Source organism: Lentibacillus songyuanensis (assembly GCF_039548255.1).
Classification (GTDB): domain Bacteria; phylum Bacillota; class Bacilli; order Bacillales; family Amphibacillaceae; genus Lentibacillus_C; species Lentibacillus_C songyuanensis.
This window is the reverse complement of sequence record NZ_JBCLVH010000006.1, coordinates 57672-173014: the sequence shown is the minus strand read 5'-3', so window position 1 is coordinate 173014 and position 115343 is coordinate 57672. Positions and strand designations below refer to the sequence as shown.

Below are 115343 nucleotides of genomic sequence, written 5' to 3'. Positions count from 1 at the left end.
ATGTTTCACGGATGGACTTGGCCCTGTCTCCACCAATGTCAATTCCTGCTCATTAATAACATATGTACCCGTTCGCTTGGAAACACCTAAATCAAACCCGTCGATCAGATTAATGCGTTCATCCAATTGTATTGGCTCACAAGTCTTCATTTTCCTCATCCCCACTTTTTTTGTATTTTTGCTTTTGCATTCTTACTTCATTATACAGAACATTGAAACAACTACACAAACAAAAAAGTTGTAAATCATTCGCATACCTCCTAAACAAAATGGATAAACTAACGCTGATAAAATTAAAGGAGGTTTATTTAAATGCAAAATCAAAACCAGCATCCAAATATGCAGAGTTCTCCACAAATGCCTTCACAACAGGATTTCGGTGGGCATGATATGTTTGATGCCCATGAAGCATTGTCCACATTGACGGGAGTTATGGAGCAATATTTATTATATGAACAGCACATCCAAGATCAGGAATTAATGGCCATGACGCAACGTCATCGTACTTTTTGTGCACAGCTTTATAATACGATTTGCCAGACATTCAAATCAGGACAGGACCCAGCTGTCAAAACACAAACGTATAACATGGAGCAAAACAATAATGTTGTTTACGGCATGCAGCCATCAGCTCCCAAAACGCCAAGTCAAACCGTTAATGAAATAAACGATCAATGCATATCCGGTTTCATGCTGGGGCAATTAAAGTCTGCCGCTTCTGCATTTACCATGTCCGCAACAGAAATGTCCAATCCCGTCTTAAGGCGCATTTTTGCAGACAGTGTTCCAAATATGATCGAAATGGCTTATGAGGTATTTTTGTATCAAAACAAACATCAATATTACCAGGTTCCACAACTGCAGCCACAGGACATGCAAGCGTTTCAAAACAGTTATGCACCAATACAGGGCACAATGCCGCATTAAGAAGAAATACTACCCGCTGACCCACAGCGGGTAGTATTTTGTACCTAAACCTACTCATCTCGCTTCATTGGTAACTTTTGCATAGCCCTTGCAATTATCTTCATTTTGGTTTAGAATACCTTGATTGAGGATATTAATATATAAGCAAACTAAATTTGAGGTGAGAAAAACGATGAAGAAGCTATTTTCTTCAAAATTGGGTTTCTTTTCTGTTGCCGTCGTTTTACTTTGGATAAAAACGTATTTAATATATTTATTTGAATTTAATTTGGATGTCCAAGGTGGGTATCAGCAGTTTCTTTTATTTATTAACCCATTAAGTTCTGCCTTGTTTTTCTTAGCGATTGCATTGTTCGCGAAAGGAAAAAGAGCAGGTATATGGATGATTATCATTGAATTTTTGATGAGCTTCCTTGTTTATGCAAATGTCGTATATTACCGTTTTAATAGTGATTATATAACCTTGCCAACACTGACACAAACTAGTAACTTTGGCAGCCTTGGTGGCAGTATTGCTAGTTTGGCAGAGTGGTATGACGTGTTTTACTTTTTGGACTTCTTTATTGTTGTTGCCCTGTTTGTTTGGAGCAGAAGCAATTGGTCTGTCAATCGTATCAGGCCGAGAAAGCCACTGACGATCATGACGATTGGTGTCATTGTATTTACGGTGAACCTGGGATTGGCGGAAATTGACCGTCCACAGTTACTGAAACGTACATTTGACCGTAACTATGTTGTCAAATATATTGGTTCATATAATTTTGCCATCTATGACGCACTGCAAAGTATTCATTCCTCATCACAACGCGTGTTTGCCGACAGCAGTGACGTGACGGAAGTGGAAAATTATACGAAAAACAAATATGCAGAACCGGATCCTGACCTCTTTGGAGCTGCAGAAGGAAAAAACATTATTAAAATCCATTTGGAATCATTTCAATCCTTTTTGATTGATTACAAATTACACGGTGAAGAAGTAACACCATTTTTAAACTCTTTGGTGCATGATAGGGATAAAAATTTCACGTACTTTGACAACTTCTTCCATCAAACGGAACAAGGAAAAACAGCAGACGCCGAATTAATTATGGATAACTCCATCTATGGCCTGCCACAAGGTGCTGCGTTCGTAACAAAGGGTAAAAACACGTATCAGGCACTACCAGGAATCCTGGGCCAGGAAGGCGACTATACCTCAGCAGTTCTTCATGGGGATAATAAGTCATTCTGGAATCGTGATGAAATTTATAAACAATTTGGGGTCGACAAATTCTTTGATTCCAGTTACTATGACATGGATGATGACAAAGTAATTAACTATGGACTAAAGGATAAACCATTCTTTGAAGAGTCCATCCCAATGCTGGAATCATTACAGCAGCCATTTTATGCACATTTAATCACGCTAACGAACCATCATCCGTATCTCCTTGATCCGGAAGATGCAACGATTGATCCGGCAGAGACGGGTGATCCGTCTGTTGACCGATATTTCCAAACTGCCCGTTACTTGGACGAATCATTGGAGCAGTTTTTTGATGAGCTAAAAGAAGCCGGTTTATATGATGATTCTGTTATACTGCTTTATGGTGACCATTATGGTATTTCTGATCGTCATAAACACGCTATGAAAGAACTTATTGGTAAAGAGATTACACCATTTGAAAATGCACAATTGCAACGCGTACCGTTGATGATTAAAGTACCTGGCGTAGAAGGTAAAGGAATTGACCATACGTATTCTGGTGAAGTCGATGTAATGCCAACATTGCTCCATCTGGCAGGGATTGATGCACAGGACTACATCCAATTTGGTACCGATCTATTTTCCAAAGACCATAAAGACTTCGTTGCGTTCCGAAATGGTGATTTTATCACATCAAAATACAGCAAGATCGGTGGAAATTATTATGACAATGACACTGGTGAAGATATAGAAGAAATAACAGACAATATGAAAGAAACAAGTGATACCATAAACCATGAGCTCGAACTTTCGGATAAACTTCTTTTCGGTGATTTGTTGCGTTTTTATAAGCCAAATGATGATTGGAAACCAGTAGACCCTTCCGATTATAAATATGGAAAAGACGCACAAGCTGAGGATGAATAAAAAAAAGAAGTAATCATTGGGAACCCTTTGATTACTTCTTTTTTTTCCTTACTTATGTTCTGCACATTCAGTCCAACAGCCGGTTATTTTCATCCACTGCCATGACACGGGCCTCGCGGGATTTACTGTTCTCTGGCAACACCCCGGTTCCGTGACATACGCTGCAATTGTATTGCCAGCCTTCATCATCGGAAAGCATACCAGTTCCTTCACATGCTTTACAAGTTTGTTCTCGATCAACCATCTTTGTTCCTCCTGTCTATGCAAATTGTTGACGATCTTTTACCCAGTTAATGATGCCACCTTTGAGCATAATGTCCATTTGGCGTTCAGATAATGCATGTTCCACTTGTATTTTCTGTTCCTTGCCTTTTACTTGAATAGCGAATCTATTTCCCTGCTTTATTTTGTTATGCAAATCATTGATTTCCAATGTATCGCCTTGGCTAAGCATGTCATAATCCTTTTCATCCACAAATGTTAACGGCAGTACACCAAAGTTTACAAGGTTTTGCCAATGGATTCGCGCAAAGTCTTTAACCAATGCCACACGTAATCCAAGGTATCTCGGGGCTAGTGCAGCATGTTCCCGACTGGAGCCCTGTCCGTAATTAAATCCGCCTACAACCGCATGCCCACCTTGTTCAACCGTCCTTTTACCACGATCATAGTAGGTATCATCAATAATTTCGAAGGCGAATTTACTTATCTCCGGTAAATTACTTCGGAACGGTAATACGCGTGCTCCACCTGCAAGGATTTCATCCGTTGAAATGTTATCACCCATTTTTAATAAAATTGGCAATTCCAGGTTGTTCGGAAGCTGGTCCATTTTTGGGATAGATGCGATATTTGGTCCTTTTTGCAATTTCACTTGCTTCGCTTCTTCAAACGGAATTGGTTCATCAAGCAAGTTAGTATCGACGGTTGGTTTGCGTGGTTCACTTACTTTCGGATACGCGAAATCAAGCGTTCTTGGATCTGTTATTTCTCCTTTTAATGCCGAAGCTGCCGCGGTTTCTGGACCGCAAAGGAAAACACTATCTTCTTTCGTACCGGATCGCCCTGGGAAATTTCGTGGTGTAGTTCGCAAACTATTCCTGCCGGTAGCTGGTGCCTGCCCCATACCTATGCAGCCATTACAACCAGCCTGATGTAGACGCGCTCCCGATTGCAGAAGACTTGCGATATGACTTTCCTTAACTAAGTCCGTCAACATCTGTCTCGATGTTGGATTAATATCAAAGGAGATGCCATCCGCAATCGAACGACCATTTACCATTTCCGCTGCTACCGCAAAGTCACGGAAACCCGGATTTGCTGATGATCCGATATAGGATTGATATATTGGAGTCCCAGCGAGCTCCTTAACGGTAACCACATTCCCTGGGCTTGAAGGTTTTGCAATAAGTGGTTCCACTTCAGATAGATTAATTTCTTCATCCACATCATACGTAGCACCTTTATCTGCGACCAGCTCTATCCAATCGTCCTCTCGATCCTGATCTTTTAAAAAGCGTTTAATCTCTTTGTCGGAAGGAAAAACCGTTCCAGTTGCTCCTAATTCCGCCCCCATATTTGCAATAACATGGCGATCCATTGCACTCAGTGTTTCCACACCAGGACCATAATACTCAATAACCCGTCCTACACCGCCCTTTACATCATGGCGCCGCAGCATTTCCAAAATGACATCTTTCGCACTCACCCAATCCGGAAGTTTTCCTGTTAGCTTAACGCCCCATACACGAGGCATTTTTACATAGAACGGTTCCCCAGCAATCGCTAGTGCCACATCGATTCCACCGGCTCCCATTGCCAGCATTCCCATACATCCATTTGCACATGTATGGCTATCCGATCCTAGTAATGTTTTCCCAGGCTTGGCTAAACGCTGCATATGAACAGGATGACTTACACCGTTCCCCGGACGACTGTAATGGATGCCGAATCGTCTTGTCGCACTCTGCAAGAATAGATGATCATCCGGGTTTTTACTGTCTACCTGAATAAGGTTGTGGTCAACATATTGGGCTGAGGCCTCTGTCTTAGCACGATCAAGCTCCATTGCCTCCAGTTCAAGCATGACCAGTGTTCCTGTTGCATCTTGTGTTAACGTCTGATCAATTTTCAGCCCGATTTCCGAACCAGGAGTCATCTCACCGGAAACAAGATGATCCTTAATTAACTTTTGCGTAATATTTAATGGCATAAAGATACCTCCCTATAAAAAGAATTCTCACCCACATTTAGTTTATAAATTTTCAAGAAATATATACATCATGGGACACGAGATCCATTGTCTTTATTCTGGAGGAAACTTAAGACCAATGATGTTCAAGATTTGCAGATAATTTTTATATCGTGGTTTTTTTTTGTGGTTATGTCAGTGTTTCCTGCCTGTCCTCCATTCAACAACAAGCAAAAAAGGGCCGAGCAATAGTATGGTGTTCTACTAAAAAAACCCCACGACCTGAGGCCGAGACCACTGAAAAAGTCCCACCTTTAACCAATTAAATGTGGAGATATCGCCTTTCAAATTTGTCAATATTCATTTTATCGGCGGTTTGTTCCAGTTTATCGGCGATGTTCGCTTTTATCAGCGGTTTGTTCCAGTTTATCAGTGGTTTTCCCAACTTTATCGGCGATTCACTTTTTCAGCAGCTCCCCTGAGGCCCTGTCCCATTTTATAATTTTTGGCCGTAGTATTTGTCCAGGGAGAAGCCGCGGCCAAGGATTTCGGAAGCATTGATGAAAACCACAAAGGCGGTTGGTTCTTCTTGTTGGAGGAGCCGTTTTAGATTTACTGCTTCGGTTTGATCGGTTACACATAAAATCATCGTTTTGCTTTCATTGGAATACCCACCTACCGAACGAATCTTGGTCAACCCTCTGTCGATTTCATTGCGAATGAGGCTTTGGACTTTCTCCTCATGCTCCGTAATGATTAAGATTAATTTTGTTGATGCTGTTTGTAATTGCACCATATCAATTACCTTACTTGATACATAAATACACATCAATGCAAATAAGGTCAGTTCGATATTGAACACAATTATCGATGAAATGACCACAAGTCCATCGACGATAAGCTGGGAATACCCGCTTGATAGTCCGGTAAATTTCTTAACAATTTGGGCAATAGCTGCGGTTCCCCCGGTGGATCCATTTCCTTTATAGACAATACCCAGCCCTATCCCGAGAACAATCCCGCCATAAATAGCCCCTAAAAGTGGATTGGTAATCGTGTACGGAACGTTCGCCGTAAGATAGATGATAAATGGCACCCAGAAAGTTCCAACAAGTGTTTTTCCACTAAAGTCTTTTCCAAGTGCCATCCAGCCAATAATAAAAATCGGGATATTAATGAACATCTGCGTGGATGCCGGACTTAACCCATACATTTCATATAAAATGGTACTCACACCCGAAATACCGCCTGCCGCAAGCTTTGCCGGGAGTAAAAATATGTTATAAGCTAACGCAACAAGTGTTGCCCCAATAATAACTTTTGCGTAATCGTACAGAGTTTGTTTTGCGTTTTTCTGTTTGCTCATGTCGCTTTTTAGTCCCTTCTCTCATCTGACACATATTTTCATTTTAAAATTGTTCAACCGCACTGTCAATTTCTAGAAAAGACAACATTCAATACATGAAATAGGTAAACAAACACATACTATACTTGTAAATTCTCTTTATTTTTCATAAGGCGGTGGAAATGATGGGAAGAGACGAGCATAATCATGCACGAGGCAGGAATATTCTTGCGCAAACTCCTAAGAATGACCTGAAGTCCGATGGAATTGATGTAGAATTTGCTGAGGCGTTTGCTGATGAAGCTGACAAAGAGGCACAAGTACGAAGTAAAGCAGCGGATAAACGCGTAAAAGGAAAATAAATAATGGTGGCCGAGTCATGTACTCGGCTACCACTTATCGAATTGTCTCTCCCGAAAATTTCATCAATATTACATACTACGCCAATGGAGGTGTTCGAAAATGGGACAAGCATATCGTTGCCCAAATTGCAAAACCAATCGATCAAGATTTAATATAATTGAACAAGTTGCCCATCCGGTAAAACTGGACGCACAAACAGGGGATATCCTTAATGATTACTCCCAGGAAAATGTGGAGATCTTTCATATTCTGTATAATGGCCCAGAACATAAAATTCAATGCGGTGTTTGCGGTTTAATCGAGGATGAACAAACATTTAAAAAGTTCGCTGAATATGACGGATAACTGCTCTATCGGCGTGTGACGTATTTGTGAAATATTTAACAAATAGATTGCATACACACCTGCTTCCTTTATACAATAGAGAAAAAGGCATTGGTTAGGAAGGGTAGATCAATGAAACAGGTAGAGGACTATCTCAATGATGGTATATATGGAATCCGTAAACCGAAACATGCGGAACGCTTGCATTATCTGGGGACATTACGGGAGCGGATTGTGCTGGTACTAACAAAAGGACAGGTTATGTCGGATAAAGCTTTGCAGCGGTTGGAAAAGGCCATGCAAGCCCATCCAAATACAAAATTATTGCTAAATGGACATATTCCCTACCACTTTTTTCAACGGGAAAGGGAATTAGCACATAAATATGACATTCCTTATACAAGCGTAACAAATGAAAAGTCTGAATCTGATATTGGTGCTGTTTTGACGTATGACAAAGCAATCGATATAGAAAACATTTTTGTCGATGATGATGTCGTAATAGATGATCAAGAGGTAGAACAACAATCGTTTTTAACCAAGATAAAGCATTGGTTTTTTCCGCCCGTTTAAGTTTTCTATAGCAATTAGTATATTGAAACTCCCTGTTCTTCATAGGATGGGGAGTATTTGAACTTATTTGGAATAATGACAAGTACTTTACACCTCGTAAGCGGTTTCCTATAATAATAGTAATTACTTTATTTTCAGGGGGAATTTTAATGGCCACGATTGAAGAAGGAACATTACTATGGGAGCCTGATGAACATAGAAAACAAAACTCCAATATCTATGCTTATATGCGCTGGCTGAAGCAACAGAAAAACCTGGATTTCCCAGATTACCATACTTTATGGGAATGGTCGGTGAATGACCTGGAAGCATTCTGGGAATCGATCTGGGAATATTTTGATATTCAATCGAAACAGCCGTATAATCAGGTTTTATCCTCACACAAAATGCCAGGTGCAACGTGGTTTTCAGGTTCTGCAATTAACTATACGGAACATATTTTCAGAAATCGCAACAATCATAAACCAGCAATCATCCATTCCTCCGAGTTACGCGATACATCTGAAGTCACGTGGGAGAAACTTTATCAGGACACCGCAGCATTACAACAAACACTAAAACACCTTGGTGTTCAAAAAGGCGATCGAGTCGTCGCATATATTCCCAATATCTATGAATCTGTTGTCGCATTCTTAGCAACAGCGAGCCTTGGTGCGATCTGGTCCAGTGCCTCACCTGAATTCGGTACGCAAAGTGTGATCGACCGCTTTAAACAAATCGAACCAAAAGTAATGTTGACCGTTGATGGTTACCGCTTTGGCGGAAAGGAATTTAATCGTTTAGCGGTTGTTGAAAATATACAGGCGGAACTTCCAACATTGGCGGCTACCATTGTGGTTCCATATTTAAACAGCAATCCCAAAACAGGCCAGTTAACGAACGTAACGATATGGGATAATGCAATCAACACCGATCAAAAATTAACCCTTACCTATGAACATGTTTCATTTAATGACCCACTGTGGGTACTATTCTCGTCTGGCACCACTGGAAAGCCGAAACCAATCGTTCAAAGTCAGGGAGGGATCTTACTTGAACATTTGAAGGCACTCACCTTCCATGTCGACCTTGGCGAACAAGATCGCTTCTTCTGGTTTACCACAACTGGCTGGATGATGTGGAACTTTCTTGTTGGAGGATTGCTAACTGGCAGTACAATTGTTTTATACGATGGCAGTCCCGGTTACCCCGATAACAATATGCTCTGGAAGTTTGCTGAACGTACAAAAATGACAGTCTTTGGTACGAGTGCCAGCTTTATTACTGGATGTATGAAAGATGGGATTACCCCAGGCAAGGATTTTGATTTACGTCATTTGCAAAGCATTAGTTCAACCGGCTCTCCCTTGCCACCAGAGGGCTTTCAATGGTGCTATGATCATGTAAAAAGCGATTTATGGATTGCTTCGGCAAGTGGCGGCACAGATGTATGTACGGCATTTATTTTAGGGGCTCCTATCCTGCCAGTTTATGCGGGGGAGCTGCAATGTCGCGGTCTTGGTGCAAAAATTGAAAGCTTCAGCGACAATGCCAAGCCACAAATCGAGGAAGTCGGTGAGCTTGTGTTAACAGAACCATTTCCATCCATGCCTATTTACTTCTGGAACGACCCTGATGGCAGCCGCTTACACGATAGTTATTTTGATGAATTTCCCGGAATTTGGCGGCATGGCGACTATCTAAAGGTGACAGACCGGCATACCTGTGTCATTTACGGAAGATCCGATGCTACCATTAACCGTGGTGGTGTACGAATCGGTACGAGTGAAATTTATCGTGCCGTCGATCAGGTGTCATCGGTAGCTGATAGTTTAATAGTCGATATTCAGGATCACAAAGGGAATTCATTTGTACCATTATTTGTTTTAATGAAAGATGGGTATATGCTTACGGATGATATTAAAAAGCAAATCAAGCAGCAAATCAGGGAACAGTGTTCACCGCGACATACACCAACAGCTATTTATCAGGTCCCGGATATCCCAAAAACACTGAATGGGAAAAAACTTGAAATCCCGATCAAGAAGATATTAATGGGAAAAGATGTTAACAAGGTGGTCAACAAAGGCTCGTTGGCTAATCCACAAGCATTACATTACTTTATTTCGTTTGCAAATGAACAATTAGACACGAAAACAAAATAAGAATATTTAAAACCACAGCATAGCCTGTGGTTTTTTTATCCTGTTAGCCGGAAACTCCTTTTTATAAATATAAGTCTAAGCAAGGAACAGTCTTTGCCTATGACAGCCTAAAAGGACGTTTTACCTAACGTAGTCAACACCTTATCATGGCGCAATAAACCGAGAAATACCTCCAGCGCCTTTGTTTGGAAGCGCGATTTCGTCACGATCGAAAACTGCCTCGTAAATGGCAATCCGGTTATGTCAATGATTTTCAAGTCCTCATTTTGAAGTTCCTTTTGAATAGCCCATTGCGATAATAAGCTAATGCCAAGCCCTGCTTCAACCGCTTCCTTGATCGGTTGGGTACTGCCAAAATTCATTAATTTTTGTGGGGAAAGTTCCAAATGGTGAAACATATTTTCCGTTGCTTCCCTTGTCCCAGATCCTTTCTCACGCACAATCCATGTCTCACTTTCCAAATCCTGTATCTCTACAGACTTCTTATTAACTAACGTATGGTTAGCTGAAGCAACAACAACCATCTTATCCTCTGCAAACTCCTCGATCCTTAATTGTTGATCCTTAAAGTGACCTTCCACAATGCCAACATCCAATTGATGGGTTGCCACCAAATCGGCAATTTCTGATGTATTGCCAATGGTAACCTCAGGCTGAATCGCCGGGTATACCTCCAGTAATTTGGCAACGATCCGCGGTAATACATATTCTCCAAACGTATAGCTTGCACCAATCGATAATGGCCCGTTTGCTTTGTTGACCAAATCATCTACCAGATTTTGCATGGTTGTATATAACCCGAGAATTTCCTTTGCATGATGATAGACAATTTCACCAGCTTTATTCAGGCGAACATATTTATTTGACCGCTCCAGCAATCGCGTACCGATACGCTGTTCAAATGTACGAATATATTGGCTTACAGCTGGTTGCGTCATATGAAGCTCTTCTGCTGCCCGGGAAAAGTTCTCCTTTTCAGCCACTGTAACAAATACTTGTAAATGTTGATCCATCTCCCACTTCACCACCTATATTTACGTATTCATTCTATTATATCATTTTACTTATCGTACTTATTATAATAATTTATTTTTCTTATCACAATAAATATTCTATGCTAATACCAGGAGGTGTCGTAATGGTGTTAGAAAACTTAAAAGACGTTGAAACAAATGATCAAACAGAGGAAGCACAGACAGCAACCAAACCACAAAAGGACCCATCACCAATTTGGAAATGGATCGGTGGTGTTGCTTTTACTTTTTTAATCGCGTTATTAGGCTATCTTTTAGCATTGGTGCCTGGATTTGACCATGTTGGGCAGTTAGCATGTGCGATCATTATCGCGGTCATTTACCGGCAAATTTTTGGTTACCCGGAAGCCATTCGCTCCGGAATCGCGTTTTCCTCAAAGCGATTACTTCGGGCAGCAATCATTTTATATGGTTTGAAATTAAACATTGACACAGTGCTTCACGATGGAATCGGATTGCTTGTTCGTGATGCCGGGGTTATCATTTTTGCTATTTTGGCCACCATTTGGATTGCCAAATTACTTAAGGCGGACAAAAACATTTCCCTATTACTAGGGGTTGGAACCGGGGTCTGTGGAGCTGCTGCCATCGCCGCAGTCGCACCGATTGTGAAATCAAAGGATGAGGATACAGCTATTGGTGTTGGGATTATCGCGTTAATGGGTACAGTATTTGCGATTGGCTATACTATTTTAAGGCCTTTTCTGCCATTAGATGCGATTCATTACGGAATATGGTCCGGTTCCAGTTTACATGAGGTCGCCCATGTAGCGTTAGCAGCGGAACCTGCTGGTGATCAGGCAACAGCTATTGCTCTACTGGCAAAATTAGGTCGTGTATTTTTACTTGTTCCTCTTTGCTTTATCTTTATTTATATCATGAAGCGAAAAAGCAAAGGAGCCGAACAATCGGATGCAAAAATCGAATTCCCATGGTTTTTAGTTGGATTCATTATTTTAAGTTTACTGGGAAGCTATGTATTCGGTCATTCCATCCCTGTATCGGACAGCGTCATGAATGTTGTCTTCAACATCACTACATGGTTACTGACAGCTGCAATGGTCGGGCTAGGATTAAACGTAAGCCTGCGTGATCTGCGGACAAAGGCATTGAAGCCATTGATCGCCATGACCATTACATCCATTTTTCTTTCAGTCATTGTTTTCTTTATTGTGTGATACAGCGATTGGACCGAGCATTGTTAGGAAGTGTCGTGCACGGAGTACTCAATCGGGCACACATTCCTGGTTTGATTGCATACAACATAGATAGTTTAGCAAAGGTAAATGACCGGCAAAGAGGACCTGCAAAAAAGCGTTCCCGAGGTAGAGAACGCTTTTTTCGTTCCACTCCAAAATCTTTTGAAGTAGGGGTCTTACTGCCCGTTAAGGCGGGATAAACTGAGCCTTATGTGTTGATAATGCTGCAAATTAATTTTACCATGCTTATTAACCACTACCCCTTCACTCTCAAGGGAAAGCTTCTGTACCTGATGCAATTCTTCATCTTTGATACTGATCATGCCTTGAGCATTAACAACTCGATGCCACGGAAGATGATATTTCTTGCTCATCGAATGCAGAATTCTAGCTACCTGTCGTGCGCCCCTGGGACTGCCAGCACTTGTAGCAATTTGTCCATAGGTCATCACACGTCCTTCAGGAATGGTTTGGATAATTTCAATAACATTTATCGTAAATTGCTGCATCTGCAGTCCTCCAAATTGGATTTATATTATTATGTTAACATGAACAATGATATAGCGTATTACTACTAGAAAAACACATGATGATAGGCACACCAAGCGCTACCTGATGTACCTACATTACGTTTATGATAATAATTTTGCTGCGTTCAAGTACCCGTTACCTTGAACATTAGGGGGCTGTCCAATCGTATCACATGCCTTGATAAATCGTTCCTTCACTTGATCTGGAGAAAGATTGGCTTCCTTTTGCAAAAACTGTGCAACGACCCCAGCACATAGCGGTGTAGCCATCGAGGTTCCAGATAATGAGAAATAATCTGAGCCGACACGTGCCCCAGGTTCTGTCTTATCTAAATATGATCCTGGAGAACGTAAGGATATAATATTCACACCAGGTGTTACCAGATCAGGCTTTTGAAGACCATCAATTGTTGGACCACGACTGGAAAAACCAGCTACACGATCATCGGATCGATCGACCGTGTTCTTGTCATCAACAGCACCTACTGTAATGATTTTAGGACTTATTCCAGGACTTGAAATCGTTTGCTTTGCTGGACCTTCATTCCCAGCTGCTACACAAACAACAATCCCGTTATTCCAAGCCTCCTCGACGGCCTTTACCACCGGATCATCTTCAGCTGATTGTTGTGCCTCTGACCCGATAGACAAGGAAAGAACGTTAATATCATATACTGATTGGTTTTGGATACACCATTCAATCCCTTCAATTACGGTTGACAGAGAACCAGCGCCCATTTTATTAAGAACTTTCACACCTACTACATTTGCCTCAGGTGCTGGCCCTTGATACTTTCCGTTTGAAGCAGAACCATCCCCTGCAGCATCTCCTGCACAATGGGTACCATGTCCATTATCATCGTATGGTTTCTTTTTATTTTTGACCAGATCTTTAAATCCGGTTATACGACCTTTTAAATCTTCGTGCTCGTATATTCCTGTATCAACAACAGCAATGGTAACATCTTTTCCAGTTAATCCAGCTTGCCTTAGCTGATTCGAATGAACTGCTGGTGATGCAACATCCAGTAATGTTTTTATTTCTCTATCATAATGAATCTTTTTAATATGCTGGGATTGGCGAAGCAATCGTTCTATTTTATGAATGGATAATTTGGTGGAACAACTAGAAATAGATCGAAGCGGACGGAGTTTTCGGCGCGAAGACATACTAACATCATTTACGCCGTGTTCATAGGAATCGGTATTAAATTCAATTAGAATCGGCAATTTTTTTGTCTTTTTCCTTATAAACTCTATAGGCCGGTGTAAAAAACAGGGCACAGAGCGAAAGGGATGGTAAAGCTTAACTAATTCTTGATACATATTCGTATCAAGTTTGTCACTCATCTGCCGCGCAAGCTGAATCATTGAAAAACCTAACATACTATCATTCCTCTCTAAAAATTTACGTGACATGATATAGTACGTAAAATAAAAAGGGTTGCATAATGAATTGGTTCAAAAGCGAGCAAAAAAGGCAGACAACGAGTAGACGAAAGTAGAATGACCAGACATTTCTTAGCCATCAGTTTATTTTTCCTCTTATGGACAGTACTTTCTACATTATGGAGTATTTCAGGAACTTTCACTTGAAAAAAAATCCGAAAGAAGGTAGAATAGGTGACGTGATTGATTTTCTCCTTTTGGGGCATTAGCTCAGCTGGGAGAGTGCTTGCATGGCATGCAAGAGGTCGCGGGTTCGAGCCCCGCATGCTCCATCTATACATCGAAACCTCGATTAGCTGAAGCTTTACACCTGCTAATTCATGACAGAAAGACCGCCGTCTACTAAAAGATGGCGGTCTTTCTGTCGTTTAGAAAAATCAATTAAAACGCACTCTCATCTTTACCTTTTGAGCAAAATATTTTCGACTTCTTTCCCTTTCGCATATCATTAAAGTTATCCGGAATGATAATAGAGACGAATGAAAAGGTGATCCGTATGACAAAGACAACACATAAACCTTGGCTGCTTGTGCTAACAATCGGACTTGGGACACTACTTAATCCATTGAATTCATCAATGATCTCTGTTGCATTAACACGCCTGCAGCATGTATATTCCCTGACTTTTGCTGATGCTTCCTGGCTGATTTCGATATTTTACCTGGCTAGCGCAGCTGCCCAGCCGGTGATGGGGAAATTAAGCGATATGTTTGGACCTAAGCGGCTATTCCTAACTGGGTTAATTTTAGTTGCTGGTGCATCGATGCTGGCACCTTTCTCACCAAATTACCCTTTCCTCCTAGGATGTCGCGCTCTTCAAGCTATTGGCAGTTCTACCTTATTTCCAAGCGGAATGAGTATGGTTCGGACAAATATAACCAAAGGACAAGGAAAAGCATTAGCAACATTGTCTATTTTTGCGTCCACATCTGCTGCGTTCGGTCCTTCCATTGGCGGGTTCCTGATCGCATCATGGGATTGGCAATCAATATTTCTGATTAATTTTCCATTCATCATTCTATCCTTTGTTATGGCCATTTTTATTTTGCCGTCAAAAGGACAAGGAAAGATTGAATTACGTCGTATTGATTTTGTTGGAATTGCCCTATTTACAATAACGATGATCGGCTTAATCTTATTCCTGCTTTCACTTGAAAATAATATCCACTGGTCTGCATTGATTATCTTCTTACTAGCTGCCGGCGGCTTTTATTTTTGGGAAAACAGACAACAGGAGCCATTTATTGATCTGGCATCGTTAAAACAGAATTCTAATGTAACCATGGTTTATGCGCAATTTACCAGTATCAATTTGATCTATTATTGTTATTTCTTTGGATTTCCAACCTTTTTGCAGCAAGTTCAAGGGTACAGCGAGGAGCATACGGGATTAATCATGCTGGCATTGGCAGGCTTTAGTGTGATTGTCGCACCGATTGCGGGACAGATGATTGACCGGTTTGGATCCAAACTGCCGCTTGTTACTGGTGCTGTGCTTTTATTAATTGGGACCGCCCTTTTGCTAACATTTCGAGAAGATTCATCCCTGATCTGGTTTTTGGTAATTATGTCGATTCTCGGCATGAGTAATGGGTTTAATAACATTTCCATGCAAACGGCACTTTATGAACAGGTAACACCTGAGGAAACCGGTTCAGCTTCCGGACTATTTCAAACCAGCCGCTATCTTGGATCCATTCTTTCATCGTGCTTGCTTGGTATTGCTTTTAACAGTCATTTAGATATTCAGCACCTTCATCTGGTAGCGATGATCAGTCTCATTTTCTGTGTATTAGTTATTGTATTAGCACTGCGCCTTCCTAAAAATAACCGTTTACGTACCGGGGTGTAAGAAAGGCGCTGGAGCCGGACATGGCCTATTTTGGAATGAGTAAAATGGAGCCTAATTTTTTATACTTATCTTTTTAAAAAAAGGGGGACAGTCTTCCACCACATTGATGTATTAATGTGGTGGAAGGCTGTCCCCTTCCATTTATCTCATGCTTAACAGGCAGTAAGACCCCAACTTCAGGATTTCGAGGTGAAACTAAAAAATAAGCATAACAAAGGTCCGGTTCTGTTCTCAGCCTGCACGATGCAGCTCACAAAGCGTTGCAGCAGGATACCTGAGAACTTAGCCTTTGCGCCTCTATTCAGTAAGGGAAGAAAGGCAGGCTAAAACCATCACGTCCTGTGCGTCGAACCCCTCACTGAATGCAGTTTCACTTTATCCTCTTTCTGGTTCTAGTTCTTGTTTTCGAGGTAATTCTGGTTCTTCTTCTTGTGTTGTTCTGCCACGTTTGATGAAGAACGACAGAATTAAACCTACAACAGCAAATACGGTCGATACCATAAACGCATCATTGATCCCATGAACTTGTGCAAGATTAGCAGCATGCAGCATGTCTTGCTGGTTCTGTGGATCGAAATGGTTTTTTATAATAATATCCTTAATACTGCCTTTTGCCTGATTCGTCATAACTGTTACAAGGAACGCAGTACCAATTGCACCTGCTACAGCACGAACCGTATTCACCATTGCTGTGCCATGTGGATGCAGCCGTTGTGGCAGTTGGTTAAGCCCAGCGGTCATAATTGGCATCATAATCATCGACATACCAAACATCCGGATCGTATAAATGACGATGAGATACATATAACTCGTTGTATCGGTCAAATCCGTGAACAAATATGTTGTTACTACCGTAATGGCTAATCCGAATATTGCTAGTGGCCGTGCACCAATCTTATCAAATACTTTACCAGTGATCGGCGACATAATTCCCATTACGATTGCGCCTGGCATCAGCATTAGACCCGAATTCATCGGTGTGATATCCAGGATGTTCTGTAAATATAACGGGATCAAAAGCATTGGCGCAAACATTGCAACCGTGATTGCTACATTAATAACTGTAGTAAGCGAAAAGATCCCACTTTTGAACACCCTAAAATCCAGCATTGGGACTTCGACAACTAATTCACGCCAAACGAACAAAGCAAGGCCTACGAATCCAACGATCAGGCCAATGATCACTGTTAGACTGTCCCAACCGTTCGTGCCAGCAGTACTAAACCCGTACAGAATACCGCCAAATCCAATCGTTGACAGAACAATTGCAAATACATCGATACTTGGAAAGGTCTGTTTGGTAACATTTTTCAAGAATATGATTGCCAAAATAGTCGTTAATACGGCAATAGGCAAGATAATATAAAATAATAATCTCCATGAATAGTTTTGAACGACAAATCCCGATAACGTTGGTCCTACAGCTGGGGCGAAGATAATTGCAATACCAATAATCCCCATTGCTCCACCACGTTTTTCAACCGGAAACAAGGCTAAGACAACCGTTGTTAATAACGGCATAATAATTCCCGCACCAATTGCTTGGATAACCCGCCCAGCCATTAAAATAGTAAATCCCGGTGCTATTCCACAAATGAGTGTACCTACAGTAAATAAACCAATCGCAGTAATAAATAATTGTCTGGTTGAAAACTTTTCCATTAAAAATGCAGTAATCGGGATCAATACACCATTCACCAACATAAACCCAGTCGTGATCCATTGTGCGGTGCTTTCTCCTATATCTAAATCCTCCATAATTGAAGGAAGAGCCACATTCATCAATGTTTGGTTTAAAAGCGATACAAACGCGCCCAAAATAATAACCGCAAGAATAGGCCCCTTTTTAATATTCGTTACATTAGTTGTTGCTGATTCAGTCATACTTCTTTCTCATCTCCTATTTCTTTATAATACGTGTGCAACATGAAAACTATTCTATTTTGATATCCTCAAAATTACGCAGCAACTTTGACGCGGTGTCCTTAAAACGGATTAATTCTTCCGTGGTTATCCCCTGAAACAACTTCTCAATAAACGCTTTTCGGGCCGCATACATAGTCTTGATCATTTCTTTCCCTTTATCCGTAATGGACAAATAAACCACCCGGCGATCTTGTTGGGTTCGATTTCTTTCCACATAACCACCCTCAACCAATTTATCTGTCAAGCCAGTCAAGCCGCCTGTAGTTATGGCAAGAATAGTTGCTAGTTCTGATGCACGCATTTTGCCATTATAATATAACTTATAAAGGACAAGAGCTTCCGTCCTGGAGAAGCTTGACTTTGTATGCCTTCTCCACTCTTCAGGAATTTTCTTCGTAATTTTCCGGAAAACATCTTCCAACTCAAGAAAATCATCCTTTTCCAAAACGTCTCCCCCCTTTTTTAAACTAACTTTTAGAAAAGTATCTTACTACTAAACCATTTGATAACAAGATGAAATTATACACTCCTGATTTTCTGATGTCAATCGTTTTTTTATTTAAAAGTTTATCCAGGATTTCCGGCGTAATTGATGACAAGCAAACCATTCTTTGATAGGATAAATTCAATAGGAAGAATTCACTTTATTTCTACTACTAGGGGTGCCCAAATGTGGGCTGAGAGGAAAGCCGGATTGCTTTCTGACTCTTATGGACCTGATCTGGTTAATACCAGCGGAGGGAAGTAGTTGTGATAAATCACAATAAACTTTTTTCCGATACAGGCTAGGTCCATTACCATGGATCTAGTCTTTTTATATGATACAGAAAGGAGGAGACGGAGAATCAAATCAGTATATTAATTTAAAACGGTACATAGGAGGGAAAAACATGACTTTTTCACAATCGCTAAACCAAGTACCATGTGCTCTAACCATCGCCGGCACAGATCCTTCAGGTGGTGCTGGCATTCAAGCAGATTTAAAAACATTCCAGGAGTTTAAATGCTATGGAATGTCGGTGATTACTTCTATTGTCGCCCAAAATACAACCGGCGTTCAGGATGTGCATCATATCCCAATTAACATGATTGATAAACAACTGGACGCTATCATTTCTGATATTCCATTTCAAGCGTTTAAAACGGGGATGATCGCTACTGTTGATATGATGGAATGCATCGTACAAAAAATCGCCAATACCCATGTTCCATATGTAATGGATCCGGTAATGGTAGCGACAAGTGGTGATGCATTAATTGACGAAGATGCCCGTGATTATTTACGAAGGCAACTGCTTCCCATGGCAACGTTAGTAACACCTAATATACCGGAAGCAGAATACCTGTTAGGCGAATCCATTCATACAATGGATGATCTTAAACAGGCTGCTGAGCAAATTGTCAGGAAATATGGAGTAGATGCAGCCCTTGTAAAAGGCGGCCATTTAGCCGGAGATGCCATTGACTTTTTATACGATGGAAATAAAATACATCCTTTCCGTTCGGAACGTATTGAAACAAAAAATACCCATGGAACAGGCTGTACCTATTCTGCTGCAATTACTGCGTTGTTGGCCAAAGGTATTCCACTTCCCGAAGCTGTTAACAGCGCAAAGCAATATGTAACAGCTGCTATTCAACATTCGTTTGCATTAGGGCATGGCAGTGGTCCAACGAATCATTGGGCGCCACGGTTAGAGGAGGTAATCAAATGAATCAGACAGTTATACATGAAGTACGGGAAAATAACCCACTTATTCATCACTTGACAAACCAGGTAGTCATGAATTTTTCAGCCAATGGGTTATTATCGTTTGGCGCCACCCCAGCCATGGCAAAGGCCAAAGAAGAAGCCCGGGAAATGGCAATGCATGCCGATGGAGTACTTATTAACATTGGTACGATTACACCATCCGAAGTTACAGCAATGATTGAAGCGGGAAAAGCCGCCAACGAAAAAGGTATTCCGGTCGTGCTTGACCCAGTCGGTATTGCAGCAACGCCTTTTCGCGATACGACGATTAAACAAATTTTAAAAGAAATAACTCCCACCATCATCAAAGGCAATGCCGGCGAGATTGCGTATCTGGTCCATGTGCCTTGGGAGACGAAGGGACCAGACGCTGTTGGGGAAGGAAATATTGCTGAAGTTGCTGCCAAAGCTCAGGAAATGTATCAAACAGCCGTGGTGGTTACTGGAAAAATAGATATCGTCTGTACGGGAAATTATTTTAAAGAAAATCGAACCGGACACCCGTTTCTTACAAAAGTCACAGGGGCAGGCTGTCTGCTTGGCTCGATCTTAACAGCTTGTCTAACAACCAACGAACCACTAGAGGAACGGATCCAAACGGCTGTAGAATTTTACGGACTGGCCGCGGAATATGCTGCTACTAATCCTAATGTCTCTGGGTCCGGGACTTTTCTGCCTTATTTTATTGATGCACTTTCTTTAGATGCTGAGCAGCTAGCAAAACATTCAAAGTAAATATCCAAACCAGCACATAGGAGGTACATGATCAATGAGCATTCCATTTCAAAGACAACAATTAAGGAAATATTTTATCATGGGAACGCCAAATTGCAGGGGTAAGGATCCAGTTACTTTGCTAAAGGCTGCACTTGATGCTGGGATCACTGCATTTCAGTTCCGGGAAAAAGGAAAAGGATCCTTAACAGGCAACAAAAAGCTAACCCTAGGACTAACATTCCGCCACCTGTGCTTAGACTACAATGTTCCATTTATCGTCAATGATGACATCGAATTAGCGAAATCACTTGATGCAGACTGGATCCACGTTGGCCAGGACGATCAACCTGTTGAGCGTGTACGCGAACAGTTCCCTGACAAAATCATTGGACTCTCTGTATCAAACAATCATGAGGTACAATCAAGTCCAATATCTTTCGTGGATTATGTTGGAGCCGGGCCTATTTTTCAGACCACATCAAAGGAAAATGCCAAAGAGCCAGTCGGTTTGCCTTGGATACAAACATTAAGCAAAAAATTCCCGAATCTACCTATTGTTGGCATCGGAGGGATTACTACGGAAAATGCAGCATCGGTCATTGATTCTGGGGCGGATGGCGTATCGGTTATTTCCGCTATTACACAGGCCGAGAATATTAAAGAAGCTGTTATGGGACTATAATTTTTAAATAAAGCTGCTCCTCACCATACGTGGAGCAGCTTTGACTTTTACCTTTATTCATTTTGATCCGCATAAACAGCCATTGCTTCACACATAAATTCAGCCAATCCATCGCCAAATTGGTCAATGTTTTTCTTGAAACGATCATCAGCTATATACATTTGGCCAAGCCCTTTGAACGCGGCCAATGAATAATTTCCGATTTGATTCAAGTAATCATACCATTTCTTAATGGCTGCCTGTGCCTTATCCGATTCAGGATTCTCATGGCGAATGGCTGCCAGTTCACGATACAAGGCATTAAAATTATCAGCCAATGCTTGCTGCTCATGCTTAGACATCTTGTTTACCTTAGCACTCGATTCATCCACTGCCTGATCCCCCCATTGATCGCGTGCCTCTTGCTCATATGGGTTATGGCTAAAATCAAAACCGGCAAATTTTTCTTTATCCGTCATATCCAACTCTCCTTTCCTGTTCTGTATTGTCTTATCAACCAAGCCAATCATGTTATCAAGCCGTCTGCGTTTTTCGAGCAACATATTCCGCTGCACTGCTAGCGCCTCGTCCCTGTCAAATGATGAGCTGTTGATAATTTCTTTGATCTTTTTCAAAGGGAAGCCCAGTTCTTTGAAAAACAAAATCTGCTGCAACATATCCAGGTCTTTGCTGGAATAAATGCGGTAACCTGATTCTGTAGTGTCTTCCGGAGTTAGTAACCCAATTTCATCATAATGATGTAGTGTGCGCACACTAATACCCACTAGATCAGCTACTTCTTTTACTTTCATCATGAACAGTAACCTTCCCTTCAATAACTACTATAATCCCTAACGTAACGTTAGAGTCAATAACAAAATAAAAAATAGGAAACCGCCATTTACAAAAGGGCAGTTTCCTATTTTTATTCATTTGCTGCATTTGTTGGCATTTCCCTTGGCGAAGCCCGATATACAAACAAGGATAGGATAAATGCAAGTACGGCGATACCAAATGAAATCAAATACACCAGCTCGACACCTGCAACCATCGATTCGCTAATCGTCGTCGGATCGTTTGGATTGGTAGCCTTACTCAAAAAGCTGCCTTGACGCGCACTCATAATACTAATGAATACCGAAACACCTATCGCGCCTGCTACAGGCTGAAGAGTTGTCATAACTGCTGTTCCATGAGGATACAAATGCTTTGGCAGCTGGTTTAAGCCATTCGTTTCCGCCGGCATCATCATGGCTGAAACGGATAACATTAGCAAAATATACCCAATAATAATCACCCATATCGGCGTGTGTAATCCTAATCTGCTCATCATGAACATCGTTGCACATAACACAGCAGAAGCAGGAATTAACATGACCCGCGGTCCGTATTTATCAAACAAATGACCCATCACCGGTGACATCAGTCCATTTAGTACACTTCCCGGCAATAAGACCAGCCCAGCTGTCGCGGCAGTTAACGCTAACGGTCCCTGCATATACATCGGCAAAATAATTTCAGACGCAAACATCGCCATAATAATAATCAAAAACATGATCACTGCATGTGCATACATCGGATACTTGAATACCCGAAGATCCAATAATGGCTCCTTTAGCTTTAATTGCCTCCATGCGAAAAAAATTAAAGCAATAACCGCAACGAGTATCGGAACATAAGCAATCGGCTGCAAGAAACCTTTATCTCCGTCACCTGCTGAACTAAAACCAAAGACAATCCCGCCAAATCCAATAGTGGAAAAAACAAGCGAGATAATATCGATTTTTGGCTTAGTAACTTCTGAGATGTTCTTTAAATATTTATAAGCAAAAGCGATGGAAAACAAGGCAAATGGAATAACGGTGATAAATAAAAAACGCCAGCCCAAATGCTCCACAATAATACCGGATAGTGTCGGCCCGCTTGCTGGTGCGAACATAATCACCAATCCCACAATACCCATCACTTTCCCCCGACGATGCGGCGGATAAATTAACAGGAAGACATTAAAAATAATCGGCAGCAACAGTCCTGTCCCCACCGCTTGTATCAACCGGCCGGTTAACAAAATCGGAAATGTTGGCGCCATTGCACAAATGGCCGTCCCTATTGTAAAAATCGTCATCGTACCTAAAAATAATTGCCGGGTGGTAAACCATTGGATTAATACCGCTGATGCCGGAATAACAATCCCCATCATTAACATAAACCCCGTCGCCATCCATTGAACCGTACTTACGGAAATAGCAAATTGCTCCATTAAGGTTGTAAGAGCTATATTCAATAATGTTTCATTTAATATCGCAAAAAAAGCACCAATCATGAACGAAATCATTATCGGCATTATTTTGGCATTGGGATCATCCGCTAAAAATTCATATTTCTTTGGCTGCTTATCGCTAGTCATTCCATAACCCTCCTTCTGATTAACCCGCCTTAACGGGCAGTAAGACCCCCACTGAATGAAGTTTCACTTTATGGCATAAAAAAATACAAGCCCATCAAGTAAGCCTGCATACTCAAAAAAATGTGAGGCTGCTGAAAGAGTAACGTTTTGAAAATCTCTGCATCTCGCACATCTCAGGTCTGCTGCCGCACGTTTCAGCCCGTTTTCTTCCAAACGATTATGAAAGGTACTTTTTCAGTGATCCCGAAAAGGGCAATGAAGGGGCTGTGTATTCCTATTAACCTTTCTTTTGCTAAATAGATAATACTTCCATCATTCAGTATTTCCTTTACTGTTGAAATTCCGTTTGAAAAAGTAACGCAATATTACTACAAACGAAGCAATTAATCAAGTAGTTGGTTATTCATCTTCATTATTTTTATTTTAGCCCAACCAGATCTGGACATTTATCCATATAGTGAAGAGAAATCTCTTTTATAGGAGGAAAAGTTATGAACTATTATTGGCAACAGCCCCCATATATGGATGATTATGAACGGCAAATTTTTCACTTCCCGGACTTTTTTGGTAATACAGGACAACCAGGATCACATGGTGGAAACGCTGGTTTCCCAGGGATACCAGGGCAAGGATCTCCGGGATCTCCGGGTTTTCCGGGTTTTCCGGGATTTCCAGGATCCCCTGGAAACGGAGGATCACATGGTGGGCCTGGTGGTGGGCAAGCAATTGGCGCACCGACGGCTCCCCCACCATCCTTCACACCGGAACAGCCGCAGTTTCAGGCCTTCGCAGTTGATCCGGGGGCTATCCGTGGCTGTTTATACCGATTCACCTACGTATGGTTAAATCGGGGCTCCTTTTGGTTTTATCCTGTATTTGTCGGAAGAAACTCCGTGTCCGGTTTTAGATGGCAACGAAACAGATGGGTCTACTTTGGCATTAGCTTAGATCAGATACAATCCTTTCAATGCTTTTAACATAAATGCCATCTTAGGTTTGATGTTTGTTCTTATCGTTCAACTGACACACCCACCCAAACATGAGCCCTCCTTCGCTCATAAAGTATAGAAAAGGAGGGTTTGTATATGTATCAACTAGCATTATTCTATTTAGCCTGCGTATTAGCAGGATTTGGACTCGCCAACCTTCCCACGTCTACAGTAATCACACCGGAAATAGCCGAATTTTTCCAAGCAATTGGCGGGATTGCCATGGTTGTGTTCGCTTTAGCCGTATTGTACCTTGGAGTAAAATCCTTATTCCAGAAAAAATTTTAAGTCCAGTTTAAAAGGAGGCAATCATTCGCCTCCTTTTACTTATTTTGCTTTTATTTCTTCCACAATGGTTTCTACTTCATCCCGGGAGATTTTTTCTCGTCCTTGTTGCAAGGCCTTAATTGTTCGTTTTGCCAATGCAAGAGGGATCCGGCAGAATAATAAGATATTTCGGTTTGAAATATCCTTCATATATGCATCGGCAAGAGCGAGATTCCTCTCGGTATACGTAAATAAATCCTCTCGTGTCCAGCCATCCGGAACAAAGTGTACCCCGCGTTCGGAATCTTCATCCTGATTCCGTAAAATATTGACTGCTTGTAAACCCCGTCCATAGCCAATTGCCAAATCGCGATCGGTGACTGTTCCATCATACCATTCCCAAATATCGGAAAGCATGACACCAACTAGCCCAGCCACATAGTAGGTATAATCATCTAAATCAGCTTCGTTCTTAATATACCAATCCTTTTCAGTCCAATCAGCCATCCCAGCTGCCATGACACTAGTTGAATGTTTTACCTTTTCCACAATGTCTGGTGGACAAACAGCAATCCAATCTCCCAGGCGCAACGTCACTTCCGGCAATTGTCTGCTGTAAGGTGCAATCAGTTCCTCATATGCTCCGCGATCAAAGTCTTTCTGTAAAAGGCTGCTTGTCGATCGTAATAGATACTGCTTGGTTGCTGAATCTAATGCTTCATGGTCTTCGATTTCATCAACTGCCCGCATGCATAGATAAGCAGACCCCACCGTTTTCTTTAGTTTCGGTTTCAGCAGACTGATTGGTATGTAAAACGTTCTACTTGTTTGCTTTAACATGTGCATTGCATCTTTTTGTAAACTTGCGCTGTGACTCAAAGATTCCACACCTTCCTACTCTATCTTATTTTATTATATCAAAAAAGGGAAACGAATGATATATTTACCAACCCAAGTCCGTTCATTTACCATTTAAAATTCTCATCAAACTCTAATCTTATTCACATTACCCTCTCATGATGACCATGCAAAATAAAGTGGAAGGGATTGAGAACAGCATGGCAATTGAAATTTTTACAAGGAAAGAACAAAAGTACCTGATAACGAAGGAACAATACACCCTTTTAATGGAACAAATCATGCCTTGGATGCGCGCGGATAAATTTGGCGAAGATGGCAGATATACCGTTACCAGCCTGTACTTTGACAGCAATGATCATACCATTTACTTTGAAACCAAAAACAAGTTGAAATTTCGGCAAAAGCTACGTCTTCGGGTTTATAACCAGACAGATTTGGCTGGAACATCCTTTTTCGAAGTAAAACAAAAACACAAAAAGGTCGTCAATAAGCGGCGGATGCTTCTTCCACTGCTAGAAGCCTATCGCTATCTGGATGACGCCGGGAATGATTACATTAACTTTGCCGATTATGACGCATCAAATCAACAGGTTTTCCGGGAAATCGACTATTTTCTTACCTTATACACGTTACGGCCAACTATGATCGTCAGTTATGATCGACATGCCCTCCACGGATTGTATGACCCAGAATTGCGGATCACATGTGACCTAAACTTGCGCTGTCGAGATGATGATTTATCGCTAGAGCATGGAGCCTTTGGCGAACATTTTATTGATCCGAATCTAGTGGTATTAGAAGTGAAGGTAAATGATAGTGTTCCATTGTGGCTTACACGCATTTTACAAGCACTAGATTGTCAGCAAAGAAGTGCATCCAAGTACTGCACAAGTATGGAGCTGCTTAAAGGGGAAGAATTGCCAATTCAAACAACAAAAGAATATGAGTTTGCAGGAGGAAGATAAAATGGAAATGATTGAATCGCTTTTTTCACAGGATAGTAGTTCGACAAACATTTGGATGGTAGTCACTGCTTTAGTAGTAAGCACGTTGCTCAGTTTAATCATCACAAAAGTTTACATGATAACCTTTACTGGAGAACGTTACTCGCAGGCCTTTGTTCATACCATTATTATACTTAGTGTTATCGTCTCGGTTGTCATGAATGTCGTAAGCGATAATGCTGGTGTTGCCTTTGGATTGTTTGCCATTTTTTCTTTAATACGCTTCCGCAGTGCCGTGACAAACGTGAAAGACATCGCCTACATCTTTTTTGGATTATGTGTTGGTATGACATGCGGGTTATTTCAATTTGATTTAGCTATTATCCTCACCATATTTGCTAGTATTGTATTTTACTTGCTTTATAAATTCCAATACGGAAAAGGAAAGGATACCCAGATTCTCAAGGTCACCGTGCCGGAAAACTTAAATCACGAAAATCTGTTAAGCGATGTATTTGCGGAATACACCATTAGTCATAAACTGCGCCAAGTGGAAACAACTAATCTAGGGACGATGATCCTGTATACGTATGCCATTCGCAGTAAAAATGCAACAAATGATAAAGATTTGTTGGATCGTATTCGTGAAAAAAATGCTAATTTAAAGGTTTCCATTACTTATATGGAAACGGAATATTGATCATCAGAAAGGCGCTAAGAATTCTAAACAAGCGCCTTTTTCTCTATTAGCTCCAATTTAAAATCGCCAACCGCATTTTCTTCATATAAATTGGTAATTGATGTAGAATAGGAATGAATGGTCGCCCGGAATTCAATTTCTTTTACAGGAACTTGCACTTGAAAATCATTGGTATACAACAATGTTGTAATCTTATGATAATCCTTACTTTTCACCTTAAATTCAAATCCTATTTTATGCAATTCCCCGCCAGTCGTTTGATCGCGTATGATACAATCGTCAACGTAGTCCGTATGAAGGCTTACATGATTAATGATTACATCCATGATAATCGTTATCGCCTGCCTCTCCTCGTATTAATTATATTTTATCAATACGAGCGTCTGCAAAACAACCCGCAACAACTGAAACTTTCTGGCCAATCTATCCGTAAATAATTTAATCTATGGTTTTTGATGGAAAATCCACCCTTTATCATCTATAATACGTATCATAAGAGGAGAGATCCGCATGAAATCAATGAGTCGATTTATGAAATTTATTGGTGGCCGTGATCTATTTTTTGGACTTATTTTACTAATATTGATCGGTATCATCATTAGTATTTACCATAAAATAGCGTTTATTTTTCAACCAATAATCGTTATCTTTTCTACGATTGTGCCGCCTATTATTTTGGCATTTGTTGCGTACTATTTGTTAAATCCGATCATTAACCTGTTGGAACGAATTCACATCAGGCGAATTTGGGGTATTTTGATCATTGTTTTGGGATTAAGTGGCCTATTGACCGGAATAATCCTGCTTTCTGCCCCAGCAATCAGCACCCAAGTGAAGGACTTAGCGAAGGATTTACCGAATTACTTGGGGCAAATGGGAGAAAGCATGGAAGCATGGGTCGAGCACTCTTTCTTAGGGCCATATTATGATGAAGCCTATCAATGGCTGACCAATAATTTGCACGATTTGCCAAGTAAAATAGGTAACTACTTAGGCGGGGCGGTCGAAGGACTGTGGAATGTGGCTAGTACCATAACAAACATCGCGATTGCTATATTTACATTTCCATTTGTATTATTCTTCCTGCTAAAGGATGGTAAGAAGTTCAAATTGTATTGTTTAAAATTGTTTCCTCCTAAGTTCAGATCCGACGCGAATGAAATCATCCGAAATATGGATGTTCAGGTAGGGTCGTACATTCAGGGACAAATCATTGTCGCGACTTGTATCGGTATCTTGTTATTTGCAGGCTACTTAATTATCGGATTGGATTATGCGATTACCCTTGCCATCACAGCTGCGGTTACCAGTGTGGTGCCCTATCTCGGTCCAATTATCGCTATCTCACCGGCCATTATTATTGCCATTGTGCATTCGCCGTTTATGTTATTTAAACTAGCGGTTGTATGGGCGGTTGTCCAATTACTGGAAGGGCATTTTATTTCGCCAAATATTATGGGGCGGACAATGAAAATTCACCCGCTGACCATTATCTTTGTTTTATTGTGTGCCGGAAATCTGTTCGGACTTGTAGGGGTTATTCTCGGAATTCCTGGCTATGCCATTTTAAAGGTCATTGTCAGTTACGTATTTAACAAATTCAAACATCGGTATGATCGTTTTTATGGCGACGACCACGGCGCATATGAATCGACACATTATACAGAATAATAAACGGCGGCTGCCCGTAAAAAGGCAGTCGCCGTGCTTATTTACTGGAAATATGAGCACCGGAAAGGAATGTAGTAATCGCATTCAGCAATCCTTCAGCTAATGGAAGCGTTAGATCAGAATAGGTCGCTATATTCCCTTCTCTATCCGTTGGTGCTTCTTTCAACACATGATTCATTGTTTCAATCAGCATCATCTTTGCATCGAGATTTGCCGCTGCAAGTTCTTCTGCATCCTGGACAGCTACTTGCAAATCGTTCTTTCCATTGATAATTAGAGTGGGCATATCTAATCGGGCTATCTCCCTGGCTGGATCAAATTTCATCCAGGAGATTAAAAAAGGTTGCACACTTGGCCGAAACAAACTTTGCAATCGACTGTCTACATTCGTTACGGTTTTACCTTGCTTTAATTGCTGCAAAATTTGCTGACTTTCCGCTTGCAAATCATCTGGAAGCGTTTTTAACTGCTCGCCCAACACGTCATCAAGCGAGTGTCCCGCCCCGGCAATCGAGATAAACGCATTCACGTCAGATTCTTCTGCTGCTAACATCCCAACAAGCGAGCCCTGACTATGGCCAATTACAATGATGTCGGAAAACCGACTATCTTCCTGCAACTCCGTAATCCACTGCTTAGCATCGGTGACAAATTGATCAAATCGCATGTCTTTTTCATCGGTCACTGCTTGAGTATTCTTACCGGCACCTCGTTTATCATAGCGCAAACTGGCAATGTCATTTTCTGCAAGTCCCTCGGCAAGCAATTTCAAGCTATCATTTTTGCCCGCTATACCAGGGGAATTTCCATTACGATCAGTCGGGCCTGAACCCGGTATGATCAATGCCACTGGAAACTGCTCCCCTTCTTCCGGTGTAAGAAGCGAACCGTACAGTGTTCCTGTTGTCGTCTCAATCGATAAAAAATCTTCGTCGTCTTTCTCCGTTTGAACACCGTCACTCCCCTTCTTAACATGAAACGGAAAGCTCTGACCATTCTGGGTGAACGTCCCTTCTATTTTATCCACCTTCACAGTACCAGAAAAATGAACCTTTTGACCGGGCAATGGCATATCAAAGGAGACTTGGTCCTGTTCTACCTTTATATTAGATAATGAAAAGTCCGCCACATGTTGTATTGGGATGCTGATTGATCCTTCTGTGGAATCATCCATTTCCTTGAATTTCAGTGTAATCTCTAGTGGCTGATCTGGTATTTCAACTTCACCACCCCACGTTCCTGCTAATGTTACCGGTTGATTGGCTTTTTCCATCTTTTTCTGATTTTCCTTCATATCATCACACCCTGCCATTATAATTATAAGTGCGTGTTCAAAAAGGAGGATAAAAAGGACCGAGAAGTTCGAGGCGGCGTAGTTTCGAGTAGCAGAATGTATGCAAATAGATACATGAGCAGCGGAGAAACAAGCCAACGAAGAAATTCGATGTGTCATTTTTACCGGACTTTTTGAACAGCCTCTATAAGCAATATAACAATGATAATCCCTTTGACCTTCATCTCGTACCAACACCTCTATTTCCTTTCTACACACCAAGCAAAATTGGTATGCCAACCGCTACTCCAATAATAACCAAGATGATGATCCAGGATAATGGATGGGCCCAATTATTCGTCCAGCCAATCCCAAATCGTTTTTCCAAAAATAAGGACGGATCCTTCCTATTAAAATAAAACACCCCAAGTTTCCAGTATCGGTCATCATCACGATCAATAATCGAGCCATTGCCTGCTTTACCTACGTTGACCCTACTTCCGCCCTGACCTGTAGTAATCGATAATACAATGGAGCCAACGATGACTGCCCCTATCATAACGAATGTGGTAACCATTAGAATTTGTTGATCAACAGGATAAACGAACGACAATTGTGTGAATGAAAACATCAACGTCAATCCAATTCCGGTTAAAATCGTGAAAGCTGACCATCGTCGTCTAAATCGGATATTTTGCTGCATGGATTTCTCCGGACTTTCGGCACTAATTTGCTGTTTTGCTTTTCCAATCATGATATTAATAAAAAGAAAAAGGAACGTTAAATACATTTGCATGACTGGCATCATTAGAACAGAGCGATACGTTTTATCTGCATAATTCGTGACCTCACCGGAAAAATTATATTGCATCGGTATTTTTTCAGGTATTTGCTGATACGATACAAGCGTAACAATGACCGTTAGTATCGTTAACACAAACGGAAACAAAAACCAGCCATTTGAATAGATTAACTTTTGTTTGCGAAAACCCGTATCCACCACCACAAGCTGTGACTGTCCCCTAGACCAATCCGCCGCTTGTTTATACGTTGTCATCTTCTTGTGGAAGTACAAGTAAATGATAAAACTCACCATGAGATAAATGAATAAAAGAATACTGTACAATATGCTGATTTCATTTTCATCAAGAGTCATTGAAGCTGCCAGCAGCCAAAAAACACCCGTGACAATGACACTCATCAAGCCCACTAACCATACATACTGTTTGCGCATAGCACGTAACTCTGCTTGGTAATATACCTCTTCCGGAATCGATACCCCAAAGCTTTCTGTTTTTCTCGTCCAATACGGAATAAACATGAGGGATAAAAAAACAGGAACCATTATCACAATGAGTAAGAATACACCCATGTTCATCTCCTCCTCTCTTCATGAAATTCTACAAATAATTGATCACAAAGCTCCATAAATTCCTGTTTGGTTATTCCCCGACAAATGGATTCAGCAATTACCGGGTGTAACATGTTTGCTAACTTATTACGATACTCCTCATCTGCCTTCGGGGGCCCATCAGGATTGATCACAACACCCTTCTGCCGGTGAATCAAAATAAACCCTTCCTGTTTCAATTGTTGATACGCCTTGCTTACCGTATGCAGGTTAATTCCAATATCAGACGCCATTACCCGAACGGAAGGTAGATCTTCTCCCGGCTTCAATTCTTTTTTGGCAATACCTGCAATTATTTGGTGCTTTAATTGCGTATAGATTGGTTCAGTTGACTCAAAATCCAGCTTCATATACACATCAAATCACATCCTTCTCTCTTTTGTAATAACTGTTATATTTATAGTATAACAGTTATTACATGATGTCAATTCCCTTTTTTAAAGATAGACTGTTATAACAAAAAGAATATTTCATCCTTGTATTCCATTCGCTAAGTAATTATTATGGTAAGGGTACGTTATAGAAAGGAAGCTTGAAGTATGGATAAGCGTGTATATTTATTGATGGTTATATCGTTTGTGGTTGGGATGGTCGAATTAATCATCGGGGGGATACTGGACTTAATTGCAGAAGATTTAGATGTCAGCCTTGGAAAAGCAGGCTTTTTGATCACGATTTTTTCATTGATTTTTGCCATTGCCTCCCCAATTCTGCTTATCCTTACTGCCGGAATCGAACGAAAACGATTAACCACCATTTCACTGTTTATATTTTTATTAGGAAATATCATTACAGTTTTCAGTCCCACCTATACAGTATTATTTATTGGGCGAATTGTTTCGGCAACAAGTGGAGCATTATTAATCATTTTATGTTTGACCCTGGCTCCAAGTATTGTCGATCCTAAATACCGCGGACGGGCGATCGGCATTGTTTCCATGGGAGTCAGCGCATCCATTGTTTTAGGAATCCCGATTGGCTTAATATTAGGAAACCTATTTAGCTGGCGGGCGCCATTTGTGCTAATCACGATTCTAACAGCGCTTTCCATTTTCTTTGTTCATTTTTTTATGGATCGTGTAGCACCAAAACCATCGATTCCACTTCGAAAACAGTTGGCAACACTTAAAAACCGAAAAATATTTTTTGGGCAAGCCACCACGTTCCTGTTTTTAGCTGGACACTCCGTTCTATATGCTTATTTCACACCATTTGTTAAAGAAACGCTGGGTCTAGGGGGGACCTGGATTAGTATTATCTATCTATTATTCGGAATTGCAGCAGTAAGTGGAGGCGGGTTTGGTGGAACATTAGCTGACACGATTGGTGCCAAACAGACCGTGCTTACATCGATTATTGTGTATGGCATTGCGATTATAGCACTTCCTTTTACAACATTTTATTTACCGGTGTTTCTGATTAATATGGTCCTCTGGGGCGCGACGAACTGGTCCATCTCACCTCCCATGCAGAGTTACCTGATTAACACATCACCGGAAACGTCTGATGTTCAGCAAGGCTTAAACAATTCGGCCTTACATCTTGGTATTGCAATTGGATCATTCATTGGCGGGTTAGTAATTGAACAAGCATCCATTCACTACAACCCATTTATCGGGGCACTGGTGATTGTTTTTGCCTTGGTAACAGCGCTTATTTCTATGTATGATGAATTCCCCCTTTTCAATAGAGGAAGATATAAAAGGACACGGGTTTGATCAAGATTACTGAAAAAGCACCATTCATAGTCGTTTGGAAGAAAACTGCTAAGACGTGTGAAAGCAGGAATGAAACAAACGTGCAAGAGCAGGCCCGAAACGAGCGACAATGCGCCAAAACGGGCGGGAGCAGACCTGAATCGTGCGACAACACATCCAAAACGGGCGGGACCAGGCCTGAAACGTGCGACAACACATCCAAAACGGGCGGGAAGCAGAAGTTTAAAACGAATCCATTTCACTTTTTCAGTAGCCTCCTTTGCTCCGTGCCCTTTGTTTATGTCGTACGTTTAGGTTGCGAATTCATTTCCATGGTTAACCGTCACCGTCTTGATAACTAGTCACATAATCCCTCTCCTTTACCATCTCGATGTTTTGCAAACCCTTACATCAAACTTTTCCAAATTATTATGCAAAAACGCTTGCTATATGCGTTTTTGATGTTTACAATGCTATTAATATCTCAATTAATTGTCGTACTATTATGGATATGGGGTGAGTAAATGAAAGATACTGTATCAATCGGTTTATTAGGTTTAGGTGTTGTTGGCTCTGGGGTTATCACACTTATTGAAGAACATCAAGAAAAACTTGTCCATCAGCTCGGTTGTGGTGTAGAGGTTAAAAAGGTACTTGTTCGTGATTTAGAAAAAGCACGTGACGTTCAAGTCGATCCTGCCTATTTAACAACTGACCCCAATGACGTGTTACATAACCCGGAAATTGATGTCGTTGTTGAGGTAATGGGTGGCATTGATGAAGCCCGTCAACATATATTAGAAGCATTCGCAACAAAAAAACATGTTGTAACTGCAAATAAAGATTTAATCGCGTTACACGGACCGGAACTACAGGATGTAGCCAACAGAAATCAATGTGATCTATTCTATGAAGCTAGTGTTGCCGGTGGTATTCCAATTTTGCGCGGACTTGCTGATGGACTAGTTTCAGATCGAATTCAACAAGTCATGGGTATCGTAAATGGCACTACAAATTACATATTAACCAAAATGGACGAAGACGGTGTCTCGTATGAGAGTGCATTAAAAGAAGCACAGGAACTCGGGTTTGCGGAGTCCGATCCTACTGCAGACGTAGAAGGTCTCGATGCCGCACGTAAAATGGCTATCCTTTCACGTCTTGCCTTTTCCACAGATGTAGAATTATCGGATGTAGAGGTTAGCGGTATCTCCAACATTGCACTTGCTGATTTAGAATATGGAAAACAATTAGGGTACACGATGAAATTAATTGGTTATGCCAATTGTGCTAACCAGCTACTCGAGGTAAATGTCCAGCCAACATTCCTTTCTGATAAACATCCGCTTGCCGCTGTTAAAAATGAATACAATGCCGTATATGTGAGTGGCGAAGCGGTTGGCGAAACCATGTTTTATGGCGCAGGTGCTGGCAGTTTGCCGACTGCTACTGCAATCATGGCCGATGTTGTTACGGTTATTACCAACATGCGATTAGGGGTAAACGGGCGACGTTTTACTTCCCCGTTGTTCAAAAAAGAGCTAACCCCTGCAGACAAACGATTTGGTCAATTTTATATTCGGATGCACGTCAAAGATGAGGTTGGCGCCTTTGCATCTATTTCTGATTTGTTTAATCAAATGGGTATCAGCTTTGAGCGAATCCTGCAAATCCCCCGCAGCAAAACAGAATTGGCTGAAGTTGTCCTGGTCACCCATCGAACCGCGTTAGCAAACTTTAACGATTCGATGAAGCAACTGAACAGTTTGGATGTCGTGGAAAGTGTAGAAAGCTCATTCCGGGTTGAAGGAGATGGAGACAAATGAACAACTGGCCAGGTTTACTAAAACATTATGCAGACTATTTACCAATAACGGGGGAAACTCCTGCACTGACATTAAAGGAAGGAAATACGCCGCTGATTCACTTCCCACACCTTTCCAAGCAATTGGGTATAGAATTACACGGAAAAGTGGAAGGAGCCAATCCAACAGGGTCCTTTAAAGACCGGGGAATGGTTATGGCGGTTGCCAAGGCGAAAGAAGAAGGAAGTACATCGGTCATTTGTGCATCAACCGGGAATACTTCTGCCTCGGCTGCCGCTTATGCCGCCCAGGCTGGAATGCGGGCGATTATTGTTATCCCCAAAGGCAAAGTTGCTCTTGGTAAGCTTGCTCAAGCAATGATGTATGGAGCGGAGATTGTCGAAATTGACGGCAACTTTGATGACGCCTTAAAAATGGTGAAACGAGTAAGCGAACATTCCCCTGTTACCCTGGTTAACTCGGTTAATCCCTACCGGTTAGAAGGGCAAAAGACCGCAGCCTTCGAAGTTTGCGAACAACTCGGTACAGCTCCCGATATACTGGCAATACCTGTAGGAAACGCAGGGAATATTAGCGCATATTGGAAAGGATTTAAAGAGTATCACGAATATAAACAAACAAGTCTACCAATAATGGCAGGATTCGAGGCAGAGGGTGCCTCAGCAATTGTTCAAAATAAAGTTATTGAACAGCCAGAAACCGTTGCAACAGCGATTCGGATTGGAAATCCTGCAAGCTGGAATCTTGCAACAAAAGCGCGAGATGAATCTAATGGAAAAATTGGTTCCGTATCCGATGAAGAAATACTAAATGCCTTTCAATTATTAGCCAGCAAGGAAGGGGTTTTCGCCGAACCTGGCTCATGTGCTTCGATTGCTGGTGTTATACAGCAATGCGAGAAAGGCTGGATCAAACCGGGTAGTAAGGTTGTCGCAGTCTTGACCGGAAACGGATTAAAAGATCCGCAGACTGCCATTGACCAGTTGCATGTCGATCCTGTTTCCTTGCCAAACGATGAGGATACAGTGACCGCTTATATTGAAGATGTGGTGAAGCAATGAACATGTTTCGCATCACCGTACCAGCCAGTTCAGCCAACATCGGCCCTTGTTTTGATTCAGCTGGCCTGGCGTTGAATCGTTATTTAACATTGGATGTGATGGAGCATGATAAATGGGAGTTCGAGCATCACTCCCATTTACTTCCTTCCTCCACTAATCATGAAGATCACTTTATCTATCAAATCGCCAAACAAACAGCGAATATATATCAGAAGAAGTTACCAGCATGTAAGGTACTGGTAGATAGTCAAATCCCTCTGGCCCGCGGCCTTGGCAGTAGTGCCTCAGCAATTCTTGCCGGAATTGAACTGGCGAATCAACTGTGTGACCTTCGCTTGTCTGAACAGGAGAAGCTTGATACTGGTACGATCATTGAAGGTCACCCTGACAATATTGCTGCTGCATTATTTGGCGGTGTTGTCCTTTCATTAAAAAATGATGAGGAAGAAACTACCTACTTTCGTTTACCGTCACTAAATCTTGATCTAATTGTCTATATACCTAATTTTGAACTGAAAACAAAAGCTGCGAGAAATGCACTTCCCAAAAGTTACACCCGGCAGGAAGCAGCCCATGCAAGCGGAATTAGTAATTTAATGATTGCTGCGCTTATATCTGGTGATTATATACTAGCGGGCAAAATGATGGAGCAGGATATATTCCATGAACCATATCGGGCGTCACTAATTTCGAACTATCAGATGATAAGGGAGCATGCCAAAAAGTTTGGTGCTTATGGAACCGTGATCAGTGGTGCAGGCCCAACGTTAATTTCTTTTGTTCCTAAGGGTAAGGGGCGGACCATAGTTGAACAAGTCCATGCCCTCTTTTTGGATTATCAAGTGTCGGCATTAGCTTTGGATTTAAATGGGGTTCAAGTGAAATGACAATGGATACTAGATGTGGCTGCAGTCAATTCTGCAGCCTCTTTATCGTGTTTATAGTGATGAGGAAATGAGGTGTTGAAATATGAACAAAAAAGCATTTATTTTAGCGTTCATAACAGTTCTAATCTGGGGGTCAACTTTTACCGCGATAAGGGCGAGTCTGCTTGGCGGATTTACACCTGGTCACTTGGTGCTGACACGATTCCTTGTCGCATCTATTATGTTTATCCTTTATTTCCTCTTACCGGGGGTTTCTTTTCGCCTCCCCAAAAAGCAGGATATCCTGCGAATTTTAATCCTTGGCTGGATAGGTATCAGTATCTATCATATGGGGGTTACATTCGGTGAACAGACGGTTACAGCGGGAACAGCAGGTATGATCATTGGCTCGGGGCCTGTATTTACTGCATTGATCGCTGTTATTGTTTTGAAAGAACAGCTTGGAAAATTAGGTTGGATCGGACTCGGCGTTGGTTTTTGCGGAATTGTTTTAATAGCAATAGGGACTGCTGGTCCAACATTATCGACCTCAATCGGGGCCATTTACTTATTAATTTCTGCGGTCGCAACATCGATATTTTTTGTTTTTCAAAAATCCTTGTATAGTCGTTACAAGCCCATTGAACTAACCGCTTACTTTACCTGGGCTGGTACATTACCATTACTTATTTTTACACCTGGACTCTGGCAAGATATCCAACATGCCACCCTTGAAGCAAATTTATCTGCAGTTTATGCAGGTATTTTTCCAGCGGCAATAGCGTATGCGATGTGGGGTACAGCACTATCATTAGGTAAGACAAGTTCGGTCACAAGTATTCTGTATGTAGAACCGGTCATCGCTGTATTTGTGGCATGGATATGGCTTCAGGAGCTGCCGAGTATACTATCTGTTATCGGTGGGTTAATTGCAATTTCTTCTGTTATAGTGATTAATTTGCTTGGGATTCGACAACGTGCTTTTAACAAGCGATGAAAAGGCCGCCACAAGCAAACAGAGTTCTTATAGGTACTCTGTTTGCTTGCGGAATAGCTTGATTGAGGTTTGAGGATAGGCTGAATTTTCCCTGCCCGTATCTAACTTCGGAGTTGTGCTCGATCAACTTTTAAGCGCTCTCGATCAACTTCGGGGCGCTCTCGTTCAACTTTTCCACCCATTCGATCAACCCGCTAAGTTTCCCTGTACTTCTAGTCTATAAGTTTCACGATGCACACTTTTAAATAGTCTCCCTCTTGATACGTATCACTTGTCGCGAAATCGATAGGCAGCGTATATGTCTCAAGTATCCGGTATTTCCGATTCATTTCCCTAAACGCTTGGTCAATAAATCCCTTAAACTTTTTCATGCTGACGGTCGCGTTGTTGGTCGAAGCAACAATAACACCACTTTTTGCTGTGATTTCAATCGTATCCTTGACCAAGGCTGGGTAGTCCTTCGCTACTGAAAACGTACGCCTCTTGGAACGGGCAAAACTCGGTGGATCTAGAATCACCATCTCAAACGTGAGGTTCTTACGCTTGGCATATTTGAAATAATCAAAGACATCCATGACAATAATATCTTGCTGTTCAAAGTCAATCCCATTGACACTGAATTGTTCAATGGTTTTTGCTTTACTCCGTTTTGCCAGATCGACACTAGTTGTCTTCCAGGCTCCACCAACAGCTGCAGCAACAGAGAACGCACCTGTATACGAGAACGTATTAAGCACTGTTTTCCCCTTCGCATATTTATCCCGAATTGCCTTTCTGACATCGCGTTGATCAAGGAACATTCCAACCATCGCTCCATCGTTTAGATAAACGGCATAATTCATTCCGTTCTCTTTGACAATGATCGGAAATTCACCACGTTCACCGGATACAAAATCATCGTCTTCAATATATTGTCCCTTGGTATCATAACGTCTTTTTTGATAAATTGCTTGAAACTCAGCCAACTCAGTCAACGCCTGAATAACCTTTGTTTTGAATGAATATATTCCTGCACTATACCAGTTGATCATATAATAACCTGCAAAGTAATCAATGGTTAATCCACCAATCCCGTCCCCCTCCCCATTAAAAATACGAAAGGCATTCGTATTTGGATCCGTATAAAAATGCTGCCGTTTTCTCATCGCTTGTTTCAATTTATTTTTAAAGAAACTGGCATCGATTTGTTCATACTGATTATAGGACAGCACCCAGCCAAGCCCCTTATTCTGTTTTCCATAATACCCTTTGGCAAGAAATTGGTGATTGCGATCCTTCAGTAAAATGACACTTCCTTCACTCTTAAGTACATCAGCATTGATAATGTCGTCTTTATGAAGTAACGGATATCCTTTTTTATACTTTGCTACCCTGTTTGCTTTTACATATAAATCGATTGTTTTACCCATATTCTCATCCTATCATTTTCATTTCGGTTCATATCTCATTAGTATAACATGTTTCCCATGATATCCTTTTCTATGAAAACAAAGGTTCATTCCTTTGTTTACGATATATTATCGATTATAATAGGATCCGAGGTGAGATGATGGCACGCGAACGAAAATTTTCCAAGAATGAATTATTTCAATACACCAAAGAAATCCTGCTCAGCCACGGTTATGAAGGTTTTACCTTTAGCATACTAGCTGATCGCCTTGACGTTGCTAGAGGAACCCTTTATAAATACTACCAAAACAAAGTGGAGTTAATTACAGACTATATTCTGTTTGAATTAAATCAGTTTCTCATCAAACTAAAACAAATCAATCAATACGATACATTTGATTCTCAATTCGAATACCTACTAACGCTGATGTTTACCCATAGTAAAATCCGTCATATTCTTATTACAGTAAACCGTCTCTTAGGCGATGAAAATGCTCATGTTAAAGCAAAAAGGAAAGAATTAAGAGAACTACACCTGGAAATGTATCACCATTTACAATCGTTTATTCAGCAAGGGAGACAAGAAGGTATTTTAAAACCATCGATCCCCGATGAACTTATTTTAAGCTTTATTCTGCAATCCATCGAAATTCCTGACCAGCTTGCCTTGAGCCAGGATGAGTGGGTGCAATCACGAAAAGAACTGCTTAGTTATGGAATGTTCCAAAAAAAGTAATTGACACATCGAAAAAACAGCTTGATAATAATAGTGACAGGTGTGTCATTTTATTTTTTTCAAAGTGACAATTTTGTCACTTTGTGCAGAAGGGAGTCAAAAAATGAAGTCAATCATTCATTTTATCACCGATCGGGTTGCTACTAAAAAGGGCATGTGGATCACCCTGGCAATATGGTTAGTCTTAACAATATTACTTGCCGGTCTTGCTCCAGGGGCGAGAGACTATCAGGTTTCCGGAATTGATTCCTTGCCTGATGATGCACAGTCGGTGATTGCCGAAAAAAAACAGGATAACTATTTTGCCGATAACGATGGGATCCCAGCATTGCTGGTTTTTCAGTCGAAACAAGGTGAAGTGTCATTAGACGACCTGACCAGCGTATTAAAAACGCTGCAACAGAAAGAAATTAATGGATTGAAAAACGTTATCCCGTTGGAAAAGCTACCGCCCGAAGCTACCGAAAGCTTTTTTTCGGAGGATCATACAACAGCACTCATCCCGTTAACATTTGATGCATCTTTGGAGACAAAAGAAATTGGCGCTTCTTTAGATAGGGTTCGTCAACTAGCTGAAAAGGATACGGACGCTGCCTTATTTATAACGGGGCCAGCGGGAATTGCCACCGATACACTCGACCTGTTTTCCAGGGCAGACCTTGTGCTTATCATGTCAACAGTGGCAATCATTCTAGTTCTACTCGTTGTTATTTACCGGTCGCCATTATTGGCGCTCATTCCCCTGCTCGCAGCCGCCTTTGTATACGAAGTGACCAACCAGGTGTTAGGAATAATGGGTAAAGCAGGATTAACCTTGGATAATCAGTCATTGTCCATTATGTCGATTCTATTATTTGCCGCAGTAACGGACTATTCCCTGTTCGTCTTAGCACGATATAGAGAAGAGCTGAAAAATCATGCTAGTAGATATGATGCCATGAAATGGGGGATGCGCGGTTCAGGCGTGCCTGTATTTTTCTCGGGGGGAACCGTATTAGCAGCGATGCTTGTTTTGTTTTTTGCTAAGTTTGGAGAATACCGAAACTTTGCCCCAATTTTCGCAACGGCAATGGTCGTGGTCATGTTCGCATCGATCACACTTGTACCTGCCTTATTCACCTTATTTGGGAGAAAATCATTTTGGCCAAAAGTGCCACATGTTGGCAATCACCAGGCAAAAGCAAGTTCACTGTGGAGTAAGGTTGGCCGTTTTGTAACCCGTAAGCCTGTTATTGCTGTTGCTATTATCGGGATAATCCTGCTTGCCTCGGCAAGTCATGTCTTTAAGGTGGACTATGAATTTGATACGATGAAATCTTTTCCAAAAGATATGCCCTCACGAGAAGGATATGAAGTGCTCGAGAAAAACTTTGAAGCAGGAGATCTTGCCCCAACGACTGTCCTTTTTGAAGCAACAGGTGCCTTGACACAACAAGAACAGGCAAAACTGGCCGATACACTGGCTGGTCAGCCATTGGTTAATAATGTTCGCATTAGCGGGGTCACGGATAACCAAAAAGTCATCGCTTATGATCTGACGTTTTCTAGCAATCCATATGCTGTGGAAACGATGGATGCCTTAGAAAAACTGGAAGACAAGGCTGGAAAATTGATAGATCAAAGCAACCTGAATGGCAAGCTTTATTTTGCCGGAGAAACTGCTGCATCGGTCGATGATCGCGCAACAAATAGCCGTGATTTAATTGTCATTGTATCGATTGAAACGATATTGATCTTTTTGCTATTAATTGTTTTAACAAGGTCATTTAGAATGCCAGTCTACATGATGGGCACCATTTTAGTGTCCTTTATTGCGGCACTAGGATTAGGAACGTTTTTAACGAATGTTTTGTTTGATATTGATACGATCAGCAATCGTGTACCACTGTATGCTTTTGTCTTTCTAGTGGCACTTGGGGTCGATTACAATATTATCCTTATTTCCAGGTTTATGGAGGAACGAAAGAAGCACCCCGTTAAACAAGCAGTTGAAATTGCTGTTGCTAATACTGGAGGTGTCATTTCATCTGCGGGGATCATTTTGGCCGCAACTTTTGCTGTCTTGATGACGCAACCAATACAATTATTGTTTGTCTTTGGATTTATCGTGGCAATAGGAATTCTACTGGACACATTTCTTATCCGAGGTGTACTGTTGCCTGGATTATTGGTTTTGTTTGAGCGAGAGAATAAGAATAAAGGAAGAGAGTCTGCCCAGTAAGGGAGGCTCTTTTTTATGAGCAAACGATTTGATTGCCTTTTATCTTAAAAAATGCAAAAATTAGACAAAGGGAAGAAAGGGTGGATAGCATGACATTAAAAACAACCGATTTATGTGATGAATTTGCTAATGAATTATCCGTATGCAAGCAGGAGTTTCAATCATTCGGCAAGATAACCGCATTTTCCGGACCCATCTCGACGGTACGTGTTTTAGAGGATAACGTCCTGGTTAAAGCCGCATTACAAACCATTCTCAAAGGGCATGTCCTTGTCGTTGATGGGGGCGGCTCCAAAAACTGTGCATTGATGGGGGACAATTTGGCAGCGATCGCCATTGAACGAGAATTGGCTGGTGTCATTATTTATGGATGTGTCCGGGATACCGCTGATCTTGCCAACATGGATATTGGTGTTCTTGCATTAGGGAAGAACCCGTTAAAAAGCGAGAAAAAAGGTGAAGGCGAGACAGATATTGCCGTTACTTTTGGCGATGTGGAGTGGAAGCCTGGGAGTTATGTATATGTTGATGAGGATGGTGTGGTTGTTTCAAAAAGAGAATTATCTTTAAATTAGTTAAGAGATTAACTTAAAAGCGGTGCAAGTAATCGTGTGAAATTTAAATTGAATGGACAGAGGATTAGATTTCAAGGGCGAAACAACGTAAAAATTGTTTCGCCCTACCCTCGCCTATTCAGATCCTAATGTTTTAAACTCCTGTTCTCACCACATTACCAATAGCAATTCCCACAAAAACAGCCACGATACCAATAACATAGGAAGCCCCAATGTAACTGATAAAATGTTTATATTTTTTCTTTCGCAGTAATTCGATATTTTCTACATTAAACGTAGAAAAGGTCGTAAATGAGCCCATGAACCCTGTACCTAGTAGTAATGATAGATAACTGCCAATCGCTAACCCCGTCAAAAATCCCAACAATAATGAGCCGGTAATATTCACAATAAAGGTGGCCAACGGGAATGTATGCGTCCATTTGCTTTTTATCCAATTGCTTGATAATACCCTGGCAAGCACACCGAATGCTGCACCGATTGCGACCATAATAACGTTAATCAGCATTATTCATCTCCTTTCCTTTGGCTAACATTTTCTCGCTGACCTGAAAGCCAAACACACAAGCAATCAAGCCGCCAATTAAGCTTGCCAAAATATAGCTGGCCGCACCGACATAATCACTTACTTTCCATAACTCCGCCGACTCCACCGCAAATGTGGAAAAGGTCGTAAAGGAACCAACAAATCCAGTTCCGATCGCGGAAACCATTTTTTTAGACAGCTTCGGGATCCCATTTAAAAATTGGGTTAAAAAGGCAAGCAAGAAGCAGCCTGTAATATTAATCAGCAGTGTCGCTAAGGGGAACTCCGTATGGATCATTAACCCAATTGAGTACCGTAATAAGGCTCCCAGGACTCCAAATATAACTAAAAAGACATAATACATAAACCATTCTCCTTCTAAGTGCATACAACTCCTGTGTCGCTACGATTACTATTTCTTTTAATCGTCTAATCAATACGCTGTGCATCCATGACATTAAAAAACGCCCACCTTAAAAAACCCTGTCTAAAGGGTAATTAAGGTAGACGTCATCAGTTGTATGATAAACAACACTTCACGGCGAACGTCATCGCCTATTCGTTTGATATTAAGATACCATAAGCAGGTGGCTAATACAAATCAAACAGCAAAAATATGTTCACTTCCAGGCACTAACCCTCCAAATTGTACTTATGAACAATGTCCAGAAAACCTAACAACGTTTTTAATAACCCAAGTTGATTGGAGTCATCCCAGTCCTCTTCAAATTCAGCCATCATCCAAATAACTTCATCCATATAAACATGCTTCACGATATCCTGCCAGTATGTTTTCTCTATATCAGTTAACCTGACATATTCAAAATAGCCTTGTTTAAACACCCCCCATTCTTCCACGTCAAAGATACGGGCCGGAGCTGTAGTTAATTCATTATGGAAAAGCAGTAGTGTCAAGGCTAGATCGTACAGTCGCGGCAAAAATGTTGCATTGTCCGGATCGACAAGAAAAGGCTTCGATTGATCATTATATATTAAGTTATTCGCCTTAAAGTCATACGGTGTCGCAACGGATGGTAATTCTAGTTTTTCCAATGTCTCTTGCTTCTCCATAATACCAATTAGCCGATCCCTCAAGTTCTCATCGTCTACCGGAATGCCCCGGGTTTCTGCATACTGTTTTATCGTCGCAACATCCTTCGTTATCTCATCCATGTCAAAATCGAATTCATCATAATTATCGAGGTGGTATTGATTATCCATTGATGATAAGGAGTGAATTTTGCCAAGAAGTTTTCCTGCCTCGTACACTTCCTGACTTTTTCCAGTATACGTTGTGCCATCAATATATGGATACACGATCCAAACCACATCATCGATCTGCTGTGGATTTTCAACAGATAGGGAAACCGGTGTGACAACAGAAACGCCATACTGCTTTAAATGTTGAATGAACTTCACCACGGACTTTGCCCTTGCCATAGGTCGCTGCGTCCTTTTGACAATATAAGATTTGCCATCTTGTTTCACCTTATATACAGGGGAAAATGGATAGATACTTTCTGGTTCATCTATTACGTGGAATTGAAATGCTCGCATTACTTTTTCATTAGACATAGAATTGATCCCTTCTTTTTTAACCACTTCACTATATAACAAGCGACAGGTATTTGAATTCCCAAAAGCACATTTCTATTCTAGCACGGAAATCAAATTATTCTAAATAGACATGACACTTTTTAAATGGATTAGTCAACAAATCTCTGATAAAATAAGCATAGGATTAAAAGTAAGGGTGATCGTTATGAAAATTGTTTCCATTGAACCAACACCAAGCCCACATTCCATGAAGATAAATTTGGATGAGCGGCTTGCTAATGGCCATACGGAAAATTATAAGCGTGATGATGAACTAATCGATGCTCCTGATTACGTCAAACAGCTGTTTGACATCAATGGCGTCAAAGGGTTGTATCGCGTCATTGACTTTATCGCGCTGGAACGAAATCCACGTGTTTCCTGGGAAGAAATCCTGCCAGCCGTACGTGACGTTTTAGGTTCCGCTGAAGAAAATACAGACACGGACCAACTTTTTACCAATCATATGTCAACCGATGATCATTATGGAGAAGTGAAGGTATTCATTCAATCGTTTCGTCATCTGCCTGTCCAGGTGAAATTACAAGACGGTGAGAATGAGCAGCGTTTTGCACTTCCCGAACGGTTCATGAACGCGACCATGGAAGCATCCGCTGCCTCTGATAATATGTTGATGGAACGAAAATGGGTTGAGCAAAGCCCGCGTTATGGTGATATGGAAGCCATTGGGCACGAAATCGTGGAAGAGATAACCGCCAGTTATGATGAAGCACGCTTGCAACAATTGCTCCAAGCGGCATTATCCGATAATTATACAGAAGAAAATCAGGCTCCTATAAGGAAGAAAATTACACTGGCCATGCTTGATAACCCAAACTGGAAAGATCGGTATGCAGCACTTGACCAAATGGCGGATCCAACCGTTGATGATTTGGGTATTCTTGACAAAGCGTTGGATGATCAAAAGGCATCCATTAGACGACTTGCAACTGCTTACCTTGGCATGATTGAGGACCGTGAAGTACTGCCCTATTTGTATAAGGCATTGAAGGATAAAGCCGTCAATGTCAGACGTACTGCTGGCGATTGTTTATCTGATCTTGGATTTGCGGAGGCCATCCCGGAAATGATTGATGCTTTATCCGATCCAAACCGACTTGTTCGCTGGCGAGCAGCGATGTATTTATATGAAGTTGGCAATGAAACCGCCATACCCGCTTTGAAAAAAACCTTGGATGATCCCGAATTTGAAGTACGGATGCAGACAAAAATGGCGTTGGCACGAATTGCAGGCGGCGAAAAAGCAGAAGGATCGATTTGGTATCAGATGGCACAAGCTACGAAAAAGTAAGTGAAATAACAAGCAAAACTACCATTCTTATTCATGTAGGATGGTAGTTTTCGTTTATCCTGTAGCTTTAAAATAGAGTTTGATCACTTTCTATGCGATCTTCCACAATCGCGCCCTATAATGGAATAATACATTAGTTTTTATTAGCTGGTTTCGTTTAACAAGAACCATGCATAGTTCTGTTTAAATCTCGTCTATATTTGTAAAAAAGACTGCTCCAATTTAGTAGCAGTCTTTCATATTGGTCTCCTCTTTAATGTTTATAGAATCACTTATTTATTGAAAAAATGAGTGATACTTTCACGAATTGAAGTTGGTTTTCTTCCAATCAAATCTTCTAAATCATTGGAAGTGTTTCCTTCATTTCCATCGGCTATTGAATTGTAAAGAGCAATTTGGAAATGAGCAAAACCTTCAGGAACGCCAGAATTAACCATTCCTTCTAGAACTTCAGAGTCTGACACAGACTGATGAGTAACGGTTTTCCCTGAAACATCTGAAAGAATCTTTGCAAGTTCATCATAATTCCAAGTTTCTGCTGATGCTAATTCATACACTTTATCTTCATGTCCTTCTTCAGCCAGAACGGTTGCTGCTGCTAAAGCAAGGTCATTTCGTTCTACTGTATTAACTTTACCTTTTCCAGCAGAAGTCACGATTACTCCACTATTAACAAACGATTGAAGGCTCTCATTAACAAACACTTCCTGATACAAAGCATTTCTTAAAATCGTAGTTGAAAGACCTGAAGCACGAAGAGTATATTCAGTTGCTGAATGAACATCTCCAAGTGGAGGAAATGCCCCCTTATCAACAGCAGCAAAACTTGTATAAAGAAGGTGTTTTACTCCTGCTTTTTTAGCTGCCTCAATGGCATCAACGTGTTTGCGAATACGTACTACAGAGTCGTCTTGTGGTGTTGATATTAGAAGCAACTTAGAAGCTCCAGCAAATGATTTTTCAAGAGATGAAGGGTCATCATAATCCCCGTAACGAACTTCAATTCCTTTGTCAGCAAAAAGGGCTGCTGCTTTATCAACATTTCGAACACTAACAGCGATTTGGCTTGCAGGTACTTTTTTAAGTAAGTGTTGGACAACAAGTTGACCAAGTTCTCCCGTTGCACCAGTAACTACGATTTTTGACATATAGAAGTCTCCTTTTAAAAATTTATTTTACTTGATAGATTATCAAGCATAGTTATATAATATATATAAAGTCATCAAAATGTAAGTAGTTATATTTTTATTGTATAGTCACAAAAATAGTACCATTAAGAAAGAGAGGTCACTCTATGGCTCGTTTTATTCCTCAAGGCGAAATCGTCCCTAAAGGACAAGAAGAGTTATGTCCTGTGACATATACTCAAAATTTAACTGCAGGAAAATGGAAAATTACTATTTTATGGCATCTAAGTAAACAGACCAGAAGATTTAACGAACTTCAAAGGTTGTTACCTGGAATTTCAAAAGGGATATTAACACGGCAGCTGAGGGAACTGGAGGAAGAAGAAATGGTTCACAGAGAAGTATATAAAGAGGTTCCTCCCAAAGTAGAATACTCACTAACACCAAAAGGGAAAAGCTTTATCCCTGTACTGAATATTATGGGTGAGTGGGGTAATGAACACATGAAGAGTAACCAAAAAGAACTCAAGCCTGTCACCAAAGATTAAGAAAAACGTGCTAGAGCAGATATGCTCTAGCACGTTTTTCTTAATTGCATTTTCAACTGATCTCCCATTATTCAAGAATTTGGCCCGTTTGCTGAACTGTCACTATCTATCTAGTCATTTAATTGCATAAAAAATTAATATAAATTACCAAACTTTTTTAAATGATCAAACTTCATTTCAAAGCCACATAGCCCACTCTTAACGGGCAGCCATCCATGAAGCAAAGATTCACCAATTAGGGAAAATGGGTTTAGTTGAGTATAACTATTGATAGGCTTTCCAGTTAATATCCCATCTTATTTTAGCGTAGCGGTGCTAATTTTTTTAAGCGAATTTGCTAGGCCTATTTTAATATGCTTATTTTTGCATCTTCGCTTATTTTATTTTCATGGGAGTAAGATTCCACCACTTCTAAGCTTTAAGGTGAAACCAAAAAGATAAGTGAGAGCCAACTGCATGACAAAGGTCTTATCCTGTTCGAACCTGCACGATGCAGGACACAAAGGCGTTGTAATTCAGATATTGGAACTTAGCCTTTGCCCCGCCATTAAGTGGGGGAGCAGGGGCAGACTAAAACCGTCACGTTTTGCGCTTCGAAAACCCCACTTTATGAAACTTCACTTTATTTAAAGGTTTTTAACCTTTCATTTCTATCTTCTTGTTCCGACTTTGTCGCCAAATCATATTTTTTTAGCAGATGGAATAGATCATTTAGCGTTTCTTGAGAACGATCGCCATCTAGAAAATCCAGTAATTGCACACGTAGATTAGCTGGTAAATGCGCCTTTTGACTAGCTAGTTTCTTAGCTACATCTGCTTTTGAATGATCGATATTACATTCTCCCATTAAATCACCTTCCAATCCTTCTTCAATGTCCTGTTTCTTCCTATTTTATCATAAGCCGTTTTGATTACCCACCATTCGAGTTGACACTTCTTATAATTAGCTCTATAATTATCTTGAATTCAAAATAAATGAATTAAGACTAATTCAGTCTAACGAGGTGATAGCATGGATAAGAATTTATCCCTGAAATCGTTTGTTGTTTTAATGAAAGCTTCCAAATCAATCGAAGAACGAATCAAACAAGATATTAAGCGTTACGGTGTCAGCACCACGGAATTTACCATTTTAGAAGCATTATATCATAAAGGAAAATTAACCGTACAGCAAATTTGCGATGCTGTCCTGATTAACAGTGGTTCCATGACCTATGTCATCGATAAACTGCAAAAGCGAGGCTTGTTAGAGCGCTCTGCCAGTGAGCACGACCGCCGCGTTGTTCATGTTCATATCACAGATGAGGGTAAGCAATTAATGGATGATATTTTCCCGAAACACCAAGCGGTTATTGAAGAGATTTTTACGGATATAGAGCCCGATGAGAAACAAAAATTGATTGACCTGCTCAAAACAGTCGGAAGGAAAGCATCAAATTAGGAGGGGTGCATGGAGATGAAACAAACATCTGGAATTCATCATATAACGGCAATTGTTGGTCATCCACAAGAAAACGTTGATTTTTACGCTGCGGTTTTAGGATTACAATTGGTGAAAAAAACCGTTAATTTCGACGACCCTGGAACCTATCATTTATACTTTGGTAATAAAGCTGGCAGACCTGGAACCATCATTACCTTTTTCCCATGGACAGGTGCACGGCAAGGAAAAATTGGCAATGGACAAGTAGGCGTAACCGCTTATGCTGTTCCAATTGATGCCATTGGATTTTGGGAAAAGCGTCTGACGAAATTCAAGGTCAACTTTACAAAACAGGAACGCTTCGGCGAAACATCTTTAACCTTTGCCGACCCACATGGGTTACAACTGGAAATTGTGGAACGTGAAGCTGGCGAGCAAAACACCTGGTCGTTTGATGACATTACTCCAGACGTTGCAATTAAGGGGTTTGGAGGTGCAACACTACTTTCTAGTAATCCTACTAAAACCATTCAATTACTTGAAGAAGGAATGGGTCTGAAAAAAATCGGTGAAGAAGGTGATGTTATTCGCCTTGCCGCTTATGGTGACATTGGCAATATGATTGATGTCAAAACAACATCAACCGGTCGTGGCGCAATAGGAGTAGGCACCGTACATCATATTGCATGGCGTGCCAAAGACGATGATGACCAATTAGATTGGCAGCAACAACTTGCAAAATCCGGCTATGCAGTTACCCCCGTCAAGGACCGAAATTATTTCAATTCGGTTTACTTTAGAGAACATGGAGAAATTTTATTTGAGATTGCAACGGACCCACCTGGATTTGCCATCGATGAATCGAATGAGGAACTGGGCCAAAGCCTAAAATTACCACCACAGTATGAAAAGTACCGTCAGCAATTGGAAAACACCTTAATCCCAATTGAAGTACGGGAACTCGACTAATCTAGAAAGGAGACTCACATGAAACATCTATTTCAAAAAGGAAACAATCCAGCAAAACCCACATTACTACTTCTTCACGGAACTGGAGGAACAGAACAGGACCTGCTTCCGCTTGCTAAAAAGATAGATCAGGAAGCAAATATTCTAAGCGTGCGGGGAAATGTGCAGGAAAACGGAATGCCACGGTTCTTTCGCAGGCTTGCAGAAGGGGTATTTGATGAGGAGGACTTGATTTTTCGCACAGAAGAATTAAATGTGTTTCTCGATCAAGCTGCAGAAGAATACAACTTTGATCGCAATCGTATCATTGCAATCGGCTATTCCAATGGAGCTAATATTGCCGCTAGTCTTCTATTCCATTATCAAAATGCATTACAGGGTGCTATTTTGCACCACCCAATGGTTCCAAGAAGGGGAATGGAGCTACCGGATCTATCCGGTAAACATGTATTCATTACTGCAGGAACCAATGATCCCATTTGTTCATCAGAAGAATCCAAAGAGCTTTATTCCTTGCTTGAGACCGCAAATGCTTCCGTTGACATCTATTGGAGCAACAAAGGGCATCAATTAATCTTTGAAGAAGTGGAAGCTGCTGAACAATGGTATCATAACCTAAAATGAAAAGACGGGGAGCCTTGTTTGGTTTCCCGTCTTGATTAATCTACACCTATAATACTGCTTCTTCGTTCTAAGATAGCTACATCCCGCCATACTCCATTAAGCTTGCCAATTCGCTCACGATTTCCAATATGTTGAAAACCGAACTTCGCATGCAGTTGCATACTAGCCTTGTTTTCGGGAAAAATCCCTGCCTGCAATGTCCAGTATCCGTTTGCTTCACTCGCTTCGATCAATGCTTTTAATAGTCTGTTCCCGATACCTTGACCTGCAGACTTTCGGCTAATATAAATACTCGCTTCAGCCACCCCGGCATAGGCACGCCGATTGGACACAGGACTTAATGCAGCCCAACCAATAATCTCGTCACCATCACGTACAACTAGCCGGCAATTTGATAAAGTGAAACTTCATTCAGTGGGGGGGTTTCGACGCACATGACGTGCTAGTGCAGGCAAAGGTATAAGGACGTGACGGTTTTAGCCTGCCCTTTCTCCCCCACTGAATGTTAGTTGAACAGAATCGGACCTTTACGGGCAGTTGACCCCCACTTATCTTTTTTAGTTTCATCTCAAAATCTTGAAGTGGTGGCCTTACTGTCCGTTAAGGCGGGATAAATGGTTCTGGTCCCATTCCTGCCATGACGGCGCTTCTGTATCGAACGTGGCATTACCGGTATGAATACCTTCCACATAGATATGTCGAACCTGCTCCCAATCGGATGCAAGCATGTTTTCGATTACTATTGTCTTTTCCATTTTTTATCCCTCAGTTTCAATCCAAAATCTACGTTTTACCGTTCCATCTGTATCCTGATAAGATGCGTCTTCTATACCGCCATTATTGATAATAACTTTGGCCGATCCAACATTGTCTTCATCACATGTTACCAACACGCGATCAATACCTAATTCCCGGCACTTTTTCAATGCCTCTTTCAGAATGAATGTTGCATAGCCCTTGTTTCGTTCGGATGGACGTGTACTATATCCAATATGACCACCCACATTGTAAAGAAATTCATTAAGTTCGTGACGAATATCGACCATTGCAACCATTCGTTCATGGTCATCAATCAAAAAATAATTCGTACTTGGCAGCCATTTTCCAGCACCACTTTCCCTTGCCGCTAACGCCTCTAAATATGCCCCATATGTATCATAGCCAGACAAATTAAAGCTACTGGGAACCATTCGTTCAGGCCCCCATTCTTTTACATAGCTTTCATGTTCCTGTTTCCATTTTAACGACGGCCGTTCTAATCGCATCACACTTCCACCTCGCATCAGCATATATGTTTATGGTTGCTATACCTTTTTCATTATTCACAATACATTTCCATTGATTTCGCTAATAAAATACATTAGATTAATAAGCAGGGTATGATATGCCCTACCCCTTAATGAAAGGGGGTGTAAAAGTGGATAAGATTTTACTTCTGACGGCTATCATAAGTCTTATTGCATCAGCTATTGGTGCGATAGTAACAACGTACCGAGACTTATATAGTCGAAAAGAAAAGAATCCTTCTCCGTGCCAACCGGATAAGGATTCCAAAAACACCAGAGGTTAGGGGGTAATCCCCTTCCTCACCACTATTATAGTCATATCATACCCTTTATATGATAAACATGTCAACAAGTTGGTTTTATACAAACTACCCACTATTTCTTTTGTCTTACTGAACAGGAGTGGAAAAAACATGAACGTGTACGTAGACGCAGATGCCTGTCCTGTTAAGGATTCCATCATTTCTATTGCCAAAGACAACCAGATCCCTGTTGTACTTGTAAAAAGCTTTGCCCATTTTTCCAACAGCGAACAACCACAAGGAGTGGAAACAATTTACGTGGATACTGGAGCCGATGCAGCCGATTACCGGATTATGCGGTTAGCGAGAAGCGGCGACATTATCGTCACCCAAGATTATGGACTAGCTTCACTCGGACTGGCAAAGGGCTGTCTTGTCCTCCATCATAAAGGATTTGTTTATACTAATGAAAACATTGACCAACTCCTACAAACCCGCTACGCTAGTGCCATGGCTAGAAAAAGCGGCAAACGAACAAAGGGGCCAAAAGCTTTTACAGCAGAAGATGAGAAAAAATTCAGAGAAACGTTTAAAGTCATCATCGAACAAAACAGGTAACCGACCGCTATTTTTTCAAGTAAACGAACCAAAACTTTGATCAAGCAAGCAATCTTTTCCAAACAAGCAAAAAAACACATCCTAACGAATAGCTGCCCGATGCTTGCGATGTTCCTTTCTTGAAGGAGTGGATCGAAATAATTGTCCCTCTTCCTCTGTTTCGGGAAAAACACTTGGTACTGGAATTGGTTCTCCCTTTTCATCGACTGCAACCATTGTCAAAAACGATTCCGTTGTTAACCGTCGTTCATCCTTGATCAGATCATGAGCATGCACCTTGACATAAACCTCCATAGAGCTGGTTCCCGTATAAGTTACCATTGCTTCTAATATTAATGAATCTCCCGCCTTAGCTGGTGACAGAAAATCAACAGAATCAATAGAAGCTGTCACCACTACACTATTTGCATGTTTCATTGCGGTTAATGCTGCTAATTCATCAATATACGCTAATATTTTTCCACCAAATATTGTATTTAGGTGATTGGTATCAGGGGGAAGTACCAATCGCGTCTGAATCGTCTTGGAATCCCCAATCGCTATTTGTTTCATATTATTTGTTCCTCCTAAAATAAAAAACACCTTCTACTAAGAAGATGTTAAACGCAGCACAAAGATAAGCGTTCATTATATAAAAATCGCATTATCTCGTAACATTCTCCTATTTCCCGTAGGTTAAAAATGCTCTTCCCTATGGCAGGTCTCCTGGCTTTGGATCATCAAATCTTTTTCCTTCCCATTAAAAAACAGTGGTTTAAAAAGATTCTCCTCATCACAGTGACGGGACCGCGCTGAATTTTCATCAGCTTCCCTTTTCAACTTATACAAGTCACCATAAAGCAATATATTCCATTTCATTCAGTATACCATGTTATGCTATGAAGACGTCAATTTTTTAGATGAAAAATAAGACACCCTTTTTTTATAGAAGTGTCTTCGTCGAATGTTGCAGTTAAAGCTTCCGGACCACAAAATTATCTTCTAATACTGCCCAATTTTGCGGGAACTGGTTTCCCAGTACCCAGTAACTACCGCCTCGTAACCCATACGCTTTCATTACATCATACTTTGCCTGCATACTTCGAGCATCCTCGAACCATACTTCATGCTGCTGGCCATTGTTATCCGTGTACCGGAAAAATGGAGCCTGATACGTTGTATTATATTGAATTTCTGCACCATATTGGCCGGCCAATTGAACAGCCTCGTATGGACTGACCGTTCGAGCTGTTGTTCCTTGTTGCCATGGGATCTTCCAATCACGGCCATATAACGGGATCCCCATCATGATTTTGTTACGCGGAATGACCGTAACAGCGTAGTCCAACACCTCCCGGACCATATTAATCGGTGCAATAGCCCACGGTTCGCCACCTGCCCAACCCCATTCATAGGTCATAAGTATAACGAAATCTACTATTTTTCCATGGGCACCATAATCGTGCGCTTCGTAAAGCAATCCCTGCTGTTCTTCCTTAACCTTAGGGGCTAACGCTGTCGATACAAGCAATCCTTCAGGATGAAACCGAGCGACAACGCGTCGTAAAAAAGCGGTATAATTATCCCGATCCTCCGGGTAAACATATTCAAAGTCAAAATTAACCCCTGCATATCCCTTCGATTGAATTTTTTTCAGTAAATTGGTGATCAATGTTTCCTGCAGATTTGGATTCCGGAAAATGGTTGCAGCCAAATCGGAATTGAAGTTCCCACCTGAGAAGTTCGTTAATACCAGTAGAGGAGCCACTTGATGGGCTCTGGCTGCTTCCAGCAAACCCGTCTCCTGCATGCTTGTGATGGTCCCATCTGACTTTACACTATACATAAATGGGGAAAGATAGGTGAAATTCCTTCCCAGAACAAGCACTTCATCCTTTCCTTGTTGATTGATATGCGTACTGTACGCATTAATCTCCATTATTGGCCGGGCGCCTACCGGAATCCTCAGCCGTTGACCCGGATGCAATACGGATGACTCTGTTAATTGGTTCGCTTTCATGAGTAGATTTATCGTTACATCATGACGACTCGCAATCGAGCCTAGTGTATCACCTGATTGAATCACATATTGCACGTATGGAATAACAAGCATTTCCCCAACATAAAGTATTGAGGGATCTGTAATATTATTCGCGGCTGCCAGTTCTTGAACCGACACCCCATAACGACTTGCAATCGAGCCTAATTGATCACCAGGCTGAACAACATACTCACGGTTTGGATTTGGAACAACCAATGTTTGGCCGACCACTAATGTATTCGGATCATCCAGCTGATTAACCAATACCATTTGATTAAGGTTTGATCCATAGCGCTGGACGATTTGCCATAACGTTTCCCCCCGCCTAACAACATGAATTTGCATTTTCTTTTCCTCCAATGTTCATTTCTATATCCATGCTATTCAGGGGGTAACTGTCCTGTTAATAATAATCAATGCTTATCAAACCTTTTAAAAAAGTCTCCCGTGATATACAGGAGACTCCTTTATGTTACATATTTTCCAAACGTTCAATACGACTCTCCATCGGTGGATGTGTCGCCCATAAGCTACCACGTTTTTTACGTTTACTTCCCAGTGGACGCGAAATATACATGGATGCCGTAGCCTCTTTCGCATTTTTAACATCTCGTGAATCTTGACTTATTTTCTGTAGCGCATGGATTAGTCCAGTTGGATTACGGGTTAGTTCAACTGCGGAGGCATCGGCCAGGTACTCCCGATTTCTGGATACCGCCAGTTGGACAAATTGCGCGGCGATCGGTGCCAGAATAACGAATACAAGGGCAATGATCATTAAAGCTGGATTGGATTTCTTATTCCCACTTCGTCTGCCCCCACTGAAAAACAACATACGTGACCCAAAATGAGCAATCAAAACAATGACGCCAACCAGCGCAATACAAATTGTCATTAAGCGGATGTCGTAATTGCGAATATGCGAGATTTCATGCGCTGCTACTCCGGAAAGTTCCTCCCGATTTAATCTCTCAAGCAAACCTGTTGTAAACGCCACAGCACCTTTTTCCGGTTTGATTCCTGTGGCAAATGCATTTGGCGCCGGGTCATTCACAACATATACTTTAGGCATTGGAATTCTAGCGGCCACTGATAATTCTTCCACCACATCAAACAGCATTGGATTATCTTCACGTTTTATTTCTTGCGCACCAGACATTGTTAATACCTGTGACGTGGCGGAAAAATACGTAACTGGTACGTAGAATGCTAGAATGATTGCCGCAATGATTATTCCTGACCAGAAATCATTATTAAATAAATATCCGATCGCCCAGCCAATCGCTAATACAAGCACACTGAACACCGTAATAAGCAGAATCGTTTTTCTCTTATTTTGTAAAATTTGTTTATAGAGCATCATTTTCCCCCATTAAAACGTTACATTAGGTACTTCACGATCTGCTTCCGGAATGGATAGCTGTTCTTCCCTGTGAAAGTTAAACATCCCTGCTAATATATTGGTCGGGAAGGATTCACGCTTAATATTGTAATCAGCGACCGTTTTATTGTATAGCTGCCGTGAATAAGCTACTTTATTTTCCGTCGTCGTCAGCTCTTCCTGCAGGTTAAGGAAATTCTGGTTTGCTTTTAAATCAGGATAAGATTCGGATAACGCAAAAATCGATTTAAGCGCTCCCTGAATTTGGTTATCTGCGTCAATTCGCTCCTGTGGTGTACCATTCACTAGTTGACTTCGTGCCTGTACTACTTTTTCCAATGTTTCTTTCTCATGTTTAGCGTATCCCTTAACAGTGTTGACAAGGTTGGGAATAAGGTCGTGACGCCGTTTTAATTGCACATCAATTTGGCTCCACGCCTCTTGTACCCAATTTCGGTATTTGATCAAACCGTTATAGGAAACGATGGTAAACAATAAAATGATGACCACAATGGCAATGATAATAATCGTTGCTATCATTTCTTTCATCCTTTCTAAGATATTATTTCTAGACATCACACATATTTTCTCAATTCATATCGGGGCAAGTGGGAAACCTTAATCGACTCATAAACAAATTATTATAAAGTATATGCTCCTCTATATTAAGTATAACACATGCACAATATCAGCGAGAACGACACATTTAAAAAAAACACAAAACATCTCGATATATCCCTGTTGAAAGAGTATGTTTCCTTTATCTTATTGCGAAATAAAAAAGAAGCAGCTAACTTCATCGTCTATGCGACAAGGCTTAACCTAGTCGGCATTCCTTGGTCCAGATATTTGCGCCCTTGTTCTTCATCCTATTACAAAGAAGCAAGTTTAACCCCAATCTTTGTGAAATACAGTTCTTTTGACTCATAATTTAAGGCTCTTAAAATGAGGATGATTTTCGTTTATAAGGATAACGTAAGAAGGCAGTTTAACTAAAAAATAAAAAAGGATGGTAAAAATGCCTGATGATCAATCACAACAAAACCAGCAAACCAATATTGAAACTGAAGACACATTGACCAATCGACAAGGACACCCCGTTACCAATAACCAAAACATTCGTACGATCGGAAATCGAGGACCTGCCACACTGGAGAACTATGACTTTATTGAAAAAATCAGCCACTTTGACCGGGAAAAAGTTCCGGAACGCATTGTTCATGCACGAGGAGCTGGGGCGCATGGCTATTTTGAAACGTACGGATCGGTTGGTGAGGAACCGATTTCTACGTATACAAGAGCCAAGGTTTTTCAGGAAAAAGGGAAACAAACTCCCGTATTTGTCCGTTTCTCTACGGTTGTCCATGGAAAGCATTCCCCGGAAACACTTCGCGATCCGCGTGGCTTTGCGGTGAAATTTTACACAGAAGACGGAAATTGGGATTTAGTTGGCAATAACATAAAAATCTTTTTTATTCGTGATGCCATGAAATTCCCTGATATGATCCATGCTTTTCGACCCGATCCAGTAACAAACATTCAAGATAGTCAACGTTTCTTCGACTTTTGTGCAAACTCTCCGGAAAGCTTTCATATGGTTACGTTTATTTATTCACCTTGGGGGATTCCGGCAAACTATCGAATGATGCAAGGGTCAGGTGTTAATACGTACAAGTGGGTAAATCAGGATGGAAAAGCTGTACTCGTTAAATATCACTGGGAGCCAAAACAAGGAATTAAAAACCTTACCGTTAAAGAGGCCAATGAAATACAAGCAACCAACTTCAATCATGCAACCCAGGATCTGTACGATGCGATTGAACATGGAGACTATCCAGAATGGGAGCTGTTCGTACAAATCATGGAAGACGGTCCACATCCAGAATTGGACTTTGACCCACTTGATGATACAAAGCTGTGGCCGGAGGATCAATTTCCATGGCTTCCAATTGGAAAAATGGTGTTGAATAAAAATCCTGACAATTTTCATAATGAAGTGGAACAAGCAGCATTTGGCACAGGAGTACTGGTTGATGGTCTAGACTTCTCTGATGATAAAATGCTGCAAGGACGGACATTCTCCTATTCCGATACCCAGCGTTACCGGGTGGGAGGAAATTATTTGCAATTACCGGTTAATGCCGCAAAAAAACGGGTAGCCACGAATCAAGAAGGTGGATATTTGCGACATGAAACGGATCGTGGTTCCAACCAAAATCCACATGTGAATTATGAACCATCCATTTTAGGCGGGTTAGAGGAAGCAGAACAGACCGGAAAAGAATACACGCCTAAGGTTGAAGGCAATCTGGTTCGCGAATCCATTGATCGAACAAGCAATACAAAGCAAGCTGGCGAAACGTACCGCCGGTTTGAGGATTGGGAGCGTGATGAATTAATTGGCAATCTTATCGGTGATCTATCGGAGTGTGATCAACGGATACAAGATAAAATGATCGCACTCGCCGAAGAGGCCGATGAAGAATATGGTCGCCGCCTGCGCGAAGGTCTTATAAATGCTGCAAAAGATGGAACCAGTCAAAATCCACTTGGAAATAAGGACAGCGAAAAAGCACCTGAGCAAGCAATTGATAAAGGGCATGATGCAGAGCCTTATTAAAGGCCACCAAATTTTAGTTAAACAACCTGCTTGGAAACCTGATATGGGTAATGGTAGTCTTAAAAGAAACCTGTACCAAAGGAAAGGGTGAATGCTTGTGATTGTACGAGAACACGACCAAGCGTATATTATGATCGAACAAGACAACCATGCCCATATATCAGGTGAATTAGCAGCAGCATGGAAGGATTCTCTTTTTATCGGTCATGATCGTAGAAAATCAGTTGAATATGCGGTTTCCAATCATGATCTGGGTTGGAAACTGCTTGATCAACAACCTTTTTGGAACGATCAGAAAAACACACCATATACATTCATTGATTTTCCTACACTTCCAAAAACCGTTTTTTATAAACATGGCATTGAAGAAGTAGCACTTCATGACACGTATGCAGGCTTGTTATGCAGTCGGCACTATACCCGTTTTCTTAAAAACAATGAATTACCTGCTGCCCAAGCGTTTGTTCAGCAAGAAGAAGCACGTCAGCACCACATGATAGAAGCAGCGGTCCAATTTGATCAGGAAAACTATGATTTTCATTATGCAGTCCTGCAATTTTGCGATAATATTTCCTTGTATATTTGTTTAAATGACCCCGGGGTTACAAAACAAGAGGAGCAATCATTTTTCAAAAAGGGGCTTCCGGTTCCAGCATCTTTTCATTTTTTCAATCAAGAGAAAGCAAAATTGAATTGGCAGGATGAGCACACTATCCAGATGCAACTATTCCCTTTTGATAAGCCTGTTAATCTTAACGTAAAACAAAAAGTAATTTCTAAGGCTGCTGTTTCCAAAAACGGGTTATTGAAAAGCTATCAATCGGCACCGTTTGAAAAACGGACAGTTCAACTCGTTCGTATGTAGCCTTAGATTGGTTTATGTCAGAGCAAGCCATGCTTCTATTTTGTTCGTAGAATGAATAATTTTTAATAAATATATTGACGGATCGCACGTAAAATGATTAAATAAAGATAGATTTCAAAGGGGAGTAGCTTTAAAGTATGATGTTTTAAAAAGGTTCAATAGATTTGATGCCTTGCCGGACTTTAGAACATCATCTTTACAGTATAGCCGTCATTACAGGGAAAAACCCTCGGCTTTACTGGCAACCTTCAACGTTGTTAGCAAGACCTTTGCCCATGTGGTAAAGGCCTTGTTTTGTAGAAATAGAGGTCTTGCCACATGGACTGGCAGGATCTCTATTTTTATGTAAAGGAGCTAACAATTTGGAAACGATCTGGTTTGAATATGGTTGGACATTACTTATTTTAATTGGCTTAGAAGGGATCTTATCCGCCGACAACGCCCTCGTACTGGCGGTGATCGCAAAGCATTTGCCTGAAAACCAAAAGCAGCGTGCTATTAATTATGGTATTATTGGGGCGTTTATATTTCGATTCGCTGCCCTGTTCGTTATCTCATTCCTTGTCAATGTATGGCAAGTTCAAGCAATTGGCGCTATATACCTGATCTATCTTAGTGTAAAGAACGTTCTTGGTCACTATTTCGGTTCAGCAAATGAAAAACAACCTTCATTTGGTAATGGATTTTGGTCTACTGTGGGGAAAATTGGTATCGCTGATTTAGCTTTTGCGATAGATTCTATCCTTGCAGCAGTTGCGCTGGCAATAGCACTGCCGGACACCCCGTTGCCTCAATTTGGTGGAATGGACGGTGGAAAATTCATTATCGTTATTATCGCAGCAATTGCTGGGTTGATTTTAATCAAATTTGCCGCAAGTTGGTTTGTAACTTTATTAGACAAACGACCAGGGTTGGAAACAATAGCCTATCTAATCGTTGGATGGGTAGGCGTCAAGTTAGCGGTAATCACACTTGCACATCCTGGTGTTCGTCTACTGCCAGAAGACTTTCCCCATAGCTCGGAATGGAAATTCACCTTCTGGGGGACCCTGCTTGCCATCGCTATACTTGGCTGGTTGCTGTCGGGACGCAAGGTAGATAACAAGCATGTTTAGCGTGAAATGCGAGCAAAGCATGCGCAAGGACATCAACCGAATTCGAGCAATCGACCTGGATCTGTGATCATCATCCACTAAATATCCGGAGCTCTTGCCCGTTTAGGGGAACTTTAGGAAATGTACTATATTCTGTGTAAATCAATTTTCGTTCGTGACTTCATCCATGCAATGAGGCCACGAACAAACATTTTTTCTCGCCTTCGTGACTTCATCTGGGTTATGAAAGCAATACGAGTACGTTTTTAAATAGCCCTTCATCGCTGTCATGAACAGCAAAACATTCTCAGCTCTGGCCGTTTAGGGAGTGCTCTTGGGGCGCGTATTTTGTTGGTATAGGGATTTGCAATTTCAAAAAAATTATTTATCGCTTGATATGGAAATTAGAAAACTACACTAGCATCTTATTGCCATTCTATTGTTCTTGTGTTATTTCATTACGCAACCTATTTAACTCCTCGTTTAGTTCGTTCGTCATTACTTCCAAAGCTTCTTTTTTTGGCAACTCATTGGATAAAACAATCGGTTCCCCAAAAATAATACGCGGCTTTGTCCGTTTAAATAAATCCTTAAAATTATTGGGACCAACGTAGGCAGCTGGTACAATCGATGCTTTTGCATGTCCAGCAATTGTTACTGCTCCCCTTTTCAATGGCACTTCTTCACTTGACCTGGTTCCACTTGGAAATATCCCGACAACTTTCCCATCCGCCAACAGCCTGCGGGGGATTTTGATCGAGCTTGGACCAGGATTTTCACGATCAACTGGGAAGGCATTTAATTGTTGCATTAACCACCGCAAAAAGCGACTTTGAAATAACTCTTTTTTAGCCATATAATGGACTTTTATCGGCAGGACAGCGACCCCAAGCCAGAGAATATCTACCCAACCGGTATGGGTGCAGGCAATGACATACCCATCTGATTGCGGTAACTTCTCCTTGTGGTATACTTTTATTCTGCCAAATATACTCAATACGAACTTCAATACGTATGCTGCAAAGTAATACATGCACTCTCCCCTTTTCTCTAGAAGTTTGATACTACGTTGAATGCTTACCATTTATTTTAACATAAGATATTAGTATCTGGTACTAAATATGACAGTTGATTTTTCTTCAAAAAGATTTATAATGAACTAGTTTGGTAATCTAGATCAAACACGTGGTTCGTAACCATCCCACGATAAAAAACTAAGGAGTGAAAACAAATGAATATCAAAACCCTTGTGGTGAACGCAGTAATTGCGGCGCTTTATGTTGCCGTATCTATGGTGTTATTGATTTTTCCACCGCTTGCCTACTCGAACATCCAATTCCGCATACCAGAAATATTCAATCACCTGGTTGTTTTTAACAAAAAGTATTTTTTCGGAATTGTAGTAGGTGTCCTATTAACCAATATTTTCTCCGTAACCGGGGCGATCGATTTATTGTTCGGGGTAGGACATTCAGCATTATCGTTAGGGATCACGATTCTGCTGGGAAGGTACATTAAAAATCATATTACACTTATGGTGTTGAACACGCTAGTTTTTACGTTTAACATGTTCATCATCGCATTTGAACTAAACTTAATATTGCATTTTCCATTTCTGCTGACATGGCTGACAACAGCCGCCGGGGAATTAACCATCATGGCAATCGGTATCCCGATTATACATGCATTGAATAAAAAGGTACACTTTGGTAAGTTAATATAAAGTGAAACTTCATTCAGTGGGGGTTTTCGACGCACAGGACGTGTTAGTGCAGGCGAAGGCATAAGGACGTGACGGTTTTAGCCTGCCCTTTCTCCCCCACTGAATGTTAGTTGAACAGAATCGGACCTTTACGGGCAGTTGACCCCCACTTATCTTTTTTGTTTCCCCTCAAAATCTTGAAGTGGGGGTCTTACTGCCCGTTAAGGCGGGATAAGCAAATGAATAGCCTGCTAGGTTTCATCTAGCAGGCTATTATCATTAAGGAGGGCTTAGTATAATGAAACGATTTTGTCTAGCGGTGCTATGTAGTTTGTTACTTATCCTCAGTGCATGTTCCGGTGAACAAAAAGGGGATGCAACACTTAAAGAAGCTGCGTTAACAGATTTTGAAACGGGATTGCTGGATATGATGAGTGATACGGCATTTGCATATGATCTTCATCTAGCAAATGACAATATAAATGAAATCCATGCAACAGTTGACTACTACACAAAAGGGCAATTCAACAGTCATGTCATCGATTTCAGTACAAAGGTCAGCTCCTCAACAGACGAACCTTTTCGCATCTTATTTATTTCGCAGCAGACAGATGATGACCATATACAATGGATCTCCTCTGTTATCTCCAATGACGGTCAATCTACAGCGAAATCAGAGGCCATCCCAATCAAGAGCGTTATGGATTATGCCTCCGGGTCAAATAATGAGCTGGATGCTTTTCCAATTCATAAGAAAAAAATAGTTGCGTCCCTTGTCTATTCAAATAAAAAACAAATAACCGTTAGGCACGATATCAAAACCAAAAAGGATCTGCAACAAGCTACAAATTACAAAAAAGTTTTTCTGATCACTTTGGAATTGCAGTAAAAGAAATGCTACCCAACTTCGTGAATTAACGCAGAAAAAAATGATGCAATGTAGGTACGATTTCTTTATCCTGAATCAACGTTTCATATGTATCCTTATTGACCCACATTGCATCAATTACTTCCTCAGGTTGAAATACCAGTTCATCGATCGAAACATTAGCGCTAAACAACCAATTGTCAGCATAATAATCATTGCTAACTTCACTGAAGAGAAGTGTCCCGTCTTGAGGATTCAGCTTAAGGCCCAGCTCTTCTCTGGTCTCCCTTAAGGCTGCTTTAAAACTGGTTTCTCCAGCTTAAAACAGAGCCCCCTGTACATTCCTACATATTTCCATGCAGTTTGTTTGGGTGTCGCTTCGATAACAATAATTCTTCATGGTCGTTTTGAATCCAAACATAGACAACAATATGATAGCATCCCTCAGGAAGAGGAACTCCACGAACATGAGTCTTTCCAATTTTATGGCGTTTATCATCGTACAAATCCCATTTTTCCATCCCGCGTTATCCCCTTTTGACACATCTTATCCGTATTTTATTCTTCCATACTACTCCTTACCTTTTCAGGAATCATCACTACTTCCGGCTGCAAATCGACTGGAGCAACCCGATCGTCAATACATTCATCCCAGTATATTAGATGCTTCTTATCGATCCAATGTTGGGATTTCTCCACATCTTGAGCACCATCCCCTTGAACCGAATACCAGTATAGATATTTATCTCCATTAAGATGTTCTCTAAATATCGTTTCCACATACATTTTCTCGTCTTCCAGGGTTAATAGTACATCACTCATATGTTTATTTAAGAACTTCAGCCATTCATCTACCCGCTCAGATTTTCCTTTTTTTACTTTGAATCTTGTTAGCTCTACGTTCATTCCATTTCAGCCTTTCCTTGCCTCTAAATTATTCTATTACAAATTTTAGCATAATTTGGTACACTCGTTCAATCACTTGCTAAGTAGCACTAACGGTAGGCTCAATCACTGTCAACGTATTATTGTCCGTATCCAAATTAACGGTTGCGCCAATTGGGATTGCCGCTTTATAAGTGCCATGGGCGGTCGCAACATTAGTCATTAGCGGTTTTCCCATTGGCACAATAAACGCGTTAATGAAGTCTTCATATGACGTGCCATACGCAGGCGGACAATTGGTACATTGCCCCAAAACAATCCCGATACAATCCGCAAATTTTCCTGCTAGTTTCAGTTGATTCATATACCGATATACCGTATTAATGGGTTCATGTGTCTCCTCTAAAAGCAAGATCTTTCCTTTCGTATCAATCTCATAATCTGTTCCCAGCGTCCCGACAAACGAGGTTAGATTCCCTCCTACAATCGGGCCGGTTACATTTCCTTTTACCCTGCTAATTTGCGGAATAGATGCTGGGTTTTGAATTTGCCGCTGCATGGTCAGTACCGATGTTGCCGCAAAAAATTGATCAAAATTATAGGCAGGCGTGTCAGCAGCAAAATTAATTAATAAAAGGCTTTGGAATGTGATTAAGTTTACAGATTGCGCTAACACATTTAACAGCACGGTAATATCGCTATATCCAGTTAGAATCTTCGGGTGACTTTTAATGAGATTGTAATCAAGGTGCGGGAGTATACCTGCTACACCAACACCTCCCCTAGTGGGCAGAATCATTTTCACCTGATCATTGGCAAACATGCCCATTAAATCGGAAGCACGTTCTTCATCACTGCCAGCAAGAAAACCGTCTGCTGCATATGCATGTTCACCTACCACGACCTCAAATCCTAGACTTTTCACTACTTCAATTCGACTATTGATCATATCAGCAGGAAGCGGACTACCCAATGTAACGATGCCAATTGTATCTCCCTGTTTAAGTATCGGTGGTTTAATTGCTGCCAACAAAGACACCCCCTAGTTAAAAATAAAGATCCATTTTACAGTATTCATTGGCGATAGATTGTGTTACATACAACATGCTTGTTAAGCCTGCCTCCATATGTCATGCTAAAGAATAGAATGATGAACTTGGGAGTGGAAGAAATCGTGAAAAAAGTTACAATTCAGCAACCAAAAATCCCGCATGACTTGCCTATCAAACAATTTTCTATTACAGAGGATCCCTTTTTTAAAACATGTATGATTAAGGATTGTTCGATTACTGGAGAAGAAGCCAGTCGTTTAGCCTTTGACCAAGTAATATTTAAAAATGTCTTATTTGAAGCTGTATCATTTAGAGACATCGAATTAACAGATGTCATTTTCGATCACTGCGATCTATCTAATGCGGACTTTAGCGGGGGGATTATTCATCGGGTCGAATTTAAGAACTCAAAGATGTTAGGGATCGATCTGTCGGAGGCTACCTTAGGGAATGTCGCATTTTTCAATTGTCAGGCTAATCTTAGTTCATTTCGATTTGGCCGTTTGAAGCAAGTACGATTTCATGAATGCTCTCTGGAAACGAGTGACTTTTATGAAAGCATGTTTAAAAACATTCATTTTTATCGGTGCAATTTGAACGAAGCAACATTTGCCAACACTCCATTAAAGGATATCGATCTAAGTAACTGTACATTTGAGCGGCTAAATATAACCATGGAAGATTTAGCTGGATGTACAGTGTCCATGGATCAAGCAATAGGCTTTGCCAGATTGCTTGGATTGAAAATTAACGAACGCGAGGACACATAAAGTGAAACTTCATTCAGTGGGGGTTTTCGACGCACTCAGACGTGTTAGTGCAGGCGAAGGCATAAGGACGTGACGGTTTAAGCCTGCTCTTTCTCTCCCACTGAATAGAAGAACAAAGGCTAAGTTCGTAACATCCTGTTGCAACGCCTTTGTGACCTGCATCGTGCAGGCTGAGAACAGAATCGGACCTTTGTCGTGCAGTTGACCCCCACTTATTTTTTCGTTCCACCTCAAAATCTTGAAGTGGGGGTCTTACTGCCCGTTAAGGCGGGATAAAAAGAAACGAGAGTCAGCCTTTATATAAGGCGCTCTCGTTTGACATTTTCAGGTTACTTATTGCTTGTGACTGTAATACCGCCATTATCCGTTGTCAACGTCACGACATGATCTCCATCCCCGATCACGGTACTGCCATTATATTTACCAAATACATTCACTTTTCCATTGTCCGTATTCGCGATAATGGTAGTATTTGTTGGTTTCGTTTTTGTTTGGACATCAATTCTACCGTTATCAGATGTTAATTCAATTGCCTGATCTAAGTGGTTAGTCACCAACGAAATAGCACCGTTATTGGTTTTTCCGTTAATTTCTCCATCCACTTCCTCTAGAATTAATTTTCCATTACTGGTTCTCGCCTTAACAGAGGATCCTGTCACTTGTTGTAATTCCACTCTCCCATTATCAGATTGCATATCTACCTTATCCATCTGTAACTGTTCACCATGAATACGGCCATTATCCGTTTCCGCTGTTAGTGCCGAACCGGTAAGATCGCTTAGCTGTAACCTGCCATTGGATGTTGCAACATGTATTTCCCTTGCTTGCAGATGATTGACGTTTATCTTTCCATTATTACTGGAAACAAGTAAGGACTCATACTGTTGTTGCGGTACATAGACTGTTAACGTGATAGAAGGTGAAAAGAAGTCAATATTAAACAGTTTACTCTGTTGGTCATTTAATTTAACAACAAGCGTTTTATTGTCTATATCCACTGAAAAAGTATGATTACGATGTTTATATTGCTTCCCCTCTAATAAAACTTTCGATGTATTTTCATCCGTAGGTACAATCTTCACAGTAGCATCATCTGTTTGCACATCAAGTGACGTAAATTTACCGTCAACCGACTTTTCTTTCGTAATTGGATCCGTTTCAAATGCCGAAGAATAGGTGAAAAACATTCCAGCCAAGCCCACGATCAATAAGATTCCGCCCAAAAAAGCCAACCGCTTTGTATTACGCATTCGTCAACCCACCCTTCACAAACGAAACATTAAATTTTAAGTACCGAACAAACACACGGGTTAGGTAAAAGGTTACATAATACATCCCCATTGTTAAAAACAGACCCATTCCGCATAACATCAGAGCAAAAAATAAATCAAAGTATACAAACGTTCCGGGGTAAATAACAACGTTCAAAAGTACAAGCAATGGTGATAAAATGAAAGATATACTTGCAATCCACCCCGCAGCCACTACTCCTACAAGGCCTATAAAAGGACCCAATACAATAACCAAATTAAAAAAACCTAAACCTATTCCTGCCCAGACAGCCCGTAGTACATTTCCTGTTGTTACATTCGTCTCTACTTTCTCCAGATGATACATGGCAAGCAATTCCTTCGCTATTTTCGTTGGTGAGCCAAGTGCCTCAGCAATTGCCTCCTCCGTTTTCCCTTCTTGCTTCCCAAGTTCGAAATGCTCCTGGTAATCCTGTAGAATATCTTGCCGCTCATCTGTTGAGAGACCAGTTAAGGCTGTATTCAACTGTTCCATAAATTGTTTTTCAGTCATCTCTTTCACCTTCCTCTATCAATTCGTTCACGGCATTGGTAAACTCCCGCCACTCTTCCATCTGTTCATGAAGGTAGTCCTTTCCCTGCGACGTCAATTTGTAATACTTACGTGACGGGCCCTCGGAAGATTCCTGTAAATACGTCGTAAAATACTTTTCCTTTGTTAATCTTCTTAACAGCGGATAAATTGAGCCCTCTGATATTTCAATTTTATCTGAGATTCGTTGCACCAGTTCATACCCGTAGCAATCCTTCTTTTCCAATAACACGAGCACACAGATTTCCAAAATCCCTTTTTTAAATTGCACATTCATCATTCTCACCCCATTTTCACTACCTTATAATGAATAGTACCTGTTAATAAATAATTTAACACATAGTACTGTTTATTGCAAGGTAGTTGGTAAAATTTATGTTAGTAAAAAAACCGTAAAGAATCTCAAAATCGATGTACGGTTTCTTTTATGGATTCAAGAATAAAATGATTTGCTGCATTGTTCCTCCTTATCGCTTCTCTGGTTTGCTTGCTGTATTCATTTGTAGGTGTTACCGGATATTCTCCACATATATCAATTCCCAAGACTTCCCTTTGCTGCATCGTCTCATGAACTATTTCCCTAAGCTGATTAAGTCGTAACGTACCATGATCCCATGCTGTAATGGCTTCACTTGGGTCAAGCACATCTTTATCAATACTTATATAAACGTTTTCTGTCTGTATTTGTTGGATAATGGATGTGCCAAGTGCTGCGCTGTCTTGATGAAGGGTTTTCTCAGAAAATGCAATTACTTTCTCGACAACAGAAGATGGTACGTGTTGCTGCCAATCGTTGCTTACGCCAATTAAAATGATTTTCTTTAGGAAGGGAAGGTGTTGGAGCGAATCATACACCCATGAACCACATGACATCAGGGATTCATTTGGACTGGGAAGCATATCGGTATGATGGTCGAACAAGATTAATGTAAACGGGGCTTGAAGCTGTGATAATAATAGAAAGGAAACATAATGATAGTTCCCACTCCCAAGCAAGGTTATCGGATTTGTATGCTGTTTTAGCTGTTGTGAAATATGAAACAACGTATCCCGTTCACAAAACAGATTGGTGCCTGACATTTCCTGCAAGTCAATCCACCGACAACTTTTATGAAGAAATGATTGCCTAGAATATGTTTGGTCAAAATCCAATACGGTAATATGACGTTCCATAAATCGGACATCTCCTATTTAACAACTATATGCTATTATTATAATAATCAATCATTTAGGCAAATATATCAACTAAAATGCTCTTGACGGATTGAAATAGATAAGGATCATCACGCATAAAGCGTCCGACCATGATACCTATGCTTCAACAATTTCGGATGCTAATCAACGAAATAGAGAGCCCGGTTATTTTAATTATTTGAATTCATTTCATGGATTGTAATCCGCTACAAAACTGGTACTATAGTAGAAAAGATAATCTCCTAGAGAAGAAAGAAGGACACTATTTTGAGAATAAGAGAACGATCAGCCACCCCTTTTCTTGTTACAGGGGCCATATTTTTAGTACTATTTGGGATTGTTGCCTGGGGTGTTTACGTTGAAAATGATTGGATTCATACCTTTGATCTAAACTGGATTGATCGCATCCAATCTCATGTGGCGTCGGGTACGACTGCTTTTATCAAGGTCATTACGGAACTGGGAAACGTTCGCCTTGTTATTGTTTTAACGATCATTATCGTGATCCTGTTATTTTGGAAACGCAGGTTTGCTGAAGGGCTTTGGCTAGGTGGTACCATTCTTGTTTGTGCTGCAATAGCCACCAAAATCCTGAAAAAACTTGTTGATCGGGATCGCCCGGAAATCCTTCAGTTAATAACAAAAACAAATGAGAGCTTTCCAAGCGGGCATGTCACGGCAACAACTATTTTCTACGGATTGATTGGCATCGTATTATTACTTACCGTAAAAGAGCTATGGAAAAAATGGATTATCGCTCTTGTCACACTGGCTTGGATCGTATTTATTATGATCACACGTATCTATCTTGGTGTTCATTTTCCAACAGATGTGCTTGCTGGATTTTTGTTTGGGTCGGCATCGGTATTCCTGTCCATTGGTGTCTACCTTATTGCAGAAGAACCGCTTCGTAACGTGCTAGCCAAATTAAAATTACGTGATCAAAGTAATCTACTGAAACAAAGAAGTAGAGATTAAATGATAAAGCGCCTATGTCTATCATATGGGCGCTTTTCTTTCTTGCTCATTGATGATCACTTGAGCAGGCGGACGCTTTCTGTCCTCGATCGCTCAGCATCCTTTCTCGATCGTTCGGCACTTCTCCTCGATCGTTCGAATTTCTCTCACAGATGAGTTTGAATGTAATTTTGATTATTTTCCACATACATCCCTTCAATCCTGAATTAAATGGGACATAAATCTAATCTTGAGCATATGCTACTTAAAAAGCATTTAGAAAGGATGTTTCCATTGGCTACACCTCCATTACCCGTTTCCACACAAACAATGGTCGTTCAACAACAAGGAGTAACCATCCATTACCCGCAAGTTTTCGGGTTACAAAACCCAACCGCAGAGCAAAGGATCAATCAATCGATAACAAAGCTGACCCAATCCTTAATCAACCAACAATATCAACAGCAAGGTGCGAATTCATTTGACGAAATGATTGGCACCTTTGAAATCAAAACAAATGAGCGGAATGTGCTTAGTCTGACACTATCCAATTATGCAATCGCCTACCACCACGCAAATGGCTTAACCATTATGAAATCCTTGACGTTTGATACCCAAACAGGGAAAAGCTACACATTGAAAGAATTGTTTAAGCCACACAGTGACTATGTATCCGTTCTATCAAAGCTTGTAAAAAAACAGATTGCAGACCGAAACATACCAATCTTAGACACTTTCCAAGAAATTGCACCGGATCAGGATTATTATATTGCTGACAAGGCACTAGTTCTGTACTATCAGCCCATTGAGATCACACCACACTATTTCGGTTTTCCCATGTTTCCAATCTCCGTTTATTCGATTCAGGACATCATTGACGAAAATGGACCCCTTGGGCGAATGGCAACCAATTCATAAGAAAACAGTCCTCTATATAACATGGCGGGAAGTCTCCGCCTAGCCTTCTTTTTTCTCCAGTTTCATGAGAATCCAAAAATATAGGCCAAAACCGCCAAGCAATATAATCGTACTCCATATCAACTGGGTTTCTTCTTGTAAAGCGGTTAAACCTAGCAAATAATCCGGCAATGTTGACAAAGTTATCAGGATAATCGCTACCCATGTTTTCGCCCAAATAGAAACCGCGATGAGAAAAATCAATGTGATTAATGCTAAAATAACCGTTCCCCAAAATCTAAAATGAATAACTGGTGTATCTACAATCCGATTTAAGTAGATCAGGCCTACAAATAGCGCAATCGGTAGTACACCGGGAATCGATATGATTAACATTTGCTTGATGCTGGAAAGATTTTCCCCGGAAATATACCGAAATGCAACAAATAATGTAGCAATGAATAGAACACCAATGACAACGTGTCCGGCGATTTCCAAAACAGAATATGCCAGACTACCTTCCACCAGATCTCTGGCAACAGTAAAGGAAAATGAGCCAAAAATAATGATGAAAATATATTTAATCCATGAACGGTAATCAATTGCCATTTCCCCAGCAATCGATTGCATATATGCTTTTGGGGAATTGCCAATAATTTTTTCCACTGATTTCCCTTCCCTTTCTGCCTCGCTTAAATGGGACTCCAGCTCCTCACCAATTTCATCAATCTCATCCCAGCGTTTTCCACTAGAAAACAAATATACGCGTAAATCCTCGATAAATTCCCTGCTTTTATCGGAAAGCTTACTGTTAGTACTCATCCATCTCATCTCCTTTTTGACTTGTATCCGAGCCATCTGACTCATATTGCAAAACCCGGTTTACATTACTTCGCAAATAGTTCCAGCGCTCCATGAACAGCACCAGTTCTTTTTCTCCCTTCTCTGTCAGCGAATAATACTTCCTTCTTGGCCCGGCTGTCGATTTTTTCAATGTCGATGTCACCAGTTCTTCTTTTTGCATTCGTATTAGTAACGGATAAATAGTTCCTTCACTAAACGAATGAAAACCATAACTTTCTAGTTTTTCCGCAAGCTCATAGCCATAGACTTCTTTGTTCTTGATAATCGCCAGCAAGCATCCATCAAGGATTCCCTTCAACATTTGTGTTGTTGACAAACCCATTTCACCTCTTCCAATACCTTGTTATACAAGAGTAACGACTTTTTTATATACCTTGCAATACAAGACTTAGTTAAAGTATACCTTCCTTTATCTTGTATTGCAAGGTAAGTTTTTTACCAAAAAAAACTGCTATACCAGGAAACCCTGATACAGCAGTTTTTCAATCGATTATGCCATCCATTTAGGAGGAACGTTTTTATCCCAATATAATTCGCCTATTTCATGATGTTTTTCAAAATTGTCATTGCTTATATGATAATGAAATGTAAACCAGTAACCTTCTTGCGGACGGAGTTCCCGTCGAACGTGAAACCGTGCCACATCCTGCTTTGCCCGGTGATCATAAACATGAAAAATTCTTTCCCCGAATCCAGGAGACGGTTGTTCGGTAATACCAAAATAGGCGGCATCCTCTTTCGCATCGGCAACAAGTGTCTGAAGAATAGCTTCCATATTTGGTAGAATCGTCATCACAAAATCATCTTCAATTTGTTCGGCAATTCGTGGTCCAAGTTTAGTAATTGTCTGTGTTTTCGCCTTCTCTATCATATTATGAAGGAAAGGATCTTCTATATCTTCATCGTCTTTAGGTAAGTCAATTCCTTCTTGTTCTTCGGTCTGAGGTTCTAATACTGCCTCGTGAACTTCCGCCTTGGACGAAACTGCTTCTTTATTCTCTTCTGCATTTGTATTTAAATGAGCAGGAGGAACATACATCCCCAGGGTCATGACCGCAATTAGAATCGCTGCTATTTTTCTTATCCAAAGCTTCATCTGCATGTCCCCCTCATATGTACTCATTTAAATTTTAGCATATTTATAGCAAACGAACACTAGAATTCTAAATTGTTATCTACATGTAATAGAAGGATGGAACTGTTTAAATAGTTCCATCCGCTAATTGAAGCTTCTTCCATTGTATCCATTGGCGCTTCCTGGTTTTTCTAGGAAGAAACTGACGAATATCATCTTCATGGTAGCCGACCTGAAATCGTTTCTCATCGATGAGGATCGGGCTCCGTAATAATTTTGGATGTTCCTGAATAAGCTTTAGTAGTTGTTGTAATGGGAGTAAGTCCATATTTAAGTCCAGATCTTTGTAAATCTTTGATCTTGTTGAAATAATTTCATCTGTTCCTTCCAGGGTTCTGCTAAGAATGAACTGCAGCTCCTGAATGGTCAGCGGATCCCGCATAATATTTTTCATTACGAATGGCACTTCATATTTGTTCAACCATTCTTTTGCTTGTCTAGTAGAAGAACAGGGTATTCCATAAACCATTACTGTCATTATCTATACCTCATTTTCTTAGCCGATTCCCTACTTATTACCAAATAGGGTGCTAAAAGTTTTAATCTAACCTACTATACTTCTATCTTAAGTGACACGATGTCATTTGTCAACGTTTTTGTGACACCATGTCATAATAAAAAAAGGAAGATCATTGCCAATTCAAGATGGTTGATCTTCCTTTCTAAGATGTGTGTTGGTAGACAGTTAAATTACTTAAGAAATCATTACTTTACAAATATCATTCGTAAAGTCTACTGGGTCTTGAATTGGTAACCCTTCTATCAACAATGCTTGATTAAATAACAGCTTTGTATAAAGGTCTAACTTGTCCTTGTCTGATTCAAGGGCATGCTGTAAAGTTTGAAATACATCATGGTTTACATTTATCTCTAGCACCTTGTCTGCCTTAATATGCTGATTATCTGGCATGGCATTAATTACTTTCTCCATTTCCAATGAAATCTCGCCTTCTGAAGCTAGACATACCGGATGGGACTTTAACCGCTTAGATGCCTTCACAGCTGTAACCTTATCTGACAAAATATCCTTCATTGCGGTAAACAACTCTTGGTTATCCTGTTCTGCTTGATCTGCATTTTCTTCATTTTCATCCGCTTCAATTCCCAGGTCCCCGCTAGAGATAGATTTAAATTCTTTCTCTTGATAATTCATCAGCATCTTAATGGCAAATTCATCAATTTCTTCGGTAAAGTATAGAATCTCATATCCTTTATCAGCAACCATCTCCGTTTGTGGCAGCTTTTCGATACGTTCATTCGATTCGCCCGATGCATAATAAATATACTTCTGATCTTCCTTCATGCGAGAAACATATTCCGCTAATGTGACTAGTTTCTTTTCCGTTGATGAGTAGAACATCAGTAAATCCTGCAATGTTTCTTTATTTTGTCCAAAGTCACTATAAACGCCAAATTTCAATTGGCGGCCAAATGCCTCATAAAAAGTTTCATATTTTTCCCGGTCATCTTTTTGCAAGCTTACTAATTGATTTTTAACCTTCTTACTGATGTTTTTAGAAATTAATTTAAGCTGACGGTCATGCTGCAGCATTTCCCGAGAGATGTTCAAAGATAGGTCCTCTGAATCGACCATCCCTTTCACAAAGCTAAAGTAATCCGGGATAAGGTCGGCACATTTTTCCATGATCAATACCCCGTTGGAATAAAGCTCCAGACCTTTTTCATATTCTTGGGAGTAATAATCAAACGGACGCGACTCCGGGATGTACAAAATCGCATTGTAGCGTATCGTTCCATCGACATTAAGATGAATATGTTTTAACGGTTTGTCGAACCCATACCGTTTTTCTTGATAGAAGTTCTCATAATCCTCGTCCGTAAGTTCATTCTTGTTCTTCTTCCAAATAGGCACCATACTGTTAATGGTCTGTTCCTCTATATAGTCCTCATATTCGTCCTCGCTGCCTTCTTTTAGCTTGCTTTCGGTAACATCCATTTTTATTGGATAACGAATAAAATCGGAATATTTTTTAATAATTGCTTGCAGACGATGTTCCTCCAAAAATTCATCGTAGTTCGCTTCATCTGTATTTTCTTTTATTTTCAAGGTAATCGTTGTACCCAGTTGATCCTTGTCTATCAGGCTAATTGTATAGCCTTCAACCCCTTCAGATTCCCATTTGTACGCTTCTTCAGATCCAAATGCCTTACTTTCTACTGTAACCACATCTGCCACCATGAAAGCAGCATAAAATCCGACACCGAATTGGCCGATGATATCGTAGCCATCCTTTAATTCATTTGCATCCTTGAATGCCAGGGATCCGCTTTGAGCAATCGTCCCTAAATTAGTTTCCAATTCTTCCTTTGTCATTCCGATTCCAGTATCCCAGATGGTTAAGGTTCGATTTTCTTTATCTGGTGTTACTTTAATATAATAATTTTCTTGGTTAAAGCTTAAATTTTCATCGGTCAATGCCTTATAATATATTTTATCAATCGCATCACTTGCATTGGAAATCAGCTCTCTTAAAAATACTTCACGCTGTGAATAGATGGAATTAATCATTAATTCCAGAAGTCGTTTGGATTCTGCCTTGAATTGTTTCTTAGTCATCATAGCTACTTCCTTTCTTCGTTTATGTTCTATATCCATTTTAGCACTCTCTCCACAAGAGTGCTAATCTATTTTATTTAATACCATATTCGTAAGCAGCTGTCAATGAATTGCTTTTTGATTATTCTATTTTTGATAGCTTGTTATGTTTAAAATCCGATCTAATATATTGCATATTTCCATTCGATTATTTTTCATGTATACTACTAATAGAGAATTTATCGTGAAGCTTCATTTAATAGATGTGCTATTAGAATAAAAGTATTATTTAGAATGGGGGATTTATTATGCCAGTACCACCTGATCATGCGCAGCCGGTTCGTAAATCGGCCAAGGAAACTGCATTCAATCAACTGCAACAATGGATTATTGACGGTACATTACTTCCAGGAGAAAAACTAAACGATAAGGAACTTGCTGAAGCCCTTGGAGTTAGTAGAACTCCGGTCCGTGAATCCTTGCAACTCCTGGAAGCAGAAGGATTTGTCCAGATGTATCCTGGCAAAGCAACCCAAGTAACAGAAGTAGAAAAAGAATCCATCAAGGATCTTTTGCCGCCTTTAGCCGTATTACAAGGGTTATCCGCTGAACTGGCGATTACCCATCTTACTGACGAAATCCTTACCTCACTTGAAACAACAAATGAGCAATTTGCCAAGTCCATCCACTCCGAGAATTTTTATGCAGCGTTAAAGATTGATGAAATGTTCCATCAGATTATTGTAGATACAGCCCAAAATCCATATATCGATTCCATGGTCCAGACACTGCAAGCACATGTCAGAAGGCTATTCTTTCACAACTCGATAATCTTAACGGAAAAGTCCATTGATGACCATCTTGCAATCATTAAATTATTGAAGGAACGTGACCAAACAAAGGTTTCCAACATTATGAGGGAAAACTGGTTGCGAGCGATTAACGAGTTCAAATCAATACAATCAAATTAAAAAGCTGAACCCCTGCCATGAGGGGGTCAGCTTTTTTCTATGCGTTTACTGTTGAGGCACGCTGGACACGAACAAAAATTCCTGTAATCACGATAACCACGAGTGCTGGCAGCGCCCAACCAAGCCCCTGACCATACATTGGCAATGATTGTTCATAGAAAGAAACAATCGGCTTCATCCAGCCAAAGTTATCAATACCCAATGACTCACATAATGATTTTAAACCGTCAATAATACTAATCAAAAAGGTCACGAAAGTTGCGGAAACATACACGACACGTGAATGATTAAACAACGGTGACAAAAAGGTCAATAGCATTAACACAATTGCCAGTGGATACAAAAACATTAACACTGGGACAGAGAATGTAATAATGTTAGCCAATCCGAAGTTAGCAATAACAAACGTCAACGTCGAGAAAAATATAACATACGCTTTATAACTGAACCTTGGGATTAACGTATGGAAGTATTCAGCACAAGCTGTTGTTAAGCCAATACTTGTTGTTAAACATGCCAGCGTAATAACTATTGCCAACAATATGGATCCTAATGCGCCAAAATAATAAGAAGCTGCACTGCTTAGCACTGGTCCACCCGTATCAAACAAGCCAAATGCTTCCGTACTCGTTGCTCCTAAATACCCGATTCCAACATAGATTAACGAAAGCAAAACAATCGCCACAATCCCGGACTTTGTGGTTGCTCTTAATATTCCTTGTTTGGAGGTTACTCCCATCGAACGAATCGTATTGATGACAATAATCCCGAATACTAAGGAAGCCAAAGCATCCATTGTATTATATCCTTCCAAGAATCCCGTTACGAATGAACTGTTCGCGTATGCCTCTTGAGGTCCCTGAATAGTTCCCATCGGCTTAATAAATACCATAGCTAAGAGGATACCAAGTAAAACAACAATCCCAGGAGCTAATATTTTCCCGATGTTGTCAACCAGTTTTGCTGGCTTTAACGAGAACAAAAGCGTAACCGCGAAAAATAAGATGGTAAATATTAATAATCCACCTTGTTGAAAATTCTCACTGATAAATGGACTGAATCCAATTTCAAATGCTACCGTACCTGTCCTTGGCGCGGCAAAGAATGGCCCAATCGTTAAATATAACAAAGCGGTAAAAAAGATAGCATAGGTGGGATGAACCCTGCTGGCAAGTTCCTGCAGATCTTTACTGCCGGAGAAACCCATTGCCAATATACCAAGAAGCGGCAAACCTGTTCCAGTTATCAAAAATCCAATGATTGCCGGCACAAGACTCGTACCAGATTCCTGCCCAAGCTGTGCTGGGAAAATTAGATTCCCTGCACCAAAAAACAATGCAAATAACATAACTCCTATGACAACATTAGCTGAAAATGGTAGTTTAGTTTTCATATATATGCTCCTCTATAGATGTAAATAAAGTGAAACTTCATTCAGTGGGGGTTTTCGACGCACTCAGACGTGCTAGTGCAGGCGAAGGCATAAGGTTGTGACGGTTTTAGTCTGCCCTTTCTCCCCCACTGAGACAGGAGAACAAAGGCTGAGATCGCAACGTCCTGTTGCAACGCCTTTGTGACCTGCATCGTGCAGGCCCGAACAGAATCGGGCCTTTGTCATGCTGTTGACCCCCACTTATCTTTTTTAGTTCCACCTCAAAATCTTGAAGCGGGGGTCTTACTGTCCGTTAAGGCGGGATAAATTCAAAAAATTCCATTCACTATTTTTATGCAATATATCGCTGATCTATATATTACTAGATTAGCTAGAGAAATGCAATATATTACATCAAATTTTCTAATAAATCTCTTTTTTGTATATAAGGATTCGCTTCAAGTGCTATCACATCAGCTCGATCACTTTCATTTAACGGGAATTTGTTATATTCTATTTACATTACATAACAAGGTGGGATGAGAAATGGCAATGAAAAAAACACTTACACTAGCCGGTTCAGATTCAAGTGGTGGTGCGGGTATTCAAGCGGATTTAAAAACATTTCAGGAACTTGATGTCTATGGTATGAACGCGTTGACATCCATTGTAACGATGGACCCGGATGATAATTGGAGTCATGGGGTATACCCGATTGACGTGGATATTGTGGAAAAGCAACTAAACACCATTCTTTCAGTCGGAATCGACGCCATGAAAACTGGTATGCTTGGTTCTGTTGAAATCATTGAGCTTGGGGCAAGAAAAATCGATCAATTTCATTTGGATAAAGTAGTCATTGATCCGGTTATGGTTTGTAAAGGGGAAGATGAAGTACTCCAACCTGAGAATACCGATGCAATGAGAGAATTGCTTCTTCCTCGTGCAACGATTACTACTCCTAATTTATTCGAGGCAGGTCAGCTCGCCCAAACCGGTCCATTAAAAAGCGTTGATGAAATGAAAAACGCCGCTGCGAAGATTCATGAACTTGGAGCCAAAACGGTAGTTATTAAAGGCGGAACAGCACTTGACCATGAAAAGGCTATTGATCTCTTTTACGATGGACATGAGTTTACATTGCTGGAAAACGAAAAAATTTCCACCACGTATAATCATGGCGCCGGCTGTTCATTTGCGGCAGCGATTACCGCAAGCCTTGCCAAAGGAAATTCTATAAAAGAATCAGTATCTATTGCCAAGGATTTTGTGGCAGCCGCGATTAAGCACGGCTGGAAGCTAAATGAATATGTTGGTCCTGTTATGCATGGTGCATTTAATAAGTTTGGCAATGAGAGATAATCAAAACAAGAAAAATCCTGCGATTAAGCAGGATTTTTCTTGTTTTGGTAAATATAGAAGCATGCGCAGTTCTACTTCCAGCACCTTCATGCCGTTATTTTTCATAGTCCGCTAACTGGTCCTCGATTTCGGTCATCAGTTTTCCGGCTTTTTCCCAGTCCCTTTCAGATAGTGCCTGTTGATAAGCATCGAATAACTCTGCAAATTCCTCGAGCTGTTGATCTGCACCTGCTAACGGATCAGATGTATCGGCTTGACCATCTGTATCCTTTTTCTCTTTCTTATCTTTTTTCTTATCTTCTTTTTGACGATCCGGGTCAACCATATCTAACATTCGATCCAATGCGGTATCAAAATTCTCCTCCATCACAATCTTATCTCCATACGCCAATACCACCCGTTTGACCTCCGGCAGTGACGTTGCATTGGATGATTCGATATAAATTGGTTCCACATACAATATCGTGTCTTCGATCGGTACAGCCAGCAAGTTACCACGAATGACGTCTGAACCACCCTGAGCCCATAAATTTAACTGCTTGGAAATATCACTATCCTGATTGATTCTGTTTTCAATTTGCTGTGGACCATAGATATTTTTCTGCTTTGGAAAACGATAAACAAACATTTCTCCATAGTGGTCCCCGTCATTACGAACACCCATCCAAGCAATCATATTCTGACGCTTTTTCGGTGTATATGGAAGCATTTGAATGAATTCTTCATCATCCTCATCCGGCAACTTCATGGTCATATAATACGGCTCCATCTCAATATCTTCGTTAAAGTACTTTTCAGTTGGGAATTCCCAGAAGTCCTCCCGATTATAAAATACTTCCAAGTTGGTCATATGGTATGTGCCATACATTCCAGCCTGAATCTTGAACAGCTTCTCAGGATAACGGAAATGTGCCCGAATATCGTCTGGAATGTCTGTTGTAAATAACTCCGGAAAGATTTTTTGATACGTCTGCATTAACGGATCATCGGGTTGCACCACATAAAAATGCACTTCACCTGTATAAGCATCAACACTGACCTTCACTGGATTCTGAATATAATTCTTATTCCCTTTGTAAGGTTCTGCATAGGGATAACGTTCAGCCGAAATATAGGCATCCATTATCCAGACGAGACTGCCATCCTCCCGAGCTACAATATATGGATCTTTGTCATAACTCAAAAATGGTGCAATCCGTTTTACCCGGTCCATAATATTTCTTGTATCGAGCAGTTGGCTTTCATCGGTCAACTGATCCGACATAAGCATGCGAAAGGAGCCTTCATTTAATGAGAATAATAATCGTTTGATCCCCTTCATCGGTATCCCCGTATCCGCATCAAAACGGGTTTCCTCATTATCATCACCGGTTGGATAATCAAACTCATCCACTTTACTATTCACGATGACATTTTGATAGGATTCCTCGCCAAAATAAATTTGTGGCCGTTTGATATCAAGTACACCTTCTGGCGGAACATTCTTCATCATATATTCCGGTTGCCCTTGTTCCGTCACCTTGTTTACATGACTCATCGCCACTCCGTATCCATGCGTATATCGCAAATAACGATTCACCCATGTCTTGGCCTGGTCCGGAAGATCATCGGTACTCAACTCTCTGGCACCCAAAAATACCTGCTCATAATCCCCATCGATCTTATAACGGTCAATGTCCACGCCGTTAAATTTGTAATATGTTCGGAATGTCTGTAATTGATTATAAACCTCTAAGAGCGGTCTGGAGTCATTCATCCGGATGTTGTCTATTGTTTGTTTGTTCCTCTCGACCATGCCCTCATCTAATGAATAATTTCCCGGATGTTCCTTTGTCTCGATCTTATCCAGATCATATGCCGTTCGTGTATATGCGAGGTTATGCTCCAGATACTTACTTTCCTTAGAAAATTCATTTGGCGACACAACGAAATTCTGCACTAACACAGAAGCCGCTTGCCCCACAATTGCCAACCCAACATAGGCAATGATTGGAATGATCATCGATTTCAGCCTGCCACGTGCCAGAGCAATAATCATCCATACAGCACCAGCAACAGCTACGAATGCAAGCACGTATGCCTTTGGTATATTAACCAGATGATCGGTATAGCTTAATCCATGTACCACGCTCTGCTGAAAAATATTTACCCTATTTGTCAGAAGCGTTTCATATGGGGCTAACAGATGATTAGCAGCTAACAGCAATCCAACAATGGCTAGCGTGACCCCGAGTTGCAGTTGAGCTGGTCTGCATAACCGATACATATGAAAGACGGAATATGCTCCAATTTCAATCATAAGCAAAAAGATACTTAACGATAGCAAGACATAAACGATAAATTTCAAGAATGGCAGGACAAACATATAAAAAGAAATATCCCTGTCAAAAAATGGGTCAGTTTGGCCAAAGGAAGCATGATGCATCAGTTTCAATGCACTTTCCCAACCAAATCCTTGCGTAATCATACTACCGAATAATCCAATAAAAATGGAAATAGCCAGCATAATAAGCATGATCCATTTTCGCATCAATAGGATTTGCGGTAATTGATGCCGATCAAAATGCTTCAGATAGGACCGCCGAATCCAATACAATGTAATGAACGTACTTGCCGCAAACAGAATGAACCCAAGGACACCAAGAATGACTTTGCTTCCTAAAGTGGCCGTAAAAATCTGCTTAAACCCAAGTGAATCCATCCATACATAATCCGTTAATAATTTAACAGAGGATAAGGCAATGACAGCGAGTAATATAACAATAAGTACAATATATCCGATCCAGTTCATTGGCTTTTTCCATTTATTAAACTGATTTCCTTGAAATGTTCCTCTAAAATCCAAAGATATAGCTCTCCCCTCTTCTAACTCTCTCTTATTCTATGATACTGGAAATATAGCAAGAAGCAATGAAATCCCCCTTTTTTCTTCGTATTTTAGTGAAAAGAAGAAGGGTAGGATAGATTTTGGACACTTTCCTTCCTGTTCTTAACGTTTATCCCGCCTTAACGGGCAGTAAGACAAAGGTCCAATTCTGTTCGAGGCTGCACGATGCAGGTCACAAAGGCGCTGCAACTCAGACGCCTGAGAACTTAGCCTTTGTTCCTCTACAGCGGGGGAAAAAGGGCAGGCTAAAAGCGTCACGTCCTTATGCCTTCGCCTGCACTAGCACGTCTGAGTGCGTCGAAAACCCCCACTGAATGAAGTTTCACTTTATTCGCAGTTTACGAAATTGGAGACCCATTTTTCACGTGCTCATCCGGTCCTAGTAGGACGACATCTCCTTCTTCCGGTATTCCGCCCAAGACCAATACCTCCGATTTAAAACCTGCCACCCGCATTGGCGGAAAGTTCACTACAGCTGCCACTTGGCGATTAACAAGCTGTTCCGGCTGATATCGCTTTGTTATTTGGGCAGAAGATTGCTTCATTCCCAGTTCACCGAAATCAATTTCCAATTTGAGTGCCGGTTTTCGTGCTTCTGGGAATGGTTCCGCATTTACTATGGTTCCAACTCGAATATCCAATTTTGTAAAGTCATCCATCGTCGCCATCATCATCTCTCCTTTATTCCAACGGCTGTTTGATAACACCTTACCAAGAAAACGATTGCATAGCAAAGAGAAACCTCATTGCCTCAAGATCCGCTTAGTCTTAGCGAGCAACAGCAACCGGGAAAATCTTTTGTACCTCATATTGAAAGCCAAGATAACGATAATGCTGCCTTTGGTACATTTCTCTTGGTGTATCTTCTCCATCCGCGACCAATATCACCGTTTTACTCGGAAAAGTATGCATGATAAATTGCTGTAGTCTGCTGCCAATACCTTTACGTTGAAAAGACTCTTTCACATCCAACCCATCAATTTCTACCGTCTCATCGGCAATAATAACATCGACTGAACCGGCCGGAACACCTTGATAATAGGCAATCAACTGCATCATGGCAGGGTCATTTAGTTGACGCCGGGTTAAGCGGACTCTCTGATCTGCAAATTCTTGCCCAAATTGTAAATCCTGCTCGTATCGTAAAGCTAGAAATTCCTTGACATGTTTACCCTCTACCGGGTAAACATGAATATCTGGATTAGCTGCTACCATTGGGAATTGATTCGGTTGGATCGCGTATAATTCCAAGAAGCCAAGCTCATAATCTTGTTTTCTAAAGTGATTCATCAGCGCTTCCTCAGGCTTCTCATTTTCTGGAAAGATGAACTTGACATGATGCTGCCCATGCTGTAAGTGAAAATCTCTCAGATACGTTTCCGCCTCCATAAACGCTGGCAGCGATGGCATTTGTTTCAATTTAATAAAATTACTATCATAACGAACGAGCATCTCCGGATAATGAAACTGTTGATATAGTTTCGTTTCATGAATAAGATGACCGATTGTCTGGATGTTCTGGAAGGTAACTTTTGACATGACGTGCACCTTAACCTTTCTATGTATTAATATAATCCCTTTCGTACTTTTAGCTTTAGATATAAATAAATCAAGATTCATGGGAGGTAAATAGAATTGCCGTTCCATCTTTTTTTTATTCTGAAAATAATGTTGCCAGTTCCTCTTGTGACCTTGCATCTAATCCGGATAAGGGTTCATCAGCTATCAATAAATCTGGAACTTTTAACAACGCTTGCATGATATTTACTTTCTGCTTATTTCCTTTGGACAGACGTTGAATACGTACATTCTCGTATTCTTCTATGCCAAATTGAGAAACAAGTTCACTGATACGTGAATCCAGTTCGTTGGTTTCCATTCCGGCCATCTTTCCCATATCCCTCAAATATTCTAATGGTGTGAAACGTAATGATTCTGGCGACCGTTCGGGAACATAGCTTACTTTTTGTGTATGGCGTTTTATTTTCCCTTTGGTTGGCGTGATAAATCCGGCAATTAATTTTATCAGTGTACTTTTCCCGGATCCATTTTCACCGGTAACTGCCAAGCGCTCATTTGGCTTGATCGAAAAGAGACGCCTGTAAGCAGTTTTTGTTTGTTTATCGTAAAATTGATATTATTGAGTTCAACCAGCTTCATCATCACAGACTCCCGGAAAGCAGTAGTTTATTCCATTTTAGCATATGCTTGACAAAAAAAGTTCCATATACCGGTTCATTTGTGTAATCTATTGATACCATTTCGTACACCTCTAACAAAAATGACCCAGATCCAGATTGAACCCGAGCCAAAAGATACCATTACTTCCCGACAAAATTCGGCTTTCGCTTCTCCAGAAATGCCTGAATCCCTTCCTGTACATCTTCTGTTCCAAAACACTGTTTTATAAATGCATACTCTTGTTTTAAAATTGTCGTAAGATCGGCATCCGGACTTGCTGTAAGCAGCCGCTTCGATAATGTAAGAGCAATTGGCGGACCACTAGCTAATCCCGCAGCAGCATCCCGAACTTGGTCCATAAATGATTCATCTGGAAATACATTACACACTAAGCCAATCTGTTCCGCTTCATCTGAAGGGATATCACGTCCTGTAAGAATCAGTTCAGTTGCTTTTGCTTTACCAACCAACCGTGGTAAAAAGTAGCTCATTCCAGCATCAGGATTTAATCCGCGGCGAATATAACCGGTTGTCACTCGTGCCCCCTGCGTCATGAAGCAAAGATCACAAGCAAGTGCTAAAGACAGTCCTGCACCCGCAGCAACTCCATTTATGGCAGCAATTACCGGTTTATCACAATGTACTATTCCCAACGCCTGCCGTCCAACCCAGCCCAATTCATCCAGTTGCTTATGCCGTGTCGTAAAGGAACCGGGAGCTTTTGATAAATCCAAACCTGCGCAAAACGCTTTTCCACTTCCTGTTATCACAACAACGCGGACATCATCATCAGCCGATGCTTCTGCCAACGCCTGTTCAACTTGCGTACTTAGCTCATCCGTAATCGCATTCATTTGTTTCGGACGGTTTAGGATTAACGTCCGCACCCCATTTTTAGTTTCCATAATTAATTCTTCCACGATATACCCCTCTCTGTTAGTAATTGCTCCTTGATAATGATGATTACAAAAATCGACTGCCCGCCATCCACTGACCACCATCAATGGTTAGACAATCTCCGTTGACGTAACGGGATTGGTCAGAAACAAGAAATGTGGCCGCCTCAGCTATATCCTCCAATTTGCCAATCATTCCAAGTGGATTTTTCTCTTTAATGTGCGCAACAGCTTCCTCTGATCCAAACAAAATATCGGAACCACCGGTATTTTCAATTGCACCTGGGGCCATTGCATTCACACGAATTCCATATTTCCCCCATTCAACCGCTAGCGATCTTGTCATCGCCAAAATACCCCCTTTGGCTGATGCAGAGTGAACAACTGCAGGCGAACCAGTCCAGGCATATGTCGCCACCATATTTAATATTGTCCCACCCGTTTCTTGTGCGATCATCTCCTTACCAACAAGCTGGGTGCAATTCCATGTACCATTTAGACAAATATCGATGACTGCTTTCCAGCCGTTTGGCGACAAATCCTCCGCTGGACATAGGAAGTTTCCCGCTGCATTGTTGACGAGAATGTCAATATGTCCATATGTATTTTTTGCCTCATCAACTGTACGCTGCACATCCTCACGATTGCGCACATCCATCTGTACCGTTAAGACTTCTACCCCTGTTTCATTTTTAATATCCGTTTTGGCCTGTACCAGTCCTTCTTCTTTACGACCAGTAATCACCACATTTGCTCCTTCAGCTGCAAAACGGGTCGCCATCGCCTTTCCCATTCCACTGCTGCCACCCGTTACGATTGCTACTTTTCCTTTTAAATCCATAATCGATTCCCTCCGTCTCTTATTTGAAATCGCATACATAACACTGCATAAAATGAATGAGTATTCACTTCATTATACCATAGCCGAATATACTATTGCGAACCTTATTTGTATTCAGATTTGCGAAGCTGCAGCCGCTAGGTCTCACTCGAAAAAATATGGGGCATAATATATAAGGCTGACTAGAATTCCTAAAATGGAAAAGGAATAGATGCCAATTAGAACCGGATTCATTTTTAATTTAAATACCTTCACCTCTGCCTCTGCACCACCATGGTATTTATCCGTTACATTCCGATTGTTGTGGCTATACGTGCCGAAGTACGAATATAGCCAGGTTACGCATAAGATGACAAAGCACGTGATGAACAGTGTATCAACAAAAAAGAAACCATAAGCAATAGATATAACGGAAACGATAGTAAATTGGATCAGCATCGTGATAAACACAACGAACCCTTTTCCTATCTTCATTTGATTTGATTTGGTAGGCAACTTGTTAGCAAGATAATCCCACAGGAAGGCAAAACCAATAATCATACTAACAAGAGCAATGGTAACCGAAACCCTCATGAAATAGCCCAATCGTATCCCCCTCTAGTTATCACCAATCGTTTTATCGGATAACTTTTTCAATATTACCTTTATTATCTTTCCTACGAATAACATATGAGTAAAGTTTCATTTTCATTTTGCTTTCACCAGATCGCTCAGTCAGTTTATGAAACGTATATTCAGCGGGAGAACTCAGTGCATAAAAAGTTGAATCGTACAGAAACTATTTTGGAGGTGAGCAAAATGAAAGAGAACCAAAAAAAGAAATTCCCGTTTCCAACTGAAGCTAACACAAATGGTGAAATTGGTGTCAAAAGCGGATTACACACAAATAACCCGCTGAACGCTGAGAATAATGTTGCTGGGGATTCTGTTGATGAACATAAGGAATTGGAAGCAGCCAATGAAGTCATCGCCGAGAAGGAAATATCGCAGGTTAATAATAATTTATAACGGGAAAGTCTTCGATACTATATCGACTCTAGAAGCGGGAGTTTCAACCGAATACGGTAAAACATCGACCGAAGAACGGGAGCTTCAACCGAATACGGTAAAACATCGACCGAAGAACGGGAGTTTCAACCGAATACGGTAAAACATCGACCAAAGAACGGGAGCTTCAACCGAATACGGTAAAACATCGACCGAAGAACGGGAGTTTCGACCTAGTGGCATGAAGCTGAAAGCTTCATGCCCTATGCCTATAGCTTAAACCTATCCACCAATTGATTCAGTTCCTTTGCCAATGTAGCAAGTTGCTCTGCACTTCCAGCCACTTCTTCCATGGAACTGCTTGTTTGCTGGGCTGATGCAGATGTTTGTTCAACCCCTGCGGCCGCTTCCTCAGAAACAGATGCAACTTCTTCAATATTGCTATTCATTTCTTGCGTTTTTGCGGCAATATCAGCTAAATTCATCGATACAGCTTCCATGTGTTTAACCATTTCCGTAACAGAGCCGCTAATTTGTTCAAAAGTATCACCAGTCATTTGCATTTGTACCGATCCTTGTTCTACTTCGTTATATCCACTTCTCAATTCGGTCGTCACATTGCCAGATTCCGTTTGTACGGTTGACACAATTTTTGTAATATCATTAACTGAAACAGCAACCTGCTCGGCAAGTTTTCTTACTTCATCAGCCACGACTGCAAAACCTTTCCCATGTTCACCCGCCCTCGCTGCCTCAATTGCTGCGTTTAATGCCAATAAGTTGGTCTGATCAGCTATTTCCCTAATCACGGATACCAGTTTGGAAATTTCCTGTGTTTGTGTATCGAGATTTTCCATCTTATTCACAGCGGCACGCACAATCCGGTCAATCTTTTCCATTTGTTCGGTAGACTTATTCATCAATTCGGTCCCTTGATTTGTCATATCAAACACTTCATTGGAGTGCTTTTGTACATACTCCCCTTGTTTATTGGCTTCATTTACCTTTGTTGTATATGTTCCCATGATGGCTGCCAGATCACTAGCGTTTGTAGCTTGTGTTTCCGAACCGGCAGCTAATTCTCCCATGGTGACGGCAACCTGGTCTGTACCCGATTTGAGTTCCCCGGTTACTTGTTTCAATTCATCACTCTGGGTTGAAACTTCCTCTGATACGGTATGTATTTTGTCTAAGAGGTCACGCATGTTATCGCCCATATTATTTGTGGCAGCCACCAAATCGCCAATTTCATCTTTTGCTTTGGTATCTAAACGATCTTGACTCAAATTTCCATTTGCGATGGCTTTCATCCGTCCGACAACGCTAACAATTGGACCAGATATAATCCGTGCGGTCCAAACAGAAACCACCAGTCCGATAATGATAGCTGTTATTGTAATAATCATATCAACAAACAATGATTTCGAACCATTTGATTTAATCTCTTCCCCAGCGCCTGCGATTTTTTTTTCTGAATCAGAAGCCATATCTTTAAACCCTTTGATAATTTTCTCTTCTAATGGTTTTACATCCGTTACGAGCAGTTCCATTGCTTTTTCTTTGTTGCCAACATAATACGCATTAAATGCTTCGTTAATACCTTCCGTCCAAAGGGCCTTCTCCTCGATTAATTTACGAACTTGTTTTGAATCCGTTAATTGCATGATTTTTTTATCCAGATCCTTACTATCTGTTGCATAATGATCAAACTGATTTTTTAACTCTATATCATCATAAAGCATATACCCACGAAGTAATGATGTCCGTTCCGTCATGTTCTGCACAATTTGTTCATCCAATATCAAGAGTTGTAGGTCATTATCAATCATTTCATCTGAACTATTATTTATCTTATTTATTGTGAAGAGATTATACGCACTTATCACAATGAATAAAATAAGCACGAATGAAAAGCCGAGTAGTATCTTCTTTTTTATACTATTTAACTGAAAAACCTTGTTCAATTTAACACACTCCATAGCTGTTTTCATTTTTTATAAGATGGCATTTATACTATCGAAAAATAAAAAGTCCATTCTTTATATCGGCATTATTTCCTATTTATGCAGTAATTTCGGTTAATTTAATTTGGTTAATCCAAAAAACATACGGTGAGACTATTGATTTTATTAATGCAGTTGCCATAAGCATATGTTATTATTTTGTTAAATCGAGGTGAAGAAATGTGTATATGTTTGTGGAAGAAAGAATTAAGGAGGCTATCGATAATGGTGCGTTTGAAAACCTGCCGGGCAAAGGGGAGCGGTTGGACCTGAGAGAAGAATTACAAGGACTGGCCCCAGAAATACGAATGGGCTATCGCATACTAAAAAATGCAGGCTACATTACCGAAGAAACAGACAAAAATAAAAAAGATCTTACAGTGGATGATCTAGTTACCACAGCTACAGGAAAAACAGGAAAAGTCACTGCCCAAAGTAAACGCAACTTTGATGCGTTCGCCCACAAACGACAACTCCATCAAAACAAAAAATTTTCCGCCTATGCTAAGAAGATTTACCAGAAGCTCTTTTGGGCAGAATAGTGGCACGTTGAAACCGAGCCGACAATCCCTCATTAAAACAACCGCAATTGCTTTGGCGATAACCCCTCGTATTCGATGCCTAACATCGTTTGAAGTTCTTTCGCGTTGGTGGCTGCATCCCCGCCAGAATTATTATTAAACAGAATGATTATATCTTTAGATGCCCTGGCCAATTCCAAAATACGATCTTTCCATTCCAGCAACTCTGTCTGATTGTATTTATATAAATAACGAACTTCACGCCAGCTGTTATTGTTAGCTCCATTCGGCTTATTCCAGCCATGTACATTTCGACCGTGCATCCGTACTAACGTCAGGTTTTCATCCGTCACAACTGGTACCGTGGGAATGGATCGCTCACCAGCATGAGGTTCATCGACAATCGTATGAATCCACCCCTCCTGCTTCATGAACGCTAATGTATCCGCACGAAAGGCTTCACTAAACCAGGACTGATGTCTAAATTCCAATGCAACCGGGATGTCTCGCATTTGTTGCTTGCAGTAACGTAAATAATCCACATTTGCTTTCTTGCAATCGAACCACGGCGGAAATTGAAACAACACCATCGCAAGTTTATTTGCCTCTTGATAAGGGATTAACGAATCCTTAAATGCTTGAAACATCTCTGACTTCGTTTCGAAGGGCAGCTCATCCCGTTTATGTCCAGTCATTCCTTGATAAGCCTTCACAACAAACCGAAAATTTTCTGGCGTTTCTCCCACCCACTTTTTACCATTACGTTCCGGTTGGATCGCATAAAACGATGCATCCACCTCCACGACCGGAAAATGGCTGCTGTATTCAGGTAGTTTGTCTTTTGCCTTAATATGGGGAGGATATAAGGAATAATGGTCACCCCAACCGGTTAAACCGATATAAATCATTAACTATTCACCTCTCCCATATCATACCATAGAGACAAAACAACAACTTAAAAAAGGAAAAGTCCGGATGAAATTTCAGTCCCTTCTTTTCCTTCTTCAAAAGTTAATTCACTTTTTTATACTTTCTCTTCATCCAAACAGCCATCAATGAAGCAGCAGCTGCACCAGCAATTAGCGGTTCTTTTTTCAACTTATTATCTTCTGTATAGAATACATCTTTGACAATCAGATTCATATTTTGCGGACGCTCGGCAAGCCGACGCATAAAGTAACCGAACCAGTCACCACCAAATGGAATATACGTACAGAAATTATATCCTTCCTCGGCAAGTCCGTAATGCATTTCGGTACGGAATCCATATAACATCTGAAACTCGAAACTGTCTAAACTAATATGATTATCCGCAACAAACTTCTTTAATTCCTGAATGATATGATGATCATGAGTGGCTATCGACGTAAATGTATGCCCTTTCAAACGCGCCTTTGCCATTGCAAGGAAGTTCCGGTCAATCTCTTCTTTCGATTGATAGGCTACATCTTCGCTTTCCTTATATGCCCCTTTGACCAGCCGGATCCGGATGTCTTTTAATCGATCCAGGTCCTCTGCTGCTTCATGAAGGTAAGACTGAATCACGGTACCCACATTCGTATAATCCTTCCGAAGCTCAAATAGAACGTCCAATGTTTTATGATAATGATCATATTTTTCCATATCAATATTAATGAAAGTGCCGTGATCTGCGGCAACAGCCAGGATTTCCCGGACATTATTCACACAAAATTCCTGATCAATATCCAGACCAAGCTGGGTTAATTTAACGGAAACATGGCAATCTAACTGTTCTTCCTTGATGTGATGCAATATCCGAATAATCTGGTCCTTAGCAGCACATGCCTCTGTTTTATCAGATACAAATTCGCCAAGATTATCAAGCGTTGCCCGGAGACCATGCTGATTGAGCTTTTTAACGGCACAAACAATACTGTCAATGGTCGTGCCAGCAACAAATTTTTCCGCCCCCAGACGAAATCCCCACTTTTTCGCATTCGTATTTAAAAATTTATTGTTTGATAACCCAATAAAAAAATCTCTTGTCAAGTTCGACATGCTGATTGCTCCTTCACATTTTAAACTAACATGCTGCGGCAAAAAGGAACATATTTGCCGCAGACATGATTATTAATACACTTCTGAAACTACTTTTGCTTCCAAGAAATGCTGCAAGTAATCTGGGCCACCTGCTTTGGAGTCGGTACCAGACATTTTGAAGCCACCAAATGGTTGATAGCCAACAATTGCTGCAGTACAACCACGATTGAAGTACAAATTACCAACATGGAATTCATAACGGGCACGATTTAAATGTCTGCGGTTATTAGAGATGACCGCACCTGTTAAGCCATATTCGGTATTGTTAGCGATTTCTAGCAATTCATCAAAATCGCTGGCTTTCGCAAATGCAACAACTGGACCGAAGATTTCCTCCTGCATGATTCTTGCCTTAGGGTCTAAATCTTTGAATATCGTTGGGTGAACGAAATACCCCTGAGAATCATCGGTTTGACCACCATATGCCAGCTCGCCTTCTTGCTTACCAATTTCGATATAGTTTTTAATTTTATCGAATTGTTTCTGATTAATTACTGCTGCCATATAAATATTTTCTTCGGTTGGGTTACCGACCGTTAACTCTTTGGTTAGCTCGATCGCTTTTGCAAGAACTTCATCATAGACATCTTGATGAATGATTGCTCGTGAACAAGCAGAACATTTCTGACCTGAAAAACCAAATGCCGAATGTACGATAGCATCAGCAGCCAAATCAAGATCGGCGTCATTATCAACAATGATCGTATCTTTACCGCCCATTTCAGCAATGACGCGCTTTAAGAATTGCTGACCCTCTTGTACCTTAGCAGCACGTTCCATAATACGTGTGCCTGTTGCACGTGAACCGGTAAAATTAACAAAATGCGTGTCTTTATGATCCACAAGATAGTCGCCGATTTCCGCTGGATCGCCTGGCACGAAGTTTAATACCCCTTTAGGCAGGCCAGCCTCTTTTAGTACTTCTACCAACTTATAAGCAATGACTGGTGTGTTTTCTGATGGCTTTAACAGGACAGGATTTCCTGCTACTATTGGTGCAACAGCCGTACCGCATACGATCGCAAATGCAAAGTTCCATGGCGGAATAACAACACCAGGACCCATTGGTTGATAGAAATAAGAATTCTGCTCGTTCGCTCGATCTTCTACTTTTTTACCTTGACCAAGCTCAACCATTTGGCGGGCATAGTATTCTAGAAAGTCAATTCCTTCTGCCACACCGCCATCACCCTGACTCCAAGGCTTGCCAGCATCATATGCCAGCCATGCGGAGAATTCATGCTTACGGCGACGGACAATGGCTGCCGCTTTATACAATACATCTGCACGTTCTTTTGGCGTCCAGCTACGCCATGTTTTGAATGCTTCCAAAGCAGCTTCCATTGCTTGATCAACATGTTCCTTCGTTGCTTTAGAAACATAACCGACAACTTCCTCTTTATTGGAAGGGTTTACAGAAACAAGCTTATCTTCTGTATATATTTCCTCCCCATTGATAATCAACGGATATTCTTTTCCCAATTCACCTTTGACCTTTTTCAGAGCAGATTCAAAAGCCTGACAGTTCGTTGAATCATTAAAGTCTGTAAACGGTTCGTGTTTGAAAAGTAAAGCCAATATCATAACCTCCTTGGTATAAAAACAGTATGCTATTTATTTTAGCGCTTTCATCTATGTATATAGCAAGATTCATGCCAACTATATTATTCTATTATAAATAAAAAGTGAAAAAGGCATAATATCAATAGAAAACCAATTAGATTCATGTGACCAAGACAAAAATTTTAAGCATACGATGAAACGATGGATTGTAAACTATATGTACATAAGTGTATAATAAATTTACAGTTAGATTTACAATTACCTTACAACTTAGAGGTGAAATAATATGGACGATGACAAACATATTTTGAATACCATCTTATCTGCGGAAGATGATGCGATCACTGTTATCAACGACAATCGAGAGGTGATCTATTGGAATGACGCGGCTGTTGCAACCTACAACATCCACAAATCCGAGATTCTGCATCAACCAATCAACAGGTTTTTCCATAATGATGATTTAATGGTGCTCAAAGTACTGGATACCCGTAAGCCAGTTAAAAATGCTTACCACCGTCCACGAAAAAATAAACATGTGGTCATTAATGCTGCCCCCATATTTGACCAGAATCAGCAGCTGGTCGGCTCTGTTTCCGTGGAACGGGATATTACCCAAATTGTTAAGCTAAATGACAATTTAGAAACAACTTCGGTTGAATTAAATGCACTCCGGCAACAAGTATATACAGCAAATGGAAATACCCCATTTGCCACGTTAAAAGGAGAAAGCACAGCACTCAATCAAGTAGTTCGCATCGCCCGTAAAGCGGCAAAAACTGATGCTACCACCCTCATTCTTGGTGAGAGCGGCACAGGGAAAGAGGTTTGTGCTCGGTCAATCCACGAAGCAAGCTCCCGAAAGAACGGACCATTTATCCCGGTTAACTGTGGAGCAATTCCGGTTGCTCTGTTTGAAAGCGAGTTATTTGGCTATGAGGGCGGGTCCTTTACAGGGGCGGAGAAGAAGGGAAAAGCAGGTAAGATCGAAATGGCTAACAACGGAACATTGTTTCTGGATGAGGTAGGGGAACTCCCATTAGAAATGCAGGTAAAGCTGCTTCGAGTATTACAAGAGAACGCGATTTACCGGATCGGTGACTCCACGGGAAAAGAAATCAATGTACGCTTTATCGCAGCCACCAACCAAAACCTTGAACAACTAATGGAAGAAAAGCGGTTTAGGTCTGATCTGTTTTATCGGTTAAACATCATTCCGTTAACCATGCCACCGCTTCGTGAACGGTTGAAGGATATTCCAGAACTGGCACAATTATTCCTGCAACAGTTTGCCAGTAAATATCAAGTACCCATTCCCGACTTACAGCCAGGTGCCATGGAACTACTGCTATCCTTCCATTGGGCAGGGAACGTCCGGGAATTGAGGAACCTTATGGAAAGAATTGTCATTCTCTCCGAAAAAGCGGCCATCACGAAGGAGGATCTGTTGCATTTTCATCAGCATCATGCCTCAACAACAAACACCAAAGCAGCACATGACAAACACCCTTCTCTCACACAGGAAAAGGAAACGATTGAAAAACAGCGCATCATGGATACATTAAAACAAACAAATGGAAATAAATCCGCTGCTGCTAAAGCATTGGGAATCTCCCGTGTGACCTTATATAGCAAGCTAAAAAAGTTTGACATTCCAAATTAATCGGAATGTCAAACCTTGTGGAAAACCTTTCTGTTATGGACATGGAAAATTTTTATCTTACCTACTTTTCGCCGTATATTTCTTAATGGCAGGCAATATCTCTGTACCGATCAGTTCGATATTTTTCCGTAATTGATCAAATGGCATGCCGCCGAAATCAATCTGGGCGATATAGCGCTGGTGGCCAAATAGCTCATGCTGGTAGAGTATTTTTTCGATGATTTCCTGTGGACTGCCGATATTCATAATGTTATGCGGGTCCACCCCCTGGGCAAAATGCTGCTTTGGAAAGCCTTGTCCATTTGTTCGCTTCATTCCTTCATTGATATGCGGATACAGTTCCTGCAGTGCCTGCCTAGATGTTTCTGCCGCATAGAAAAATCCTGCCGTGGCAACTGGTAATTGGGCAGGGTCAAATCCACTCCGTTCGGCTGCACTGCGATACGCATCAATCGTTCGCTTAAATATCGTTGCCGGCCCTCCTAAATGGGCCATAAACATTGGCACCCCGGCATACCCAGCTTTGACTGCACTCGCCGGTGTCCCACCAACCGCCCGCCAAATTGGCATGGATCCATTTTGCGGTCTTGGAAGTACCCTCGCATCCTTTAATGGGGCACGAAACTCCCCTTCCCAATTGACAACATCCTGTTCATTCAATTGCAATAATAGATCGAACTTTTCCTCGTATAATGCTTCATAGTCACGGACATCATATCCCAGCAAATCAAATAGACCAATCCTTGATGCTCTTCCAGCAATAATTTCAGCCCGTCCTTTTGAAATCAAATCAATGGTTGCGAAATTTTCGTATACTCGAACCGGGTCTGACGTACTAATAATCGTTGACGAGCTTCCGATTTTCATATTTGTTGTTGCTTGAGCAATAGCGGAAAGCACAATAGCATGTGCTTGCGTTGCGAAATACTCTTGATGGCTTTCTCCAACGCTAAAAAAGTCAATTCCTGCTTGCTCTGCTAATTTAGCATATTCGATAATTTCATGAATACGTTGTTCTGCAGAAATTCGTTTCCCTGTTAACGGATTTGGCAAATGGTCCCCAAGGGTATAAATACCAAACTCCAATCCTTTACTCTGATCAATGCCATAGTTCTCCATTCGTTTCAGCCTTTCTATGATAGTTGTCTTTATTGTAAAGCTATGCCCAATCGTTTTCCAATTAATCGTTCTGAGTGACCACCACAATTCTTTGTATGTAGACACGAATCAGTGGTATAGTATATTAAATAAAGTGAAACTTCATTCAGTGGGGGTTTCCCTTTCTCCCCCACTGAATGTTAGTTGAACAGAATCGGGCCTTTGTCATGCTGTTGATCCCCACTTATCTTTTTTAGTTCCACCTCAAAATCTTGAAGTGGGAGTCTTACTGCCCATTAAGGCGGGATAAAACCTAGGAAAAGTATACCTTTAAACATATAAATTAGTTTATCCATGTAATACCTGGTAAGAAGGAGGAGTTCCTATTTTTGAAAAACGCATTCGTCATATGCACCGATACCGGGAGATAGTTGTTGCCTTTTCCAAGAATGGCTTTGGCTATATCGTGAAAGAATTAGGCCTTCATGAACTCATTCCTTTGCCGAAACGATTTGTTGCTAATCGGCAGAAACATAGCAAAACCATTGGCGAACGAATTCGATCGTTTCTTGAGGAGCTAGGTCCAACGTTTGTTAAAATGGGGCAATTTGCCAGCACTCGTCCAGATTTGCTTCCCGATGATATCATTCAGGAACTGGAAAAACTTCAGGATGAGGTATCACCCTACGCTTATAAAGAGGTACAAGCACTAATCGAACAAGAGCTTGGCATGCCAACAAAACAAATTTTCCGTACTTTCCAGAAAACGCCGCTTGGGTCGGCCTCCATCGGGCAGGTTCATTATGCAATTCTGAGATCGGGTGAAGAAGTTGCTGTTAAGGTACAACGGCCACATATCGAACAAACAATTAAAACAGATTTGGAAATCCTGCGCAAATTAGCAGTACTTGCTGAGTTTCGGCTGGATTGGGCTGCACGATACCAGATTACAGAGATTGTTGAAGAATTTGCTAATGCGATCATAGCTGAATTGGACTATCAAGTGGAAGGACGAAATGCCGAACGAATCGCGAACCAGTTTGTCAATGATGATCATATCCGTGTACCGAACGTTTACAGGGATTACTCTTCTAAGAAAGTATTAACAATGGAATATATTGAAGGAACAAAATTAAACAAATTAGAGAACCTTACACACCAAGGTTACAATAAAAAGATGCTGGCGGAACGAGTAGTCAAAGCTCTTTTTCAACAAATCTTCATGGAAGGATTCTTTCACGGTGACCCTCATCCAGGGAATGTTGCTGCCTTACCCGGAGAAGTGATTGTATTTATGGACTTTGGCATGGTTGGCCGTCTAACCTCGGAAATGAGGGCCAATTTCGCATCACTGGTTGTAGCCATGATGCGTGATAATACAGATGGTGTGATCAAGGCAATTAGTCGAATGGGCATGATTCCTGACGATGTCAATATGGAATTGCTACGGACAGACGTCGATCAATTACGGGACAAATATTACGACATTCCATTGCAACAAATTAGTATTGGCGATGCAGTTAATGATTTGTTTTCTGTCGCGCAAAGACACTATATTCAGATACCAGCCAACCTGACATTATTGGGGAAAACATTGCTTACCATGGAATCGATGGTAGAACGATTGGATCCTGATATCAGTATTATGAAAATTGCTGAACCATTTGGCCGCAAGTTGTTTAAGGAACAATATCACCCTAAAAAGCTGGCTGAATCGGCTTTTCGCCAATGGAGTGAATATGGAGAAATAATTGCAGATATACCAAAGAACATCCGGGAATTAACATCGATCGTAAAAAGGGGAAAACTACCAATCGAAATCTCGATGGACAAAGCGGATCTATTCATAAAGAAGCTAAATCGAATCAGCAACCGGCTATCCTTCAGCATCGTTTTACTTTCATTTAGCATTATTATGGTCGGGCTAATTATTGGATCCGCGTTAGGCGGAAAAAGTTCGATCCTTTGGAATATACCAGCTATTGAGATTGGTTTTATTGTCGCTACATTAATGTTTCTTTGGCTCTTGTTTTCGATTTTCAGATCGGGACGATTTTGACATGTTGACTTCCGTTTCAGAGTAAAAACAGCAAGCCTTGTTCGCGATGTAGCTTGCTGTTTTATCTCAAAAACCCTTTTTCTCATAGTAATGCACAGACAATTTGTAGGACAACCATGTGACAATAAGACTGATCACAATAAGCAACAATCTAAACAAACTTTGATTTGCAAGTATTGTCTCCACAAAACCATCCAAATACGTAAGGGAGGGATTATGATAGATATTGATGACCATATTTATTATAATACTCACTGTAACGAAGCATACAGCTGTTAACAGACCAGCGGTAATATACCCACTCAAAATACCTAAAGGATGAAAAACCGACATAGCCAAACATAAGCCCGAAAACGCTAATAATATATCCCGCCCTGTCATCAGTCTTGTTGGAAATGGCGCATATTGATCAAACAGAAAGACATACGTACAGACAATCACTGCCGCGGGTATAAACCACATCACACCTGATATATATTTCGCCAGGACAATTTTGCTTCTTGTTACTGGCAGACTATTGATTAGCGCAGGCTGTTCATCGTACGCCACATTAAGCGGTATCCAGAATGCCAGAACAATAAGAAGCATAATATGATCTATCGGTTCCCCACTGGTAAAGAATTTCGTAAACGGAATAAACAAAACGAATCCCAGCAAATAAAAATAAGGTTTCGGAATGCGTAATTCCCTACGCAAGAGATTGATTAGCATGTTCATCCTCCTTAACCGTGTAAAAAATAATATCCTCAAGTGTCGCCCTTTCTATAGCCACTTGCTGTTTCCATAGATTCGGAAATGAACCACAATCTAAACATAACCCGGCAAACCCAACATCCGTTTCCTTCACCCCAGTTAATAATGATCGCGTTTTTGCTGTCAACAATTCCTTAGGTCCCTTCACAACCGCGTATTGATCAAGCAGGGCATCTTTTTCCTTACTAAACACAATTTCGCCGTTGTGAATAAACGTGATGTAATCAGCCACTTTCTCAAGATCGGTAGTGATATGCGTCGAAAAGAAAACAGCTTTATTTTCATCCTGAATAAAGTCCTGCAGTAATTCTAGTAACTCCCTGCGAAACACCGGATCAAGTCCCGAGGTAGGTTCATCCAGGATAAGAAGCTCCGGGTTATGGGAAAATGCTATCGCCAGCGAGAATTTAATCTTCATTCCTTTAGATAGCCGCTTCACTTCTGCGTGTAATGGGAGGTGGAACTTATGGATATAGTCATAGAATAATTCGTCACTCCAGTTTTCATAAAACGGTGCGATTATTCGTTTATGTTGTTCAATCGATAAATGTTCATAAAAATAACTTTCATCATGAACAAACCCGATTCGCCCTTTGATGGCCACTGTGCTCTGCCTATGATTTCTGCCAAAAATAGTAATTTCCCCGCTGTCTGCACGGATCAAATCCATCATACAGCGAATCATCGTACTCTTTCCCGCCCCATTTGGTCCGATAATACCTGTGATGAACCCTTTTTTCACATCAAAACTAATGTTTTTCAGCGCAAAATTAGGAAAGTGCTTTCCCATATTCCTAACCTCAATCATATTTTCCAAGCGACTCACTCCTCATAAAGCAATGTCATCATCTCAATTAACTCATCTAAACCAATATCAAACGCCTTGCTGTCTTCAAGCATTTTTATCATTTGTTCCTCGATTACTTTTAATTGATTTTCCTTCAACAGTTCCGGATTATGAGAAGCTACAAAGGACCCTTTCCCCGGGAACGTTTCGATAAAGCCTTCCTTTTCCAATTCCTCATACGCCTTCTTGGTTGTAATCACACTAACTTGAATATCTTTAGCTAGTTTGCGAATCGATGGCAGACTTGCCTTTTCCACTAAATCGCCATGCAAAATTTGCTCTTTCATTTGATTTTTAATTTGCATATAAATTGGCTGATCTAAGGTATTAGAAATAATGATATTCAAAGCATCACCCTCTAACCTGTTCATTCTGTATATGTATAATATATACAGAATGAACAGATCTGTCAACACTATTTTTTAAAATTAAAATGGTCTGCAATACAGATTTTACGCTACATGTTTGGTTATATTTAATTTTTGTCACCCTTTTCGGAACAATGATTGCCTTTTGGTTTTATGTTGAAAGTTTACAAAGCCTTCGCCCCCAGGATGCAAGCTTACTGGGCGGTTTGGAACCTTTATACGCCATTCTAACAACAGTCCTGTGGTTACTGAACCGTATGGGTTTTTCCAATGGATTGACACCTGCTGTATTATAGGAATGACATTAATAATAGTATTGAAAAAGGATCCTTCTACAAGGGACAAAGAATAAGAAAGCATGAAAGGACTTCCCATGTTGATCGGGCAGTCCTTTGAAAGTAGTTGTTCTTGAACTTTCATCTCACGTTTAATTAAGAATCCAGCTATCTTAAAATCTTCATTTTCAAATCCATATTTAACCAATTTTAAAGCAAATAATGCAATAGATACTATGAATGCAATAATCGCTACTGTCATAAACCATTTTTCCATTCCACAATCTCTCCCGCGCTATTCAGGAAAATCACAAACCCTACAGCCTTTCGTTGAAAATATAGATACCCACCAAGGCAAATATATGAACCATCTTTTTCTTCTCTCCTGTCTTTACTAATCAGACAAATGAAAAAGTAAACCAAGCGTATCTCAAGCAAGTTATTTTTACAATTGTAGGCATCTATTTGATTTTGTGTTTCCTGCTATTCGTTTAGTAAGGAACGACTAGGATTAAAAACCAAGCAGGAATAACAAAAGGTGCTGGTCTTCATTTCAAACAGATCTATAATCACCTTTTTCCAAAGACCCATCTTGATCTGGATACGAAACAGATTCTCCCATTACAAGCTGGGTTAAAGCGGGCATGTTTACCATTTTCTTGTCACATACTTTTATGATCCTTTTCTCGACATGCTGCTGTAATGGATAAAAAAACACTTTTCATCATAGTATTAAATTAAATGGACATGCTGTTGAAAGGTGCAAAAGGGGCGATTTATCAGTGAATTTCATAACAAACACCGTACGAATTGTTGTCCGCTTTTTCTCGGAGCGATTCTATGACCAATCCGCACAAATGGCTTATTACTTTATGTTATCTCTATTCCCTTTTCTTATATTCGTTTTTAGCCTGATTGGTTTTTTGCAGGTTGACCCGGACACGATCCTGGAAATGGTTGAACCGTTCGCACCCGAGGGGACATATAACATGATCCGCAATACATTGGAGGGTATATTAGCCAAGGGCAGAGGGCAATGGTTGTCCTTTAGTTTGATTGCCGCATTTTGGCTGGCATCGATGGCTATTCAATCACTTGTGCGCTCATTAAACAAAGCATATAAAATAAGAAGAAATCAGTCATTCTTTTTACAAGGAATTATGATTGATTTATTACTTACATTTGGATTTATGGTTATTTTGTCGTTGTCATTAGTTATTCCAATTGTAGAGGATATTGTTCGTAATTATGTTCTGACGAAAGTGACCGTCGAGGCATTGTGGTACCGTTTATGGTTCTTTACAAAATGGGGTCTTGGCACCTTATTCCTTTTGTTCTTCTTTACCATCTTATATAAAGTGACGCCCAGTATCCGCTTACCATGGAGAAAGGTTTTTCCGGGAGCGATATTCGCAACGATCGGCTGGCAGGTTGTATCTATTGGCTTTGCCAGATATGTCGGGGTCAGCAATTACACTGAATTATATGGACAGCTTGGAAGCATTATTGTCTTAATGATATGGTTTTATCTTACAGCAGTTATACTGTTAATCGGCGGATTGATTAATGCATCGGTGTATAAGAAAAGTGACAAATGAGGAGACCCTTGGCTTAGGGTCTGGATTTTACTTATATACTATTTTAAACCGTTCACATAAAACAGGAATTTGACGATGGAACGTTTGATTTACTTCCTCCAATTCCTTTTTAAAAAATGATTCATGAATACGAGCCAATATTCCAACGTACGGTCCCCTTCACCTTTCAGACAAGCATGCTCGGCGGTGACGGCATCAAAAGTAACCACCTCTACAGATGTAGTTATAGCGATTGATCCAATGGATTTAAATGGATTTACCAATTTCCATTAAACCACTTTTAACGGATTCGCTTTGTAACAATATGAGAAACTCCAGCAATCCCATACCGCCTTTCAACTGGTTACAATGCTTGCCGTGCAAACACAGTTTTGAGGTGTTGTAAGTATGTCTCCTAAGTTGAAAAATAAGTTTATGTTGTTTAAAATCAATCTATTAGACCTATACTAATTTTATTATCATAAAAAGGAGTTGACAACCCCATGTCAATGTTTAGTTGTGCGTATTTCGGCAAGAAAATAAAGGACAACCAACCATTAAGTGCAATAGATATTAAATTTGTTAAAGGAACTGATTTCTCGGATAGAGAAGGGGAATTTATCCAAGTTTACTTAAACGCACTGCAAAGAGAGGTGCCAATGATTGTTACAACTTCTGACTCCGAAAGCCAAGAAACATGGACAGGATGGCCTGTCACCGTATGCAGCCAGCAATGTGGCAGTAAGTTGAAAACAGCCTTAGAGCAAGATATCAACTTTTCCCGGTAATGATCAATCAGTTTCCTTCATGATCAACTCTCACGTGTATCGATCAGTCCTTGCTCGTTTTCAATAACCAACCGTTCAACCCAACCACCACGAAATTCCCATGCCTATTTCAAGCATGGGAACCTATTATTCTATTCATCTCGTTTCACATTCTTAAAGCACACGATAGTAAACAATGCCGCTGCCAGTGTCCAAATCGCCACAACAACGATTGGCATCCAGGAATGGGTTTCATGCATGTCAATCAGTTGCGGGATTGGAAAATAACTCGCAATTTTCATGGTAAGGCTATCATCGGCAAATCCCAATAATTCAATCATTGGCGTAAAGCCGAATAGAAACATGATCGGCATTAAGTATGCTGTTGTGATACCGACAGATTTGACAAACAGTCCCACTCCGATTCCCAAAAACAAGAAAAACAGGAACAATAATACCAATCCAATGATCGTCTGAACATGCAGGAGCGGTTCAATACCCATAATTAACAGAGAAATCGCTAGACTAACGACAGTTAATAATGTCGTGACAAGACTTTTACCAATGATAATATCCATAAATGATGCCGGTGATAGAATAAGCCCGCGCAATGTTTTCTTTTCATTTTCTTCAGCCATCAGCATCATCATACAACCTGCCGCTACTGCAGAATAGGTAACGCCAACGACTATATAGATGATCATCATTGGCATTTCCTCATCCGTTCCTTCCCCCATGCGGCTATAGAGTATTGCCATCACAATAGGCAATATCGGAGTGAACAGGACCATGGTATTTTTCATAAAATCTTTGATATCTTTTTCAAAAATTGCTTGTACCCGTTGTGCATTCATTTAAACCAGCTCCTTTCCGGTGACTTTCAGGAAAATCTGACCCAGTGTCGGTTTATCTGTATGCATCGTTTTAACACGGTTGCTTTTGATCAATTCAGCTATTGCATCGGCACTTGCCTCATCTTTCTCAATCACTAAACGCTCCCCATCAAATGTTTCTACATGAAAAGCGTAGGTAGAATACTTGTATCTTAGAGTCTCGGGTTCGTCCAATTCCTGCAGTTTCCCCTGATGCAAAAAAGCTACCCGATCACATAATGCATTCGCTTCTTCCATATCATGAGTATTAAGAAAAATAGTTGTGCCCGCTTCATTCAATGCCTGTAAGCTCCGGTGGATATGGACGACATTACCCGGGTCCAGTGCTGATGTCGGCTCATCCAGTAATACCAGTTTTGGCTGATGGATCAGTGCCTTTGCCAGCAGCACACGCTGTTTCATTCCTTTAGACAGCTTGGAAACCTGTTTTTTCTTTTCATCTTGCATATTAACCTGCTCCAGTATGCTATCAATCTGTTTGATTGGCGCATGGTACAACTTGCAAAATAGCTTGAGGTTATCAAAAACAGTCAATCGTTCATATAAAGCACTATTATCCGATAGAATCCCGATTTGCGATTTAAAAGCTGCTGATTGGAATTTCTCCGGCTGCATCCCAAGTACATTTATTTCCCCTGCTGTTCGGATAAGTTCACCCGTTAATAATTTAATCATGGTTGTTTTCCCAGCACCACTCGGTCCAAGCAGTCCAAAAATTTCTCCTTGTTTGACCTCAAAACTGACATCGGCAAGTGCTGTTTTTTGACCGAATACCTTATTCAATCCCGTGACTTCAATGATATTTTCCATCTGCCAATCCTCCCTTGCTGATCTGCCTCTATCATATGGTGTATCGTTGACAAATGCAGTCATTCAAGGTGAATTGTATTCATTTGCAGATGAATTGTAACCTTTTCAGGTTGAAATTCACCACCATTTACACCAACCAATCGCAAACATTAGCCGAGTTGTACCTATCTTAGGTTGAAAATCTCCTGGATGGCTTGAATTTTTGTTCGGGATAAAGGGATCGTGGACTGTGCCTTATTATTTATCTTTAATGAATAAGTGTTTTTCGACCATGTGATGATTTCCCGGACCTTTTGTAAATTAACAATATATGATCGATGGCAGCGGTAAAAACCATATAACTCCAATTTTTTCTCAATCTCAGCTAAGGTGGAATCCAAGGCAAAGGATTCGTCATTAATCACGATGGAAGATTTCCCATCCTGACTTTCAATATAATCGATTTCCGTTGGATCGAACAAAATGACTTTATCATCAACTTTCGCCGGTATTTTAAATAACTTTTCCACAGTCAAATTGGTTGTCGTCTCTTTGGCAGCAGCTTGCTCTTCTTTTGTCTCTGTTTCCAATTCATGTAATCCTTGATCCTGCAATCGATAAACGACCTCGCCAAGTAGCAAGGCATGTTCCATGTTGGACACTAATACTAGTGCTGGTTTATGCTCTTGTGCCATCAGCTTGAGCATATCGATAAAGGTATTGATGGTAAGCACATCGACACCGTGGATCGGATCCTGGAAAACGTTCATTGCGGCACCTGTCATATAATGCTTGGCAAAAAAAACCCGTTGAATTTCCGATGCACTGCATTTTCCTAACGCTGTTTTCGTACAGTTTTGCAGCTGGAACATCACCAAAATTTCTATAAGCGGCATTTGGCAGCCGAACCATTTATGAAAGAATTTTATATTTTCCTGTACTGTCAGCCGCTCATACAGCCCTTCCCGATAATCAAACAAGCTCACATCAGGGTTTTTCCTTAGTACCTCAGCTAACACCGCCTGTAAATCCACATCACTATAGATCGCGGTCGTCTTAGAACTGCTGACATCGATAGAAAATTCGGGAAGTATTGTATTTGCTGTCATCTGTTGATCTATTTTCAATGTTGTCATCATCATTCTCCTTGGCTCTTTTGTGCTGTGATTGCAACAGTTTAAAAAATGGGCTAACAAAAAAGTGTCACGAGAAATGATGGCTTCACGAGACACTTTTAGATAACATTCGTGATTCAAAAACAGTATTTTGCCTACTATTCTACCACAACCGCTGTACCGTATGCGATTACTTCTGAAGCGGTATTCATTACCTGGGAGGTTAGATAGCGTATATCGACAATGGCATTCGCTTGAAGCATTTCTGCCTCATTCACCATTCGGTTTAACGCAATATCTCTTGCCTTCTTCATCAGATCAGAGTACCCTTGGATTTCTCCACCAACAAGGGTTTGCAAACCTGCACCAATATCCCGGCCAACATGCTTCGACTTTACAGCGCTGCCTTGAAACAACCCCTTCACGTCCATTATTTTCTTGTCCGCTATCTCATTTGTCGTTGCCAAAATCATGGTTTCTTCCTTTTATATATGAATACATCTACAAAATGCAGTTGCGCAGATTTTATCAGCGACTTTTACTAGTTTATCAGCGATTTTTCTGATTTTATCAGCGACTTTTACCAGTTTATCAGCGATTCACATTTTCAGCAGCCTGCCCCATTATTGTGATTTACCTCTACATGAAACTGGAATTTCCTCTGTGACTTCATCCCCTGAGATTAGATAGGCTTTTTCATGGAGATTCACGACGGGGCAAATATGGTTTGGGATGATTCGCACCTTTTCACCAATGGTGACTTGACCTCTGAACCTAGCATCGTAAATGATCGCATGCTCGTCGAATACATCCGAGATGGTTACACCGCCATACTCCATAATATGACCCAGTCCCTTTGTTTTCGTCAACCCTGTACTTCTCGTTTGCGATGTAATCCCTTTAGCACCCACATCTGTGATCACACGCTCCCAGGTTGGCTTGGAAATGACACTTGTAAGTATCGTGGCGGCGCATCTTTCAAGTGATCCTATGACGTTCCCTTGAGAGGCATCCATAAAAACGTACGTACCCGGTCTTATTTCTGTTACACCTTTAGGAATGGGCAGCTGCAGCATAAACGGTGGTGTAGACCCAATACTGATGACCTCTGCTTTCATCCCCATTTCCTCAGCAATTTCAGCAAAAGATAGGGTACGGTTCACAGCTTCTTCAAATAATTGTCTGCATTCATGATGATCATTTGCTTTATACGTATGGCCATCATGTGAAAAAATGCCTTTAAATTGGATGAATCGAGCCTCTTTCAACGCGATCATAACCATCTTAAAATCATCCCGCTCGATAACACCTGAACGACCCTCACCAACTTCAATTTCAATGAGTACTTGTGCTTTTTTTGGGGCATCTTGAAATACCCGTTCAATTTCCTGTATATGCTCCACACAATCAATCGCAAAGGAGATATTAATCGTCTCGGCAAGTTTTTTGATACGGTTCAATTTTGTTTCACCGACGATTTCATTGGCGATAAAGATGTCCGTTAATCCATATTCTTCCATTACTTCCGCTTCACCAATTTTTGCTACAGTAATGCCGGTTGCACCTAACTCCTCTTGCATTCTGGCGAGATTTGGCATTTTGTGTGTCTTCGTATGCGGCCGTAATGCAACCTGTTGTTCATTTGCGTAGGCTTGCATGTCCTGCAGATTCTTCATCATCTTGCCTTTATCGATTAGCAATGCTGGTGTATCTATATCGTTAACTTTCATTGTATCATCCCTTAATTTATATATTCCCTTCACTTTTTACGGCACATCACTCTGCTATTATATCATGCACAAGCGAAAGACAGTTCAATTCTTCTTCACTTTTGCAGAATGAGAAAGGTTCAATGATTGCATAGTTTACCAGCTTGTATTTCATAAAAAAGCAAACAATCCAAATTTGTCGAAATATTTCGAACATTTTATATAACAAGAGAGAAAATAAAGCTTTACTTTGCGTATTTTTGTGCGATAATATTCTAGAAAATACTGCCATGGAGGGAGCTGAACGCACCCCATAACTTATTACGGAAAAGAAATAAATCAACAAACGAAAGTTGAATCATATCATAAAATGGGGGTTAGTAGCGTGGCCAAGAAAAAGATTAATAGATTCATTGGGTTGGTTCTTGTATGTACATTAATTTTAAGTTTATGTTTGCCTCAAACCGGTTTCGCCAATGACGAAAAGAGCACAAACTCGTTAGATAACACTATCACACTGCAGAAGGGGAAACACCTGGGAAAGCAATGAATGAGATTGGTGATACTCTGGTATGAGATTACACCCGCCAATGAGGATATAACGGCAAATACGCATATACGACTGAAGGTGTCCAGTGAGGCTGCCTTTCAAATTAAGGTTTATCCAAGCAAGGAAAAAGCAGATAACGATGACACGTTTGCCAGGTATCAGGCATTTACCTCTGACAAACAACCAGCTGAACTGGATTTTCCTTATGCATGGGATGGCCCATACTACATGAAGGTAGTTTACTTGGGTGACGAAGAAAATGAGGAACCGACTGCAAATCCGGAACCAGTTGACTATCAAATTAATTATGAGGCTATAAAACTGCCACCTGCTGATCTGATGGATGAGCCTTGTCTGGTGGAATTAAGCGCTGCCCAGAAAAAATCAGGGGCAGAGATCATATCCGAATTACGGCTAGTTCGGGACGAGTTATTAGAAAAAACTGATAAGGGCAGAGAATTGACAGACCTGTATTATGATGCTTCTCCACATCTGGTTGCCAATATGCTATTTGACAGCATCCTTCGTGCGATTGGTGCAGATACAAATGGGACAGCAAAAACATCAATAAAAGTGGTTGTGAAAAAAGGCACCCCGCCACCAGCACCAGAAGTGAAGTCAGTGAGTAATAAATCGACTGTTGTAACAGGTAAGACTTTAGCTGATTTAAAAGTAACTATTAAGAATAAATTGAAAAAGGTTATCGCTACCGGGAACGCAGACAGCAAAGGTAATTTCAAAGTCAAAGTAAAAAAACAAAAAGCCGGGACAACACTTTATGTTACGGTAACGGATCCAGCGAAAAGACAAAGCAAGGCCAAAAAAGTGGTGGTGCAAGACAAGATTCCTCCACAAGCACCAAAAGCAAATGCCATAACGACCCGTGATACGGCATTAAAAGGAAAAACTGAAGCACATGCAACCATCACCGTCAAACATAAAGACAAAAAAATTGCCGCAAAAAAGGCGGATAGCAAAGGTAATTTCAAGGTAAAAATCAAGAAGCAAAAAGCAGGAACAGTACTTTATATAACAGCCACGGATAAAGCTGGCAACACCAGCAAGGCCAAGAAAATGACTGTGAAAAAAGATAAAAAGAAATAGCGATGATCTACAAGGTTTTTTGACAGTTGAGGCTGTAACCGAACATATGGTGACAGCCTATTTATAGTCAATTCCTCCATCTATAGAAATATTTGGGATAGCTTTAATTCCAATCCTGTTAAAACATGAATGGAGATCGTATCCTCTTTTGTAAAAACTCCATGAAAATTATACTGATCATCAATTAAATGATGGATTTCAACGGATTCGTTAGCAGGGTCAACTAGCCAGTACTCTTTCACCCCTGATTTTTCATAAAGTTGATATTTCTCCCATCGATCCAGCTTAATGGATGAAGGGGAAAGAACCTCAACAATCATATCAGGCGCCCCATTACAGCCTTTGTCATCAAGTTTATTTTGATCACACACAATCGATAAATCAGGCTGGACCACATTGTCTATATCATTATCCTGTTTGTTTTCCACCGATAGTCGTACATCAAAGGGTGCAAAAAACACTTCACAGTCCTTATCCCGCAAAAAAACAGAAAAGGCTGTAGATAACTCCCTAAGAACCTGTTGATGTCTGCGTGAAGGGGCAGGCGACATATTGAAAATTTTCCCATCAATCAATTCCACCCTCTCCCCCTCATTCCACGTTTGATAATCGGCATAGGAATAGGTCCTTTTTTCATTTGGAATGGCCATCCAATCATTCCTTTCGACTTATGCTTACCATCATATTATCACAATCAACTGTGTAATACATCTTCCCTGGATTCATCATTATATTTATCTGTCATTAGTTGGGCAAAAGGAGCCCGCGTTTCCATGAATTTGACGGGTAAGAGGTGAGTTCCCTGTACATCATATAGATTAATTTTTCCTGATCCTCATTCTCCGTTACGTTCACAAAAAAATAAACAAATTATCAAAAAAACAATAACGTGAGGAATAGCCCAATCAAGGTTATAATCAGAATTGGTATCGTTAACATGATCCCTGTTTTAAAATAGGTTCCCCATGAAATTTTCACTCCTTTTTGTGATAAAACATGGAGCCATACCAAAGTGGCAAGGGAACCGATTGGTGTGATTTTTGGCCCTAAATCAGATCCAACCACATTGGCATAGATAAGTGCCTCTTTCAAAACTCCAGATGTATTTGTTTCCGCATCGCCAACGCATCGATCATAACTGTTGGCATATTATTCATAATGGATGATAAGAATGCTGCGATAAAGCCCATTGCGATCGTAGCTATGAATAAACCTTGTTTTGCTGCAGTTTGAATAACAGCAGCTAATGTATCCGTCAGTCCGACATTACCCAATCCATATACCACTACATACATCCCGATGGAGAAAAATACGATATTCCAAGGTGCTCCCTTTATGACTGACCTCGTATCAACTGCCTTACTATTTCTCGCCATCAAAATGAAGAAAACCGATATCACACCTGCAATAATAAAAACAGGAAGATGAATGAACTCACTTGCAAAGTAGCCAACAACTAATAATCCAGGAACATAGCATGATAGGTGAAACATGTTATGATCTCTTATTGCAGCCTTAGGTTGACTTAATTTAGAGACATCATATGATCTTGGAATACTCTTTCGAAAGTACATTAATAATACCGTTATGGTTGCAGCTAGTGAAAAAAGGTTGGGAATGATCATTCTGGACGCATATTCCACAAAGCCAATGCCAAAAAAATCTGCTGAAACGATATTAACCAAATTACTTACTATAAATGGCAATGATGTCGTATCTGCAATAAAACCACTCGCCATAATAAACGAAAAAATCATTTTTTCTTTGAAATCTATATTTCGAACCATAGCAAGCACAAACGGGGTAAGTATTAACGCAGCACCATCGTTGGCAAACAAGGCAGCAACAATTGCACCTAAAATACTGATATTGATATAGATAAACATCCGTATCCCGTTGCCTTTTGCGATTCGGGCCATATGAAGTGCTGCCCACTCAAACAACCCTATGTCATCTAATATGAGTGATATGAGGATAATCGCAACAAATGTCAAGGTTGCGTTCCAGACAATTTCGGTTACTGCTATGACATCGCTAAATCCAACTACCCCCACGATTAAAGCAAGAACGGCTCCACCAATGGAGACCATCCAATCGATACCCTTTAGGCTGCCAAATCACTAAAACGAGTGTTACTAAAAAGATTATAATTGCCAGTATTAGTGTTGATGACAAAGTATGTATCCCTCCCTATTAACAACAATTAATTCGTGTTCCCTTTTTTTCTAATTCTTTTAATTTTTCATCCTGACTTGGTAATTGGTCAAGAATCTGCTGAACAAATGGATAGTACTGATTACCCTTATTAATAGAGTAGAAAATCCATTGCCCTTTTCGTTCTTCTTTCACCAATCCAACATCTCTTAATTTCCTTAGGTGTTGACTAATCGATGGTTGACTTGCTTGAAAAATCTCCACAAATTCGCAAACACAACAATCATGATGATCAAGTATTTTTACCATAGTTAACCGCGTTTTATCGCCTAACAATTTCAAGATCATTGCTGCCTTTTCCATTTCAACAGTCGTTTTAGGCATATTTACATCCCCCACCCTTCATCTGGATATCATCATATAATTAATTGCTTATTTGATACAAATGATATGATTCTAAAATCAAATTACGATTGATTCGCTATAAAAAAATTAGTTAATATAAAAATAGAAAACTGTTCAATTGAAGGTTGAACAGTTTTCTTGACTACTCTTTCATTTTTACAAGTCTTAGTGCATTTAAAATTACAATTAAAGCAGCCCCTGTATCACTTAATACTGCTAACCAAAGTGTCAGCCATCCTGGAAAGATAAGAATCAATGCGATACATTTTATGATTAGGGAAAAGCCGATGTTTTGTTTGATAATTGCTAATGCCTTTCTGCTTAATTTAATCGTATGTGGCAACTTTTCTAGGTTATCTGCCATTAAGACAATATCAGCAGTCTCCATGGCTGTATCCGTTCCAGCACCACCCATGGCAATCCCTAAATCGGATGTGGCTAGTGCTGGTGCGTCGTTAATTCCATCACCAACCATAGCTACTTTATGACCTTCACGTTGCAGTTGTCTAATTGCATTGACTTTATCCTCCGGCAATAGTTCAGCAAAGTAACGAGTCACATTTGCCTCGTTGGAAATCACTTCAGCTGTACCTTGGTTATCTCCGGTCAACATAACCACCTGTTTGACACCAACCTGTTTCAAGCCGTTCAATGCCTTTACAGTAGTGGTTCGAATAGTATCCGCAACAGCGATCATCCCCATTATCTCCTGTCGTGTACCAATTATTACCACTGTTTTTCCTTTGTTTTGTATCTCATTTACCCTGGACTTCACATCATCAGATACTATATTCATCCCTTCAAACAATGTAAGGTTCCCAGCATAATAAACTTTTCCATCAATGGTTGCCTGCACACCCTTACCGACGATACTTTTAAACAACTCCCCATTCTTTGCCTGAACTCCTCTATCTTTCGCATATTCGACAATCGTTTTGGCGATTGGATGGGTGGAGTAATCTTCTAATGTGAACGCTAGTGCTAGTAATTCTGCTTCAGACGTCGTTAATACCTTCATTTCAGAAACTTTAGGCTTTCCTTCTGTCAACGTGCCGGTTTTATCAAATGCTATTGTTTTGATAGCGCCTGCCCTTTCTAAAAAGGTACCGCCTTTGATTAAAACGCCATTCTTTGCTGCGTTCCCAATTGCCGAAACAATTGCCACAGGGGTAGATATAACCAATGCACATGGACAAGCAACAATCAGTAACGCAAGCCCTTTATAAACCCATTCTCCCCACGTGCCAAAGCCAAGAAGTGGTGGAACAACGATTACAACTAATGCCAGGACAAACACGATTGGTGTATAAATGCTAGCAAACTTATCGATAAATGCTTGCGCGGGAGCCTTTTGCTCTTGTGCTTCTTCAACCAAATGAATGATTTTGGATATTGTCGTATCTTTCACTAACTTGGTTACGCTGATTTCAATGGAACCACTCTCATTAATGGTACCGGCGTATACCGTGTCACCAGACAGCTTATCAACCGGAATGGATTCGCCTGTGATAGGCGCCTGATTAACACTGGTTTCACCCTGGATGATTTCACCGTCTAATGGAATTCTGTCACCGGGTTTAATCACCACAATGTCGCCAACTGCAACATCATCAACCGGCTTTTTGACTAACTCTGATCCAACTTTCATCCAAGTCTCTGATGGTGCTAAATCCATTAGATTACGAATAGACTTTCTAGTCTGTTCGATCGACCTGTTTTGCAACACATTGCCCAGTGCAAATAACCATACCACGGTGGCACCTTCAAACCATTGCCCGATTAAGGCCGCCCCAATTGCGGCTGCTGACATAAGAACATTCATATCCAGCGAACGACTTTTTAGAGAATAATAGGCGCTTTTCACAGGCTTATAGCCACTTACAACAATGGCAACAGCGTATAAAATCGTTGACATTATTTGGGGGATTCCATAGTAAGAACCGATTAAACCAAGCGCAATTAAAACACCTGAGAAAGTAATCAGACCATATCCTTCTTTGCTTTTTTCAGACGCCTGAGTTTTTTGGTTACTCGTAGTCGGAAAAGCCTTATACCCAAGTTTGGATACTTCAGAGATAATTTCCTCCACACTACCTTCGTGTTCCACCTGCATCTTTCCGATTGAAAAGTTGACACGCACACTCCTAACAGCCGGAATCGTATTTAAATGATTTTCAATACTTTTGGCGCAGCTGCCACAATCCATTCCTGTAACATCGTAAGTTCGCATATTTTTGTTTCGCTGAATTGGTTGGGCTGAATAGCCAAGCTTGTTAATCTCATCTTCCACACTGTCTAGGGCCAAAGCATTGCTGCCAATTACTTGTAATTTTGCCGTATTATAATTGACCTTTGCTTCTTGAATATTGTCTAAACCCAAGAGTCCCTTTTCTATTGTTAAGGCACAAGATGGACAATCCATGCCTTGTATGCGATATTCCATTTTTTCACTTTTATCAGATGTATGAGGATCTGTTTCTTCAACTGTGTTACTACAACAAGATGCCCCGCTTCCATTATCGCAACAAAGCGTTAACACCGGTCCTTTGGATGTTTCTTTACCACAACAGTCATCAACAGCTTTGTCATTTACCCCTTTGGCCTGACTATTACAGCAGCTGTCCATTTCTTTCTCAACCCTACAATTGCAACAGCTTTCATTATCCTCTATAGTTACAGATCCCTTCTCATTAGATCCGCAGCATTTGTCCGACATGGCTCTCACCCTCTAACCTATATGATTTTCACAGCATGCAACATCATTTTCGACATCGTCAAGCACCCGATCAAACATCGTTAATAATTCGCGAACTTGTTGGTTACGTAAGCCGTAATACACGTATTTACCGTCTTGTCTTCCTGTTATTAGTCCGCAACCTTTTAAACACGCCAGGTGCTGTGAAATGTTCGACTGATTCCCCCGTATGTCTTCCACAATTTGCGTTACCGTTTTCTCATTGTCTTTTATACATTCAAGGATTTGAATTCGTGTTTTGTGTGAAAAGCCATGCAGGAACTTTACCTTTGTATCGAGATCGACTTTTAACATGTAATCCCTCCTTATATTAGTGGTTGGTAATATGTTTGTTACCATCATATTACCAACCACTAATATGTGTGTCAATCGAATGCAAAGAATAATAACAAAATAAGCGAACTATCATAGTGTACAATGAATCGACCTATTTTGAATAAAGAGGTGGTCAAATGCCTAATTTACCTGCCACAGACCTTGGGATTATGGCGGAATATTTAACCGCACATAAAGGTGTGATAAATAAACTGGAGCTATATCAAAAAATGGTAACCATTATGGAGCTAAAAGAAATTATTCAATTGCAAACCAACATGATGCAACACACAACCAAATGGATACGTGCCAGCATTTACAGTATATATTTACTTGAGAGGAAGCATCAAAATTTGTTACGAAGGACAGGGCATCTTCCAAAGTGGAAGGTCAGTGTTTCTTCTATGTATTAGTCTCTGAATTGTCCTTCTACCTCAACTGAAAGAACCCTTTCTAACACCGTTTGCACGTCATTTGACCGACTACACCTGATAAATTTGCAAATATAACATTGTCATAGAATCTGCTAACAATCT

General features: G+C 40.6%; 118 protein-coding genes, 1 tRNA gene, 2 pseudogenes and 4 riboswitches (1 of these 125 only partly in view). Of the genes and pseudogenes, 50 read left to right on the top strand and 71 right to left on the bottom strand.

Annotation, left to right across the window (positions count from 1 at the left end; all coding sequences use genetic code 11):
- Positions 1-150: the 5' portion of an MBL fold metallo-hydrolase gene (locus WMZ97_RS08580; protein ID WP_343271659.1), read on the bottom strand. The gene continues 795 nt to the left of window position 1, outside the view; 150 of the gene's 945 nt are visible here — the first part of the coding sequence; it begins with the start codon at positions 148-150; its stop codon lies off the left edge, out of view.
- Positions 151-312: 162 nt separating this feature from the next.
- Between WMZ97_RS08580 and WMZ97_RS08575 the strand changes: the two genes are divergently transcribed.
- Entirely contained in the window at positions 313-927 is a 615-nt protein-coding gene (locus WMZ97_RS08575; RefSeq protein ID WP_343271658.1) for a spore coat protein, read from the top strand.
- 172 nt (positions 928-1099) lie between these two features.
- The gene (locus WMZ97_RS08570) at positions 1100-3040 is read left to right on the top strand and encodes an LTA synthase family protein (RefSeq protein WP_343271657.1); all 1941 of its coding nucleotides are present in this window, start codon (positions 1100-1102) and stop codon (positions 3038-3040) included.
- Between the two features lie 67 nt (positions 3041-3107).
- Here the strand turns inward: WMZ97_RS08570 and WMZ97_RS08565 are convergent, their stop codons facing one another.
- The 3 genes from WMZ97_RS08565 to WMZ97_RS08555 form a co-directional block, all read right to left on the bottom strand.
- Complete coding sequence (locus tag WMZ97_RS08565; RefSeq protein ID WP_343271656.1) at positions 3108-3284, bottom strand: hypothetical protein; 177 nt, start codon at positions 3282-3284, stop codon at positions 3108-3110.
- Positions 3285-3299: 15 nt separating this feature from the next.
- Entirely contained in the window at positions 3300-5252 is a 1953-nt protein-coding gene (locus WMZ97_RS08560) for an aconitate hydratase (RefSeq protein ID WP_343271655.1), read from the bottom strand.
- Positions 5253-5727: 475 nt separating this feature from the next.
- On the bottom strand, positions 5728-6597 hold the full coding sequence (locus WMZ97_RS08555) for a YitT family protein (RefSeq protein WP_343271654.1): 870 nt from the start codon (positions 6595-6597) through the stop codon (positions 5728-5730).
- Positions 6598-6758: 161 nt separating this feature from the next.
- Here WMZ97_RS08555 and WMZ97_RS08550 point away from each other — a divergent pair, with 161 nt between their 5' ends.
- The 4 genes from WMZ97_RS08550 (at position 6759) to WMZ97_RS08535 (ending at position 9980) form a co-directional block, all read left to right on the top strand.
- A complete protein-coding gene (locus WMZ97_RS08550) occupies positions 6759-6938 on the top strand; it encodes a YfhD family protein (RefSeq protein WP_405027669.1) in 180 nt (59 codons plus the stop codon).
- 100 nt (positions 6939-7038) lie between these two features.
- Positions 7039-7284, top strand: coding sequence for a DNA alkylation repair protein (locus tag WMZ97_RS08545; protein WP_343271653.1), 246 nt, complete (start codon positions 7039-7041; stop codon positions 7282-7284).
- A gap of 111 nt (positions 7285-7395) precedes the next feature.
- A complete protein-coding gene (locus WMZ97_RS08540) occupies positions 7396-7836 on the top strand; it encodes a YueI family protein (RefSeq protein WP_343271652.1) in 441 nt (146 codons plus the stop codon).
- Between the two features lie 149 nt (positions 7837-7985).
- A complete protein-coding gene (locus tag WMZ97_RS08535) occupies positions 7986-9980 on the top strand; it encodes an acetoacetate--CoA ligase (RefSeq protein ID WP_343271651.1) in 1995 nt (664 codons plus the stop codon).
- 107 nt (positions 9981-10087) lie between these two features.
- Here WMZ97_RS08535 and WMZ97_RS08530 read toward each other — a convergent pair whose 3' ends face one another.
- Complete coding sequence (locus tag WMZ97_RS08530; RefSeq protein WP_343271650.1) at positions 10088-10993, bottom strand: LysR family transcriptional regulator; 906 nt, start codon at positions 10991-10993, stop codon at positions 10088-10090.
- 125 nt (positions 10994-11118) lie between these two features.
- Between WMZ97_RS08530 and WMZ97_RS08525 the strand changes: the two genes are divergently transcribed.
- A complete protein-coding gene (locus tag WMZ97_RS08525; protein WP_343271649.1) occupies positions 11119-12192 on the top strand; it encodes a YeiH family protein in 1074 nt (357 codons plus the stop codon).
- 197 nt (positions 12193-12389) lie between these two features.
- Here WMZ97_RS08525 and WMZ97_RS08520 read toward each other — a convergent pair whose 3' ends face one another.
- Both WMZ97_RS08520 and WMZ97_RS08515 read right to left on the bottom strand, forming a co-directional pair.
- Positions 12390-12722, bottom strand: coding sequence for an MGMT family protein (locus WMZ97_RS08520; protein ID WP_343271648.1), 333 nt, complete (start codon positions 12720-12722; stop codon positions 12390-12392).
- 123 nt (positions 12723-12845) lie between these two features.
- On the bottom strand, positions 12846-14129 hold the full coding sequence (locus WMZ97_RS08515; RefSeq protein ID WP_343271647.1) for a S8 family peptidase: 1284 nt from the start codon (positions 14127-14129) through the stop codon (positions 12846-12848).
- A 262-nt stretch (positions 14130-14391) separates the two neighbouring features.
- Here WMZ97_RS08515 and WMZ97_RS08510 point away from each other — a divergent pair.
- Positions 14392-14464 (top strand) — tRNA-Ala (locus WMZ97_RS08510).
- 224 nt (positions 14465-14688) lie between these two features.
- Entirely contained in the window at positions 14689-16044 is a 1356-nt protein-coding gene (locus tag WMZ97_RS08505; protein ID WP_343271646.1) for an MFS transporter, read from the top strand.
- 375 nt (positions 16045-16419) lie between these two features.
- Here WMZ97_RS08505 and WMZ97_RS08500 read toward each other — a convergent pair whose 3' ends face one another.
- Both WMZ97_RS08500 and WMZ97_RS08495 read right to left on the bottom strand, forming a co-directional pair.
- Entirely contained in the window at positions 16420-17928 is a 1509-nt protein-coding gene (locus WMZ97_RS08500) for a DHA2 family efflux MFS transporter permease subunit (RefSeq protein ID WP_343271645.1), read from the bottom strand.
- 49 nt (positions 17929-17977) lie between these two features.
- Positions 17978-18415, bottom strand: a complete 438-nt coding sequence (locus WMZ97_RS08495) for a MarR family winged helix-turn-helix transcriptional regulator (protein ID WP_343271644.1) — start codon at positions 18413-18415, stop codon at positions 17978-17980.
- A gap of 203 nt (positions 18416-18618) precedes the next feature.
- Positions 18619-18730: riboswitch (TPP riboswitch) on the top strand.
- Between the two features lie 130 nt (positions 18731-18860).
- Here WMZ97_RS08495 and thiD point away from each other — a divergent pair.
- Genes thiD through thiE form a run of 3 tightly spaced genes read left to right on the top strand, consistent with a single transcriptional unit; the run spans position 18861 to position 21122 of the window.
- Entirely contained in the window at positions 18861-19685 is an 825-nt protein-coding gene (gene thiD, locus WMZ97_RS08490) for a bifunctional hydroxymethylpyrimidine kinase/phosphomethylpyrimidine kinase (RefSeq protein WP_343271643.1), read from the top strand.
- Positions 19682-20458: a hydroxyethylthiazole kinase gene (gene thiM / locus WMZ97_RS08485; protein ID WP_343271642.1), complete on the top strand. Its 777-nt coding sequence runs from the start codon at positions 19682-19684 to the stop codon at positions 20456-20458. Before thiD ends, thiM begins: the two co-directional genes overlap by 4 nt.
- A gap of 34 nt (positions 20459-20492) precedes the next feature.
- A complete protein-coding gene (gene thiE / locus WMZ97_RS08480) occupies positions 20493-21122 on the top strand; it encodes a thiamine phosphate synthase (RefSeq protein WP_343271641.1) in 630 nt (209 codons plus the stop codon).
- 53 nt (positions 21123-21175) lie between these two features.
- On the opposite strand, the gene WMZ97_RS08475 is transcribed toward thiE, so the two are convergent.
- The 3 genes from WMZ97_RS08475 to WMZ97_RS08465 form a co-directional block, all read right to left on the bottom strand.
- Positions 21176-21913 carry a MerR family transcriptional regulator gene (locus WMZ97_RS08475; RefSeq protein WP_343271693.1) on the bottom strand — a complete coding sequence of 246 codons (738 nt, stop codon included), beginning with the start codon at positions 21911-21913 and terminating at the stop codon, positions 21176-21178.
- Between the two features lie 113 nt (positions 21914-22026).
- The gene (locus WMZ97_RS08470; RefSeq protein WP_405027668.1) at positions 22027-23508 is read right to left on the bottom strand and encodes an MDR family MFS transporter; all 1482 of its coding nucleotides are present in this window, start codon (positions 23506-23508) and stop codon (positions 22027-22029) included.
- A 489-nt stretch (positions 23509-23997) separates the two neighbouring features.
- Complete coding sequence (locus WMZ97_RS08465) at positions 23998-24243, bottom strand: hypothetical protein (RefSeq protein ID WP_343271640.1); 246 nt, start codon at positions 24241-24243, stop codon at positions 23998-24000.
- Positions 24244-24593: 350 nt separating this feature from the next.
- Between WMZ97_RS08465 and WMZ97_RS08460 the strand changes: the two genes are divergently transcribed.
- Complete coding sequence (locus tag WMZ97_RS08460) at positions 24594-24785, top strand: hypothetical protein (RefSeq protein ID WP_343271639.1); 192 nt, start codon at positions 24594-24596, stop codon at positions 24783-24785.
- A gap of 39 nt (positions 24786-24824) precedes the next feature.
- Here WMZ97_RS08460 and WMZ97_RS08455 read toward each other — a convergent pair whose 3' ends face one another.
- On the bottom strand, positions 24825-25604 hold the full coding sequence (locus WMZ97_RS08455; protein WP_343271638.1) for a phytoene/squalene synthase family protein: 780 nt from the start codon (positions 25602-25604) through the stop codon (positions 24825-24827).
- A gap of 218 nt (positions 25605-25822) precedes the next feature.
- On the opposite strand from WMZ97_RS08455, the gene WMZ97_RS08450 reads away from it, so the two are divergent.
- Complete coding sequence (locus WMZ97_RS08450) at positions 25823-26590, top strand: polyphosphate polymerase domain-containing protein (protein WP_343271637.1); 768 nt, start codon at positions 25823-25825, stop codon at positions 26588-26590.
- 1 nt (position 26591) lies between these two features.
- The gene (locus WMZ97_RS08445) at positions 26592-27269 is read left to right on the top strand and encodes a DUF4956 domain-containing protein (protein WP_343271636.1); all 678 of its coding nucleotides are present in this window, start codon (positions 26592-26594) and stop codon (positions 27267-27269) included.
- Between the two features lie 23 nt (positions 27270-27292).
- Here the strand turns inward: WMZ97_RS08445 and WMZ97_RS08440 are convergent, their stop codons facing one another.
- Positions 27293-27595, bottom strand: a complete 303-nt coding sequence (locus tag WMZ97_RS08440; protein ID WP_343271635.1) for a DUF3219 family protein — start codon at positions 27593-27595, stop codon at positions 27293-27295.
- 184 nt (positions 27596-27779) lie between these two features.
- On the opposite strand from WMZ97_RS08440, the gene WMZ97_RS08435 reads away from it, so the two are divergent.
- The gene (locus WMZ97_RS08435; RefSeq protein ID WP_343271634.1) at positions 27780-28940 is read left to right on the top strand and encodes an AI-2E family transporter; all 1161 of its coding nucleotides are present in this window, start codon (positions 27780-27782) and stop codon (positions 28938-28940) included.
- A gap of 37 nt (positions 28941-28977) precedes the next feature.
- Here WMZ97_RS08435 and WMZ97_RS08430 read toward each other — a convergent pair whose 3' ends face one another.
- The 3 genes from WMZ97_RS08430 to WMZ97_RS08420 form a co-directional block, all read right to left on the bottom strand.
- Positions 28978-30234 carry an alpha/beta hydrolase gene (locus tag WMZ97_RS08430; RefSeq protein ID WP_343271633.1) on the bottom strand — a complete coding sequence of 419 codons (1257 nt, stop codon included), beginning with the start codon at positions 30232-30234 and terminating at the stop codon, positions 28978-28980.
- A 250-nt stretch (positions 30235-30484) separates the two neighbouring features.
- Positions 30485-31585 carry a DUF1648 domain-containing protein gene (locus WMZ97_RS08425; protein WP_343271632.1) on the bottom strand — a complete coding sequence of 367 codons (1101 nt, stop codon included), beginning with the start codon at positions 31583-31585 and terminating at the stop codon, positions 30485-30487.
- A 2-nt stretch (positions 31586-31587) separates the two neighbouring features.
- On the bottom strand, positions 31588-31980 hold the full coding sequence (locus WMZ97_RS08420) for a GntR family transcriptional regulator (RefSeq protein WP_343271631.1): 393 nt from the start codon (positions 31978-31980) through the stop codon (positions 31588-31590).
- Positions 31981-32163: 183 nt separating this feature from the next.
- On the opposite strand from WMZ97_RS08420, the gene WMZ97_RS08415 reads away from it, so the two are divergent.
- The 6 genes from WMZ97_RS08415 (at position 32164) to WMZ97_RS08390 (ending at position 38071) form a co-directional block, all read left to right on the top strand.
- Positions 32164-33342, top strand: coding sequence for an MFS transporter (locus tag WMZ97_RS08415; protein WP_343271630.1), 1179 nt, complete (start codon positions 32164-32166; stop codon positions 33340-33342).
- 69 nt (positions 33343-33411) lie between these two features.
- On the top strand, positions 33412-33636 hold the full coding sequence (locus WMZ97_RS08410) for a hypothetical protein (protein ID WP_343271629.1): 225 nt from the start codon (positions 33412-33414) through the stop codon (positions 33634-33636).
- Positions 33637-33845: 209 nt separating this feature from the next.
- On the top strand, positions 33846-35147 hold the full coding sequence (locus WMZ97_RS08405) for a homoserine dehydrogenase (RefSeq protein WP_343271628.1): 1302 nt from the start codon (positions 33846-33848) through the stop codon (positions 35145-35147).
- Complete coding sequence (gene thrC, locus WMZ97_RS08400; RefSeq protein ID WP_343271627.1) at positions 35144-36208, top strand: threonine synthase; 1065 nt, start codon at positions 35144-35146, stop codon at positions 36206-36208. Before WMZ97_RS08405 ends, thrC begins: the two co-directional genes overlap by 4 nt.
- Complete coding sequence (gene thrB / locus WMZ97_RS08395) at positions 36205-37095, top strand: homoserine kinase (RefSeq protein WP_343271626.1); 891 nt, start codon at positions 36205-36207, stop codon at positions 37093-37095. The genes thrC and thrB overlap by 4 nt, the downstream gene beginning before the upstream one ends.
- Before the next feature lie 82 nt (positions 37096-37177).
- Positions 37178-38071, top strand: coding sequence for a DMT family transporter (locus WMZ97_RS08390; RefSeq protein WP_343271625.1), 894 nt, complete (start codon positions 37178-37180; stop codon positions 38069-38071).
- Positions 38072-38283: 212 nt separating this feature from the next.
- Here the strand turns inward: WMZ97_RS08390 and WMZ97_RS08385 are convergent, their stop codons facing one another.
- Complete coding sequence (locus WMZ97_RS08385) at positions 38284-39480, bottom strand: class I SAM-dependent rRNA methyltransferase (protein ID WP_343271624.1); 1197 nt, start codon at positions 39478-39480, stop codon at positions 38284-38286.
- A 137-nt stretch (positions 39481-39617) separates the two neighbouring features.
- Between WMZ97_RS08385 and WMZ97_RS08380 the strand changes: the two genes are divergently transcribed.
- The 3 genes from WMZ97_RS08380 (at position 39618) to rraA (ending at position 42992) form a co-directional block, all read left to right on the top strand.
- Positions 39618-40196: a TetR/AcrR family transcriptional regulator gene (locus tag WMZ97_RS08380; protein WP_343271623.1), complete on the top strand. Its 579-nt coding sequence runs from the start codon at positions 39618-39620 to the stop codon at positions 40194-40196.
- Positions 40197-40299: 103 nt separating this feature from the next.
- Positions 40300-42417, top strand: coding sequence for an MMPL family transporter (locus WMZ97_RS08375; RefSeq protein ID WP_343271622.1), 2118 nt, complete (start codon positions 40300-40302; stop codon positions 42415-42417).
- Positions 42418-42506: 89 nt separating this feature from the next.
- A complete protein-coding gene (gene rraA, locus WMZ97_RS08370) occupies positions 42507-42992 on the top strand; it encodes a ribonuclease E activity regulator RraA (protein WP_343271621.1) in 486 nt (161 codons plus the stop codon).
- A 133-nt stretch (positions 42993-43125) separates the two neighbouring features.
- Here rraA and crcB (WMZ97_RS08365) read toward each other — a convergent pair whose 3' ends face one another.
- From crcB (WMZ97_RS08365) to WMZ97_RS08355, 3 genes are all read right to left on the bottom strand, one after another.
- Complete coding sequence (crcB, locus tag WMZ97_RS08365; RefSeq protein ID WP_343271620.1) at positions 43126-43500, bottom strand: fluoride efflux transporter CrcB; 375 nt, start codon at positions 43498-43500, stop codon at positions 43126-43128.
- Positions 43490-43882: a fluoride efflux transporter CrcB gene (crcB, locus tag WMZ97_RS08360; protein ID WP_343271619.1), complete on the bottom strand. Its 393-nt coding sequence runs from the start codon at positions 43880-43882 to the stop codon at positions 43490-43492. The genes crcB (WMZ97_RS08365) and crcB (WMZ97_RS08360) overlap by 11 nt, the downstream gene beginning before the upstream one ends.
- Positions 43883-44015: 133 nt before the next feature.
- Positions 44016-44083, bottom strand: a riboswitch (Fluoride riboswitch).
- Positions 44084-44151: 68 nt separating this feature from the next.
- Positions 44152-45093, bottom strand: a complete 942-nt coding sequence (locus tag WMZ97_RS08355; protein ID WP_343271618.1) for an aminoglycoside phosphotransferase family protein — start codon at positions 45091-45093, stop codon at positions 44152-44154.
- 187 nt (positions 45094-45280) lie between these two features.
- Between WMZ97_RS08355 and WMZ97_RS08350 the strand changes: the two genes are divergently transcribed.
- The gene (locus WMZ97_RS08350; RefSeq protein WP_343271617.1) at positions 45281-46426 is read left to right on the top strand and encodes a conserved virulence factor C family protein; all 1146 of its coding nucleotides are present in this window, start codon (positions 45281-45283) and stop codon (positions 46424-46426) included.
- A 272-nt stretch (positions 46427-46698) separates the two neighbouring features.
- On the opposite strand, the gene WMZ97_RS08345 is transcribed toward WMZ97_RS08350, so the two are convergent.
- Positions 46699-47574: an SDR family oxidoreductase gene (locus WMZ97_RS08345; RefSeq protein WP_343271616.1), complete on the bottom strand. Its 876-nt coding sequence runs from the start codon at positions 47572-47574 to the stop codon at positions 46699-46701.
- Between the two features lie 146 nt (positions 47575-47720).
- Here WMZ97_RS08345 and WMZ97_RS08340 point away from each other — a divergent pair, with 146 nt between their 5' ends.
- Positions 47721-48101 carry a winged helix-turn-helix transcriptional regulator gene (locus tag WMZ97_RS08340; RefSeq protein ID WP_188944413.1) on the top strand — a complete coding sequence of 127 codons (381 nt, stop codon included), beginning with the start codon at positions 47721-47723 and terminating at the stop codon, positions 48099-48101.
- 622 nt (positions 48102-48723) lie between these two features.
- On the opposite strand, the gene WMZ97_RS08335 is transcribed toward WMZ97_RS08340, so the two are convergent.
- Positions 48724-48963 carry a hypothetical protein gene (locus WMZ97_RS08335; RefSeq protein ID WP_343271615.1) on the bottom strand — a complete coding sequence of 80 codons (240 nt, stop codon included), beginning with the start codon at positions 48961-48963 and terminating at the stop codon, positions 48724-48726.
- A 150-nt stretch (positions 48964-49113) separates the two neighbouring features.
- Here WMZ97_RS08335 and WMZ97_RS08330 point away from each other — a divergent pair, with 150 nt between their 5' ends.
- The 3 genes from WMZ97_RS08330 to WMZ97_RS08320 are packed head-to-tail and all read left to right on the top strand — an operon-like array spanning position 49114 to position 51117.
- The gene (locus WMZ97_RS08330) at positions 49114-49542 is read left to right on the top strand and encodes a MarR family winged helix-turn-helix transcriptional regulator (RefSeq protein WP_343271614.1); all 429 of its coding nucleotides are present in this window, start codon (positions 49114-49116) and stop codon (positions 49540-49542) included.
- A 15-nt stretch (positions 49543-49557) separates the two neighbouring features.
- Positions 49558-50493, top strand: coding sequence for a ring-cleaving dioxygenase (locus WMZ97_RS08325; protein WP_343271691.1), 936 nt, complete (start codon positions 49558-49560; stop codon positions 50491-50493).
- A gap of 18 nt (positions 50494-50511) precedes the next feature.
- Complete coding sequence (locus WMZ97_RS08320) at positions 50512-51117, top strand: alpha/beta hydrolase (RefSeq protein WP_343271613.1); 606 nt, start codon at positions 50512-50514, stop codon at positions 51115-51117.
- A 35-nt stretch (positions 51118-51152) separates the two neighbouring features.
- On the opposite strand, the pseudogene WMZ97_RS08315 reads toward WMZ97_RS08320, so the two are convergent.
- The 3 genes and pseudogenes from WMZ97_RS08315 to WMZ97_RS08305 form a co-directional block, all read right to left on the bottom strand.
- Positions 51153-51494: pseudogene (locus WMZ97_RS08315) on the bottom strand (N-acetyltransferase family protein); the annotation flags it as partial.
- Between the two features lie 213 nt (positions 51495-51707).
- Positions 51708-51872: a GNAT family N-acetyltransferase gene (locus WMZ97_RS08310; RefSeq protein ID WP_343271612.1), complete on the bottom strand. Its 165-nt coding sequence runs from the start codon at positions 51870-51872 to the stop codon at positions 51708-51710.
- Between the two features lie 3 nt (positions 51873-51875).
- Positions 51876-52382 carry a GNAT family N-acetyltransferase gene (locus WMZ97_RS08305; protein ID WP_343271611.1) on the bottom strand — a complete coding sequence of 169 codons (507 nt, stop codon included), beginning with the start codon at positions 52380-52382 and terminating at the stop codon, positions 51876-51878.
- Positions 52383-52816: 434 nt separating this feature from the next.
- Here WMZ97_RS08305 and WMZ97_RS08300 point away from each other — a divergent pair, with 434 nt between their 5' ends.
- A complete protein-coding gene (locus WMZ97_RS08300) occupies positions 52817-53263 on the top strand; it encodes a YaiI/YqxD family protein (protein WP_343271610.1) in 447 nt (148 codons plus the stop codon).
- Between the two features lie 81 nt (positions 53264-53344).
- Here WMZ97_RS08300 and WMZ97_RS08295 read toward each other — a convergent pair whose 3' ends face one another.
- The 4 genes from WMZ97_RS08295 to WMZ97_RS08280 form a co-directional block, all read right to left on the bottom strand.
- Positions 53345-53815: an acyl-CoA thioesterase gene (locus WMZ97_RS08295; RefSeq protein ID WP_343271609.1), complete on the bottom strand. Its 471-nt coding sequence runs from the start codon at positions 53813-53815 to the stop codon at positions 53345-53347.
- A gap of 126 nt (positions 53816-53941) precedes the next feature.
- Positions 53942-54115: riboswitch (cobalamin riboswitch) on the bottom strand.
- Between the two features lie 100 nt (positions 54116-54215).
- Positions 54216-55628, bottom strand: a complete 1413-nt coding sequence (locus WMZ97_RS08290; RefSeq protein WP_343271608.1) for a LysM peptidoglycan-binding domain-containing protein — start codon at positions 55626-55628, stop codon at positions 54216-54218.
- 127 nt (positions 55629-55755) lie between these two features.
- Positions 55756-56643: a zinc metalloprotease HtpX gene (gene htpX / locus WMZ97_RS08285; RefSeq protein ID WP_343271690.1), complete on the bottom strand. Its 888-nt coding sequence runs from the start codon at positions 56641-56643 to the stop codon at positions 55756-55758.
- 12 nt (positions 56644-56655) lie between these two features.
- Positions 56656-57204: a LemA family protein gene (locus WMZ97_RS08280; protein ID WP_343271607.1), complete on the bottom strand. Its 549-nt coding sequence runs from the start codon at positions 57202-57204 to the stop codon at positions 56656-56658.
- Positions 57205-57682: 478 nt separating this feature from the next.
- Between WMZ97_RS08280 and WMZ97_RS08275 the strand changes: the two genes are divergently transcribed.
- From WMZ97_RS08275 to WMZ97_RS08265, 3 genes are all read left to right on the top strand, one after another.
- Positions 57683-59284 carry a catalase gene (locus WMZ97_RS08275; RefSeq protein WP_343271606.1) on the top strand — a complete coding sequence of 534 codons (1602 nt, stop codon included), beginning with the start codon at positions 57683-57685 and terminating at the stop codon, positions 59282-59284.
- Between the two features lie 97 nt (positions 59285-59381).
- Positions 59382-60149: a DUF3891 family protein gene (locus WMZ97_RS08270; protein ID WP_343271605.1), complete on the top strand. Its 768-nt coding sequence runs from the start codon at positions 59382-59384 to the stop codon at positions 60147-60149.
- 362 nt (positions 60150-60511) lie between these two features.
- Entirely contained in the window at positions 60512-61264 is a 753-nt protein-coding gene (locus WMZ97_RS08265; protein WP_343271604.1) for a TerC family protein, read from the top strand.
- 415 nt (positions 61265-61679) lie between these two features.
- Here WMZ97_RS08265 and WMZ97_RS08260 read toward each other — a convergent pair whose 3' ends face one another.
- On the bottom strand, positions 61680-62276 hold the full coding sequence (locus tag WMZ97_RS08260; RefSeq protein ID WP_343271603.1) for a lysophospholipid acyltransferase family protein: 597 nt from the start codon (positions 62274-62276) through the stop codon (positions 61680-61682).
- A gap of 146 nt (positions 62277-62422) precedes the next feature.
- Positions 62423-62467, top strand: a riboswitch (PreQ1 riboswitch).
- 7 nt (positions 62468-62474) lie between these two features.
- On the opposite strand from WMZ97_RS08260, the gene WMZ97_RS08255 reads away from it, so the two are divergent.
- The gene (locus WMZ97_RS08255; RefSeq protein WP_343271602.1) at positions 62475-62966 is read left to right on the top strand and encodes a QueT transporter family protein; all 492 of its coding nucleotides are present in this window, start codon (positions 62475-62477) and stop codon (positions 62964-62966) included.
- A gap of 277 nt (positions 62967-63243) precedes the next feature.
- Positions 63244-63834: a hypothetical protein gene (locus WMZ97_RS08250; RefSeq protein WP_343271601.1), complete on the top strand. Its 591-nt coding sequence runs from the start codon at positions 63244-63246 to the stop codon at positions 63832-63834.
- A 25-nt stretch (positions 63835-63859) separates the two neighbouring features.
- Here the strand turns inward: WMZ97_RS08250 and WMZ97_RS08245 are convergent, their stop codons facing one another.
- The 4 genes from WMZ97_RS08245 to WMZ97_RS08230 form a co-directional block, all read right to left on the bottom strand.
- Positions 63860-64072 carry an NUDIX hydrolase gene (locus WMZ97_RS08245; RefSeq protein WP_343271689.1) on the bottom strand — a complete coding sequence of 71 codons (213 nt, stop codon included), beginning with the start codon at positions 64070-64072 and terminating at the stop codon, positions 63860-63862.
- Positions 64073-64157: 85 nt separating this feature from the next.
- Entirely contained in the window at positions 64158-64334 is a 177-nt protein-coding gene (locus WMZ97_RS08240) for an NUDIX hydrolase (RefSeq protein ID WP_343271600.1), read from the bottom strand.
- A gap of 37 nt (positions 64335-64371) precedes the next feature.
- Positions 64372-64719, bottom strand: a complete 348-nt coding sequence (locus WMZ97_RS08235) for a DUF6176 family protein (RefSeq protein ID WP_343271599.1) — start codon at positions 64717-64719, stop codon at positions 64372-64374.
- 79 nt (positions 64720-64798) lie between these two features.
- The gene (locus WMZ97_RS08230) at positions 64799-65728 is read right to left on the bottom strand and encodes a S66 peptidase family protein (RefSeq protein WP_343271598.1); all 930 of its coding nucleotides are present in this window, start codon (positions 65726-65728) and stop codon (positions 64799-64801) included.
- A gap of 144 nt (positions 65729-65872) precedes the next feature.
- On the opposite strand from WMZ97_RS08230, the gene WMZ97_RS08225 reads away from it, so the two are divergent.
- Positions 65873-66520 (top strand): pentapeptide repeat-containing protein, encoded by a 648-nt coding sequence (locus WMZ97_RS08225; protein ID WP_343271597.1) that lies wholly within the window; start codon positions 65873-65875, stop codon positions 66518-66520.
- A gap of 329 nt (positions 66521-66849) precedes the next feature.
- On the opposite strand, the gene WMZ97_RS08220 is transcribed toward WMZ97_RS08225, so the two are convergent.
- The 4 genes from WMZ97_RS08220 to WMZ97_RS08205 form a co-directional block, all read right to left on the bottom strand.
- Complete coding sequence (locus WMZ97_RS08220) at positions 66850-67770, bottom strand: DUF4097 family beta strand repeat-containing protein (protein WP_343271596.1); 921 nt, start codon at positions 67768-67770, stop codon at positions 66850-66852.
- Complete coding sequence (locus WMZ97_RS08215; RefSeq protein WP_343271595.1) at positions 67763-68323, bottom strand: HAAS signaling domain-containing protein; 561 nt, start codon at positions 68321-68323, stop codon at positions 67763-67765. Before WMZ97_RS08215 ends, WMZ97_RS08220 begins: the two co-directional genes overlap by 8 nt.
- Entirely contained in the window at positions 68316-68639 is a 324-nt protein-coding gene (locus tag WMZ97_RS08210) for a PadR family transcriptional regulator (RefSeq protein ID WP_343271688.1), read from the bottom strand. The genes WMZ97_RS08215 and WMZ97_RS08210 overlap by 8 nt, the downstream gene beginning before the upstream one ends.
- Before the next feature lie 125 nt (positions 68640-68764).
- Entirely contained in the window at positions 68765-69535 is a 771-nt protein-coding gene (locus tag WMZ97_RS08205) for an arginase family protein (RefSeq protein WP_343271594.1), read from the bottom strand.
- 288 nt (positions 69536-69823) lie between these two features.
- On the opposite strand from WMZ97_RS08205, the gene WMZ97_RS08200 reads away from it, so the two are divergent.
- Complete coding sequence (locus tag WMZ97_RS08200; RefSeq protein ID WP_343271593.1) at positions 69824-70534, top strand: phosphatase PAP2 family protein; 711 nt, start codon at positions 69824-69826, stop codon at positions 70532-70534.
- 273 nt (positions 70535-70807) lie between these two features.
- Positions 70808-71431, top strand: a complete 624-nt coding sequence (locus WMZ97_RS08195; RefSeq protein WP_343271592.1) for a DUF3298 and DUF4163 domain-containing protein — start codon at positions 70808-70810, stop codon at positions 71429-71431.
- A 39-nt stretch (positions 71432-71470) separates the two neighbouring features.
- Here WMZ97_RS08195 and WMZ97_RS08190 read toward each other — a convergent pair whose 3' ends face one another.
- The 5 genes from WMZ97_RS08190 to htpG form a co-directional block, all read right to left on the bottom strand.
- The gene (locus WMZ97_RS08190; RefSeq protein ID WP_343271591.1) at positions 71471-72232 is read right to left on the bottom strand and encodes an HAAS domain-containing protein; all 762 of its coding nucleotides are present in this window, start codon (positions 72230-72232) and stop codon (positions 71471-71473) included.
- Complete coding sequence (locus WMZ97_RS08185) at positions 72222-72575, bottom strand: PadR family transcriptional regulator (RefSeq protein WP_405027670.1); 354 nt, start codon at positions 72573-72575, stop codon at positions 72222-72224. Before WMZ97_RS08185 ends, WMZ97_RS08190 begins: the two co-directional genes overlap by 11 nt.
- A 189-nt stretch (positions 72576-72764) precedes the next feature.
- A complete protein-coding gene (locus WMZ97_RS08180) occupies positions 72765-73370 on the bottom strand; it encodes a YpjP family protein (protein ID WP_343271589.1) in 606 nt (201 codons plus the stop codon).
- A 106-nt stretch (positions 73371-73476) separates the two neighbouring features.
- Positions 73477-73887, bottom strand: coding sequence for a transcriptional regulator Spx (spx, locus tag WMZ97_RS08175; RefSeq protein ID WP_343271588.1), 411 nt, complete (start codon positions 73885-73887; stop codon positions 73477-73479).
- 216 nt (positions 73888-74103) lie between these two features.
- A complete protein-coding gene (gene htpG / locus WMZ97_RS08170) occupies positions 74104-75987 on the bottom strand; it encodes a molecular chaperone HtpG (RefSeq protein WP_343271687.1) in 1884 nt (627 codons plus the stop codon).
- Positions 75988-76274: 287 nt separating this feature from the next.
- Between htpG and WMZ97_RS08165 the strand changes: the two genes are divergently transcribed.
- Positions 76275-76937: a GntR family transcriptional regulator gene (locus tag WMZ97_RS08165; protein ID WP_343271587.1), complete on the top strand. Its 663-nt coding sequence runs from the start codon at positions 76275-76277 to the stop codon at positions 76935-76937.
- A gap of 37 nt (positions 76938-76974) precedes the next feature.
- On the opposite strand, the gene brnQ is transcribed toward WMZ97_RS08165, so the two are convergent.
- Positions 76975-78330 carry a branched-chain amino acid transport system II carrier protein gene (gene brnQ / locus WMZ97_RS08160; protein ID WP_343271586.1) on the bottom strand — a complete coding sequence of 452 codons (1356 nt, stop codon included), beginning with the start codon at positions 78328-78330 and terminating at the stop codon, positions 76975-76977.
- Between the two features lie 525 nt (positions 78331-78855).
- On the opposite strand from brnQ, the gene pdxK reads away from it, so the two are divergent.
- Positions 78856-79671, top strand: coding sequence for a pyridoxine/pyridoxal/pyridoxamine kinase (gene pdxK / locus WMZ97_RS08155; protein ID WP_343271585.1), 816 nt, complete (start codon positions 78856-78858; stop codon positions 79669-79671).
- Between the two features lie 94 nt (positions 79672-79765).
- On the opposite strand, the gene WMZ97_RS08150 is transcribed toward pdxK, so the two are convergent.
- The 7 genes from WMZ97_RS08150 to WMZ97_RS08120 all read right to left on the bottom strand — a co-directional run bounded on the left by WMZ97_RS08150 (position 79766) and on the right by WMZ97_RS08120 (position 87061).
- Positions 79766-82516: a UPF0182 family membrane protein gene (locus WMZ97_RS08150; RefSeq protein WP_343271584.1), complete on the bottom strand. Its 2751-nt coding sequence runs from the start codon at positions 82514-82516 to the stop codon at positions 79766-79768.
- Between the two features lie 380 nt (positions 82517-82896).
- Positions 82897-83226: a chaperone CsaA gene (gene csaA / locus WMZ97_RS08145; protein WP_343271686.1), complete on the bottom strand. Its 330-nt coding sequence runs from the start codon at positions 83224-83226 to the stop codon at positions 82897-82899.
- Between the two features lie 100 nt (positions 83227-83326).
- A complete protein-coding gene (locus WMZ97_RS08140; RefSeq protein ID WP_343271583.1) occupies positions 83327-84097 on the bottom strand; it encodes a GNAT family N-acetyltransferase in 771 nt (256 codons plus the stop codon).
- A gap of 115 nt (positions 84098-84212) precedes the next feature.
- Complete coding sequence (locus WMZ97_RS08135; protein ID WP_343271685.1) at positions 84213-84644, bottom strand: ATP-binding cassette domain-containing protein; 432 nt, start codon at positions 84642-84644, stop codon at positions 84213-84215.
- Positions 84645-84879: 235 nt separating this feature from the next.
- Positions 84880-85659, bottom strand: a complete 780-nt coding sequence (locus WMZ97_RS08130; RefSeq protein ID WP_343271582.1) for an enoyl-CoA hydratase/isomerase family protein — start codon at positions 85657-85659, stop codon at positions 84880-84882.
- 43 nt (positions 85660-85702) lie between these two features.
- A complete protein-coding gene (gene fadH / locus WMZ97_RS08125; protein WP_343271581.1) occupies positions 85703-86476 on the bottom strand; it encodes a 2,4-dienoyl-CoA reductase in 774 nt (257 codons plus the stop codon).
- 144 nt (positions 86477-86620) lie between these two features.
- Positions 86621-87061, bottom strand: coding sequence for a hypothetical protein (locus WMZ97_RS08120; protein ID WP_343271580.1), 441 nt, complete (start codon positions 87059-87061; stop codon positions 86621-86623).
- A gap of 213 nt (positions 87062-87274) precedes the next feature.
- On the opposite strand from WMZ97_RS08120, the gene WMZ97_RS08115 reads away from it, so the two are divergent.
- Positions 87275-87484, top strand: coding sequence for a hypothetical protein (locus WMZ97_RS08115; RefSeq protein ID WP_343271579.1), 210 nt, complete (start codon positions 87275-87277; stop codon positions 87482-87484).
- Positions 87485-87732: 248 nt separating this feature from the next.
- Here WMZ97_RS08115 and WMZ97_RS08110 read toward each other — a convergent pair whose 3' ends face one another.
- Complete coding sequence (locus WMZ97_RS08110) at positions 87733-89427, bottom strand: methyl-accepting chemotaxis protein (RefSeq protein WP_343271578.1); 1695 nt, start codon at positions 89425-89427, stop codon at positions 87733-87735.
- Between the two features lie 227 nt (positions 89428-89654).
- Between WMZ97_RS08110 and WMZ97_RS08105 the strand changes: the two genes are divergently transcribed.
- Positions 89655-90008: a DnaJ family domain-containing protein gene (locus WMZ97_RS08105; protein ID WP_343271577.1), complete on the top strand. Its 354-nt coding sequence runs from the start codon at positions 89655-89657 to the stop codon at positions 90006-90008.
- 32 nt (positions 90009-90040) lie between these two features.
- Here the strand turns inward: WMZ97_RS08105 and WMZ97_RS08100 are convergent, their stop codons facing one another.
- From WMZ97_RS08100 to pruA, 3 genes are all read right to left on the bottom strand, one after another.
- Positions 90041-90895 carry a DUF72 domain-containing protein gene (locus tag WMZ97_RS08100; protein WP_343271576.1) on the bottom strand — a complete coding sequence of 285 codons (855 nt, stop codon included), beginning with the start codon at positions 90893-90895 and terminating at the stop codon, positions 90041-90043.
- A gap of 103 nt (positions 90896-90998) precedes the next feature.
- Positions 90999-92006 (bottom strand): proline dehydrogenase family protein, encoded by a 1008-nt coding sequence (locus WMZ97_RS08095; protein WP_343271575.1) that lies wholly within the window; start codon positions 92004-92006, stop codon positions 90999-91001.
- A gap of 72 nt (positions 92007-92078) precedes the next feature.
- A complete protein-coding gene (pruA, locus tag WMZ97_RS08090; RefSeq protein ID WP_343271574.1) occupies positions 92079-93626 on the bottom strand; it encodes an L-glutamate gamma-semialdehyde dehydrogenase in 1548 nt (515 codons plus the stop codon).
- Between the two features lie 271 nt (positions 93627-93897).
- Here pruA and WMZ97_RS08085 point away from each other — a divergent pair, with 271 nt between their 5' ends.
- On the top strand, positions 93898-95274 hold the full coding sequence (locus WMZ97_RS08085) for a sigma-54 interaction domain-containing protein (RefSeq protein WP_343271573.1): 1377 nt from the start codon (positions 93898-93900) through the stop codon (positions 95272-95274).
- A 57-nt stretch (positions 95275-95331) separates the two neighbouring features.
- Here the strand turns inward: WMZ97_RS08085 and WMZ97_RS08080 are convergent, their stop codons facing one another.
- The gene (locus tag WMZ97_RS08080) at positions 95332-96393 is read right to left on the bottom strand and encodes an LLM class flavin-dependent oxidoreductase (protein WP_343271572.1); all 1062 of its coding nucleotides are present in this window, start codon (positions 96391-96393) and stop codon (positions 95332-95334) included.
- Positions 96394-96781: 388 nt separating this feature from the next.
- On the opposite strand from WMZ97_RS08080, the gene WMZ97_RS08075 reads away from it, so the two are divergent.
- Complete coding sequence (locus WMZ97_RS08075) at positions 96782-98431, top strand: ABC1 kinase family protein (protein ID WP_343271571.1); 1650 nt, start codon at positions 96782-96784, stop codon at positions 98429-98431.
- Between the two features lie 66 nt (positions 98432-98497).
- Here WMZ97_RS08075 and WMZ97_RS08070 read toward each other — a convergent pair whose 3' ends face one another.
- Genes WMZ97_RS08070 through WMZ97_RS08060 form a run of 3 tightly spaced genes read right to left on the bottom strand, consistent with a single transcriptional unit; the run spans position 98498 to position 100378 of the window.
- Positions 98498-99142, bottom strand: coding sequence for an ABC-2 transporter permease (locus tag WMZ97_RS08070; RefSeq protein WP_343271570.1), 645 nt, complete (start codon positions 99140-99142; stop codon positions 98498-98500).
- Positions 99120-100001: an ABC transporter ATP-binding protein gene (locus tag WMZ97_RS08065; protein ID WP_343271569.1), complete on the bottom strand. Its 882-nt coding sequence runs from the start codon at positions 99999-100001 to the stop codon at positions 99120-99122. The genes WMZ97_RS08070 and WMZ97_RS08065 overlap by 23 nt, the downstream gene beginning before the upstream one ends.
- A gap of 5 nt (positions 100002-100006) precedes the next feature.
- Complete coding sequence (locus WMZ97_RS08060; RefSeq protein ID WP_343271568.1) at positions 100007-100378, bottom strand: GntR family transcriptional regulator; 372 nt, start codon at positions 100376-100378, stop codon at positions 100007-100009.
- A gap of 86 nt (positions 100379-100464) precedes the next feature.
- Here WMZ97_RS08060 and WMZ97_RS08055 point away from each other — a divergent pair, with 86 nt between their 5' ends.
- Positions 100465-100695, top strand: coding sequence for an EamA family transporter (locus WMZ97_RS08055; RefSeq protein WP_405027667.1), 231 nt, complete (start codon positions 100465-100467; stop codon positions 100693-100695).
- Positions 100696-101456: 761 nt separating this feature from the next.
- Positions 101457-102272, top strand: coding sequence for a YihY/virulence factor BrkB family protein (locus WMZ97_RS08050; RefSeq protein WP_343271567.1), 816 nt, complete (start codon positions 101457-101459; stop codon positions 102270-102272).
- An 89-nt stretch (positions 102273-102361) separates the two neighbouring features.
- Here the strand turns inward: WMZ97_RS08050 and WMZ97_RS08045 are convergent, their stop codons facing one another.
- Positions 102362-102481 (bottom strand): hypothetical protein, encoded by a 120-nt coding sequence (locus WMZ97_RS08045; protein ID WP_343271684.1) that lies wholly within the window; start codon positions 102479-102481, stop codon positions 102362-102364.
- Positions 102482-102754: 273 nt separating this feature from the next.
- Between WMZ97_RS08045 and WMZ97_RS08040 the strand changes: the two genes are divergently transcribed.
- The gene (locus WMZ97_RS08040) at positions 102755-103039 is read left to right on the top strand and encodes a hypothetical protein (protein WP_343271566.1); all 285 of its coding nucleotides are present in this window, start codon (positions 102755-102757) and stop codon (positions 103037-103039) included.
- A gap of 131 nt (positions 103040-103170) precedes the next feature.
- Here WMZ97_RS08040 and WMZ97_RS08035 read toward each other — a convergent pair whose 3' ends face one another.
- The 5 genes from WMZ97_RS08035 to WMZ97_RS08015 all read right to left on the bottom strand — a co-directional run bounded on the left by WMZ97_RS08035 (position 103171) and on the right by WMZ97_RS08015 (position 107545).
- Positions 103171-103872, bottom strand: a complete 702-nt coding sequence (locus WMZ97_RS08035) for an ABC transporter permease (protein ID WP_343271565.1) — start codon at positions 103870-103872, stop codon at positions 103171-103173.
- Positions 103873-104721, bottom strand: a complete 849-nt coding sequence (locus tag WMZ97_RS08030; protein ID WP_343271564.1) for an ABC transporter ATP-binding protein — start codon at positions 104719-104721, stop codon at positions 103873-103875.
- 164 nt (positions 104722-104885) lie between these two features.
- Positions 104886-105842, bottom strand: a complete 957-nt coding sequence (locus WMZ97_RS08025; protein WP_343271563.1) for a LytTR family transcriptional regulator DNA-binding domain-containing protein — start codon at positions 105840-105842, stop codon at positions 104886-104888.
- Between the two features lie 131 nt (positions 105843-105973).
- Positions 105974-106288, bottom strand: coding sequence for a YbjQ family protein (locus WMZ97_RS08020; RefSeq protein ID WP_343271562.1), 315 nt, complete (start codon positions 106286-106288; stop codon positions 105974-105976).
- A gap of 150 nt (positions 106289-106438) precedes the next feature.
- The gene (locus WMZ97_RS08015) at positions 106439-107545 is read right to left on the bottom strand and encodes a D-TA family PLP-dependent enzyme (RefSeq protein ID WP_343271561.1); all 1107 of its coding nucleotides are present in this window, start codon (positions 107543-107545) and stop codon (positions 106439-106441) included.
- 529 nt (positions 107546-108074) lie between these two features.
- Between WMZ97_RS08015 and WMZ97_RS08010 the strand changes: the two genes are divergently transcribed.
- Positions 108075-109178 (top strand): Ig-like domain-containing protein, encoded by a 1104-nt coding sequence (locus WMZ97_RS08010; protein WP_343271560.1) that lies wholly within the window; start codon positions 108075-108077, stop codon positions 109176-109178.
- Between the two features lie 80 nt (positions 109179-109258).
- Here WMZ97_RS08010 and WMZ97_RS08005 read toward each other — a convergent pair whose 3' ends face one another.
- The 5 genes and pseudogenes from WMZ97_RS08005 to WMZ97_RS07985 all read right to left on the bottom strand — a co-directional run bounded on the left by WMZ97_RS08005 (position 109259) and on the right by WMZ97_RS07985 (position 114786).
- Complete coding sequence (locus tag WMZ97_RS08005; RefSeq protein ID WP_343271559.1) at positions 109259-109828, bottom strand: Uma2 family endonuclease; 570 nt, start codon at positions 109826-109828, stop codon at positions 109259-109261.
- A gap of 223 nt (positions 109829-110051) precedes the next feature.
- Positions 110052-111353: pseudogene (locus tag WMZ97_RS08000) on the bottom strand (arsenic transporter).
- 18 nt (positions 111354-111371) lie between these two features.
- Complete coding sequence (locus WMZ97_RS07995; RefSeq protein ID WP_343271558.1) at positions 111372-111716, bottom strand: ArsR/SmtB family transcription factor; 345 nt, start codon at positions 111714-111716, stop codon at positions 111372-111374.
- Positions 111717-111879: 163 nt separating this feature from the next.
- Positions 111880-114453 (bottom strand): heavy metal translocating P-type ATPase, encoded by a 2574-nt coding sequence (locus WMZ97_RS07990; protein WP_405027666.1) that lies wholly within the window; start codon positions 114451-114453, stop codon positions 111880-111882.
- A gap of 12 nt (positions 114454-114465) precedes the next feature.
- Positions 114466-114786: an ArsR/SmtB family transcription factor gene (locus WMZ97_RS07985; RefSeq protein WP_343271556.1), complete on the bottom strand. Its 321-nt coding sequence runs from the start codon at positions 114784-114786 to the stop codon at positions 114466-114468.
- 158 nt (positions 114787-114944) lie between these two features.
- Between WMZ97_RS07985 and WMZ97_RS07980 the strand changes: the two genes are divergently transcribed.
- A complete protein-coding gene (locus tag WMZ97_RS07980; RefSeq protein ID WP_343271555.1) occupies positions 114945-115220 on the top strand; it encodes a hypothetical protein in 276 nt (91 codons plus the stop codon).
- Positions 115221-115343: the final 123 nt, after the last annotated feature.

What these genes read in the sequence shown, in the direction of transcription:
- WMZ97_RS08055 (WP_405027667.1), top strand. Translation starts at nt 100,465, where the DNA reads ATGGTCTGCAATACAGATTTTACGCTACATGTTTGGTTATATTTAATT.
- WMZ97_RS08555 (WP_343271654.1), bottom strand. Translation starts at nt 6,597, where the DNA reads ATGAGCAAACAGAAAAACGCAAAACAAACTCTGTACGATTACGCAAAA.
- WMZ97_RS08115 (WP_343271579.1), top strand. Translation starts at nt 87,275, where the DNA reads ATGAAAGAGAACCAAAAAAAGAAATTCCCGTTTCCAACTGAAGCTAAC.
- WMZ97_RS08075 (WP_343271571.1), top strand. Translation starts at nt 96,782, where the DNA reads ATGCACCGATACCGGGAGATAGTTGTTGCCTTTTCCAAGAATGGCTTT.
- WMZ97_RS08455 (WP_343271638.1), bottom strand. Translation starts at nt 25,604, where the DNA reads ATGTTAAAGCAAACAAGTAGAACGTTTTACATACCAATCAGTCTGCTG.
- WMZ97_RS08330 (WP_343271614.1), top strand. Translation starts at nt 49,114, where the DNA reads ATGGATAAGAATTTATCCCTGAAATCGTTTGTTGTTTTAATGAAAGCT.
- WMZ97_RS07995 (WP_343271558.1), bottom strand. Translation starts at nt 111,716, where the DNA reads ATGCCTAAAACGACTGTTGAAATGGAAAAGGCAGCAATGATCTTGAAA.
- WMZ97_RS08460 (WP_343271639.1), top strand. Translation starts at nt 24,594, where the DNA reads ATGTATCAACTAGCATTATTCTATTTAGCCTGCGTATTAGCAGGATTT.
- WMZ97_RS08240 (WP_343271600.1), bottom strand. Translation starts at nt 64,334, where the DNA reads ATGGAAAAATGGGATTTGTACGATGATAAACGCCATAAAATTGGAAAG.
- WMZ97_RS08165 (WP_343271587.1), top strand. Translation starts at nt 76,275, where the DNA reads ATGCCAGTACCACCTGATCATGCGCAGCCGGTTCGTAAATCGGCCAAG.
- WMZ97_RS08070 (WP_343271570.1), bottom strand. Translation starts at nt 99,142, where the DNA reads ATGCTAATCAATCTCTTGCGTAGGGAATTACGCATTCCGAAACCTTAT.
- WMZ97_RS08255 (WP_343271602.1), top strand. Translation starts at nt 62,475, where the DNA reads ATGAATATCAAAACCCTTGTGGTGAACGCAGTAATTGCGGCGCTTTAT.
- WMZ97_RS08275 (WP_343271606.1), top strand. Translation starts at nt 57,683, where the DNA reads ATGCCTGATGATCAATCACAACAAAACCAGCAAACCAATATTGAAACT.
- WMZ97_RS08375 (WP_343271622.1), top strand. Translation starts at nt 40,300, where the DNA reads ATGAAGTCAATCATTCATTTTATCACCGATCGGGTTGCTACTAAAAAG.
- WMZ97_RS08080 (WP_343271572.1), bottom strand. Translation starts at nt 96,393, where the DNA reads ATGGAGAACTATGGCATTGATCAGAGTAAAGGATTGGAGTTTGGTATT.
- WMZ97_RS08520 (WP_343271648.1), bottom strand. Translation starts at nt 12,722, where the DNA reads ATGCAGCAATTTACGATAAATGTTATTGAAATTATCCAAACCATTCCT.
- WMZ97_RS08140 (WP_343271583.1), bottom strand. Translation starts at nt 84,097, where the DNA reads ATGTCAAAAGTTACCTTCCAGAACATCCAGACAATCGGTCATCTTATT.
- thrC (WP_343271627.1), top strand. Translation starts at nt 35,144, where the DNA reads ATGAACAACTGGCCAGGTTTACTAAAACATTATGCAGACTATTTACCA.
- WMZ97_RS08475 (WP_343271693.1), bottom strand. Translation starts at nt 21,913, where the DNA reads ATGAAAGTAAAAGAAGTAGCTGATCTAGTGGGTATTAGTGTGCGCACA.
- rraA (WP_343271621.1), top strand. Translation starts at nt 42,507, where the DNA reads ATGACATTAAAAACAACCGATTTATGTGATGAATTTGCTAATGAATTA.
- pdxK (WP_343271585.1), top strand. Translation starts at nt 78,856, where the DNA reads ATGGCAATGAAAAAAACACTTACACTAGCCGGTTCAGATTCAAGTGGT.
- htpX (WP_343271690.1), bottom strand. Translation starts at nt 56,643, where the DNA reads ATGCTCTATAAACAAATTTTACAAAATAAGAGAAAAACGATTCTGCTT.
- WMZ97_RS08015 (WP_343271561.1), bottom strand. Translation starts at nt 107,545, where the DNA reads ATGAAAGTTAACGATATAGATACACCAGCATTGCTAATCGATAAAGGC.
- WMZ97_RS08040 (WP_343271566.1), top strand. Translation starts at nt 102,755, where the DNA reads ATGTCAATGTTTAGTTGTGCGTATTTCGGCAAGAAAATAAAGGACAAC.
- WMZ97_RS08020 (WP_343271562.1), bottom strand. Translation starts at nt 106,288, where the DNA reads ATGATTTTGGCAACGACAAATGAGATAGCGGACAAGAAAATAATGGAC.
- WMZ97_RS08325 (WP_343271691.1), top strand. Translation starts at nt 49,558, where the DNA reads ATGAAACAAACATCTGGAATTCATCATATAACGGCAATTGTTGGTCAT.
- WMZ97_RS08290 (WP_343271608.1), bottom strand. Translation starts at nt 55,628, where the DNA reads ATGCAAATTCATGTTGTTAGGCGGGGGGAAACGTTATGGCAAATCGTC.
- WMZ97_RS08105 (WP_343271577.1), top strand. Translation starts at nt 89,655, where the DNA reads ATGTTTGTGGAAGAAAGAATTAAGGAGGCTATCGATAATGGTGCGTTT.
- WMZ97_RS08525 (WP_343271649.1), top strand. Translation starts at nt 11,119, where the DNA reads ATGGTGTTAGAAAACTTAAAAGACGTTGAAACAAATGATCAAACAGAG.
- WMZ97_RS08085 (WP_343271573.1), top strand. Translation starts at nt 93,898, where the DNA reads ATGGACGATGACAAACATATTTTGAATACCATCTTATCTGCGGAAGAT.
- thrB (WP_343271626.1), top strand. Translation starts at nt 36,205, where the DNA reads ATGAACATGTTTCGCATCACCGTACCAGCCAGTTCAGCCAACATCGGC.
- WMZ97_RS08025 (WP_343271563.1), bottom strand. Translation starts at nt 105,842, where the DNA reads ATGATGATGACAACATTGAAAATAGATCAACAGATGACAGCAAATACA.
- crcB (WP_343271619.1), bottom strand. Translation starts at nt 43,882, where the DNA reads ATGTATTATGTCTTTTTAGTTATATTTGGAGTCCTGGGAGCCTTATTA.
- WMZ97_RS08210 (WP_343271688.1), bottom strand. Translation starts at nt 68,639, where the DNA reads ATGAATGTGCAATTTAAAAAAGGGATTTTGGAAATCTGTGTGCTCGTG.
- WMZ97_RS08430 (WP_343271633.1), bottom strand. Translation starts at nt 30,234, where the DNA reads ATGAAGGAAAATCAGAAAAAGATGGAAAAAGCCAATCAACCGGTAACA.
- csaA (WP_343271686.1), bottom strand. Translation starts at nt 83,226, where the DNA reads ATGGCGACGATGGATGACTTTACAAAATTGGATATTCGAGTTGGAACC.
- WMZ97_RS08530 (WP_343271650.1), bottom strand. Translation starts at nt 10,993, where the DNA reads ATGGATCAACATTTACAAGTATTTGTTACAGTGGCTGAAAAGGAGAAC.
- WMZ97_RS08205 (WP_343271594.1), bottom strand. Translation starts at nt 69,535, where the DNA reads ATGGAACGTCATATTACCGTATTGGATTTTGACCAAACATATTCTAGG.
- WMZ97_RS08570 (WP_343271657.1), top strand. Translation starts at nt 1,100, where the DNA reads ATGAAGAAGCTATTTTCTTCAAAATTGGGTTTCTTTTCTGTTGCCGTC.
- WMZ97_RS08300 (WP_343271610.1), top strand. Translation starts at nt 52,817, where the DNA reads ATGAACGTGTACGTAGACGCAGATGCCTGTCCTGTTAAGGATTCCATC.
- WMZ97_RS08320 (WP_343271613.1), top strand. Translation starts at nt 50,512, where the DNA reads ATGAAACATCTATTTCAAAAAGGAAACAATCCAGCAAAACCCACATTA.
- WMZ97_RS08560 (WP_343271655.1), bottom strand. Translation starts at nt 5,252, where the DNA reads ATGCCATTAAATATTACGCAAAAGTTAATTAAGGATCATCTTGTTTCC.
- WMZ97_RS08380 (WP_343271623.1), top strand. Translation starts at nt 39,618, where the DNA reads ATGATGGCACGCGAACGAAAATTTTCCAAGAATGAATTATTTCAATAC.
- WMZ97_RS08545 (WP_343271653.1), top strand. Translation starts at nt 7,039, where the DNA reads ATGGGACAAGCATATCGTTGCCCAAATTGCAAAACCAATCGATCAAGA.
- WMZ97_RS08030 (WP_343271564.1), bottom strand. Translation starts at nt 104,721, where the DNA reads ATGGAAAATATCATTGAAGTCACGGGATTGAATAAGGTATTCGGTCAA.
- WMZ97_RS08355 (WP_343271618.1), bottom strand. Translation starts at nt 45,093, where the DNA reads ATGTCTAATGAAAAAGTAATGCGAGCATTTCAATTCCACGTAATAGAT.
- WMZ97_RS08425 (WP_343271632.1), bottom strand. Translation starts at nt 31,585, where the DNA reads ATGGGTGTATTCTTACTCATTGTGATAATGGTTCCTGTTTTTTTATCC.
- WMZ97_RS08180 (WP_343271589.1), bottom strand. Translation starts at nt 73,370, where the DNA reads ATGAAGCTTTGGATAAGAAAAATAGCAGCGATTCTAATTGCGGTCATG.
- WMZ97_RS08515 (WP_343271647.1), bottom strand. Translation starts at nt 14,129, where the DNA reads ATGTTAGGTTTTTCAATGATTCAGCTTGCGCGGCAGATGAGTGACAAA.
- WMZ97_RS08410 (WP_343271629.1), top strand. Translation starts at nt 33,412, where the DNA reads ATGAAACAAACGTGCAAGAGCAGGCCCGAAACGAGCGACAATGCGCCA.
- WMZ97_RS08540 (WP_343271652.1), top strand. Translation starts at nt 7,396, where the DNA reads ATGAAACAGGTAGAGGACTATCTCAATGATGGTATATATGGAATCCGT.
- WMZ97_RS08350 (WP_343271617.1), top strand. Translation starts at nt 45,281, where the DNA reads ATGAAAATTGTTTCCATTGAACCAACACCAAGCCCACATTCCATGAAG.
- thiM (WP_343271642.1), top strand. Translation starts at nt 19,682, where the DNA reads ATGAATCAGACAGTTATACATGAAGTACGGGAAAATAACCCACTTATT.
- WMZ97_RS08415 (WP_343271630.1), top strand. Translation starts at nt 32,164, where the DNA reads ATGGATAAGCGTGTATATTTATTGATGGTTATATCGTTTGTGGTTGGG.
- WMZ97_RS07980 (WP_343271555.1), top strand. Translation starts at nt 114,945, where the DNA reads ATGCCTAATTTACCTGCCACAGACCTTGGGATTATGGCGGAATATTTA.
- thiD (WP_343271643.1), top strand. Translation starts at nt 18,861, where the DNA reads ATGACTTTTTCACAATCGCTAAACCAAGTACCATGTGCTCTAACCATC.
- WMZ97_RS08565 (WP_343271656.1), bottom strand. Translation starts at nt 3,284, where the DNA reads ATGGTTGATCGAGAACAAACTTGTAAAGCATGTGAAGGAACTGGTATG.
- WMZ97_RS08450 (WP_343271637.1), top strand. Translation starts at nt 25,823, where the DNA reads ATGGCAATTGAAATTTTTACAAGGAAAGAACAAAAGTACCTGATAACG.
- WMZ97_RS08385 (WP_343271624.1), bottom strand. Translation starts at nt 39,480, where the DNA reads ATGGGTAAAACAATCGATTTATATGTAAAAGCAAACAGGGTAGCAAAG.
- thiE (WP_343271641.1), top strand. Translation starts at nt 20,493, where the DNA reads ATGAGCATTCCATTTCAAAGACAACAATTAAGGAAATATTTTATCATG.
- WMZ97_RS08435 (WP_343271634.1), top strand. Translation starts at nt 27,780, where the DNA reads ATGAAATCAATGAGTCGATTTATGAAATTTATTGGTGGCCGTGATCTA.
- WMZ97_RS08190 (WP_343271591.1), bottom strand. Translation starts at nt 72,232, where the DNA reads ATGAGTACTAACAGTAAGCTTTCCGATAAAAGCAGGGAATTTATCGAG.
- WMZ97_RS08505 (WP_343271646.1), top strand. Translation starts at nt 14,689, where the DNA reads ATGACAAAGACAACACATAAACCTTGGCTGCTTGTGCTAACAATCGGA.
- WMZ97_RS08220 (WP_343271596.1), bottom strand. Translation starts at nt 67,770, where the DNA reads ATGCGTAATACAAAGCGGTTGGCTTTTTTGGGCGGAATCTTATTGATC.
- WMZ97_RS08340 (WP_188944413.1), top strand. Translation starts at nt 47,721, where the DNA reads ATGGCTCGTTTTATTCCTCAAGGCGAAATCGTCCCTAAAGGACAAGAA.
- WMZ97_RS08100 (WP_343271576.1), bottom strand. Translation starts at nt 90,895, where the DNA reads ATGATTTATATCGGTTTAACCGGTTGGGGTGACCATTATTCCTTATAT.
- WMZ97_RS08215 (WP_343271595.1), bottom strand. Translation starts at nt 68,323, where the DNA reads ATGACTGAAAAACAATTTATGGAACAGTTGAATACAGCCTTAACTGGT.
- WMZ97_RS08550 (WP_405027669.1), top strand. Translation starts at nt 6,759, where the DNA reads ATGATGGGAAGAGACGAGCATAATCATGCACGAGGCAGGAATATTCTT.
- WMZ97_RS08405 (WP_343271628.1), top strand. Translation starts at nt 33,846, where the DNA reads ATGAAAGATACTGTATCAATCGGTTTATTAGGTTTAGGTGTTGTTGGC.
- WMZ97_RS07990 (WP_405027666.1), bottom strand. Translation starts at nt 114,453, where the DNA reads ATGTCGGACAAATGCTGCGGATCTAATGAGAAGGGATCTGTAACTATA.
- htpG (WP_343271687.1), bottom strand. Translation starts at nt 75,987, where the DNA reads ATGACTAAGAAACAATTCAAGGCAGAATCCAAACGACTTCTGGAATTA.
- WMZ97_RS08390 (WP_343271625.1), top strand. Translation starts at nt 37,178, where the DNA reads ATGAACAAAAAAGCATTTATTTTAGCGTTCATAACAGTTCTAATCTGG.
- WMZ97_RS07985 (WP_343271556.1), bottom strand. Translation starts at nt 114,786, where the DNA reads ATGTTAAAAGTCGATCTCGATACAAAGGTAAAGTTCCTGCATGGCTTT.
- WMZ97_RS08185 (WP_405027670.1), bottom strand. Translation starts at nt 72,575, where the DNA reads ATGTTGAAGGGAATCCTTGATGGATGCTTGCTGGCGATTATCAAGAAC.
- WMZ97_RS08010 (WP_343271560.1), top strand. Translation starts at nt 108,075, where the DNA reads ATGAGATTGGTGATACTCTGGTATGAGATTACACCCGCCAATGAGGAT.
- WMZ97_RS08500 (WP_343271645.1), bottom strand. Translation starts at nt 17,928, where the DNA reads ATGACTGAATCAGCAACAACTAATGTAACGAATATTAAAAAGGGGCCT.
- WMZ97_RS08035 (WP_343271565.1), bottom strand. Translation starts at nt 103,872, where the DNA reads ATGAATGCACAACGGGTACAAGCAATTTTTGAAAAAGATATCAAAGAT.
- crcB (WP_343271620.1), bottom strand. Translation starts at nt 43,500, where the DNA reads ATGCTGATTAACGTTATTATGGTCGCAATCGGTGCAGCATTCGGTGTG.
- WMZ97_RS08005 (WP_343271559.1), bottom strand. Translation starts at nt 109,828, where the DNA reads ATGGCCATTCCAAATGAAAAAAGGACCTATTCCTATGCCGATTATCAA.
- WMZ97_RS08345 (WP_343271616.1), bottom strand. Translation starts at nt 47,574, where the DNA reads ATGTCAAAAATCGTAGTTACTGGTGCAACGGGAGAACTTGGTCAACTT.
- WMZ97_RS08575 (WP_343271658.1), top strand. Translation starts at nt 313, where the DNA reads ATGCAAAATCAAAACCAGCATCCAAATATGCAGAGTTCTCCACAAATG.
- fadH (WP_343271581.1), bottom strand. Translation starts at nt 86,476, where the DNA reads ATGGATTTAAAAGGAAAAGTAGCAATCGTAACGGGTGGCAGCAGTGGA.
- WMZ97_RS08470 (WP_405027668.1), bottom strand. Translation starts at nt 23,508, where the DNA reads ATGACTAGCGATAAGCAGCCAAAGAAATATGAATTTTTAGCGGATGAT.
- WMZ97_RS08250 (WP_343271601.1), top strand. Translation starts at nt 63,244, where the DNA reads ATGAAACGATTTTGTCTAGCGGTGCTATGTAGTTTGTTACTTATCCTC.
- WMZ97_RS08095 (WP_343271575.1), bottom strand. Translation starts at nt 92,006, where the DNA reads ATGTCGAACTTGACAAGAGATTTTTTTATTGGGTTATCAAACAATAAA.
- WMZ97_RS08310 (WP_343271612.1), bottom strand. Translation starts at nt 51,872, where the DNA reads ATGGAAAAGACAATAGTAATCGAAAACATGCTTGCATCCGATTGGGAG.
- WMZ97_RS08535 (WP_343271651.1), top strand. Translation starts at nt 7,986, where the DNA reads ATGGCCACGATTGAAGAAGGAACATTACTATGGGAGCCTGATGAACAT.
- WMZ97_RS08260 (WP_343271603.1), bottom strand. Translation starts at nt 62,276, where the DNA reads ATGTATTACTTTGCAGCATACGTATTGAAGTTCGTATTGAGTATATTT.
- WMZ97_RS08445 (WP_343271636.1), top strand. Translation starts at nt 26,592, where the DNA reads ATGGAAATGATTGAATCGCTTTTTTCACAGGATAGTAGTTCGACAAAC.
- WMZ97_RS08305 (WP_343271611.1), bottom strand. Translation starts at nt 52,382, where the DNA reads ATGCGATTAGAACGGCCGTCGTTAAAATGGAAACAGGAACATGAAAGC.
- WMZ97_RS08440 (WP_343271635.1), bottom strand. Translation starts at nt 27,595, where the DNA reads ATGGATGTAATCATTAATCATGTAAGCCTTCATACGGACTACGTTGAC.
- WMZ97_RS08235 (WP_343271599.1), bottom strand. Translation starts at nt 64,719, where the DNA reads ATGAACGTAGAGCTAACAAGATTCAAAGTAAAAAAAGGAAAATCTGAG.
- spx (WP_343271588.1), bottom strand. Translation starts at nt 73,887, where the DNA reads ATGACAGTAATGGTTTATGGAATACCCTGTTCTTCTACTAGACAAGCA.
- brnQ (WP_343271586.1), bottom strand. Translation starts at nt 78,330, where the DNA reads ATGAAAACTAAACTACCATTTTCAGCTAATGTTGTCATAGGAGTTATG.
- WMZ97_RS08295 (WP_343271609.1), bottom strand. Translation starts at nt 53,815, where the DNA reads ATGAAACAAATAGCGATTGGGGATTCCAAGACGATTCAGACGCGATTG.
- WMZ97_RS08280 (WP_343271607.1), bottom strand. Translation starts at nt 57,204, where the DNA reads ATGATAGCAACGATTATTATCATTGCCATTGTGGTCATCATTTTATTG.